Raw genomic sequence first — 100902 nt, 5'->3', positions numbered from 1 at the left:
AGCAACTTTCCAAACTTACCCGCTTGCTTCACCCGGGTCAAATCGGCCAACCCGACTCACTTTGCCTGCGGCAATCTGTGAAGTCTTTGCTGGCCAACTCCGGGGAGCAGCGCGGAAATAAACTCTACCACCACTTTTGCGAGGATACAAAGCCACCTCCGTCAGGGGCGCAAAAAGCCCGGGATCCCTGGGGATCCCGGGCTTTCGAGAGCGCTTTTTAAGCCTGGGGTCAGCTGGCCGGCTTGAAGAAGGCCGCGCCCAGTGGAGGCAATGTAACGCTCAGCGTCGCCGGCTGGCCGTCCTGGCCCTCCGCGGTAGCCGTGATGGCGCCCTTGTTCAGGACACCCGAACCGCCAAATGCGGAGTCGTCCGTGTTGAGGACCTCCTGCCACGCACCTGGTACCGGAACACCGAGGGTGTAGCCCTGGTGCGGGCCGCCGGAGAAGTTGATGGCGCACACCAGCGGGTTGCCGTCAGTATCCCAGCGGATGAACGACAGGACATTGCGGTCAGCGTCTCCACCGTTGATCCATTGGAACCCGCCCGGTTCGTTGTCCCGTTCGTACAGCGCGGGAGTCGACGCGTAGAGCTCATTCAGTTCCTTGGTGAGCAGCTGGACACCCCGGTGCGCCGGAATTTCCGCCAGGTACCAGTCCAGGCCGTGCTGTTCGGACCATTCAGCCTCCTGGCCGAATTCAGTGCCCATGAAGATCAGCTGCTTGCCGGGGTGGGCCCACTGGTAGGCCAGGAAGGCACGGAGGTTGGCCAGCTGCTGCCAGCGGTCGCCCGGCATCTTCCGGAGCATGGAGCCCTTGCCATGCACGACTTCGTCATGGCTGATGGGCAGGAGGAAGTTCTCAGTGAACGCGTAGACCATCGAGAAGGTGACGGTTCCGTGGTGCCACTTGCGGTTTACCGGGTCTTCGGATGCGTACTTGAGTGAGTCGTGCATCCAACCCATGTTCCATTTGAGTCCAAAGCCCAGGCCTCCGACGCTGGTCGGGGCGGTCACTCCGGGGAATGCAGTGGATTCCTCCGCGATCATCACCGCGCCCGGGTGCGTCTTGTACACAGTGGCGTTGGTTTCCTGCAGGAAGGAGATCGCCTCAAGGTTTTCGCGGCCGCCGTACCTGTTGGGCTGCCACTGGCCTTCCTCACGCGAATAGTCGAGGTAAAGCATCGATGCCACGGCATCCACGCGAAGGCCGTCGATGTGGAACTCGTCCAGCCAGTAGAGCGCGTTGGAGACCAGGAAGTTGCGGACTTCCGTGCGGCCGAAGTCGAAGATCAGCGTGCCCCAGTCGGGGTGCTCACCCAGGTTCGGGTCAGCGTGCTCATACAGTGCCTCGCCGTCGAACTGGGCCAGGGCCCATGCATCCTTGGGGAAGTGCGCCGGCACCCAGTCAAGCAGGACACCGATGCCCTCCTGGTGCAGCGCGTCCACGAGGAACCTGAATTCGTCCGGGTGGCCGAACCGGGACGTGGGCGCGAAGTAGGAGGTCACCTGGTAGCCCCAGGAACCGCCGAAGGGGTGCTCTGCCACCGGCATGAACTCCACGTGGGTGAAGCCAAGCCACTTGACGTACTCCACCAGCTCCTTGGCCAGTTCACGGTAGCCCAGTCCCAGACGCCAGGATCCGAGGTGGACCTCGTACACGCTCATGGGCGAGTTGTGCGGGTCCCGCTCGGCTCGGGCGGCCATCCACTCATCGTCCTTGAAGGCATAGGCCGACTCGACGACCCGCGACGCCGTGAGCGGCGGGACCTCCGTTCCGAATGCCAGGGGATCAGCTTTTTCCACCCAGTGGCCGGCTTTTGTCTTGATTTCAAACTTGTAGCACGCCCCTGCTAAAACACCCGGGATGAAGAGTTCCCAGACGCCGGACGAGCCCAGCGAGCGCATCGAGTTCTCCCGGCCGTCCCAGGCGTTGAAGTCACCCTTGACCCGGACGGCTTGTGCGTTCGGTGCCCACACGGCGAATGAGACTCCGTCCACGTCGCCGAGGGAGGACTTGTAGTGCTGGACATGGGAGCCAAGCACTTCCCACAGCTTCTCGTGGCGGCCTTCGCCGATCAGGTGAAGGTCCACCTCCCCGACCGTCGGGAGGTAGTGGTAGGGATCGTCCATAGCCTGAGGGGGCAGGCCCTCGTAGGTGACTTCCAGCCGGTAGTCGGGAACGTGGCCCGGCTGGAGGGGGTCCAGCACCACTGCCCAGACACCGTTGGCCTCATGCGTCATGGGCACGGTGCTGGCTGCGGTCACAACCGACACTGCCGAAGCCAGGTGCTTGACGGTGCGGATGGTGATGTGGCCGTGGTCGTCAAGGTGCGCTCCCAGGATGGAGTGCGGGGCGTGATATTCGCCCGACGCCACCCGTGAGAGGGTATCCGCGTCCACCTGAAGCGGCACACCGGGCCGGTCTGTACGTGCTGAGCCTGTCATTTTGTTACCTTCCGCTGCGGCTGCGGCTGATGCGCCGGAGCCTGTACTGCTGAGGAGACGTCGTGAGGCATTTACCGGAATGTCCAGCCATCCGGGCCTGTTCCGCAACTCATAGACAACTTCATACAAAGCCTTGTCCAGCCACAATGCCACAAACAAGGGCGAGCGGCGGTCAATGGTCCCGGGCGTAATTTCGCCGTAACCCGCCAGGAACGCGTCGGCGCAGTCGTCCACCCAGGATTCGGGCACACGGACCCCGGCCTGCTCGCGTTGGGCGGCACCGGCGGCGTAGTCGAAGGACCGCAGCATGCCGACGACGTCGCGTAACGGCACGTCGGGGAAGTTGCGTTCCGCGATGGGCCGCAGCGGTTCCCCTTCGAAGTCCAGGATGGCCCATCGTTCGGGCTCCCCCTGGTGCCCGGGCACCTGCAGGATCTGCCCCAGGTGGAGGTCACCGTGGATCCGCTGCAGCGCACCGGCGTTGCTGCCTTCAAGCTGCTTGAGCAGGCCGGACAGGGCGTCGTCGTACGGCCCGACGGCGGGACCTGCTTCCGTCCAGGACTGCAGGACCCGCTGCGCTACTCCGGGCGCGATGTCCTTACCCGGCGCGGATTCCACGGCCAGGCCGAGGGCCTCGGCCAGCCGCCGGTGCACTGTAGCCGTGGCAACGCCCAGGGCATGGGCCTCGGACGTGAAGTCCGTGCCCGAACTTGCGGCATCAACCGCCAGCCGCCACGCGTCCCGCCCGCCGGCCAGGAACTCATGGGCGACGGCGAGTTCGCCTTCAGACGTGCGCGGACTATCTTCGACGCCGTCCAGCGGGGCTTCCCACTCCCCCGTGACCCAGCCGAGGGTCGCCGGCACTTCCGAGGTCCTGGCCGTCGTCAGGGCTGCGCCGATTTCCACTTCCGGGTTCCGTCCTTCGGACAGCACCCGGAAGAATTTCACGATGGCCGCAGAGCCGCCGTCGTCCACTATCACCGAACTGTTTGACTGCTCACTGGAGAGGACCTTTACGGTGCCGGTGGCCGTAGGCAGCCGGTAGTCGGAGGGCACCAGGTGGCCCATCGCGTTTCCCTCCGGCGAGGTGCCGCCGCTCCGGATCAGCTCCAGCCAGGCCGAGACAAACACAGAGTCATGGACCGCATCGTAGATCCAGCGGCGTCCCTGGGCGGAGTCCCCTCCGTCGCCAACCAGCGCAGCTTCCTTGCCCGGCAGGGGCTCGGCCCGAAAGCTCAGCGGGACCTGCACGACGTCGGTCCGGCTGCCGCCGTCGGCCGTGGGATAGGTGACTGCCGCCAGGAACACCTCAAGGCCCACCTCGCCGCTGCTGTCGTCCAGGCGCACACCGCCGACAGGCGACAACGTGAATTCACCCGTCTTGACGGGGAACCAGCGCTGGCGCGGTAGCCAGGCCCTGAGCAGCTCGGCCAGGGAGGGGTTGAGTGTGGATTGGGTCATTTCAGCCTTCGATGGACAGGATCGGGAGGGCCTGGGTGAACGGCGAGGCCGGGTTGGATGCGGCCGAGCGGATCCGCAGCCAGAAGAAATCGTGGCTGCCGAGGGTCAGCGTGAGCAGGCCGTCGTCGCCGATTGCCGGGAAGGGCTGGCCGCCGAAAACGTCCCGGAGGCCGCGGCCGGCAAACTGAGGAAGCCGCAACGTCGTGGCCACCGGGTGCTGGGAGAGGTTGAACGCGCACAGGATCGACTCGGCGTCCTCCCCTGCAGCGTTGTCGGCCCGGATCTCCCGCAGGTAGGCAAGGACGACGTCGTGGTCCGCTTCGACGTGTTTGAAGCCCCCCAGCCCGAAAGCGGGGTGGTTCCTCCGGACGCTGAGGATCTGCCGGGTCCACCGCAGCAGCGAGCCGGAATGCGCGGCCTCAGCCTCCACATTGGCCATGCTGTAGTTGTAAACCAGCGACTGGATCACGGGCAGGTAGAGCTTGCCCGGGTCGGCACTGGAGAAGCCTGCGTTGCGGTCCGGGTTCCACTGCATGGGCGTACGGACGGCATCCCGGTCCTCAAGCCAGATGTTGTCGCCCATACCGATTTCATCCCCGTAGTACAGGAAGGGGCTGCCGGGGAGCGAGAGCAACAGGGCGTTGATGAGCTCTATCTCGGCCCGGGAGTTGTCCAGCAACGGGGCAAGCCTGCGCCGGATCCCGATGTTGGCCCGCATGCGCGGGTCGGGCGCGTACCAGCCGAGCATGGCCGCGCGTTCGTCGGCCGTGACCATTTCCAGCGTGAGCTCATCGTGGTTCCGCAGGAACGTGCCCCATTGCGCGCCCTCGGGAATGTCCGGCGTGTCCTTCATCGTCTCGATGATGGGCGCCGCCTTCTGGTCCCGCAGGGCGTAATAGAGCCGCGGCATGATGGGGAAGTGGAAAGCCATGTGGCATTCGGGTTCCTCTTCGGTCCCGAAGTACTCCACTACTTCCACCGGAGGCTGGTTGGCCTCGGCGATGATGACCCTGCCCGGATAGTTCTCGTCCACCATCTTCCGCAGCTTGCGCAGGAAGTCGTGGGTGGCGGGCAGGTTCTCGCAGTTGGTGCCCTCCTCCTCGAACAGGTAGGGGATGGCGTCTGCGCGGAAGCCGTCAATTCCCTGATCCAGCCAGAAGCGCACGACGTCGAACAGCGCGTCGATGACCTTCGGATTCTCGAAGTTCAGGTCCGGCTGGTGGCTGAAGAACCGGTGCCAGAAGAACTGCCGCCGGATGGGGTCGAACGTCCAGTTGGACTCTTCCGTGTCTACGAAGATGATGCGGGCATCCTGGTACTTCTCGTCGGTGTCGCTCCAGACGTAGAAGTCGCCGAACGGCCCGTCCGGGTCCTTGCGGGACTCCTGGAACCAGGGGTGCTGGTCAGAGGTGTGGTTCAGCGGCAGGTCGATGATCACCCGGACGCCACGGGCATGCGCTTCGGCCACCAGCCGCTTGAAGTCGCTGATGGTGCCGAACTCATCGAGCACGGAGTTGTAGTCCGAGATGTCGTAGCCGCCGTCACGGAGCGGGGACTGGAAGAACGGCGGCAGCCAGAGGCAATCGACACCCAGCCACTGCAGGTAGTCCAGCTTGTCGATGAGGCCGTGAAAGTCTCCGGAGCCGTCTCCGTTTCCGTCCGCAAAGCCGCGGACCAGGACTTCGTAGAACACCGCTTTGCGGTACCACAGGGGATCGTGCTGGAGGCCGGGGGCGTTTAGCTCGAATGTGCCTTTGGGGGTGAAGTGCTGGCTCGGGTTCTGTGGACTAAAACTCACGAATGCTACCTCCGGATATTCAGGATGTGTGCGGGTTCCAGGTGCGCGTCCAGGCGCACATAGTTGTATTCGCCCCACTCCCAGCTTTCGCCGGTCAGCAAATCATCCACCCGGAAGCCGCCGTTGTGCGTCAGGTCCTCGGGGTCGAGTTCGAGCGCCGCGAGATCCAGGGAAACGGTGCTCTCCCGGGTGCCGTGCGGATCGACGTTCACCACGATGATCAGCGTGTCCTTGGTGCCGTCCGGAAGCGTCTTGTGCTTCGAGTACACGACGGTGGCATCGTCCGTGCTGTGGTGCAGCGTCAGGTTCTGCAGGTCCCCCAGTGCGGGGTGCGCATGGCGGATTTCGTTGAGCCTGGTCAGGTACGGGGCAAGGGTCCGGCCTGATTCCGCCGCCGCGTCCCAGTCCCTGGCCTTGTATTCGAACTTCTCGTTGTCGATGTACTCCTCGGCGCCCGGCCGGGCCACGTGCTCGTAAAGCTCATATCCCGCGTATACGCCCCACAGCGGGCTTGCCGTCGCCGCGAGTGCGGCACGGATCTTGAACGCTGCCGGACCGCCGAACTGCAGGTATTCGGTCAGGATGTCCGGGGTGTTCACAAAGAAATTCGGACGGAAATACGCCGGCGACTTATGGCTGACCTCGGTGAAGTATTCCTCGAGTTCGGTCTTGGTGTTCCGCCAGGTGAAGTACGTGTAGGACTGTTGGAAGCCTGCCCGGCCGAGCGCGTGCATCATGGCCGGGCGAGTGAAAGCCTCCGCCAGGAACACCACTTCGGGGTGCTTCTTGTTGACCTTGGCGATGAGCCATTCCCAGAACCAGATCGGTTTGGTGTGCGGGTTGTCCACCCGGAAGATCTTGACGCCGTGGCTCACCCAGAGCAGCACAACCCGGAGGATCTCCTTGGACAGCCCCTCGGGATCGTTGTCGAAGTTCAGCGGGAAGATGTCCTGGTACTTCTTCGGCGGGTTTTCGGCATAGGCGATGCTGCCGTCCACCCGAGTGGTGAACCATTCGGGGTTGGACTCCACCCAGGGATGGTCCGGCGCAGCCTGCAGGGCCAGGTCCAGTGCCACCTCGAGGCCGAGTTCACGGGCACGGGCTACGAACGCGTCGAAGTCCTCGAAGGTGCCAAGGTCCGGGTGGATGGCGTCGTGTCCGCCTTCCTTGGCTCCGATGGCCCACGGCGAACCGGGATCGTGCGGGCCTGCGATCAGCGTGTTGTTCGGGCCCTTGCGGTGCTGGATGCCGATCGGGTGGATGGGCGGCATGTAGATGACGTCGAAGCCCATGCCCGCGACGGCGTCGAGCCTCTGGGCCGCGGTCCGGAACGTTCCCGACTGCCATTCGCCCGTTGTGTGGTTGCGGACGGCCCCTTCGGAACGGGGGAAGAACTCGTACCAGGCACCGCGGCCGGCCAGATCGCGTTCCACGAGCAGGGGGAAGCGCTCCGAGACGGTGACGTGTTCACGGATGGGCTGGCGTTCGACGACGTCCGTCACCTCCAGGCCGAACCCGGCAGCTAGCCGCTCCTCCGGGGACAGCGACGTGTCAGACAGAACCACGACGGCGGTCCGGAGCGTCCGCCGGTCGGAGGAGGGGCGGGCCGAATCCTCGGATGCTTCGGAGAGCAGCGCAGCTCCCTCGGCCAGCATCAGTTCGACGTCGATGCCCGCCTCAATCTTGACCTCTGCGTTGTGGTGCCAGGTACCGTACCGGTCATGCCAGGCCTCAATGGCGAATGACCAGTTGCCCGGGCCGGTGGGGGTGATGATGCCTTCCCACCGGTCGGTGCCCTTCCCCCGGTCGCCGCGAGGCGGCGCCAAGCGGACTCGCTGGCGTTCCTTGCCCTTGGGATCAAACAGCACCGCGCTGACTCCGAGCTGGTCGTGGCCTTCGCGGAATGCCGTCGCGCCAACTACAAGGCCTTCACCGGGCAGCGCCTTGGCGGGAAACTTACCTCCGTCCACCACGGGCTGAACGGCAGTGATCGGGAAACGGCCAAAACGCAGGCCCTCCGTGATCAGGGCCTTGGGCTTTTTGCTGGATCCGGCACTGGTTCGCGTATTAGTCGTCACAAACTCGACGTTATCTAGAAATCGCCCGTTTTGCTAAGGGGACTTCCGTGTTTCCTAGAGCAATCCGTCATTTACCTAAAAGAAACCAAAACATGTTCCGACGGCCCATGTTGTCGGTTAGTGTGACGCAGGTGAAGGCTATCCGCAGATTTACCGTCCGAACCGTCCTACCGGAATCCATCCGGCCGCTGGCCCGGTTGGCCACCAACCTGCGGTGGTCGTGGCACCGGCCCACCAGGGAGCTTTTTGAGGGACTCAACCCCGCCATTTGGGACGACAGCGCCCACGATCCGGTAAGTTTCCTTGGCCTGGTGAGCAGGGAGGAACTGCAGCGCCTCGCAGCGGACCAAGACGTCGTCCGCCGAGTCCAGGCCGCAGCCGAGGACCTGGACCGCTACCTCGAGCAGCCCCGCTGGTACCAGGGCCTGGGTGACGACGCCCCGTCCTGCATCGCCTACTTCTCACCGGAATTCGGAATCACTGAAGTTTTGCCGCAGTATTCCGGCGGCCTGGGAATTCTGGCCGGCGACCACCTTAAGGCAGCATCGGACCTCGGCGTGCCGCTCATCGGCGTCGGCCTGCTTTATCAGGCCGGCTATTTCAAACAGTCCCTGTCCCGGGACGCCTGGCAGCAGGAAACGTACCCGGTCCTGGACCCGGACGGGCTCCCGCTGACACTCCTCCGCGAGGACTCCCCCGACGGCAACGGCAAACCCATCCAGATCTCGCTGCCGCTCCCCCACGGGCGCCGGCTGCTGGCGCACATCTGGCGTGCCGACGTCGGGCGTGTCCCCCTGCTGTTGCTGGACTCAAACGTTCCGGGCAACGACGACGCCGCCCGTGGCATCACGGACCGCCTGTACGGCGGTGGCGGTGACCACCGCCTCCAGCAGGAACTGCTGCTCGGGATGGGCGGTGTGAAGGCGCTGCGCGTCTACCAGCGCCTCACGGGCTGCGCGGCACCGGAGGTCTTCCACACCAACGAGGGCCACGCCGGTTTCCTGGGCATTGAACGCATCCAGGAACTCATGTCCTCTGAGCGTCCGCTGACCTGGGAAGAAGCACTTGCGGCAGGGCGTGCCTCCACCGTGTTCACGACGCACACTCCGGTGCCGGCGGGCATCGACCGTTTCGAGGTCTCGCAGATCCAGCACTTTTTCGAGGCCGGGCTGGCTCCCGACGTGCCGGTGTCCAGGATCCTGGACCTGGGGCGTGAGGACTTCGCGGACGGCAACCCGTCGGTCTTCAACATGGCCGTGATGGGCCTGCGGCTGGCACAGCGCGCCAACGGTGTGGCCAAGCTCCACGGCGTGGTGTCCCGCGGAATGTTCTCGGCCCTGTGGCCGGGCTTCGACCATTCGGAAGTTCCCATCACCTCGGTGACCAACGGCGTGCACGTCCCAACGTGGGTGGACAGCCGCGTCTCGAAGCTGGCCCGGGACCAGTTCGGCGCCGAGGCGGAAGCCCTGGGCCGCTGGGACCTCGCCTACAACGTCAGCGACGAGGACGTCTGGGCACTTCGGCGCGAGATGCGCGTCTCGCTCGTGGAGGACGTCCGCAAACGCCTTCGCGCAGCCTGGAAGAAACGCGGGGCCGCCGACGCTGAGCTCGGCTGGACCGATTCCGTGCTGGACCCGGACATCCTCACCATCGGCTTCGCCCGGCGCGTGCCGACGTACAAGCGGCTTACCCTGATGCTGCGCGAACCTGCCCGGCTCAAGGCCCTGCTGCTGCACGAGACCCACCCCATCCAGCTGGTCATCGCGGGCAAGTCGCACCCGGCGGATGATGCCGGCAAGAAGATGATCCAGGACCTGGTCCGGTTCACCGACGATCCCGAGGTGCGCCACCGCATCGCGTTCCTGCCCAACTACGACATCGCCATGGCACGCACGCTTTTCCCCGGCTGCGACGTGTGGCTGAACAATCCGCTGCGGCCGCTGGAGGCGTGCGGCACGTCCGGGATGAAGGCGGCCATCAACGGCTCGCTGAACCTGTCGGTGCTGGACGGCTGGTGGGATGAGATGTACGACGGCGAAAACGGCTGGGCAATTCCCACCGCCAATAACAACGCCTCGCCCGAGGAACGCGACGACATCGAAGCCGCAGCCCTCTACGAACTGCTGGAAACTCAGGTGGCGCCCCGCTTCTACGGCCTCACTGTGTCCGACGCTGCCGGAGCAGCAGGGCCTTCGGAATCCGGAACACAGAAGGTGCCCACGCACTGGGTGTCCATGATCAAGCACACCATGGCGCACCTCGGCCCCGCAGTCTCCGCCGAGCGGATGCTCCAGGACTACGTGAACATCCTCTACCGTCCCGCCGCGGTTGCGGGGCGTCGGGCTGTCGCGGACTCCTTCTCCCAGTCCAAGGCCTTGGCAGCCTGGACGTCACGGATCCGTGCCTCCTGGCCCCAGATCCAGGTGGAACACGTCGATTCGGTGGGCGTCTCCGAGGACCCGCAGATCGGCGACACCCTGCAGGTGAACGCCTACATCGCGCTGCACGATCTCGATCCGGACGACGTCGCCGTCGAAGTTGCGTTCGGCCGCGCCGAGGAAAGCGACGAACTGGCCGATGTCACGGTGGCGGACCTGGTGCCCAAGGAAGACCTCGGCAAGGGGCGCTTCCTCTTCAGCGGCTCGCTGCTGATCGACCGCTCCGGGTCCTTCGGTTACACCGTGCGGGTGCTGCCCAAGCACTCGGCCCTTGCTTCGCGGGCTGAGCTGGGGCTCATCGTCAACGCCTAAGCGTGCCTACGGTCCCGACCGGCAACGTTCCCTCACTCAGTGAGGGAACGTTGCGTTTTTAACGGCGAAAGGTGCAAGAGCGTCGGTGCTTTCCGTGCGAAAAGTGCGAGAGGGTTGAGCTTTTGGCGGCAGGAAGTGAGAGAGCGTCGGCTAGAGGAAGACGGCGACCACGGACAGGCTCCTGCCGGCGTAGCTCTCCGCGTCCTGGAGGATCTCACAGATGACCCCGAACGAGCGGTCCGAGCGGTAGACGGCCGGGACCTGCCAGATGAACGTGAGGGGTTCCTTGCCGTCGTCCGTGACCGTATCCGCGAAGTCGTGCAGGGAGTCATTGAGGGCATCGAGGTTGACGCCGTAATGCTCCGGAAAATCCAATACTTCCCCGAACCTCTGGAGCACCGCTTTCTTCGTGTCGGCGGCGGGAATCACCAGGACCCGGCGGCCGGCGTCCGATGCCTGCTCGCGCAGCTCATCGATGGTCCAGGTGTCAGCGGAGTAAATCTTCATTTGTGCCCTTATTTGCCTTCGACGATAAACAGAAACGATTCGTAGTGGTCCGGCGTGTAGTATTTTTCGCCGGTCTCCCCCGAGACTATCCGGCGGGCGCCCCGGTCCGATTCGCCGGGAGTCTCAACCGTGAATTCCTTGTAGTAGCCGCCGGGTTTCCTAGGCAGCAGGCGCTCGAAGTTGCTGAAGACGGCGCCGTCACGCGAATAGGGGTAGGGCCCGCCGCGGGCGATCAGGGCCAGGGTCTCCCGTGCCTCCGGTGGAAGGCTTGAGGCAGGAACCGCGTCCAGGCCCGAGGTGTTCTTCACCCCGGGAACAGCGCCTCCCGCCGTCGGGCTCGCCGAAACGGCCGGTCCGGCCGGGTTCTCCTGCGTGTTGGACAGCACCAGGCCCAGGCCGACGACCAGAATCAGGACCGCGGCCAAGGTCAGGAGCCTCGCGATCCCCCTCATCGATTCCCCATTTCCGGAACCTACGTGCGGTAGATGCTGATGGTGTTGGACTGCACCACGTCACGCTCGCCGGCGGTCACCCTCACACCTTGGCGGCGGTCGTGGAGTTCAGACGTGGTCAGCCGGAGCTCGAACAGCCGCTTTCCCGTGCCTTCGTCGTTGCTGACGTCGGGCAGGGTGATTTTCATGTCGTTGGCGCTGCCGTTCACCACCACGAGCCCGTCCACCTGGCCGTCATCGGAACCGAGCAGGAGCTGGACAACACGGTGCTGGGGGTCATTCCAGCGGTCCATCGACATGGGATTGCCGTGCTCGTCGAACCAGTGCAGATAGGCCTGCTTGTCCCGGGAGGGGTAGTCGTGCGGCTGGCCTGCCAGGAACTCCTTCCGCAGCCGGATGACCCGTTTGGTGCTCCGAAGCATGGCATGGGATTCCGGCGTGCTGGTCCAATCCAGCCAGGTGATCTGGTTGTCCTGGCAGTAGGCGTTGTTGTTGCCCTGCTGCGTGCGTCCGATCTCATCACCGGCGGTGATCATGGGGATGCCCATGGACACCATCAGCGTGGCCATCAGGTTTCGGCTGGTCTGCGCCCGAAGCGCCAGGATGTCCTCGTCTTCGGTCCGGCCCTCAAAGCCGTGGTTGTAGCTGCGGTTGTCTCCGTGTCCGTCGCGGTTCTGCTCGCCGTTGGCCTCGTTGTGCTTACGGTCGTAGGACACAAGATCGGCCAGGGTAAAACCGTCGTGGGCGGTGAAGAAGTTGAGCGAGGCCATGCGGGAACGACCCGATTCCGCAAAAAGGCCTGCGGAGCCGGAAATGGAGTCGGCGAGGCGCGCCACGGAACCGCCCTGGCCGCCGGCATCGATCGCGGCCCGGTCCGCGACCCAGAAGGAGCGCAACGCGTCACGATAGTGGTCGTTCCAGTCCACCCAACCGTGCGGGAAGCGTCCGGTCTGCCAGCCGCCGTAGCCCACGTCCCACGGCTCGGCAATCAGCTTGACGGAGGACAGCACCGGATCCGCGGCGATGGCCACGAGGAACGGGTGGTGCGGGTCGAAGTCGTTCGCGGCGTTGCGGCAGAGGGTAACCGCGAGGTCGAACCGGAAGCCGTCGATGTGGAACTCGTCAACCCAGTACCTCAGCGAGTCGAGGACCAGCTGGACCACTCGGGGGTGGCCAAAGTTGAGGGTGTTGCCGCACCCGGTGGTGTCCACGTACCGGCCGTTGCCGTCGTTCCGGTAGTACTCCATCTCCCCCAGCCCGCGGAAGCTGAGCGTCTGCCCGTCGCGTCCGCCTTCGGCAGTGTGGTTGTAGACCACGTCCAGGATGACTTCCAGGCCTGCCGCGTGCAAAAGCTTGACCATGCCCTTGAACTCGTCCTGCACGGCCTGCGGCCCGGCCGCCTGCGCGGCCTGGGTGGCGTACGCCGGATGCGGAGCAAAGAATGCCGCGGTGTTGTAGCCCCAGTAGTTGGTCATGCCCAGGTTCTGGAGGTGCGGTTCGTCCATGTGGAAATGGACCGGCAGCAGCTGGACCGAGGTGATACCCAGGCCAGTGAGGTGCTCAATCATTGCCGGGTGGGCCATGCCGGCGTAGGTGCCCCGGAGATTCTCGGGGATGTCCGGGTGCAACATGCTTTGGCCGCGGACGTGTGCCTCGTAAATGATGGTGTTGCGCCATGGGACGTGAGGACAGCGGTCGTCGCCCCAGTCGAATCCGGGGGACATCCGCACGTTGGTGAGGAAGCCTTCGCGCTCATCCACGGCCCGGCCGTAAGGGTCCAACAGCAGCGGCTGCTCGCCGTCGTAGTCAAAGGCCATGGTGGGCACCGATACGGGGAGGGCGTCATCCTCGGAAGAGGAGCGGAACCCGTACCTCGACCCTGTGGGGAAGCCGTCCACGATGCCGTGGTGGACATCGTTTGTGACGTTCGGCAGCGTTTTCAGCTGCCACGTTCCGCCGGGCGCGCAGTAAGCGATTTCGAGCGTGCTCACACCGGGCGCGTAGACCGCGACGTTAGCGCAGGCACTCTGAGGATCGTCCGTTGCCGGAGAGCCCGTGCGCGGAACGCTGATACCCAGTGGAAACGGCCGGGAGGCGTCCACGGTTGAGGCTGTGTCTAGGAGTGGCATGACCATTGCTTAAATATTAGCTGTGCCACACAAATGCCTGATATTTTCCGCAATGTGTCGGGAAATGGGCTGGCCTTGTTCAGCGTTGCATACTGGAAGAACACGCCTAGTGGGAGGTAATTGTGCGAGTTGCACTTGCTCAAGTAGTTACGGGCCGCGACATTTCCGGGAATCTGGAGCTCGTGGAAAATTTCGCCCGCCAAGCGAAAAAAGGTGGCGCAGAAATGGTCGTTTTCCCGGAAGCAACCATGCGCGCGTTCGGCAATTCGCTTCTGGATATTGCTGAGCCGCTCGACGGTCCGTGGGCCACCCGCGTGCGGCGCATCGCAGGAGAGCTGGGCATCGTGATTGTGGCGGGCATGTTCACCCCGGGAGACTCCGGTTCTGCCGGTTCCGGTCAAACGGGCGCCGGCGCGTCGGACAGCGACGATGTCAGGAAGGTGCGGAATACGCTCCTCGTCACGGGTCCCGGCGTGGAGGCGAGCTACGACAAGATCCACCTGTTCGACGCCTTTGGCTTCGCCGAATCAGCCACGGTCGACGCCGGCACCGGACCGGTCACGTTCGAGCTCGGCGGCATCCGCTTCGGCCTGGCCACGTGCTACGACGTCCGGTTCCCGGCGTTGTTCACAGCCAACGCCGACCTGGGTGCGGAAGTGAACATCGTTTGTGCCTCCTGGGGATCAGGGCCGGGAAAGGTGGACCAGTGGCGCCTGCTGGCCCGTGCCCGCGCCGTGGACACCACCACCTACGTGCTGGCCTGCGGCCAGGGCGATCCCGCCACGCAAGGTATCGAAACCAAGGGACCGGCGCCCACCGGGGTGGGGCACTCCGCCGTCGTTTCTCCACTTGGTGAGGTCATCGAAGAGCTCGACGGCGGCACCGGGCTGCTGTTCGCGGACCTGAACCCCGCCGTCGTCAAGGAAGCGCGGGCAAAGCTCCCGGTCCTGGCCAACCGCCACACGTTCCAGTAACAGACGCTCTCTCACTTTCCGCAACAAAAACAGCAACGCTCGCTCACCTGGTGAGCGAGCGTTGCTGTTTTAGTTGCAGGTACTGCGAGAGCGTTGCTGTTTTAGCCGCAGGAAGTGAGAGAGCGTCGCTGGGAATTACTTCGCTGCGCGCTGCCTGGAGACTTCGTACAGGGAGATGCCGACGGCCATGGAGGCGTTGAGCGATTCCATCGCGGAGTCGATCGGGATGGAAACGATCTGGTCGCAGTTTTCGCGGACCAGCCGGCTCAGGCCCTTGCCTTCGGAACCGACCACGATGCAGACGGGTTCCTTGGCGAGGCTGAGGTCCGGCAGCGACACGTCGCCGTCGCCGTCGAGGCCGAGCACGTAGATGCCCATGTTCTTGAACGCCTTGAGGGTGTTGTTCAGGTTGGCGGCGCGTGCCACCGGAACGCGGACTGCTGCGCCGGCACTGGTCTTCCAGGCCGAGGCCGTGACGCCGACGGAGCGCCGCTCCGGCACGATGACGCCGTGGCCGCTGAAGGCCGACACAGAGCGGATGATCGCGCCGAGGTTGCGCGGGTCGGTGATGCCGTCCAGTGCGACGAAGAGCGGCGCATTGGCCACATGGCCCCGCTTCCAGCTGGCCAACGTTTCTTCGGCGAGCTCGTAGGCGTCCTGGTATTCGTACGGCGGAATCTGCAGCACGAGACCCTGGTGGATGGCGTCGTCCGTCATCCGGTCCAGCTCGGGCTTGCCCGTTTCCATCAGCGGAATGCCACGTTCGGCCGCAAGCTTGAGGGACTCCTTGACGCGGTCATCCATTTCAATGCGGATGGCGACATGCAGGGCCTTGGCCGGGATGCCGGCGCGCAGCGCTTCTACAACGGAGTTGCGTCCAGTGACGACTTCCTCAGTGGCACGGCCCTTCGGACCTGAGCGGGCACCCGAACCGCGGGCTGCGCCGGGACGCTTGGCAGCAGACCGCTCGGCGAGCTGCTTGCTCTTGTGGGCCTTATGGTACGGGCGGTCCTCCGCCTTGGGAGTGGGGCCCTTGCCCTCGAGGGCCTTGCGGCCGTGACCACCCGTTCCGATGGTGGGGCCCTTCTTTGCTTTGACCGACCGGCGACCGTTGTTGGCCATGAGTTTCACCCTTGCTTTGTTGAGTAAGTCTGACCTCCAGTCTACTTACTCAGGTTAAATCGCCGGCGCAAGGTCCTGCCTGGCATCCGGACTGCCTCAGCTCAGCCGCGCTTGATGGTCCAGCTGGCGCCGTCCGGACCGTCCTCGACGACGACGCCCGCCGCCGCGAGCGTGTCCCGGATGGCATCAGACGCCGCCCAGTCCTTGGTGGCCCGCGCCTCCGCGCGGGCACCAAGCTGGGCCTCGACGAGGACGCCCAGGGCCGTGTCCGCCCGGTCGTCCCGTGCGGGGGCCGCGACGTCGTTCAGGCCCAGGACCCGCAGCATGTCGGTGACAGAGTGCAGCGCTGCCCGGGCAGCAGCGTTATCGCCCGCGGTGAGCGCGGTATTGCCTGCCCGCACGGTGTCGTGCAGGACAGCCAGCGCCTGCGGAACATTCAGGTCGTCGTCCATGGCCGCTGCGAAGGCTTCCGGCACCTCCCCGTAGCTGCCGAACAGGAGGGCCCCGCCATCAGACAAAGCACGCACGGCCCGGGCAACGAAGCCGTCAATCCGTTCCATCGCAGCGGAGGCTTCCTGCAGCGAGGTGGGCTGGTAGTCCAGCACTGACCGGTACTGCGCCTGGCCCAGGTAGTACCGCACCACGCGCGGCGGCGCGAGCTCAAGCATTTCCGTGGGGCTGACGGTGTTACCAATGGACTTGGACATCTTTTCGCCCTGGTAGGTCACCATGCCGTTGTGCATCCAGAAGTTGGCGAAGGCATGGCCGGCTGCCTGGGACTGCGCCATCTCGTTTTCATGGTGCGGGAACCGGAGGTCCAGGCCTCCGCCGTGGATGTCGAACCCGGTACCGAGATATTTGGTTACCATGGCCGAGCACTCCAGATGCCAGCCCGGACGGCCGGTGCCCCAGGGTGAAACCCAACTGGCCGTCGTGGGCTCCCCTTCCTTATGGCCTTTCCACAGCGCAAAGTCCCTCGGGTCCTTCTTCCCACGAGGATCGGCGTCGGCAGCACCCTGCATATCATCGATCTTCTGGCGGGTCAGGGACCCGTACCGGTTCCAGGAGCGAACGTCGAAATAGACGTCGCCGGAATCATCGAGGGCGGGGTAGGCATGGCCGCGGTCAATCAGGCGCTGGATCAGCGCGTGCATCTCCGGAATGTGGCCGGTGGCGCGCGGCTCGTAAGTGGGACGGGAAACACCAAGGGTGTCGTAGGCCTTGAGGAATGCCTGCTCGTAGCGGTAGGCAAGCGCCCACCATTCCTCTTCGCGGATGTCGTCCGGGCCTTCCTCGAAGTCCGGCTCAAAGGACGCTGCGGACTTGGCGAGGATTTTGTCGTCGATGTCAGTGACGTTGCGGACCACGGTCACGCGGAATTTCCGGTATTCGAGCCAGCGGGTGAGCTGGTCAAAGGCAATGGCGGACCGGATGTGCCCGACGTGCGGCAGGCCCTGCACCGTCGCGCCGCAGTAGTACAGGCTCACCTTGCCCGGTGTCAGAGGGACGAAGTCGCGGACTTCGGCGGATGCTGTGTCGTAAAAGCGCAGGGTCACCGCTCCAGATTAGCCGATGGCCTTTGCAGGACCCGGCGCCGGGCCTGCTATTTGCAGACTTCGCCGATCTTGTTGTTCTGCTCGCTCAGCTGTGCCGTCTGTTCGGCGCTCTTGGTGCCCAGCGAAGTACCGGCGACCTTCTTCATGATGTCCGCCATTTTCTGGATGGGCTCCCCCACCTCGGGGGCTACCTTGTCCGCCACTTCCTGGTAATGCTTGGCGATCTGGTCAGCCTGCTGCTGCTGGTTTCCGGTGGGAACGAACGTGTCCCCGCTGAGGAACTTGCAGCTTTCCTCGACACTCATTTTCGGCGCGCCGCAACCGCTCAGCAGCAGTGCTGCAACGAGTACGACGGCGGCAAGCGGCTTCTTCACGAGGGTTCTCCTGGAGTGTTCGGCAGAGGTCTGACTCCCTTAAGCCTAGGCGAAAGACACGCTCCGCCTCAGCCCGCCCGGTAGACCAGCGCGGTGGCGAGGGCCGAAATGCCTTCGCCACGGCCGGTGAAGCCGAGTCCGTCGCTGGTGGTGGCGCTGACGCTGACGGGGGCACCGGCCGCCGCGCTGAGGACGTCCTGGGATTCCTGCCGGCGCGGGCCGAATTTGGGCCTGTTGGCCACGAACTGCACGGCGATGTTGCCGATCTCGAAGCCTTCCGCCCTGACTATGCGCGCGGCCTCGGCCAGGAGCGCCACGCCGGAGGCACCGGCGAATTCCGGGCGGTCCGTGCCGAAGTGCGTGCCAAGATCCCCGATCCCGGAGGCCGAAAAGAGGGCATCCGCCGCTGCGTGGGCCACGGGGTCGCCGTCGGAGTGGCCAGCCAGGCCCTGCTCGCCGTCCCACAGCAGCCCGCCCAGCCACAGCGCCCGCGGATTGTCCGGCGCAGCAAAAGCATGGACGTCGATGCCGATACCTGTTCTGGGAATGATGGGAACTGCCATGATCAGCCCTCCACCCAACGTACGCCGAGGGGACCTTCCAGCAGGCCCTCCGCAATGATCAGGTCCAAAGGCGTTGTGATCTTGAGTGACTGGCTGGCTCCGCGGACGGCATGGACCGGGACGCCCAGGCGTTCCACGAGCATCGCATCATCCGTAATGGCGGCGGACTGGGCTTCCTCGAGGCCTGCCACCTCCCGGTGGGCCTTCATCAGCGTGTCGAGATCGAACCCCTGCGGCGTCTGCACGGCGCGGAGCATCTCCCGCGGAGCCGTGCCGACGACGACCTCCGGCGCAATGTGGGCGTCTTCGTCACGCGTTGCTTCAACCGTCTTGACGGTGTCCACCACCGGCATGACCGGAATCACGGCCAAGGCGCCGGCCGCAAGGGAGTCGACCACACGGTGGAAGACGGACTCCGGCGTCAGCGCGCGGGCGGCGTCGTGGACGAGCACGGCCTGGGTGCCGTCCTCCAGTGCCGCCAATGCGGAACGCACGGAGTCAGCGCGCGTTGCGCCGCCGTCCACCATCGTCAGCAGAGGGCCGCCGTCGACAAGCTCGTCCTTGAAGTCATCGCACATTCTCCGGAGCGCGCCGTCGCCCGCCGGCAAGGCTACGCAGACCTGCTGCGCAACGCCGGAGGCAACAATCCCGCGCAGGGCGTGCATCAGGATGGGCTCGCCACCGAGGGGAACCCTTGCTTTTGGCATGCCGTAACCAAGTCGCTGCCCTGATCCGGCCGCGACCAGGATAACGGCGACGACTGGGCGTGGGCGTTGGTGGTCCCCGGCGGCCGGCCCGGATCCGGCCGGAAATTCTGTTGCGCTCATGGGCACAAGACTACGTCCCGCCCCGCGTCGGCGCCCGGCAAAAACGCGGCTGCCTGAATCGGGGCAAAAAGAAACCCCGGCGGCTACGGAGCCACCGGGGTTCAATTCTTAGGAAGCCAAGACTTCGTCGAGAACGCTTGCTGCCTTCTCTTCGTCTGTCTTTTCAGCCAGCGCCAGTTCTGAAATCAGAATCTGACGGGCCTTGGCCAGCATACGCTTCTCACCTGCGGAAAGGCCGCGGTCGTGATCACGGCGCCAGAGGTCACGAACAACCTCTGCTACCTTGATGACGTCCCCGGAAGCAAGCTTCTCCAGATTTGCCTTGTAACGACGTGACCAGTTGGTGGGCTCCTCAGTGAACTCGGCCCGCAGCACGTCAAAGACGTGCTCCAAACCTTCTTTGCCCACTACGTCGCGAACCCCAACAAGGTCAACGTTCTCTGCTGGAACTTCAATGGTCAGATCACCCTGAGCCACCTTGAGCTTGAGATACATCTTCTCTTCGCCCTTGACAGTGCGCATCTTGATTTCTTCAATTTTGGCTGCACCGTGGTGAGGGTAAACTACTGTCTCGCCGACCTCAAAAACCATGTGGACTTTCCCCTTTCCCGCAGACCAGTTTATCACGATTCGGGCATATGACTGGCACGGATACGGGCCAGGAACCGCGTGAATACGGGGAAAATGGGGCGAATAACCCCCCTTTGACCCCTTGACGAACGCGGATAATAGTGCATGCAGGCGGTCATGCCAAGGGAGCCCGGGTAGTGTTCCGGGCCCGGCGGGCGGCATGCGGAGCGGTCGGGCAGGGCCATGTTTCCGGACACCAATGTGTACGGCCCGAATCCTTGTTTGAGACCGTTTGAGGATAGGCTATGGCTGAATAATGTTTCAAGACTCTCAAGGAGTGCGTCACGTGCGTTTCACTGCGATGAACCGGGGCCAGCGCGGCAAGCTGGCAATGGCAACGGCAGCAGTTGCCATCGGCCTGCTGTCCGTGACCGGCTGCGGCTACATCAACGCCCAGCAGACCACAGAGCAGTACTCGGCATCGGACGGCACCAGGGAAGACCTTGGCCCGCTCCAGATCCGCAACTTCATGATCGTTTCCACCGGCGAGGACAAGCCGGGCCGCGTGGTCGGTGCCATTTACAACTCGTCTTCCAGCGACGTCAAGCTGACCATCAACGGAGCAGAAGGCTCGCAGACGCAGGTGTCTGTGAAGGCGAATTCGTACACCCTGCTTAACAACTCCACGGATCCGGCGATCCTGAGCAGCACGGGGGCCGTCCCGGGCTCGCTGTCCGACGTCAGCATTTCCGAAGACGGCACCAACCAGACCACCAAGGTCAAGGTGCCCGTCCTGGACGCCACGCTGCCTGAATACAAGGAATACCTGCCGGAAGGCGCCGAGCCCACTGTCTCGGAGACGGCAACGCCGGCTCCGACGAGCAGCGAAAGCCACTAGCCCGGATAAGCAATTCGGATACGCAGAAGGAGGGCTCCCGCCGGGCGGGGCCCTCCTTCTGTGTTACCGGTCCGCGTTGCCTAGGGTTCGAACTTGTAGCCCAGGCCCCGGACTGTCACGAGATACCGCGGCGCCGACGGGTCCGGCTCAATCTTGCTGCGCAGCCTCTTGACATGGACGTCCAGCGTCTTGGTGTCACCAACGTAGTCTGATCCCCAGACCCGGTCGATGAGCTGGCCGCGGGTCAGCACCCTGCCTGAATTGCGCAGCAGCATCTCCAGCAGCTCGAATTCCTTCAGCGGCAGCGGCACCTGTTCGCCGTCGACACTTACTACATGGCGTTCGACATCCATCCTCACGGGCCCGGCCTGGACCGTGTTGGTGATGAGCTCTTCCGGTTCTCCCTGCCGCCGAAGGACAGCCCTGACGCGGGCAACCAGCTCACGGGAGGAATACGGTTTGGTGACGTAGTCGTCGGCGCCGAGTTCCAGCCCTACGACTTTGTCGATTTCGGCGTCCTTGGCGGTCAGCATGATGACCGGGACCGAGGAGCGCTGCCGGAGCTGCCGGCACACCTCAGTGCCGGACTGGCCGGGCAACTGCAGGTCCAGCAGCACCAGGTCGGCGCCGTTGCGGTCGAATTCCGTGATGGCGTCCAAACCGTTGTCCACGACTTCCACCTCGAATCCTTCCTTGCCCAGAAGGTAGGACAGTGGGTCGCTGAACGACTCTTCATCCTCGACTATGAGAATCCTGCTCAAGCGCTGGCTCCTTGCTCGTGGACGCCGGTGGCGTCGTGACTGTGTGGTGAGGTGCTACGGGCGGCCGCTGCAGGCGCCGCGGGGGCGTCGCCGTCGTCCTGCCCCTCCATCTCTGGAAGCCGGATGGTGAACGTGGACCCCTGGCCGGCCTGCGACCACAGCGTCACTTCCCCGCCGTGGTTGGAAATGACGTGCTTGACAATGCTCAGGCCCAGGCCTGTGCCGCCGGTCTGCCGAGACCTTGCGGCATCGACGCGGTAGAAGCGTTCAAAAACCCGTTCCTGGTCGTCCGGGCTCATGCCGTCACCCTGGTCCGTGACGGAGATGGAGATCAGGCCTGCCTTGGCACGAACCCCGATCCCCACCCGGGTGTTCTCCGGAGAGTAACGGATGGCGTTGTCGATCAGGTTTCGCAGCGCCGTCACCAGCAGGTCCTGGTCACCATAGACCATTGCGTCCACATGGCCGCCGACGACGATGGAGATGTTCTTGCTTTCGGCGGGCAGCTGCGAACGGTCCACGGCTTCGGTGATCACCGCATTAATGTCCAAGGGGTGTCCCCGCTGGGCCACGTTCGCGCCCTGCAGCCGGGAGAGCTCGATGATGTCCTGCACGAGCGCCGCGAGCCGCGTCGACTCCTTCTGCATGCGCTTGGCAAAGCGGCGGACGGCAACTTCGTCGTCCGCCGACGATTCCAGGGCCTCGGCCAGCAGGGAAATGGCACCCACCGGCGTCTTCAGCTCGTGGGAAACGTTGGCAACAAAGTCGTTGCGGATCTCCTCAGTTCGGGTGATCTCGGTCCGGTCGTCGGCCAGCAGGAGGATGTATTCCTCGCCGAGCATGGCTGCACGGACCTGGACGACGATGGTCCCCTGCCCCAGCGGGCCTCGGGGCAGTTCAAACTGTTTCTCGAGGATGACGCCGTCCCGCCGAACCCTGGCTGTCATGTCCAGGAGCTGTTCGTGGACCACGGTATGCCCGCGGACCAGGCCGAAGGCATAGGCTGCCGGGCTCGCCCTCACCACGCCGTCGATCGCGTCGACCACCACGAAGGCACGGCCGACGACTGCGAGTACCTCCGCGGCGCCGGGAGGCAGCGCCGGTTCGTCGAACTCAACATCGACCAGCTTCCGCTGCTGTTCGCTCACCCTGAAGGCGAGCACGCCAAAGATGCCGAACGACAGACCGACCAGGCCTGCGATGACACCGATGAGCATTGGATCCACGGCTCCAGCTTATGCTCTGCCCCGGGCGTCAAAGACGAATGTGATGCGATTACCCGAGGGGTTCAACTAACGTTCACCTATAGGTGCGTAACAGTTCACCGGCCACTGACAGAGTTACCAGTTGGACTGCAGAGCGGTGACACGAAATCCGGCCGCCACCACGGTGGGGAAGGATTTCCAAGGAAAGGACGCGTAGTGCGCAAGGTTTTTCAGGAGGAGCTCACACAGGTGGGCGAGCAGCTCGTCGAGATTTCAAAGCTGGTCAGCGAGGCCATTGACAAGGCCACGACTGCCTTCGAAGGGGCGGACGTCGACCTCGCCCAGGACGTCATCGCCGCTGACGCAAGGATCGACTTCCTACAGAACAGCCTGGACGAGCGTGCCATCGATATTCTTGCCCTTCAGGGGCCGGTGGCCAGCGACCTTCGGATGATCGTGGGTTCGCTTCGGATGAGTGCCTCGCTGGAGCGTATGGGCGACCTCGCCCGGCACATCGCCCAGCTGGCGCGGCTCCGCTTCCCCGCCATGGTGATTCCGCCGCAGCTCGCGGACACCTTCAAGAGCTTCGCCGAACAGGACCTCCTGATCGCGAACAAGCTCACCGAACTCCTGGAAACGCGCGACCTGGAAGTCGCCCGTGACATCCTCAAAGCGAATGCCACGGTCAACGACCTCCACCTGAGCGTCTTCAAGGCAATTGCCCGCAGTGACTGGAACGAGTCCCCGGCCACCACCGTGGACGTTGCCTTGGCCAGCCGCTATTTCGAAAGGTTCGCTGACCACGGCGTCTCGGTCGCCCAGAAGGTCACGTACCTGGTCACTGGCGCCTGGCACCCGAACAGCACAGAAACCAGCTAACTTCCCTGCCGGGTTTGTCCGGCTTATGACGGCGGGCCGGTCACTTAGGTGACCGGCCCGCCGTTTGTTAATGTGTAGCTTATTTCTTGCCCTGGTTGGCCACCGCGAGGATGGCTTCCGCAGCGGCCTCGGGGTCGAGGTAAGTGCCGCCCGGCTTGACGGGCTTGAAGTCCTCGTCGAGGTCGTACACCAGCGGGATGCCGGTGGGGATGTTCAGGCCGGCGATTGCTTCGTCGCTGATGTCGTCAAGGTGCTTGACGAGGGCGCGCAGTGAGTTGCCGTGGGCGGTGACCAGTACGGTCTTGCCGGCCTTGAGGTCTTCCTTGATGTCCGATTCCCAGTAGGGCATCAGGCGGACAAGGACGTCCTTCAGGCACTCGGTGCGCGGGAGGGCGTCGCCCAGGTCCGCGTAACGGGGATCATGCGCCTGGGAGAATTCGCTGTTGTCGTCCAGGGGCGGCGGCGGGGTGTCGTAGGAACGGCGCCACTCCATGAACTGCTCTTCGCCGTATTCGGCGAGCGTCTGGGCCTTGTCCTTGCCCTGCAGGGCGCCATAGTGGCGTTCGTTCAGTCGCCAGTCACGCTTGACGGGGATCCAGCCGCGGTCGGCCTTGTCCAGGGAGATGTTGGCCGTGTTGATGGCCCGCTTCAGGAGCGAGGTGTAGAGGACATCCGGGAGAACATCGTTCTCAACCAGGAGCTCGCCGCCGCGTGCTGCTTCCTCGCGGCCCTGGTCGTTGAGGTCAACATCCACCCAGCCGGTGAACAGGTTCTTGGCGTTCCATTCGCTGTGGCCGTGGCGCAGCAGAATCAGCTTGTAAGTCATGGTTTTCATCCTAGCCGAGCAGGCGGTGGCAGTGCCGAGCGTTACAGCGGGTGCACTGAAGGCACGCTCTGGGCAGTCGGTTTGAGCCGGCGGTGCGGGCAACCGTGGGGCAGGACGGCGGGGACGGACCGTTAAGCTTGTCCGGTGGTGCAGAAAGCTGAACGGGTAGACCCCTCCCGGGCCGGGAGCCGAACCAGGGGCGGAGCCAGCGGCGCGGGTAATAGCGGCAAACCGATCGGCAACGTAACGCGCGGCACCACCAACCCCAACCGGATGCGGCGGCTGGACCGGTGACTCACGGGACCGCAGGCCTGGCGGCTGCGCCGGGCAGCCGACCCGCTGGTCATCGACCTCGGTTACGGGGCATCCCCTGCCACTGCTGTTGAGCTGTTTGAGCGTTTGTCCGCAGTGCGCGCGGATGTCCGGGTGGCCGGAATAGAAATCGAACCCGAGCGGGTCCGCGCCGCCAAGGCACTGGAACGGGCCGGACTGAGCTTCCATGTGGGCGGCTTCGAGATTCCCGTGCCGGGCCGGCCGGTGATTGTCCGGGCGTTCAACGTCCTGCGGCAGTATGAGGAGGCCGATGTTGCTGCCATCTGGAGCCTGGTCCAAGGCCGGCTGGGCCCCGACGGACTGTTCATCGACGGAACCTGCGACGAGATCGGGCGTCGCGTGACGTGGGTGGCGCTCGACGGCGGCGGACCGCTCAGCCTGAGCATTTCCATGCGTTTCGGCGGTTTCGCGCTGCCTTCGGAGATTGCCGAACGGCTGCCGAAGGCCCTCATCCACCGGAACGTTCCCGGCGAGAAGATCCATGGTTTCCTCCAGGCCCTGGACATGGCCTGGCTGGAGGCGGCGCCGCTGGCCGCGTTCGGGAACAGGCAACGGTGGACGGCCATGTGCCGGTCAATGCTCGACGGCGGCTGGCCCGTTCAGGACGGACCCTCCCGTTGGCGGCTGGGTGAGTTGACGGTGGGCTGGGACGCCGTGGCGCCCGCACCCTAGGGACGGCCTCCTCAGGAAGGCTGCCCGCTACCAGGGGCCGTACGGACCCATGTTGCGGCTGCCGCCGCGGCCGGCATCCTTCACTGCAGGGCGGACATCCGCGAGATACACGGAGGCTGCGGTGACTGCGGCGAGCCCGAACAGGCCGAGCGGGCCGAGCAGCCCGCCGCCACCGCCGGCATAGAGGGACAGGGCACCGATGGCCAAGGCGCCGCCGGTCAGGGCCAGCCAGAACGTCTTGGTCCGTTTGGAAACGGCTTCGAAGGCGTTCGCCTTGTGGCGCAGGCAGTCAAAGAACGCCCACGCTTCAAGACAGAACGCAACGAGCGCCAATACGAAATAGACCGCGGTCTCGACATAGCCAATCAACTGTTTTCCGTCCACGTGCCCAGCCTATCCGTCCAGAGCGTCCAGTGCCTGCTCCAAATCGGCCCAAAGGTCCTCGACGTTTTCAATCCCCACGCTCAGGCGGACCAGGTTGTCCGGCACACTGACCGGCTCGGCCGCGTGCCGCCGTCGTCGTTCGATCAGGGACTCGACCCCGCCCAGCGAGGTGGCGGGCAGCCACAGCTGCAGTGCGCGGACCAGTTTGTCCGCCGCGTCGGCGCCGCTGAGCCCGCCGGCGGGGGCAATCTGCACGCACAGCACGGAACCGAAGCTCTTCATCTGTGACTTGGCACGTTCGTGGCCGGGATCGGTGGGGAGTCCCGGGAACCGGATGCTCCCGATGCGCGGGTGCGCGCTCAGCCGATCGGCGAGGACGGCAGCCGAGGCCTGGGAGCGCTCGATGCGCAGAGCGAGCGTCCGCAGGCCGCGCAGGGCAAGCCAGGCTTCGAACGGGCCCGCGATGCCGCCATGGATGATGCGGTGGTGCAGCAGCGTTGAGCGGATCGCGGCGTCCGACGTCACGAGGGCGCCCAGGACGACGTCGGAATGCCCGGCCAGGTATTTGGTGACCGAGTGCAGGACGACGTCGGACCCCAGGCTCAGCGGCTGCTGGACCAGTGGCGTGGAGAAGGTGTTGTCAGTAACGACGATGGCGCCTGCCTCGTGGGCGGCAGCGGCCAGGGCGCGGATGTCCGCGATCCCGAGCATCGGGTTGGTGGGGCTTTCCAGCCACAGCATGCTGGCAGCTTTGCCTTCAGCCGGGGCCAGCAGCGCCTTCACGGCGTCGGTGTCCGCGATATCCACAGTGCGGAGCTCGAACAGCCCCTTTTCCGCGAGTTCGGTAGCCATGACCAGGGAACCGGCGTAGCTGTGCGACGGCATCACCAGGACTCCCCCGGCCGGGATGAGGGACAGTGCCGAGCTCACGGCCGCCAGCCCGGAGGCATACAGCAGGCCGGGGAGGGCCGCCCCTTCAAGCTGGCCCAGTGCTTCTTCGAACGGATCCCAGGTGGGATTGGAGTAGCGGCCGTAGCCGCGGTCGCCGTCGGCGAGGGGCCCGGTCCCGAAGTAGGTGGACGACAGGACGATGGGCTGGTTGACTGGCTCATCGCGTTTGCGGGGCGGGCGGCCGGCGGCCACAACCACCGTTTCAGCCGACAGCGCGGCGGCTTGCTGTTCGGAAAGACTCATGGTCAAAGAGTACGTGGGAGGCCTGCAGCGCATGAAAGCCGTTACGGCCGGGCACCTAAGCTGTCAGTGATTGTCGGTAGGCTGGTCTTGTGACTAACCAGAACCCCGGACTGTTCATCGCCTTCGAAGGCGGCGACGGCGCAGGCAAGTCCACGCAGGCCGCAGCACTGGCCGGGGCCCTCGAGTCGCGCGGTAGCAAGGTGCTGCGCACCCGGGAGCCGGGCGGCACCCCGATCGGTGAGAAACTGCGGTCCCTGGTGCTGGACCACGGCCACGGCCACATCGATGCCCGCACCGAAGCCCTGATCTTTGCCGCGTCGCGCGCAGCCCACGCGGACCAGGTCATCCTGCCCGCCCTGGAACGCGGCGACGTTGTGCTGACGGACCGCTACATCGATTCCTCGGTGGCCTACCAGGGGGCCGGACGCGGGCTCGGAACCGGTGCCGTACGTGAGTTGAACGAATGGGCCACGTCAGGCCTCCTGCCCGACCTCACAGTGCTGCTTGACGTGGACCCCGCCGTGGGCCGGCTCCGCCGCACCGCAGGCGACGCCGCGGAAGACCGGATGGAATCCGAAGCGGACGAATTCCACGCCAAGATCCGCACCGCCTTCCTCGACCTCGCAGCCGACCGGCCGGACCACTACCTGGTGCTGGCCGCCCACCTGCCCGTGGATGAGCTGGCCCGCGTCATCCTGGCGTGCGTGGACGAGCTGATGCTGTCGCGGCACGTTTCCGGAGAAGGCGTGGCCCCATGACCGTCTGGGATGACCTGCAGGGCCAGCCTGCCGTCGTCGCCCAGCTCCGCCAGGCTGCCCAGGGCGAAGCCCTGACCCACGCCTGGCTGTTCACCGGCCCGCCGGGTTCTGGCCGGTCCAACGCCGCGAAGGCGTTTGCCGCTGCCCTCAACTGTGACCAGGAGGACATCACCAGGCGCGGCTGCGGCGAATGTGCGGCCTGCCTGACCATCCTGGGGGAAACGCATTCGGACGTGGCATTCGTCCGCACCGAAAAAGTCACCATCACCATTGATGAGGCACGGGACCTGGTGTCCACTGCCGGAAACCGTCCGTCATCCGGACGGTGGCGGATCATCGTGGTGGAAGATGCCGACCGCATGGCGGAACGGACCACCAACGTTCTGCTCAAAGCCATCGAGGAGCCCACTCCCCGCACCGTGTGGATGCTGTGTGCCCCGTCCCCGGCGGACGTCCTGGTCACCATCCGGTCCCGCTGCCGCGCGGTGGCACTGCGGCTCCCGCCCGCTGCCGATGTGGCGGCACTGCTGGTGCGGCGCGACGGCGTGGACCCGGCCCTCGCCGAACGTGCGGCCCGCGCAGCGCAGAGCCACGTCGGCATCGCGCGCCGGCTCGCCCGGGATGCTGATGCCCGCGAACGCCGGCTGGAGACCGTTCGGTTCCCGCTGGGATTGCGGGGCGTCACGGCGGCGGTCCTGATGGCCGAAAAACTGGTGAAGATCGCCACGGAAGAAGCCAACAGCTCCAACGAAGTGCGTGATGCCGAGGAGAAGGCAGCGCTCCTGGCCACGCTCGGCGCCCCCGAAAGCGGTACGCTGCCGCCCGCCATGCGGGGCCAGGTCAAGCAGCTCGAGGATGACCAGAAGCGGCGCGCCAAACGCTCCATCACCGATTCCCTTGACCGGACGCTCACGGACCTGCTCTCGTTTTACCGGGATGTGCTGATCATCCAGATGGGGAACGCTGTGGAACTGGTGAACGTTGAACTCAGGAGCGAGCTGACGGAGTTTGCCGGCCGTTCCGGTGCAGAGGCCACGCTCGCCCGGATGGATGCCATCAACAAGGCCCGCCAAAGAATCACCACCACCAACGTCGCACCGCTGCTGGCCATCGAATCCATGGCCGCGAGCCTGATCTAGTGCCGTTCCGTCCAGCCCCGTCCCGCCGCCCGTTCCCCGCCCGAGCCCACGCCAAATCCCTCAAGGAGCCCTGCATGAAGCCTGCCCGACGTCTGCCCCTACGGTCACGGTCCGGAGCGACCGCGGTCAAGGCAGCTGCTGGCTCCGTGGCCGTACTGCTCGCGCTGACAGGCTGCACGCTGTTCGGCACGTCCAACGGCGGATCAAGCGGCGCAAGCACGGGCAAGGCTGATCCGTCGATCGCCGAGGCAGCCCCCGAGGAACTCCGGGGCTTCTACTCGCAGGAGGTCTCCTGGACAGCCTGCGAGGACAAGCTCCAGTGCGCCAAGATCAAGGTGCCCCTGGACTACAGCAAGCCTGACGGCGACAGCATCGAGATCGCGGCGCTCAAGATGCCGGCAACAGGAAACAAGACCGGCAGCCTGCTGGTCAACCCCGGCGGTCCGGGCGGCTCGGGATATGACTTCGTCAAGGATGCCGGCGCCACGAACATTTCCAGTGAAGTGCGTTCCAGCTACGACCTCGTGGGGTTCGACCCCCGCGGAGTGAAGCGCTCCTCCCCCGTTTCGTGCCTCACGGACCAGGAACGGGACGAGTCCCGGGCCAAGAACTACGACCTTAGTTCCGACGCCGGCCTGGCCGCCGCCGTTGCGGACAACAAGGCAACGGCCGCAAAGTGCGCCGAAAAAACCGGTCCGCTGCTTGCACACGTGGACACCGTCAGCGCAGCCAAGGACCTGGACATCCTGCGCGCCGTGGTCAACGACACCAAACTGAACTACCTGGGCTATTCCTACGGCACGTTCCTGGGGTCCACGTACGCCTCGCTCTTCCCGGACAACGTGGGCCGCATGGTCCTCGACGGCGCGCTGGACCCCTCCCTCAGCAACGAGGAGCTCACCAGCGGCCAGGCCCGCGCGTTTGAGAAAGCCATCCGCGCCTACGTGGAGAAGTGCCTCGGGGACGACGGCTGCCCCCTGAGCGGAACCGTGGACAACGGTGTCCAGCAGATCCGGGAGGTGGTGGAAGCGGTTGACGCCAATCCCCAGCGCGCCCAGGACGGCAGGCTGGTCACCGGCTCGGCGTTTGTCAGCGGCCTGATCCTGCCCCTGTACAACAACGACAACTGGCCGCTGCTGACCCAGGCGCTGGACGCGGCCCTCAAGGGCGACCCCTCACCGATGCTGCGGCTGGCCGATTTCGGCGCCGACCGGGATCCGAGCGGCAAGTACACGTCCAACAGCGCCTTCGCCTTCACCGCCATCAACTGCCTGGACTACCCCATGGTCACCGACCCGGCCGCCATGCGGGCCGACGAGCAGAAGTTGCGGCAGGAATCCCCCACCCTGGGCTACTTCTTCGCCTACGGCGGCACCAACTGCCAAGACTGGCCCTACAAGAGCATCCGCACGCCCGCACCGGTGGAGTATTCCGGTTCGGCCCCCATCGTGGTGGTGGGAACCACCGGCGACCCGGCGACCCCCGTGGAGTGGGCCGGCGCCCTGCGGAAGCAGCTGGGCAACGCTTCGCTGGTGACGTGGACGGGCGAGGGCCACACCGCCTACGGCCGCTCTAACACCTGCGTCAGCGACGCCGTCGATGGCTACCTGCTGACCGGCGAGCCGCCTGCGGACAACACGCTGTGCTAGGTCCGCAGCCCGGCCTGACTTAACGGGCTAAGCGGACCGGGGTTCAAGCAGCACCGGCAGGTCGCGGATCGAATGCACGACGGCGGTGGCGCCGGCCGCGCGGAGCGCAGGCTCCCCGTGTGCCCCGGTGAGTACTCCGGCAACCGTGGTGGCACCGGCCCGCAGCCCCGACTGGATGTCTGCACAGCTGTCCCCCACCACGGCGACCTCGCGGACGTCGTCCAGGTCCAGGGCGAGGACAGCCGTCAGGATCATGTCCGGATACGGCCGGCCCCGCCCTGCGTCCGCGGGACACAGGCTGAGGTCCGCCAGCCCCATCCAGCCAAGGCTCTCCAGCACCATGTTCTGGGTATGGCGTCCGAAGCCCGTGGCAAGGCAGACCATGATGCCGGCCTCACGCAGCCAGCCAATCGCGTCCTCGGCGCCGGGAACAGCCCGGATGATGCCGTCTGCTATCAGCTCATCGCAGCTGCGCTCGAAGAACGTGTTCGCCGCCGCCGCTCGGTGCCGGTCCTCAAACAGCTGGCTGAAGACAGCGAGTTTTGACATCCCTGCGGTGTCCCTGGCGTACCGGAGCATGCGTTCGAACTGCTCCGACCCCTCCCTCACCCCCTGGTCTGCCAGGGTGCGGGTCATGGCACGCTCCATGAGGCCGCCGTCGAACACTGTTGTTCCCACCATGGCCAGTACGGCGAGCCGGACGTCATGGGCGGCGCCCGGCTCCACCCCCTGCAGTGCGGCTTCGGATTCGCTTGCGGATACGTCTGCTGTGTCCGGAGTCATGGCCAAGCCCCTTCGCTGACTTGCGGCCGTCGACCGGGCCGCGGTTGATCCTTCCACAGTGGGAGCCCGGCGGAACCCCTTGCTGAACCCGCTTCGACCGCAGGATGAACATCCAGACAACGTCCGCCCCGGCACTTCCGGGACACCTCCTGCCCGGCCGGGACCGGCAATCTTGCGGATGCATGAATGGCTCATTTTGACCCGGGCAGGGGACTCTATTACAGTTGTCTCTTGCATGATCCGCCCGGTTCTTCCGGGTCCTGTCATGCGGTGCTTCCTTAGCTCAGTCGGTAGAGCGTTTCACTCGTAATGAAAAGGTCATCAGTTCGATTCTGATAGGAAGCTCGGGATAGACCCCCTAGAAACCGCGGTTTCTAGGGGGTCTTTTCGCTGGTTCTTGACATTGCGGACTTCGTATGCGTTCCCTCGTTTTTCGATCGATTCCCAACGTCTTCGTCATTTTTTCGTCACTCGTTCTGCCCTGGCCGTCAATGGAGCTCAAGAGTTTGATGCCCTGACGCTGGCACTCTGAAAACCGGTGGCAGTCCCCTCTTCCCGACTAGCGACCTGACGCGCCGTGGTGGGAGAAAGTTGGATCTGAGAATGAGTGACTGCTTGGCCAGCGGGTCAACATCGATGGCCCGGGGGATGGCCCAAACGAGTACTGGTTCGAGCGCGACGTCTGCGAAGGAACCGACAAGTCAACGTCCCCGTTGGCTTGGATGAAAACGTCACTGAGCTGTCTGAATGCCCCGGCCGCGAGGGACTCGTCCGCATCGAAGGCGTTGCAGTCGACGTCCGGTCCTAGGGCTGCCGCGCTAGGGGATGATGGTCCGGGTAGTTCATCTTCTTACTCCGGTCCGTAGTGCCTGCTGGCAGCCCCTTGGAGTAGAACTTCGCCTGAAAATCGAAGGGTCACCGGATCGACGGCGGTCGGAGCCACCAGTTAAAACCAGCAGTTCGCAGTGTTTGCACGGGAACTACGGTTCTCTTTGCGGTGGACGGTCCGCTATTCAGGCTGAACGCAGGTGTCGTATCAGACTTCTGGTAAATCCTTGGTAGGTGCCCAGGCTTCGCTTTTGAACGAGTTCCCGCGCGGCCGGCCTGTACGAGGCGTCCATGTCCCAACTCCGACAGTGGTCATAATGCGGTTGATAAGCGCCCGTGATCACCAGTAACACGGTGCGGCCTGAGTATGCTCTGTAGACAATCTAGATTTGGGGAGCTATGAGCACTAAGAAAACCGTGTACTTCATGGAGGTCTATCAACTGGACTCCAACGACAACGCGCACACACTGACGCCGGGGTTCTGGACCAAGTTGTTCAATCACTTGTCGAGTGCCCTCCCCGAAGAACGACAGTCGACATACAAGTCCAATGTCCTTTACGGCGAATGCCGGTCAGACAAGATGACTCTCCTGGACTACACATACCTGGGGAAATCGCGCCCCCAGTCGGACTGGCCCGATGTACAGGACCACGGGGGACAGATTGACTCGTTGACGACCGTGGGCGGAATCTCCGGCCTCCTGGAGCCCGTTTACATAGCTCCGGTTGACGCGAGCAATACCGCAGCCTTTCTTCGGACGTCCGGGGGGCCGACTTGGCAGGCAATCGAAGCTTGGCTCAACACTGTTACGGGGGTTGCCGCAGGCCAACCCGAGTTCCGGCTGAGGCCGCTCGTTAAAACTGATGGACTTGAGCGCCTAAGGGATTCACTCGGTGTATCCAAGATGCATGTGAAGCTAGATGCAGATTCGCTGAGTTCAGCCGGTCATCATGGGGTTATTGGCGCTGCGGCGCAGGCTGCTGAAAGTGTATCGGGAGACCTCTCCATGGAACTCATCCTTAGCTTTGGTCACGCGACGCCGGACTCCATGGCAGCCGAGGACCTAAAGGACCAACTCGAAATCTTCATGCGCCAGCACATGTTCAAAAAGTCACGGGCAACTCTTATGGTTGACAAAGGCGCAGATGGGATTGGACGAGAGTCGATCGACTTTACGTCGGACAGGATAACAAGCGTGGAAAAGGTGGATGTCGCCGAAGACGACCAGCCCAGCCTCCAATCTGCCCTCATTGCGCTCAGCTCAGCCATTCAGAAGTACAAGGCCGGAAAGCTTTAGTCAGACCAAGGGGGGCGCGTGGTAGCGATTCGGAAGCTTTTCAGAAGCATTTGGAGCGGCTTGATCGGGCTTATCCAGGACCGGCCCGCGGTGCTGTCGGGTCTCGCCCCGGTGCTTGTTCTAATGCATGCCATACTCACGCGTTTCGCTCTACTCCCTGACGTGTGGAGCGGACTCGTGACGGCCGAACGGCCCGATGCCCTTGCTCTGTATCTGGGGGTTGCTGGGTCATCGAGCTTGGTCGCCGGTTTCTCCGGTGTGGTCATTGTGTTCGGTCTGACCGCGGGCGGCAGCAGGTTCCAGCTGTTTAGGGCACGAAGTGGCCAAGCGCTCAGGTCCAACTGGATCTCAACCATGGCCGCCTCGTTCGCGGCGGCCGGCTTGTCGTTGGCGGCAGCCGTCGCCAACTTCGTAGGAGCACAATGGCTTGCGCCCTGGATAGTCGAACTTGCACTACTTCTACTGCTCCATTCGGCACTGCGTCTTTTGTGGCTCATGAAACGGCTTATGAATCTGGTCAAGACTAACGACGCGGAAGAGATCGACAAGAGCAATGTTGTTCCGATCCCACCATTTCAAAAGAAGTCCCAGGGCGGCCCTACAGGGACTAGGCCTTAGTCCAGCACCGCCCCTCGGTTAGAACCCAAGGTGGTAAGGAAACAATCATCGTTCAAGCTGCAGTCTGGAGAACCGCCACACTTCGGCTAGGGCTCAACTGGGCTAGGTACTCATGGAGCGAAGGGACTGAAACGCCAATGACGTCGGCAGTTTCTTTGGGACCCAATGCCGGCTGCATGCAGTTGCTTTGCCTTTGCAGAGTGTTGTCCCTCCAGTCGAGGGTCTACGGTTTGTCGGTCCAGCAGAGTACCAGCAGACAATCACTCGGCTTGGGAGGGTGCACGGTTACCACCGGGCGACCCACTGGAGCGCAAACCGGCACTGGTCGGATAGTCTCGTGACGAAGCCGTTCTAGTTTGAGGGGGGACACGGACGCGTGGCACATATAGATGAGAGCATCCTGGTGGCGGCCCGAGGGTCAGTCAACTTCGGGCTTCTGGAGGAGCTAGAGCCGCTACTGTCCGTTTATGGAGCGGGAGCAGAAGCGACGCTGTACAACGATCCCAACGGTGCACTGGTCAAATGCCGTCAATTCGCCGAGGTCCTCACGGAGCAGCTGCTCCGTCGAACAAACACAAAGGCCGTCAGCGGCAAGCAGGTCGATCGCATTGGTGCACTTGAGGACGCCGGTGTTCTCACCAGGCAACATGCAGAAGCCTTCCACAGAATTCGCAAGACAGGCAACGACGCCACCCACGCTCATCTCTTTAATGCCCGCGTTGCTCTGGAATCGCTAAGGGCATGCTGGGAATTGGGCACTCTGCTCTATCGTGCAGTCACTGGCAACCGCACTGTACTCGCTTTCCTTCCGCCCGAGCCTGTCGGCACTTCGGCGCCAACCACCGCCGAAGACCAAGAGCAGATGGCTCTGATCAATGGCCAGCTACAGGAATCTAAGAACGAGCTCCAGGACGTCCTCACTGTTCTGGATGCCGCTAAGACGGCTCAACAGGCTGAAGCGGATGCGCGGGCTGAGGCAGAGAATGAGCTCACGGCCGCCCGAGCAAAACACGAGTACATGTCAGCTCAGCTTGCCGGTCTCAAGGAGCAAGTGGCCGAGCTGCTGGCGCGCGGCCAGTTGTCTTCTCGCCCGGCGGAGAGGGTCACGTCTGCCGCACGACAGGCATTTATCGAACGGGCGCGCCTACCGCGACCCCTCTCTGAGATTCAAGCCCGTCGCAATATTGACCGGCAGCTGGAGACGGCGGGTTGGATCATCCAGGATTACAAGGACATTGCGCCCGTCGTTGCACCAGGGGTGGCGGTCCGAGAATTCCCCCTGCCGACGGGGTTCGCGGACTACATGCTCTATGTGGACGCCAAATTGGTGGGGGTAATCGAAGCCAAAAAGGAGGGCACGGCGCTCACCGGGGTTGAATGGCAGACCAACAAATATGCCTCGGGCCTACCTGCAAAAGCACAGATGGCATCTTGGCGCCGAGGCGAGCCATTGCCCTTCTGCTATGAATCAACGGGCGCGGAAACCCGCTTCACGAACCGGCTTGATCCCGATGCCCGTTCCCGAGAGGTCTTCAGCTTCCACCGTCCCCAGACAATGCGATCGTGGATGGAAAAGGCAGACTCGAATCCGCACTCTCCCACGTTCAACGCCAGAATCCATGGGCTTCCGGAGTTGAACGAGGATGGGTTGCGACCTAATCAAAAGGACGCAGTCCGCGGCATTGAGAGGTCCCTCAAAGCGCAGCATCCACGGGCGTTGGTTCAGATGGCAACGGGCGCTGGCAAGACATTCACAGCCGTGACCAGCGTCTATCGGCTGATCAAATACGCTCAAGCCAGCAAGGTGCTGTTTCTGGTTGATAGAAACAACTTGGGCGAACAAGCCGAGTCGGAGTTCGTCAACTACATGGCTCCGGACGACGGCCGCCGTTTCGGCGACATGTATGCTGTCCAGCGCTTGGCTGGGCACACCGTTTTGAATTCGACTTCAGTGGCCATTTCCACCATTCAGCGCGTGTTCCGGATGCTTCAGGGCGAGGACCTACCTGAAGCTGACACTGAGTTCGATGAGGAGAATGGCGACGCTGAGCCTCCAATACCCGTTGACGTTCGTTATTCCGCCGAGCTGCCACCGGAGACTTTTGATTTGATTATTGTGGATGAGTGCCACCGTTCCATTTACGGCAGATGGCGTGCGGTACTTGAGTACTTTGACGCGCCGATCGTGGGGCTGACCGCCACGCCGACCAAGCAGACTATGGGCTTCTTCGACCAGAACCTGGTCAGCGAGTACACCTATGAGCAGTCTGTTGCTGACAACGTAAACGTGCCCTTCTCGGTGTACAGGATAAAGACCCAGATGACCGAGCAGGGGGCGACAGTCGAAGCCGGGACCGTCGTCCCGTACCGGGACCGCGGCACCCGTCGGAAGCGATACGAGGAGTTGGAAGAGGACTACCGATACACAGGACAGCAGATCGGCCGTACGGTCATCGCTGAAGACCAGATTCGTACCGTGCTCAACACGTTTAGGGACAAGCTCTACACTGAGATCTTTCCCGGTCGTTCTTACCTGCCGAAGACACTTATATTTGCGAAAGACGACAACCATGCGGACGAAATCGTCCAGCAGGTACGTGAGGTATTTGGTAAAGGACAGGACTTCGCGGCGAAAATTACGTATAAATCCCGCAGCCAGGGACACGACCCAAAAACTTTGCTTCAGGAGTTTCGCAACAGCCCGACCCTGCGCATCGCGGTCACCGTGGACATGATCGCCACCGGTACTGATGTGCGGGCCATCGAGTGTGTGTTCTTTATGCGCGAAGTGCGCTCCGCCGTCTACTTCGAACAGATGAAGGGCCGTGGTGCGCGAATCATGGACGCGGATCAATATGCCGCGGTTACGCCGGACGCCATCAATGGACGAAAAAAGGATCAATTCGTCATTGTTGACGCTGTCGGCGTCACCGATTCACCGCTCGTAGATGCCGTACCGATGGAGCGGACGGCTCCGTCTGTGTCGCTTGAACAACTCCTGCAGAAGGCCGGCACGCTGACAATTTCAGCGGATGAAGTCTCGACACTTGCAGCCCGACTCAGCAAACTCGAAACTCAACTGAATCCCTCAGAGACTGCCGAACTGACGCAGGCGGCGGGAGGCACCACCTTGCGGCAAATTGTTAAGGACTTGGCTGCAGTCTCGGACCATGATGCTGTCGAGGCGGCTAGGGATGCGGGAGGAGAAGCCCGGGTTTCAGAGTTACTGCGCGGAGGAGTCGAACAACTTGCGGGCAATCCAGAACTACGGAAACTTATTCTCGAACTCCGACGAGAAAAGGACATCCTTTTCGACGAAGTGAACGCGGACCAGCTTTACAGCGCCACACGCGTCGACTACGGTACGAGTTCGCTGGATCGCGTCAAGTCATTTCGTGAGTTCCTCCATCAGCACCAGGAGGAGATTGCGGTGCTGCAATTCATTCACGGTAGTGGGACGGGCCGGCCCACCTATTCCCAACTCCAGGAGCTGGCGGAGCGCGTGCGTAGGGTGCCAACCATCGGCAGCGTGGACATGTTGTGGCAATCCTATGCGGCGCTCGGCGAACTGGCGGACCCGGAACATAAGCCCGCCGTGACCGACCTCTTCACGATTTTGCGACATGAGCTGGCCAAGGAAGACAGCGAAGCTGGGGTATCCGGGTGCATCTTGTCGTACTCAGCGGTGATCGAACAGCGGCTCGAGTCGTGGCTACAAAAGCAAGAACGGCAAGGCGTCGAGTTCACTGAGGATCAACGCTGGTGGATTCGTCGCATTTCCGATGTTGTGAAAACATCGATAGCTGTGACTATCGACGATCTGGACAAGACTCCTTTCACCGAACGCGGTGGAACCTACGGCTTCGTCCGGGACTTCGGGGCGGACCGGGCGCTAAGGGTCTTCCATGACCTGGACGAGGAGCTAATCGCTTGACATTAATGACCTCACCCGCGGAAATTGTCCTACGCGCGGAGTCCAGTGCAGATCCAGGGCTCTTGGCCAAACACGAATCGTGGCGACGAGTGCCATTGGGGCAAGTAGCCGAAGTCATCAACGGTGCGTCCTTCGATTCCAAGCTTTTCACGCCGGTCCCAGCTGGGATGCCACTTATCAGGATCCGCGACGTTGGCCGTGACTTCACCAAAACGTATTACACAGGAGATTACGGACAGCGGCATATTGTGCATCCCGGCGATCTACTCGTCGGAATGGACGGCGACTTCAGGATCTCAAGTTGGAATGGCCCGCTTGCCCTTCTGAACCAACGAGTATGCCGGCTCTCGCCAGATGCACGAGTCGTCCACCCAAGGTGGCTTCTGCACATTCTACAAGGCTATTTGGATGCAATCTGGGCGGAAACCTCCTCGACTACCGTAAAGCATCTGTCGTCGCGATCGATTGCTGAATTGCCAATTCCCGTCCCTCCGCTTGTGGAACAGGGTCGTATCTTGGACGCCCTTGAAGATCGTCTATCTCGCCTCGAAGCCGCCGACGATACCCTCGCTTCGGCGCAGCTAAAGCTTATGCGCCTAAACACCGCCCAGTTAAGGGCCCTGGAAATGTTCGGTTTTACGGGTGTGCCGCGCTTCAAGATGTCCGACATCGCCCGCGTAGGAAGTGGGACTACTCCATTACGTTCGGAGGCTGCTTATTGGACCGGGGGGACAATCCCGTGGGTAACTTCCGGCGACCTTTCGCAGGGCAACATTCGCTCTGTAAAGGGAGCTATAACCGAGAAGGCGCTCCGAGAGACGTCAGTCAAAATCTGGAGACCGGGAACACTCCTGGTGGCCATGTACGGGGAAGGCAAGACTCGGGGTACTGTCGCCGAACTGCAGATTCCTGCAACCAGCAACCAAGCATGCGCCGCCATTGAGTTACGCGAGGAGAATATTGAGCTTAGGCCATGGATTCGCGCAATTCTTGAAGCTCGATATGCCCAAATGCGTTCCGAATCCAGCGGGGGCGTTCAACCGAACCTTTCGGTCGGCAAGATCAAGTCATTCGAGATTCCTGTTCCAGATGCCGTTACACGCGCCCGGCTTCTGGAGGACTTGGCGGAGGTCCGAGGGGCGACGCATCGGCTCGGGGTTAGCATCCACCAGCTCCGTCATCGTAAGAAGGGACTAGCCGCGAAGCTTCTAGCGACAGCCGTCGCCGGCCAGCTCGTCGATCAAATCCCGACGGAGAAGCCAGCATCCACGACATTGGCTCACGTCAACACAAATTCGGGCGCGTTGGAGTCACCAACCCGCCGCGTTACTTCCCGAAAGGTACCCGTTTCATGACTAACCACGCTGAACTGCGCAGGCTTGTCGATAAGCTTTGGAGCTACTGCGATGTGTTGCGTGACGCGGGCGTGGGCTCCATCGACTATGTGGAACAACTCAGCTTCTTGTTGTTCCTCAAAATGGTGGACGAGCGGGAGAAGAATCCGCTGAAGCCCCAACGGGTGTTCCCAACTGAATTAGACGTTTCCTGGGATCGTCTCGCTTCACTCAGTGGCGATACGTTGGAGGTCGAGTACCAGCGCCTGCTGCGGGAGTTGGGCAAGCAGCCCACTAACCTAGGGGTGATTTTCCGCAAGGCGCAGAACCGCGTCCAAGAACCTTCCCTTCTCCGTCGCCTGATCAGGGACCTGATCGGTTCCGAGACCTGGTCAATTGGTGGCGATCTCAATGGCGACGCCTACGAGGCACTGCTGCAACGCTCAGCCTCGGATGTGAAGTCCGGCGCTGGTCAGTACTTCACGCCAAGACCCCTCATTCACGCAATCGTGGAGGTCATGAAACCGACTCCGGACGACCTCATCATCGACCCGGCATGTGGGACGGGCGGGTTCCTGCTTTCCGCTGTTGAATACATTGAACGACACTACGGCACAGAGCTCACACCGGAGCAGAGGGACAATCTAAGCACGGGTCAGCTCGTACGCGGCGTTGAGTTGGTCGACTCTACAGCGCGCTTGGCGACTATGAACCTCTTCCTCCACGGGGTAGGCCGCGAGAATGGGGAAGCGGTGATCGATGTCCACGACGCCCTGGCTTCCACTCCGACGCAACATGCTTCTCTCGTGCTCGCTAATCCTCCATTTGGCAAGAAATCTTCAATCACTGTGACCAGTGATGCTGGCCGTGCGGAAAGGGACGACGTTGCCTACTCTCGCCAAGATTTCTGGGTGACGACAACTAACAAACAGCTGAACTTCCTGCAGCACATCGCTTCGCTGATGGCCGTCGGAGGCCGAGCAGCCGTGGTCGTTCCCGACAATGTACTCTTTGAAGGCGGTGCGGGCGAATCTATACGGCGTCGGCTACTGGCTTCGTATGACGTGCACACTCTGTTGCGCTTGCCTACCGGCATTTTCTACGCAGGAGGAGTCAAAGCGAATGTGCTCTTCTTCGACCGCAAGCGCGCCCGTCCAGAGAAAGCATGGACGGACCGACTGTGGGTGTATGACTTCCGCATAGGCGAGCACTTCACGATCAAACAGAATCCCATGCGAGACGAGCACTTGGCTGACTTCGTCGCCTCGTTCTCCGCCCTCGACCGTTCGCAGCGGGTCGAATCTGAGCGTTTTCGGTCGTTCGCCTATGACGAATTGATCGGTCGCGATCGAGCAAACCTTGACATCACTTGGTTGAAGGACGCCTCCGTGGAGTCTGCGGACGACGGCGTGCCTCCCGAGATTATCGCGCAGGAGATCGTGGACGATCTGCAGGCAGCCCTAGACGAATTCGCTGCGGTGGCAGATGCGCTCGCCACTCGAAGTTCACTGCCGGAGGAAGCTGTCAGCTTCGATGGTGTTTCGGCTAGCTAGGGCCTTCCGGAACTCGGAGAGCTCGGCGACCAGAACACGTTGCTGGGTCACCGCGATCAGGACACTTTGCTGGATCGCCGCGGTCAGGGCGAAGCCTGTGCCGCGTTCATGTGCGGTTGCGATCGCGTTCAGGTTGTCGTCTCCATCCAGGTGCCAGCGGAGGATGCGGAGGTCTTGGTCGAGTTGCTCTACCTCGTCGACGTAGCAGGTGTTCGGTTGTTCGAGCGGCGCGGGCTGAGTCCGCACCGAATCCGAAAGTCCCTCGACCGCGCTGAGCAACTGCTGAGCCATCCTCGAGACTTCCCCGGCGCTCCGGCGGGATCGGGTGAATGGAATTGTCAACTTTCCCGGAAGTTCAGCAAGGATCCAGAGTTCGCGATTGAGCGTGTCAAGGAGCGTCGTCATTTGCTCGACGGTCTTGCTGTATTCGCCTCGCGCGTTGTCGATGATGGCCTGGAGCAGCTTCTCCTCACGCGGGTCCTCACCTGCACTGAGCCTCACATGACCTGCGCGCAGCGCTTGATACTCGAACCAGGATTTGTTCGCCAGGAGGAGGCTGTAAAGATCGAAGAGGATCGCCTCACCGTTCTTCTCAATGTACTGCCTACGCTCCTGGTGGCCCTTCCGCTTCGCCAACTCAACAGAGTGGTCCTTGACATGCCCCCCGAAGAGGTTGCGCTGCGTTCGAAGGGCGGCCCCTTTGTCGTTGATTTCGTCCCACACCCCCGGCGTGACCTGTCCAGCCACGTTTGCTTCCTTCAGCGCTTCGGCCACGGCCTCCTCTAGACCCGAGAGTTCCGCCCACTGCACGCGTCTGACGGTCTTGAGGACAATCTCCGTCAGCGCGAGGTTCTCTCTGACGAGGCCGGAGATCTCGTTGAGTTAAACCTGGATGGCGATCATCGCGACGGCCGGCCCGAGGCTCGCGAGCACTCCGGCGGCGCTGGCACCAGCCGCGGGAAGCCAACGGACCTGGGCCGCGAACCGACCGTTTTGGTACAGCACGCCTATGTTGTAGCCGCCGCTCTGAAGCGGGGTCGCGCCCACCTGCATCGCCCGCAAGGTCTCCGGCGCAAGCCGGACGAGTCCCTGGGCCCTCGCGAGCCCACTTGCAAGTTGCCCTCCAACGTTTAGGACCGCGCTTGTCGCGGCTACCGCGTCCACAATTGCAGCTCGGTCGTCTGGCGAGACGAGGCTGAAAGGGATGAGATCGAGGCCTTCGGGTACCTGACCGAAGACGAGCGCTGTGCCGGGTGACACCTCGACAAGGGCAGACTCGATAGGCTCTTCAGGGCCGATGCTCACTCAGTTCCTCCTATTGGCAGGGAGACATGGCGCGCCTTGCGGCGCTCGCACGTCAGTCTTGTGGATCACTTGCGTGTTGTGGCGCGGTTCAGGTGCCCGCCGGAAATGTCGACGACTTTCTCGCCTGCGTCGTCGTTGATGGTTAGATCTTGGACTTGGCACCCTTTTCGAACGACTCGGCTAAGGGCAGGTGATTTTCTGTGTGGGGTCAACATCGTTTTCGAGCCAGTCACCGGAGACTCCGGTTGCCTTGATAACTGAGCAAAGCTGGCTCTGGTCTCTACCAATCACTTGGTACACGGCGTATATATATTTGCCTCCGCTGTTGGCGATTGAAGGGCCCCGGAAATTGTCGCAGGACAGATCAGTGCGCAAGTATTGAGCGCCAGGATTGGCGCGAAGCAGAGCCTCTACCTCCCCCACGTAGGCGTTTGGGTCATAGCTGGTTCCGAGGACGACTACGCCGGTGCGGTCACAGGTTGGATAGCTGATGGGCGTGCTGAGTCCGAGATCGCCGGGTTTTTCCAGGTCGCGGTCGCCCGGCGCGAGCCAGTATATCAAGGGCTCTTCGGCAATGATTTTAGATCCGTCGGTTATGGAGAAGCTGCTGGGACTCATGCGGTAGGTCGTCCCGTTGTTCGTCGAGGCGTATGTTCCACCCTCCGCGACAGCGGAGAGCCGAATGGTGTCCGCGGTGTTCTTATTTAGTCCGTAGTAAACCATTTGGCCCCCCTCTTGGCATACGGCGGCACGAAATGAAGCTGACGCAGCGACCCTGACTAATTTCCCGCGCGTCTTGCAGTAGGCAAGATCGTAGGATGCGTATGCGCTATCGGATGCTTGCTGGGCACTCTGGGAGTTCTGGGGCGATAGTCCCAACGGCGTGTACTGCGATGCGCTGGAGCGTTGTGAGTTGCTTGCAGCGACAATAATGCCCGTGATCGCTGCTGCTACAGCCAGCCACGCAACCAGGATAAGTATCTTCTTCTGCCGTCGCTTTTCTTCCGGGTTTGGTGACGAGCCTCCGATTCGCGTCGGAGGCCTGAATTGCTGTGTTCGTGGTCCAGACATGCTCATCCCAGGGTTTATGGCAACCGCAACGCTGCCATGCAGCGTTGCACTTGCTCAGTGATGGCCCTGAGTGAGATCAGGGTTTGTTGTGACAAGTCAAACGTGGGCTGGAAAAATTCTGCCGCGGCTTGCTGCCTCCGGCTGTCGTGCCAACTGTCTTGCGTCGAGTCCCATTCTCGTCGCAGATCCGCCACGGAACGCTCCATATCCCTCTGAGCGTTCTCCAGTCTGCGGGCCATCAGTTGCCGCCTCTGACGACGGCCGGCAGGTGACTGATACCGAGTCGTCTGGCAGCTTCCAGCCTGTGCCTGCCTCCGTTGACTTCAAAGCTGCCGTCAGGTTTGGCGGTTACATCTATGGGGTCCCCTCCGAGGAAAAGATCCCAAACGTGGGCAAGTTGGCGCATGGACGGGTTCGGGGCCCCGGACAAGGTGTCGCGCTTGGCCAGATCTTCGCGGTTCTGGCCATGAGAGACGGCATTCGAAACGACCAAGTCCCATTTTTCACAGGCCCACAGATAGTTAGCGACATCCGTGCGCCAAGAAAGGATGGGGTTGTCGGTGAAGTCGGCACGGTCGACGGGAATCATTCGCATGCCTCGCGCGGCCAAAAGCCTGTCGAGCGGCGAGACCTGCAAATTCTCCGGTCTCTGGTTTCCCAGTTCGGTAGAGCGGCTTGCTTTCGCGCTGTTTACAGCGGTCGTTGTTTCGAAAGCGTATAAAGACAGGGCTTCGTCGAGGAAAGTCAACCGCTGGTTAGCCTGAAGGCGAAGCCTGCTTGTTGTCTCGGTAAAGCGGGAGGACAAGAACGAGAAGTTTGTGAGGGCTTCGCCCAGTTCCTGTACTGCTGTCCCCGAGACGTAGTAGCGGTGGCTGCAGGCATCGCGTTGGTTAGCTGCGTAACGGCGCTCGTCATCAGGGGCCTCCTGAAAGTCGCGTTCAGCCCTGTCCAGGTTTTGCCGGCGACGTGCGTGTTCTGCTTGCGCTGCAACAAGTTGGGCTGAGAGTACTGAACGGTATTCGTCCATCGCTCGTATCGCTGACTCCACGTATTTTCGATGCGCGTGGTTGGCCTGGCCGATCGCATCCCGGCTTGAATGCGCGAGTCCCATATCAACGGCCCAAGAAGACGCGCAGTTGCTGCGCTTTCTTTTCTATCTCCCGCGCCTGGGCATCCAGTTGCTTCGACTGGGTGCTGATGCTGGTAAGAATGGAGGATAAAGATTGGTCGATCCGACGCTTAACCGGGTCGTCCCAGTCCAGAGAGCGCATCGTCCCATTGATCTTTTTCTTGAGGTCTTCAATTTGTTTTTCTGTTTCCCGGACCAGCTTTGCAAATCGTTGAAGGTCGTCGGGATTCGCGTGGACAGTCGGCATGTTGGATTCTCCTATTTCAGGACTTGAAGTGGAGACTCTTGCAGCACATCTTTCGACCACACCGGGTCTGCTACTGCGTAGGCCATCATCCTGCGTTCAGCGCCCGTATCGAGATCTGCATAGAGGAGTTGGTTTTCGCGCAGCTTCGACGCCGCATCGGAATCAAAAAGGCGTCCGGAATCCTCCCTGCCCATGCGTGTGCCGAGGAGGTGATTGAACTGCGCCTGCGTTTCACGCTCGAATCGACGATCCAACGCACTGACGCTTTCCACCCAACCGATAACGTGAATGCCCACGTCAGGCCCGTTAGTCAAGATTTCCCGCAGCATCTGTTCGGATGACAGCGACTCGCTCTCATCGTCCCGGTAGTCGGAATCGCTGGTGAGGTCGCGTGCTCGGTGCAGCCCGTAGAGGCAAAGAACTCGTGCCTCGGCCTGGTCGTCGTCCTCCTCAATTCTACGACGCATCTCGATAAGAAGGGCTTCGAGAGTCTCCCCCAGCCTTCTGGGGCGCAGCAGCTCTAGGCGTCCCGTGTCCAAGTAAGGAGACAACCGCGCCTCCACGTTCTCGTCGATCGAAAGGAAATTCACGAACTGCAGCTGTGCTGCCCGGGATCCAGACAGGATCGACAGCAGCGCGGTACTTACGATCCCAAACGGAGAGTCATGTACGTCCCGTGCTACAAGCAGGACGTTTGCCCCTCCTTCACGTCGGAGCATGAAATTCGCCGGTCCAGAAAGGGTTAATGCCCGTCCCGCTCGGAACTGGAGTACGTAGGGGCTCGCTGAGCTAATGTGATGCCTGAAGTCCTCCGGAGTCTCCGTTTCAAGTTCCGCCGCCTTGAATCCTTCGAACACGATCGGGCGGCGCCGGTGTCCTGATGCCAACGCCTTATCTCGCAGCAGCCTCAGCCGACTCAGGCGGTCTGAGTCTTCTTCGAACGAGCCCAGAAAGACGGTGTTAGCTTCGACGGCGCCACCCATTGCATTGAGTACAGCCTCGCCAGGCTTCGATATGAGTTTCCACCCTTGGTTGGCCTCGCCCAAAACCATGTCCGCGTCCTCCCGGGTGCTGCTCAGTAACACCCGGACAGGCAATAGGTCGATCTTCTGCCGAGGAAATGCCGTCATGCCCGAGAGCGTTTGGGAGGCAAGGAGAACATGTACTCCGAAGCCTCGGCCCTGACGAATGACCGTTTCCATAAGCTCCGCGGATCGGGTACCAATCTTGTCGTCTTGCGAGAAAAGTACATGGAACTCGTCGAAAACCAGGACAATACGGGACAATTTCTCACCGCCATGATCCCGCATGTTTGCGAACGTCGTCTGCTGGCCCCCGGTGGCACGAAACAGCTTTCCGCGCCGTTGCATTTCCTCTACTACGGATTCCAAGACGCTCAGTCCGAACTCCCTCTCGGACTCGATTGCGACGCAGACTGCATGGGGCAGCTGCATCTTTGCGTACGCCGAGAATTCGACTCCTTCCTTGAAGTCCAAAAGATAGAGCTCGAGTTCATCCGGCGGATACAGCATGGTCAGCCCGGCCAGATAAGTATGCAGAAGGGTGCTTTTTCCCGATCCCATCCTCCCGATGAGGAAACCTCCAGCCATCGAGTTCGAGTCAAAGCGCAGCAGAGCGACCTCGCGCGCACTGCTGGGACCGACGGGGGAAATGCACGCATCCCTTGTGCTGTTTTTCCACCAAGTTGCGGCGTTGGCGGTATCGACGGCTTTGGAGTCCGGGGGGATGTCGCTGCGGACATCGGCTTCGACCGCGGCCGCGAAGAGCTGATGTGTCTTTTCAAGGGTGACAGAGACGTCTGAGGCGGTCTTACTTTCGCGACCTACCCTGTCGACAACTGCATCGATCAGCTGTTGTCCTTGATCCTGCCCAAGCACACTGATTGGGTCCGCGTCGAAACGAAGGAGCGGTAGCTGGCCTCCTTCGACGGGGTATCCACTGAAGGATCCGTCATTGACTAAACGGAGTGCTGGAAGCGATGCATCCGATACGCCGTAATTGGCTTTGATTCCACTGTTGGATACGACGATTGTGAAGACGCCGCACCGGGGGCCGTTTTCCATGATGCGCTGGAGTTCGAACTGGGTTTCTTCGGTGAACTGGGCAGGAAAGTCATATACGACGAGGACCCGATAGTTCTCGGCAATCTCGCCAGCCGCAGCATTGTATTCTGCGATCGTTGAATAGTCGCCTCTGAGATATCGGGTGATCACATGCTCTATGTGAGCGGTTAGTTCGCCAAGCTGCTTGGATAGGTCTTGCGCGGACGACCAGATCTTGCCGCCTATGAAATCCTTGTTGTGGTCAGCCAGCGCGAGGAACGGCGCAACCGCGTCACCCAACCCCAATGGGTCAAAGATGGTGAAGTTGAGCTTGCCGGCGGGAAACGCGCCCAGCAGACGCAGAATAAGAGCACGAGCCGCGGACTGTGCAGCTTCGCGTCCATCAGTGTCATGTTTGTAAAGAAAGCGTCCGTTAGATTCCAACGAAAGCAGCAGGGGATATGAGTATGTCTGAGGAACGGAACGGCAGAAATTAACCTCCGGCCGCGGGTAGTACAAAGTTCCCATATTGACGAGCTGGACATTCCGTGGTGGTTCCCAACGAGCCCACTCGTCCTGGTCGAACCCCGACAAAGCGGTAGGTCCGATACTCTGCTGCAGCGAAAGAATTTCTCGGATCTGCCCAAGATGCTCGGAGTCCACCGCCATCGCAAGCAGCTGGGCGGCGCTGGCAAACGCCGTGCGTTTCCTCGAGATGGTTTTCTCGATCTCATCGGCCGTCGAGAGGGCGCTAAGCCGGTAGGACTCAATTTGGCGCATGAACCGACCCAGGAGATTCCGATCTTCACCGTAGAAGAACATTGCCTTGTCGATGGATTTTCTGACGGCGACTGCCCGCTCGAAGAGGACTCGGACTTCATCGGTCGGCAGGAGATCACCCCTCTGCGAAATGTGCGGAAGATCCGCTGTTTCTGGGAGAGGAGCGGTTGATTTCACGATATTCCAGGCCCGCGTAGACATAGCAAAGTTGGTCTGGATTTGGCTTGCGACCTGCCCAGCAAACGTGTCTAACGCTTTAATGCGCGCTTCGTCCTTTTCGATGGACTGGAACACTGTGAGCTCGCTCTGAAAAGATTTTCGAAAAAGCTCCTGGCTCTTCACAAAGTCCATGGCCATAGACGCTTCTGACAAGTCTCCGCCCTGCGTTGCCCAAGCATCACTCACAGCATCCCCCACTCACTGAACGTTTGCCCGCGATGGGCACTAATTTTGCTCATTCTAAGGGATTATTCCGCGTCCGAGTATTGACGAGTTTTGTCATCTTATTTGCCAAATCTATTCTTCTGTTTACCTAGATTTTTGATTATCTTCTGTTATTCTCCGCGCATTTGGTGATCCTAAAGTCCGCCAGCACGAAGCCTCAAGAACTGATCAAGTTTTCCTCAGGTTACGCAACCCGTAACAACGGACACAGCAGAAGCGTCCTCCCTAATGCTTGGAGACGGCGGCCCTAGTGTGGCACGGACAGAGATCCGGTTTGTCTCTGTCACCTGAACGAGCCGATCACGTAGGCCCCCTGCTGCCCGTTCCGACGAAGGCGACGGCACGGAGGGGTACATCACCGGACCGAAAACAGGGTTCCTGAGTCATGTGAAGACCAGATACTCTGCCACGGCGACGCTGGAGTCTGCGGAGGATGGCGAATGTGCTGACGACGGCTCGCGGGCGGCCTAGGTGTACTCGCCGGGGCCAACGCGAGGGCCGCATCGCTGACCGGTGAGTTCGGGTTGTACATTGGTCTGCGTGGTGTCAGTGACGGATAAGGAAGCAAGAGGGCGGGTGGCGGCCGCCGGGTTTGACCCGGATGATGAGTGGCTGTTGATGTACGTGGCGGGCCTGACAGGACGCCGGATCGCGGCCCTGTGCCGGGTGCACCCGAACGCGGTCCATAACCGGCTGCGCCGCTTTGTCACCGCGGTCCCGGGACTGACGGACGTACATCAGTCCCGTGCCCCCGCGGGTGACGCGGACGGTTCTGTGCCGGAGGCGTGGGTGCTGCGCCTGGAAGAAGTCATCGCCCACCGTACCGGACATGGGGAGCTGCCCCACGCGGGTCTGCCGGAACCGGAGTATGCGCGGCTGGGCCGGTGGCTCGATGCCCAGCGCCGCAAAGCACGCGCCGGTACCCTGAGCCAGGAAAAGCTGGCCCTGCTCAACCACGTCAAGGGCTGGCAGGCCGGGCTCCGGAAGCGGACCGAACAGGAACGCTGGGCGCTGAGGACCGTGCAGTTGACGGAGTTCCACGAGGTAACGGGCCGGTTGCCGGACTACCGTTCCACCGACCCCGAGGAGCGGGCCGTCGGGGTCTGGTTGCACGGCCGCCGTATCCAAGCCCACCACGGCACCCTGGACGCGGATCAGGCAGCTGCGCTGAGCGCGGCGGTTCCCGGCTGGCGGGGCCGCAGCCGTTCGGCCGGCCCGGTCTAGACCCACCGTGAAGACGTCAATGCCTTGGACCACTCAACAGCGACCGCTACAGTCCGACGCGGGTCTGGGCTTTCTCGCCTCTGTCAGTTCCGAAGTTGTCTTCACGGCTAAAGGACGGCGGCTTTCTGTCCGGCGATTCCGACTGGAAGGCTATGGTTTCCGAGGTCCTGCTGGACCAGAGGAAGGCCCTAACGACGACGGCACGAGGCTCTGACGCCAAAACGTCGGTCAAGATCGCGAAGGACCATTTCGTGTGGGACAGCGAGGAAATTGTGAGTGCTGAGGTCCCACCCTAAAGCCCCGATGCTCGGCCCGCATCCGCGGCGGAAGCTTCTCGGCCAGAGAATCCTATGTCTCGCTGAGCCCCCTAACCTTGGGCGGTCGGCAACCACTCGCTCATGATCTTGTGGCTTTCCGTCGTGACGGTCGCCAAAGGAGTACGGATGCTGCAACGCGTTCTAGAAAGGCCGGGACTCTCTCCCTAATTGGGAATAGCGCTTTCCCCTCCACGTGCTCCGCGAGACGGTGGGCCACGTCATGAAGATCCGACGACCCTTTCAGACCTCCCGCGTCATTTCGTACTGAACGCGAGCCATCGGGCGCGACTGACAACTCTCTTGATGGGTTTAGTACTCCTGTCCACTGGTTGGCCGCGCGTCGAAAGGCTACTCTTTGACGAGGCTTGGCGTAAAGGCGCCCGTTGTTGAGGTCAACTGTGTCGGGATTCCGCCGCTGCTGCTGACAGTGAAAAGATTGAAGCCAAAGCAGGTGTTGGTAATGGCGTTGTCGGGACACCGGTCAAAACCCGCGAAGACGACCGTACTTCCGTCTGCCGACACGCGGGGGTAGTAGTCGCGGAACCGGGGCACGGGCATCAGCCATTGGGCCGGAGCCGGGGCAGGGGTGACGAATCCATCGCTGGAGTCAAGGTAGCGAATTCCAGCAGTATCGGTGTCTACATATATCCGCTCCCCGCTGGGTGCCCATTCGGGGTCATAGAGTTGAGTGTTTTCGGTGAGTGCCAAAGCATGAACATTCGAGCCATTCTTGTTCGCAACTGCCAGGCCCATCGGGCGCGTATAGTATGCAAGCCGCTGGCCGTCAGGCGACCAGGATGCTGGTCCGTAACTCTGGTGGTCGGAGGTGACTTCCGTGGCGGTCCCGGTGCTAGCGCTGAGGATGAATAAGTCCGAGTAGCCGTTGTTGTTGTTGTACCCGAACTGGTCCCATGCGTAGTTCCGGGTAATTGAAATCTGCGTCCCGTCGGGAGACCATCTCGGGGATAAATCGCTATATGTGTTGGCGGGAGTCTGAGGGTCCAATGCTGTGGCATTGGTTCCATCGGAATTCATCAGCCAGGTGATGTAGGTTGGCGTACTCGGATTCGGGTCGGCGGCAATGTAGGCGATCCTCGTGCCGTCCGGTGAAACGTCGGGAAACTGCCCCCCATTGGTGGTCAATTGAACCGTGCTTCCGTCCAATGCGTGGCGAAGCCAGATATTTTGAAGCCCATTCGTGTCTTGCACCGTGTACACCACATCTCCCGCTGGTGGATGGATGGGTGTCGCGGTCAATGTTGCTATCCCGCTGACGAGGTCTCTCACCCCTTTGACAGTGTGTGGTCCTGGCAAGGCCGGCGTGCACACGTTGCCCTTGCATTCTCCGTCGGGCGAGATCCCGAACGTGGTCTCGGCGGTTACGTCTCCCAATGGTTTGTTGAATGGATCGATAGCAGTGGCGGTGTAGGTCTGCGGTGTACCGGTGGTCACCGAGGCGGTTGGAGGCGAGATACTCAGATGATCAACGACGCCCGGAAGCTGGCCAAGCAGACTTGTTGCGATCTTTGAACCGATGTTCCTGACCAACTGATTGTTCTGATAGCTGTACTTGTGGACGTTGAAACCGCTCGAGTTCCCGGCGATGCTGTCAAGTAGCACCGCCCACGAGAAGTCGCACACAAAGTCGCCCAGGTTGCAGATGTCGTAGGTGCTTGACGGTGTCGGGACATCCCGTTCGCCAACTGTCAGGAAGCTCTTGATGCCTTGGGCACTGAAATCTGCGGTTCCGGATTTCATTGCGGCGGTTTTACTCTTTCTTCCTGGATCCGCGATCAACGCAGTTGCGGTGATGCGCCGCAACAGAGCCTGGCTGGCGGCATCGCCTTTGTCGGCATTGTCACTCAAGTTGAGAAGGAGTTCATGCATGACCAACGCGCCCTGCGAGTATCCCGCCAGGACGAATCGAGCATTGGGGCACTGCGTTGCTTCGGTCGTCAGTTCAGCCGTGGCGGACTTGATGCCTTCGTCGATACTCGCCAAGTACTCGTTGAGGTGCTTTTTTACGTAGTAGTCAACAAAGCCCGCAGTTCCGCCCACTGCTATGTATCCGGCAAGTTGTGCGGCTTCCTTCTTGGAGAGTCCCAGCACCTTGACATCTGCTGCAGCATAGACGACGAAGAGAGGACGCACCTTGAGCTTGTCGTTCAGGTCGGCAGCCATCTGCTGGTACAATCCATCGAGCTCGGGGCCAAGGCCCGAGTCTTTGACTTTCGTTGTCGGATCCCTTTTAGAGGCATCTTTTTCGCCGGAACCCCGGGCTCCAATGAATATCACCGCCGGGCAATCGGCAGCAGTGGTAGTCGCTTTTGCAGGCGTCATGGCGGAACCAGTCGATGCGAAAGCACCCTGCGATGCGAAAGAGACGACGATCGCGAATGCAATCAAGAAAGCCGAGACACGGCGCCCCGCCTGGCGGGAGTTCTCGGCTTTGTGCTTTCCTCTATCATTGCGGCGGCGCAGCCTGCGCTCCGATCCGATTCCGAATCTCATGGCTCCGGGCAACGCAAAAATGGTTGTACCTGTTAGGAACCCAGAGGGAAACGAGATCACGGCCATCACGTCCTTTTGAGCTCTATTCTTGTTAGCTCGCGCTCCCAAGATCTTTACCGACCAAAACATGCAAGTAAGCATTGTCTGGTTTCTTGACGCCAAGAAATGACTTTCCAGTCCGACTCCCGGGCTCTGTGAGAAGGAGCATATGGTTCATCAACCCCCCGCCACACGAGTGTGAACTACTCGCTCATTGGTGTCTCCCGCGGGCCAACACTCTACTTGCACCCGGGGATGCTCATGCATGGTCGTAACGTGCTCTCCCGTGATGTCTTCCGTGAGCCGCGGCGCAGCCATTTCTCGATTCGCAGCCTTCGCCGAATCCTTCGTTTATGAGAACGACCGAATGACAGCGCAGTCCGTCACCAGTGGATGAGAGAACTACACTCAAACTGGGCCCGCCTAAATTCACCTGCCCGGTGGAGGCGGCCTACCCACGCTGAGGTGAGGGTGACTGCCCGTTAGAGCCTGCCCGGGTCCGGGGAAGTCGACCGCGCTGCGAGAGCGGCACTGCCCGCACGCGATCGTTGGCGGGGCAGTCAGGAAGCGGCCTTTTCAGGCCCTCGAATCGTCCGCTCAGTGTTCCCACTACGGGACCCACGACGCGGGAGTCGCACCGGTCGTTACACCTGCCCCGGCGGCCCGCTTCCGCGGCCGTGGGTGCCCGCATTGCGCGGGTAAAGAAGTCAGCGCCTCAAACAGTGTCGCCGGTGTGGGCCCAGTCCTGGCCGCCGAATGGGATCCGGCCAACGACAAGCGCCCCGAACGCATCGCGAGAGCAAGCGATTACCGGGCATCACGGACAAGGTTCTGCGGCACCTCACCCAACTGGGCTGGGTCAGTCAGGATGTCACCGGGGGTGTCCCTTGCTTCCCCCGAACCGAAGGCAGCAGTACGAGCCGCGCAATTATACGATTCCCTCCCGTCATCCGAGCGCTTTGTTCCATACAGCGCCCGGGCAGCACAGAACCGAATGTGAAACTGCGCCGCCGTGATGTTGCGCCCGCGGCTCAGTCGCCGGGCAGTGACGTCGCCGACCAGTACACGGTGTGTTTGGTGGTATAGGGCCGTCGCCTCGTGCGTGGCGCGAAGTCTGCATCCGTAGCTTCCACTATCCTTAGCTGCCCGGCCGCATCAACCATCCTCGCCAGATCGGATCCGCTTAAGCTGTCGACCAGCCTCTGCCGGACCGGCTCGGTCACGTGGAAGAGGATGTCGTCCGCGGCCTCGACGAGTTCGCGGAAACGATCAACCAGCAGGGGAGGCAGCGTCTGCGACACAGTCGTTGCCGCCACATCCCGCACTCGAAGGGTTGCGGCATCGAGGAAAACCCACCGGGAACGTTGTCGCTAGGTTTGACTGGGAATGTGCAATCGTGGTGTTCCTGAATGCCCCTACCAGCCCGTGAACGTCTGAGAGCTCGGCCGGGATGGCGATGTGGTCGGTCATGGCTTTTCGCACTTTCGAGGGGAAATACGTGCGGCAATATGCGACGACTGCGAACGCAATCAGGTAGGCGCCCGCGTCCTCGAGTTGCGACCCCTCGCCACGGGATTTGATGGCGAGATCGACTGCATGGCTGGCCTCAGCGAGGTCGCCCCGTAGCTCGACAACTCGACGAACAACCGGGCATCTTCGGAGTCCGGTACCGTCACGACCTTGAAAATTGCTTCCTCAGCGCTGTTCACCCGACCATCATCGCCGAGAACGACTACATCGGTGATCATTGCGATCTTCGTGCGCCAATGCCTCGCCTGCGCTGTATGTGCATATTGATGCCTGCCAGCGGTGCCCGTTGACGGCTTCCGTCGGGGGCTACCCGCCCATTGGTCGCCGACCGCCCCGGTATGGCGAGATCTGTGCCGCCGAATCCGGCGGGAATAGAAGTTGGGTGACCGGCACTTCAAGTACGTCGGCGATGTCCCACAGGCGCTCGTAAGCGACGCTCTTCCGACCCCATTCGATGCCGATGATCATGTTTCGGCTCAACCCGGACTCCAGGGCCAAAGCTTCCTGGGAGAGCGCCTGCTCGAGCCGTATCTTTCGTATCCGTGCCCCGACCATCGCCCTGCGTTGAGTCCACCGGCGCGTTTGCTCCTCGGAGGACTGGTCAGGGCGGGTGGGCATTTATCCATGTCAACTGACATTGTCATACTTGTCTGCTCTACTAGTGATACATGCATCCGATTCGATGCGTCCCGTGAGAGAAAGTCGGTGCTAACTATGGAAACCCCCGACCGGGCGCCATGATCCGGGGTTACAAGTTCCGGATGTACCCGACGTCGAAGCAGGAGGACCTGCTCCGGGGCATGCTGGATGATCACCGCTTCCTGTATAACGCCGCCCTACAGGAGCGCCGGGATGCCTGGCGGCACTCCCGGACGAGGGTCCGATTTATTGAACAGGACGCTCAGCTAAAGTACATCAGGGCGGATGACCCAGACTATGCCCGCTGGTCCGCCGCCTCACTGGAGCAGACCCTGCGGCGTTTGGACAAGGCCTTTCAGGCCTTCTTCCGCCGAGTCAAGGCTGGCGAGAAGCGGCCGGGCTACCCGCGGTTCAGGGGAGCCGGCTACTTTGACACGGTGGACCACCGTAACGGGAATGGTTCCAAATGGGACTCGGTCCCGCACCTGGCGCAGACCCGGGTCTACTTCCAGGGCGTCGGCCACGTCAAAGTCAAGCAGCACCGCCTGGTCACGGGCCGGCGAGTTACCAGAGTGGCCGTGAAGCGGGAGGGTCGGCACTGGTATGTGATCCTGGCCGCCGAGCAGGACCTGCCGACGCCGTTGCCGGTCACGGGTGCCGTTGTCGGCATCGACCTGGCTACAGGAGCCAACGGGCTGGCCTATAGCTCCCTCGGGGAGCGGATCGACAACCCCGCCTACGGGAAGGCCTCCCTGTCCCGGCTGGCTGACGCCCAGCGGGCTCTTCAAAGGTGCCATCTGGGGTCAAACCGCAGGCGTAAGTCGCGGGAGAGGGTCACGGCCAGCTACCGGAAGGTCCGCAACCAGCGGACGGACCACCTGCACAAGGCGGCGCACCGCCTGGTAGCCGTGTACGACACCATCGTCGCGGAGGATCTCAAGATCGCAGATATGACCCGTCGGGCGGCGCCCCGACCGGACGGCACCGGAACGTACCTGCCCAATGGCGGCTCCTCGAAAACCGGGCTCAACCGATCAATACTCGACGCAGGTTGGGGAATTTTCCTGAATATGATCCGCGCCAAGGCTGAAAGCGCCGGACGCCAGTTTATTCAGGTGAACCCTGCCTACACGTCGCGAACCTGCAGTCAATGCGGGCACCGGGACGCGGCCAATCGGAACGGCAAGGTTTTCCTTTGCCTTTCCTGCGGGCACCGAGACGACGCCGACATCAACGCGGCGGTCAACATACTCAGGGCCGGGCTGGTCCTGCGCGACACGGCGTAAGCCGCGTCTCGAGAAGCTGCGGGCTGTCACGTAGCTGGAGGAGCGAAGTCACTTTTCATCCAGCCTCTGCAATTTGCTCGTTCGAAGTCACCAGGAGGACATGAAAAAAGCGCGCGCACGGGGCCCTGTCCGGGCCGCATAGGCTTCCCGGTCCAGGGCTCCGATGACGCACGGGCGTGAGGACGGCAGCCAGGGCCAGGACGTGCTCCATCGTGGTTGCCGCTAAATCGCCAGCACGGGCCTCCATGCCCTTCAGGGTGAGCACACGCCTGAGGCCGTCAAAAATTTAGCAAGCGCAGGGCCTCTGAGGGTGCTGCAGCCCTCGGCCGGGAAGTTGTCCTCCAAGTCGAATTGCCGTCCGACGCGCCCTCGGGGTCGAGCCGACCGGGGCGTCTCCCCGGAGAGGCGCACGCCAGTACGGTTGGATTTGCCCCAGCCAGTGGGAAGACTGTTGGATCTTGTGGGCCTTACCTGTGGATTTCAACGATGCCAGTTGTCGTGCGGAACCATGGCGGCGCCCTGTGTCGGTGTCGGAGGGTTCGTAGCTGATGAGTGCCCGCAGGAGCCGCCCGGCCAGCAGTTCCAGGTATAGGAACCCCTCGCTTCGCCGCGCACAGAACGGACGATCCCCACGACGGATGTGCAATATTCCTGACCGCTGGGCCGGAGAATTCGGCACAACCAGGAAGCGACCGGACTCGGCGTCCGGGGCAATCTGTTAGTTCGACGCCAGACACCTGCGTCTCTTCCGAACCATGGGTTGCCGGATCCTGGCGCACCTGCGTCTCCCGCCGTACCGACGCACGCCGCGTCCCCAGTTCACCTGCGTCTCTTGTCACGAATCGCATGTTAGTGATTCACCTGCTTCTCGCCCACGTTTAAGGCTCGCGGTGCATTCACCTCCGCCTCTTATCCATGCGATCTCGGGTCCTCGTTCGTTCGCCAGATGGCAGGCCCCCGCTTGCCTCTCCGGCGGGCGCCCATCAGACTCTCGCCGGTTGCCCCGGCGGGAAAATGCCAACGTGGGATCATGGACGGATCCCGGCCCGGGTTTGCAGAGGCGTCGTCAAGAATTCCAAGCAGACGGCCTCCTGCAAGGGTCTCAGGGCCCGTCACCCGAGGCTACATTCCACGCCGTTGAGCCTATGCGACTTGGCTGAATAATCACGACCTAATCACGAAGCGAGCAGCCCCGACCAATTGGGCAGGACCGCCCCGAGAATCAGTCAGAATGTACAGAGCTTGGATCTGCACGTCGCTCTGTGGCAAGCGATCACACGACCGGTGATACTGGGCTTGAGAGCCTTGGCCCTGGACACCGCATGGCCGGTGGTTCACTCCCACAGATACTTAGCATGTTGGACAATCCGATCATGAAGACCGTGGCGGGCAATACCTGGTTTGGAACCAGAACAACCGGTACTTCAATTTAGATGCGAGCCGCGCGCGCCAGACAGGTGTCAGCCGCCCGGCCAGTTTCTGCTCACGACGCCCGTGTCGTTCGTGGCCTGCAGCTTCTTCCGTTTGTGTCGGAGCAGATGCCAGCCGCAGACAGCAACGAGGGCTGTTCCAACGAAACCAGCGCTGCCCCAGCCGGTAAGGCTGTCGTTGTCAGTGACAAGGACTACGAACCACGCGGCCACGACGGTCCAGTAGAGGACATTCAGTGCGGCAATGGCACGATCAATCATGGGGCGCCGCAAATGATCACCTGCCTGTTCCTGATGTCATGGCAAATTCGATTATCCGCTGCCTCGTCAGGCTAAGCCACAAAATATGTGCGTCAAGCCGCACAACTGTCCTCCTCTGCCTAAGGACCATCAGGTTCAGCCAACGACCCCAGACGCCCGGCGGCGCTGGACCATCTGACTTACCCGCACGATCCGGGTCTACTTGCGCTTACTTCAATGACGGTGTGGCGCAGATCGAGGCCCCCGCCCGGGTGATGCTGCGAGTTGGCCAGGCTCCGACGTTGAGCCCGAGAAGGGCGCGGCGCGCGGGCCCCGAGCGCGTTGCGTCGCGTTTCTTCTGTTCCTCGAAAGGGGTGGGGGTACACCCCCTCGACCAAAGAATTTCGGCCCGGCCTGGGCTCGGCTCAGCCCCTTTAGCCGGCCAAAGTAAACCATCGCGTCCAGGACCGGTTCCTTTTATGCAGCCCGCGTTCCTCCGGCAGATACCCCAGCCGCGCCCCGTCACGGGGCTCAAAGGTTTTCCCGCCGATATGCAAGGTCCTCGCGGTGAGCGGTAAGATGCCCAGCAGTGCACGCAGCGTAGTGGTCTTCCCGGACCCGTTGCTGCCCAGGAACCCGAACGTCTCACCCCGCTGCACGTCGAAAGACAAATCCCGGATGACCGTTATGGACCAGTGCTTCGCTCAATGATGTTCCCCCAACAGATGCCGCCATATGCTCCTTTGGAGTCTATCCGCGGGCCCGCCGGTGACCTCTCACCCCACAGGATGAATCCGCGGTGCTCCACGGGCGCGCGCAGTTCCCGTCGCCGTCTGGTGGGACGGAACCGGCTCAGACCAGCACCGGATCACACGCCTAGAGCCGATGATGACCTCTGGGTTGACGCAAGAAGTGCGGGCGCCTGCGAAGAAGATGGCCAAACGCCAACCACGGCATCCTTGATCCGGATCAGGCAGCGGCACTGAGCGCCGTGGGTGCCCGGCTGGCGGGGCCGCCACCGTTCGACAGGTCAGGCCTAGCTAGTGGCCCATGCTGCCGCCGCCGTCGACCGGGATGAGCGCGCCGGAAATATAGGACGCCTCGTCGCTGGCCAGCCACCGGACGACATCGGCGATCTCTGACGGTTCGGCAAACCGGCCGGCGGGAATCCCGGACTTGTAGTGCTCTTTCATCTCGTCGGACACCTCATTGAACATGTCGGTTAGCACGACGCCGGGCATTATGACGTTCGCAGTGATCCCGCGGGCGCCCAGTTCACGGGTGACTGAGCGGGCGATACCGATCAGGCCAGCCTTGGAGGCCGAGTAGTTCACCTGGCCGGGAGCGCCGTAGATCCCCGACACCGAAGAGACCAACACAATCCGGCCCTTGCGAAGCTTCATCATGCCTTTGGTTGCGCGCTGGACGACCCGGAATGCACCCGTCAGGTTGGTGTCCAACACGGAGGTGAAATCATTCTCGGACATCCGCATCAGCAGGGTGTCTTTCGTGATCCCGGCGTTGGGGACGAGCACCTCGACCGGACCGTGCGCGGCCTCGACAGTATTGAATGCGGCGTCAATGGAGGCGGTGTCGGTGACGTCGGCCTGGACCCCGAGGATGCCCTCCGGAAGTTCCGTCTCGCTGCGGTAGGTCACTGCGACGTTGTCCCCGTTGGCCAGGAACGACTTGGCAATGGCCAGACCAATGCCCCGGTTGCCGCCGGTGACTAGTATGCTCCGGGCGGCGGCACGTTCTGTAGTTGCTGTCATTGTCTTTTCCTCCAGTGTCATGAACCGTGACAAGCCTACCTGCCGAACGTGACTGGCCACCTGTCGAATGCGGGCTGCCGCATATAAGTGCCGAAGATGTGGCGCGAAGGACAAAAACGGGGACCGCAGGCCTTCGGGAGTTCTTCGCCGGACACACTGACTTTGTGGCAGGCCTCGCCGGTCAAGTGCCGGAAAGGCTGCCTCGGAGCGGGTGGCGGAAGCGAAATCGGCCAAGGCCGCGCAGCGGAAGCCGCCGACCGACCCGGGGGGGAAATTGCGGATGAATTGGGAACTGGCGCTCAAGAAAACTTTCGGCGTACGTTTGCTTGAAGGCCACACCTGGGTACCGACCAAGCCCGTCAAATCCGCCCGCAAACCTGGGCGTCTGGCAACGCACCAAAGCAACCGCTTGGGCACCATCAGCCGCGAAAGGCCGGCCGAGATCGATGGGGTCGACGTATCGTGCCGCAAGGCAACACCAGCCCTTGCGGCTACCGCGTCTGGGACCGGCTGAACGGACCGGTCTGCTGGGCGGGCCCGGAGAGCCAGCCCCTCATCGCACCAATCGAAGCCTGGGCCGCGGCCTGCCGCGAGGCGCTTGGCTCCGGGATTCACCGCGGCAGCTATCTCCATCATGACGTGGCTGAGTTTCCTTTGAGCGGCGCATCTCGCGTCTTCGCGCGGGCTGCTGCCAAGGGCATCGCCTGCCATACTTGCCACGCAATTACCTACATTATTGCGAATTTATCCAACCGATGGTTATATTGACGCCATGGGGGATTCATCACTTTTTGGCAGGCGTGCCCTGCTGCGCGCACCAGGCTCGACCGAGTACGACACAGTCGCAGAATGGCTGACTTCGAATCCATTCGGAGACGTTGCAATGGCGCCGAACCCTGGTAGGCATACCGGCCGGACACTTCGCCGGGCAATCGAAGCTGGTCATATTGATTGTCTAGTCATCGACGCAAACAATGTTGGCCCAGTTGGCGCGGTTACGTGGCGCACAGCAAGACATTCTCGTTCGTTTGAAGTCAGCGTGGTTATAGGCGATCCAGCGGACTGGCAACAGGGGTACGGTGCGGAGGCCCTAATCATCCTGCTGGACCTCTTGTTCCAGACACTCGATGCATGGAGAGTGCAATTCACGACTGCAGCCATCAACGCCTTCACCATTCTCCCTATGACCCGCAGGCGGCTGACCATTGAAGGCGTACTACGTGATGCTATCTACTTGGACGGCGAATATCACGATCTGACCGTTTGGTCGATACTCAGACCCGAGTACTTATCCCAGGCAAAAGATCATGAAATGCAAGGCATCATGCCGTTTGAACCCAGAGTTAGCGCCAGCGATAAAGCCAAGGGTCGTGAAGCTCTGACACATTACCTCGCCGGAACGCCAAACGCAGCCTGGTTACGTCGATGACGACTGATGTGAAAGTCCCTCGTTCCACGCAATTCTTACCTCGATCAGTGTCCTGGCACGGCATTACACTGGCAGACACGCAACTGGCTCATGCGGTCGGAGCGGTATCTGGTCTCTTGCTGAAGAAGGGTGTAGGCCGCGGGCAAGTAATTGTGCTGGAAAACGACGGCACAGGACGATCGGTGCTGGCTCTGCTAGCTCTTGCGAATCTAAACTCAGAGATCGTGCTGATCGATAACGGGAGTCTCCTGGGCAGATACCAGTCCAAGCTTCCGACAATCGACTTCGTCTTAGTCACAGGAAAAGAGCGCGCTTCTTCCAGTCACCGTGTCGTCGATCTTAGTGATGAGTTGCGCGCCATGAGCCGTGTTGATCTCGACATAGGGCTGACGAATGTACGGGAGCAGATAGACCTGCGGGCATGGTTCGAGCAGGAGCGAGCACTCGCCATTCTCTCTTCGGGAACACGGACCGGACTGCCATCGGTCGTGTGGAAATCCGGGGCGGATGTCCTGGAGAACTCCTTGGCGACGTCCGATCTGCTCGGGTACACTTCCGGGGATGTTTTCCTGCCCCTCCTCCCGCTGAGCGGTCAGTACGGCTCGAGCGTTGTCCTTATCAGCATGGTTCTTGGCGCTGACTTAGTGCTTTCAAGCCGAACTCGCATAAGCGAGGCGATAAGGACCATCTCACGCCATAACGTGACGGCAGTGGATGCGAGCCCCCCGGTTTACCAAGCGCTCGTTGGTGCGGTGGCAAAGAAGCCTGAATTGATCCCTTCCATCGACTCGGTCCGCGTTTGGGGCGTTGGGGGTGCCCTGCTGTCACCGCTGTTGCAGAATGACTTCTCGGCTATGAGCGGCCGGTCGCTCATTGACGGGTATGGCATGGCGCAACTCGGCAATGTGGGTTTTATAGATGAATGTGCTGTGGAGTCCGGACTGCGCCTTGTCAGCACTTACAAAATGCGAATAGTAGGTCCTGACGGTGCAGAGGTGGGGGAAGGAGACACGGGTCGAATTCTCATCCGACGAGCCGACCAGAACGATCTCGCTAACCTGGAAACCGACGCGGAAGGCTGGTTCGACACTGGCGACCTGGGACGGGTCCGTTCCGAACGCCTGTTTGTTTTAGGACGGGAAGGTGCGATAACTCGCAATGGATACACATTTAACCTCGCCGAACTGTCAGGACGACTCAGCGCCAACGGTGTGAACGGCCACGTCGTTCCCGTCAAGGCCAACCGAGTGGACGCGTTCTGGCTGGTCGTAGAAGACCCCCTGTACCGTAGCCGGAGTTATTGGCGCCGGAGGGTTTCGGAAGTACTTGACGAGCACGAAATACCTGACCACATCGAAGTGCTTAGGAAATTACCTATGAATGCGGGCGGCAAGGTCAGCGACTCCAAGCTCGCTCAATTCGCGCAAGCTCTGTACGCAGGGCGGAAAACAAGTCTAGAAGCCGAGGAACCCCGCGCTGCGGCGATGATGAGAGTGGCCATCTCGCACAAAGAAGCGTTGTATGCGGCATTATCGGGCTGGACGGACCCCACAACAATCACCGCAGAATATTCAGCGCTGTTGGCAACGCTGCAGAACGCCGCCGGCGAGATGGCACTACACAAACCCGCCGGAGAACCACCCGTATTTGTCTTCATGCCGGCCAATGCGATTTTGGAATCGTTCGCGCTCTACTGCCTGATACCTGCCTTGTGGGCCAGCAAGGTCTCCGTGCGGCCGTCTCGAGGAACTGCAAACATCGTGAACACTTTGGTTTCAATCTTCGATAACGCCACAGACGGAAAGGTCAGCGTTGAAACGACAGACCAAGCACTCTTCGTGCAAAAGTGTGCTGCCGAACCAGCCGTCGTTCTCTTCACCGGACGACGGTCAAACGCCGAATTGGTAGGGAAACGGCTTAGCCGTCAACACCTGTTCATGTTCTTTGGGAAAGGCTACAACCCCACCGTCGTAACGGCGGACGCGAACGTCCGCCAAGCAGCCCGAGAGACCGTACGTGCCCGACTGTTTAACGGGGGTCAGGACTGCTTAGCGCCGGACATCGTCTTTGTTGAATCGTCAATTTCCCAAGAGTTCAATAAGGCACTCCAGGACGAGCTCGCCGCCTTCCTGAACCAAGTACAGGGAGCACTCCCCGCTCTACGTGAGGACTCAGTGATGCTTGGCGCGATCTCGTATCTGCTCGAGCACGGGGACAACATAACGCTCGGTGGAGCAGTGAACTATGCGGCCAGGACAATTGAGCCCGCAATTGTGTTCTTCGACGGCATACATGGAATAAAACCTGTGGAGCACTTCTCACCCATCTTCACTGTCGGAAGATACGAAACGTTCGATGAAGTCATGACCGCCCTCCTATCGCCACCGTACCTAGAGAACGCACTCGGAGTAACTCTCTACGGCGTCGAAGATAAACACGCCTCACGTCTAGCGGCCAGCTACATGGTGTCCTCCGACCAGTCACTCGGCAGCTCATCAGCTTCATACGAGGCATTCGGCGGTTACGGCCCCGAGTCGGGATACACCGTCTACGACGGCAAACGCGTTCTTGGGCCAATCAACATCACAGAAGCTGTAGCCAACTATTGGATCTCAAGGGAACCCTTGAGGGCCGCAGGTCAACTGGAGGACCTTCATGAATAACAGGGTATTCGTCACCGGAATCGGAGCTGTGAGTCCGAACGGCAACACGGCCGAGGACACCTGGACAAGCATCCTGGCGGGGCGAAGTGGAATCGCGACCTTGCAGAATGTTGATTGCACTGACCTTAGCGTCACTATTGGCGGCGAGATAAAGGGATTTGATCCCAAAGAATTCCTACCGCACGTCGATATCCGCAGACTCAGCCCTTATATCTGGTACTCAGTGGCAGCCTCGCACCAGGCCATGGGCAGGTCCTCCATGTCCACGGCAGGAGAAAACAAGGATTTCGAGCCACGACGGTTCGCAGTGCTTGCAGCGACTGGATATGGAACCACAGAAGCAGTCCATGAAGCCACACGCATACTTGACACGCGCGGCCCTCGAGCAGTGTCCCCTAATGTCACCATCTATGGCGGAGCGGACGCACTGAGTTCATACCTCGGAGTCCAGTACGGGGCGATGGGAACAACTCACGGCATCTCAGCCGCCTGCGCCACCGGAACTGTCGGCATCGGCGAAGCGACGCGCATGATCCGGCACGGGTACGCGGACGCGGTCCTCGTTGTAGGCGCGGATGACTCACTCAACCGTCAGGACATAGCATCGACCGCTAACCTCAGGGCCCTGGCCAGCAACAGGAACGATGCACCGACGAAGGCGAGCCGCCCGTTCGATCGGGACCGGTCAGGATTCGTCATGTCATCCGGGGCAGCTGCGCTGCTTCTGGAGTCGGAACGGTCCGTCGAAAAACGCGGGTCAGCACCAATGGCGGAGATTCTAGGCTATGGCTGCTCCTCTGACGCGCACCACGCCACCGCACCCCACCCCGATGGCCTTGGCGCCAGCCTCGCGATGAGTGACGCGCTGGTGGACGCCCACATACCCGCCAGCGACATCGACTACATCAATGCGCACGGGACCGGGACGGCTTATAACGACGCGACAGAGCTGAAAGCCATTTCAGAAGTATTTTCAGATGCAGCCACCCAGATACCCATCAGCTCAACGAAATCGATGACAGGGCACCTTTTGGGGGCCGCGGGCGCCCTTGAAGCCGTCCTTTGTGTGCTCGCTCTCCGCGATCAGGTTGTTCCCCCAACCATCAATCTCGACAACTCCGACTTTCCTGAATACGATTTGGTGCCTCATACGGCGCGGGGGGCAAAGCTCACCACCGTCCTGTCGAATTCGTTCGGCTTCGGCGGACATAACGCCTCACTGATCCTGCGGGTCATTTCATGACCTCGGCCGTGCAGTCTTCTGCACTGGAACCATCCCCGATCATCTCGGTCGCTACCAACGCGTGGGACGAGGTTGCACGAGCACTACGGTCCGCAGGAGTAGACCGCGTATTCGGGCTTCCTGACGATGACATGCAAGCAGCGTGTGCCTTTGAATCGCAAGGCATCGAGGTCCTATGGTGCAGTTCTCAGCGAACAGCGGTGCACATGGCAACGGGAGCAGCACTTGCGAGCGGAAAGGTAACTGTATGTCTCCTCGGCCGGGGACCAGCCGTCGCTGCTGCCGTACCCGGGATGCTGGAAGCGCTAACTTCGTCGGCGCCGATCATCGTCCTTGCTTCCGGAACTGCTACGTCGCGGCTGGCGACTCGTGCGTTTCAAGACGCGCCACTGGTTCCGATGGCGGAGCCGGTAACGAAATGGGCCGTACGGGTACCAGACGCTAATTCTGTCGTGCCCATTGTCACTAGTGCACTAGTTCGGGCTGCTGCCGGATCCGGCGGCCCGGTCTTCGTAGAAATTCCCGACGGGCTGGGAGCCCCCAGCGATCCTCCCGTAGCACCCCCTGTAACACCATCGCGGGAGAGCCTCGCTGACCTACTCAACACTTCATCACGCACCCTGGTCCTTTTAGGCGGCGGGGCGAGGTCTGCCGGGTGTATTGCAGCTTATCTCGAGCTTGCCGAAAGTCTTGACGCCGCTGTCCTCACCACGGCGTCCGGGCGAGGCTCGTTCCCCGAATCCAACAACCGCTACCTAGGACTATCAGGCCTCTACATGATGCCGCAGACAGCTGATCTGGTTGCAACAGCGGATCTAGTGATCGTTCTGGGCAGCAGGCTGGAGGAAACGGCAGTCATGGGTCTTCCCACTCACGCCCCGTGGCTCCAAATTAATGTCGCTGTTGAGGACGTTGACTTTTCCAGGTCGGGGCAATATCTGGAACTACCCGTGCAGCGGCTGGGGGAACTGACCTCACAAATCACGACCAAGTTCCCGTCAGGGCACCTTTCGACATGGAGTGGGGAGATCAATTCCGTCCGGGAGGTTCTTCGCCTGACCGGCACCTCGTGGGCCGGCTCCCGTTGTGTCGAGACACTGACGGCGCTTGCAAAGGGCATGCCGTCCGATGCCATCGTCGTCCACGAGAACGGGCTGCACGATATATGGAGTTATCTCGTACCATTCTTTTCCCTCGGTGACGGCATCAAGTCTGTCGTCCCGTCGGAGCAGACGACACTGGGCTTTGGAGTCGCGGCAGCGGCGGGTATCGCCGCTGACTCCGGAAAGGTTGTCGTTTGTATTGGCGGTGACGGGGCCTTTGACTCCTTCTCGCCCGATCTGTCCTTTCTGATCCGGAATGAGTTATCCCTCATGTACGTCATTTTTGATGACGGCGGGTTCGGCTGGCTCGACCGTCAAGCCCGCCAAGAAGGGGCCAAAATACGTTTTGTTGAAACGCCGGGGAGCACCCTTTCCCGGTCTGCGAATGCGGGCGACGGCGGGCGGCTCTGCTTCCAAACCGTCGAAGCGACGGATGACGTTGCCGCAGCAATCAGTTTTGGGATGGAGCGTGCACGCGACGGCAAAGTCACAGTGTTGAGGATCATCTGCACGGAAGACGACATTCCACCCGTGCTGCAGAACCCTGGCCAGGTCGTAGCATGACAGGTTCCGGACGTGCCACGCCTGGTGCGAGAACCCAACTGACTGGCCTTAACATGCCCTTGGAAGCCCACAATATCGATGCCTCCATCGGCCGCAATCAAGTTCTGTATGACGTCAGTCTCAGCGTAAAAGCGGGTGAGATACTGGTAATGCTAGGCCCCAACGGAGCAGGGAAGAGCACTTTCGTTCAAGTGGCTGCCGGGCTGCACTTTCCCGATACCGGAATAGTGCGAGTGGGCGGCCAAGACATATTCTCACCAGCCGGCGGACGACTGGCACGGCAGAAACTTGGAGTTGCACGACAAGAGCTGACACTTGAGCCCCGGCTCACGGCTCGTGAAACCTTAGAACTGTCCTGCGCACTTACCCACATTCCCAGGCGCACTCGTGCAAAACGGGTACGCTACCTGCTGGACGCGTTCAACCTAGGCTCATCTGCCGACATCCCTAACGCCCGGCTTTCGGGCGGGATGAAACGCAAACTCGACCTTGCCGCGTCGCTGGCAGCCGAACCTGAACTGATACTCCTGGATGAGCCGACTAACGGAGTAGACGTCGGGGCTCGGGACGTGTTGTGGACTCTACTGCGCGATTTGGTCTACTCAGGAACTGCGGTGCTGTTAACCACCCATCACCTTGAAGAAGCTTCCGTGCTCGCCGACAGGGCAGTGTTCCTACGATCAGGACGCATCATCGCCGAGGGATCCCTCGATATCATGCGGTCACTCATAGGAACACGCACCCTCACAGGATCCGCCCAACCATCTGAGCTGTTTGGATTTCGGGACGCGCTTATTACGAAAGGGGTGTCCGACAGTCACGTTCAAGTCCTTGGATCAGAAGTACAGGTTACGGACGCCACGACCACGACGATGAACCTAGTGTTGCAGGCGGCCACGGAACTCGGTGTTGAATTTCAGTCACTGCGTCTTGAAGCCCCGTCCCTCGATCAAGTTTTTCTCACCCTCAGCGAAGAAGAAGAAAGTAAGCGCAGTGCATGAGCTCACCCAAAACCGGCCGTTATCGGCAGCGGCCGTTGTTGCCCACGACGGATTAGCGTTCGCTAAAGCCGACCTGCAAGTTCTCCGTCGTTCCCCTGAGCGTCTCGCCTTGGCTTCAGTGCAACCCGTTCTTATCCTGCTGTTCCTCGTTGTTCTCCTCGGCGGATCAATAGAAGTCCCGGGCCAAAGCTACCTGGAGTTCTTACTGCCTGGGGTGGTTCTCCAGTCGGTACTTCTTTTATCTGCAACCACAGCGGCGTCGGTGGCATTCGCCCGACAATCCGGCACCCTCCAGCGCTATCGAGTGCTCCCGATATCACTGTCAAGCTATTTCCTAGGACGTGCCGTCTCAGAGTGCGTGATCACGGTCCTAGCAACCGGCTTTCTCATCATCACTGGGGTCATTCTCGGCTGGCGCCCTCACGCCAGCCCCGGGCAGGCATTACTGTCGGTGGTAATCATTCTGATGCTGTCAATCACTTCGACCCTGATAGGGATAGCCGTCGGGTTATTAGTGTCCAGTACAGAATCCGCCGCACAAGTCGCCGTACTCCTCACGACACCTCCCGCTTTTCTGTCCACCATGATGGTGACCCAAGAAGCGCTTCCTGACTGGCTGCAGCCCATTGTTCATTACAACCCAGTCTCCACCGTGCTGAATCTCCTCCGGGACGCGCTCTCAGGCGGAAAGTCCCTGACGGTCTCGCACACCTGGGATGCGGCCTACAGCACTGCCTGGATGCTAGCCCTGGTCACCCTGACAGTTTTCCTCTCAACATCGAAGCTGAGGCAGATGAGCACGACCGTAATCGGGGCCAATTGATGAACGACCTGCTGCTGCACATGCAGATGGACACGGCTTACTTCGCACCACCGCGCTTCCGAGTTAACGAGCACGACTCATACTTCATTCACCGGCGCTCCCTCCCGCCAGGATGGGCAAGGAAACACACCACCACCTCGCCGTGGGTTGTCGCTGAACCTGCTAACAACTCCATCCCGGAACAAGGCTGGAAAGTTCATGTCTCCGCGTCCAGGGGGAACGCCGACCAGATCTCCCGGTTGGTCACCGAAGAATGCTTAGAACGCAACTTGCCCTTCAAGTACATGCCCTCGGATGACGTGTTCGTGAGCATGAATGCGAAGTACGCGGACCGTTCCAGCAGCGGAAAACTCATAACGATCTACCCAAACGGCCCTCAAGACGCCGACCACATTATCGAGATCCTGGTCGGCAAACTCAGGGACATGAAGGCGCCAACAATTTTGACCGATCTGCAGATCGCGGAATCCCCGGTCCACGTCCGGTACGGGGCGTTTACCCGCCAGGTCGTCGGTCTGCCCGACGGATATGACGCCTACGCACTACGAACCGCACAAGGTGCACTGGTCCAAGACCGCAGAGAACTCAGATTTCGTCTGCCTGAAGGCGTCCAAGCGCCGCTTGCAGTCGAGAAGGAACTAGCCGCCCGGGCCGAGCGCGCTGCCGACCGGGTACTCCCTTACAGCGAGTTCAAATCCCTCCACTACTCCAACGCCGGAGGAGTGTATCGTGCCACCGCAAAAGACGGCGGCCCGGTAATCCTCAAGGAAGGCCGGAAGCTCACCGGGCTCACTGCGGACGGATCCGACGGGGCAGAACGAGTCCAGCAGGAGCGCTGGGCGCTCGAGCAGTTGGACGATGTAGCCGGTATCCCCAAACTCCTCGGGTGGCACGATTTCCCTGACCGTGTATTCCTTGTGGAACAGTTCCTGCCCGGCAGCCGAGCCATTGAATGGGTCGCTGCAACCCACCCCGCTTCGAAACCGAATCCGTCGAGCAAAGACTACGAGGCTTACGCCAACCGTGTGCAGCAGATAATTCTCCGCCTCAGCGAGATTCTCGATGCCTTTCACGCAAGGGACCTCGTGTACGGAGACCTTCACCCGGCAAACCTGCTTATCCAAAACGACGACGCTGTGAAACTGGTCGATTTTGAAAGCGTAGTCTCCGCAAACGAGGACAACATCGTAGCGTTTCCATACGTCCAAGGCTTCGGCACGTACGGCACAACGGGCGCCGCGGCCGATCGAGTCCGTCTGGCCTTGGTGCACCTGTGGTTCCTCACCGCCAACAACGCGATCTGGGAGTTCTCATCTCAAACCTTGCAGAGGGACATTCTGGGGGCCACGGATCGCTTCAGCCTCGGTTCTGCGACCTTCGAACCCCTTTCAAACCTCGTCAGCGCCCATTCCGCCGGCTCAACACCCGGACCAAAAGTCCGGGAAAAAATAGCGCTTTTACCTGATGACCTTTCAGTCGAGGATCTCCTCACCGGAGCACGGACCGCAATTCTGGAGCATGCCGACCCGTCAAACCCGAACTGGCTGCTGCCCGTCACGCCTGGCGGGCTGCCCTGGAGTCTCGGAAAGGGAGCCGCTGGAGCAGTATGGTTGCTCAACGGGCGTGTCCCACAGACAAAACTCGAACCCCTCATCGACTGGCTAGAAAAAACCTCTGTCAATTCTGATCGACGAGTTCCGGGTTTATTCTCGGGCTATTCCGGCGCCGCCCTTGTCTTAAACGACTTCGGCCGAACTTCCGCCGCCACCAGCCTTCTTCAACGTTCGGTGTCCCAGGCTCACGGGCTTAACAATCCGGACCTCTACGCAGGACTGTCCGGCATTGGACTCTCCTGCTTGCGGCTGGGGGACAGCGACAGTGCCGTGGCCATGGGACTCAAAATTTCCAAGAGAGTACAACATGGTCCCCTCATAAGCCACGGGCTTATGTTTGGCTGCAGCGGCATTGCCCTCTTCCTCATTCGCCTGTTCGAACAAACAGCAGATGAGGTCTGGCTGGACCTCGCATCCATGCTGATAAACGAGGACGTGAAGGTCTTGAGAGAGGTCGATGGAGGCATCGTCCTCCTCGATGCCGGCAATGGAAAACTCCTGCCAAGCCTGGCAGGAGGTTCTCTAGGGGTAGGCGTTGCCCTTCAGTCGCTACACCGACATCGCCCGTCGGACGACATAGAGGCGCTACTTCAGAGGACAGACGCCACATGCCTTGATGGTCTATGGGCGACCCAAGGATTGTTCTCGGGACGAAGTGGCGCCGTGGCCTACCTCAACGGCGGCCGGCTGATAGAGGATACCGCCGACCAGTTGCTCGAACGCAACGTAGCCGCACTGCGTCAGCGGTTCATGCTCATCGACGGGCGGGTGTCGTTCCCCGGAAAATTGCAGCTCAGATTTTCTTGTGACCTCGAAGAAGGACTAGCCGGCGCTATTTTCGCGCTAGACCAAGCCAACCGCGGGAGACATGAACCGATACCCTTTCTTGCGCCAATCCCAGTGGCCCAAAGCGGGACACGATGACAGAACTGACTGCGGCGGGTCGGCCGTCCGCAGTACACAAGGCACTCATAAAAGCACAACAACCGCTTACGAGTTTGAAAAAGGTACTCCCAATGACTGAATCCCATGTCAGGTTGCGGCCGTTCAAGAACGGTGACCTCACGCATATCACGCAGTGGTTTGATGGCAGGGTAGGGACATTCGCCAGCGGTGTCACTCATAATCCGACTGTCGACGAGTTGGCACCGTCCGTTGCTGAAGGGCGCGACGCGAGAATTGTGGAAACTGACAACAATGAAATTGTCGGTGTTGTGAGCTGGTCAAAATTGAGTTACGACGGGAATTTCCTTGTCGGAATCGCCCTCGCGCCCGAGCATGTGGGCACTGGATACGGTGCATTGTCGCTGGAACAGGTCCTAGCCTTCCTCTTTGACCAAATGCGAGCACATCGACTGGAGTTTCGAACGGCCGGCTACAATCACCACGTGCTCGGCATGATGACTACCGGATTTATCACCATCGAGGGAATTCTCCGCGACCACCTGTATGTCGATGGGAAATTTGAAGTGCTGGTGATAGGCAGCATATTGGAACACGAGTACCGAGCGCAGATTGCGGCAGGAAAGGTTCTGCCAGTCTCTCATTTCAACGAGGAAGACCGCCGAAAAAGCGCAAAATCCCTGCATCGGATCCTCAATTCCGACCGGGTGCCCAAGTCCTGGTAATGGGCGCTCGTCTAAGGCGCGATATCCTAAGGCGAGTTATCACATACCTGAATTGAAGCCAGGTCAGGAAACACCTGCTGATTGATGATAAACAGTTAATGCTGCCCGTGACTAGAGATCTCATGGGTAAATTGTCGTGCGCACCAATAGAAATGCATTGATAACAATTTTGACACTCTGGCATCAATCCTCGCATTTATCCAAACCATCTATTATGCTCATTTTGTTGTCATCTCATGGGAGGTAGCGAAGCATTATCGGCTCACGGTCCCAGCGGTACACAACAAGTAAATTTCCGATGACTCAGAAGGGGGGTATGCAAACATGGACATCAACGAAATTCACGAAATTGAAACGGTTGAGGTGGCTTCCGATCTTGTGATGGCGAGCTTCACCAGCTTCAGCTGCTAAAGCACGCAAAGAGGGAGCTGGGCTTGACCCGTAACGACGTCAAGCCCAGCTCCTGCTTGAGGAACAGAGTAGACGGCATCAGGAATGACTTTGAGCATCCCAACAAACGGGTGGCCACACGCCCTAGGAACACGTGAAGGCTCCGGCTCCGTCGTTCCGACGGAAGCACCATACTGCACTACACCATCGCTGGGTCCGTCGGGGCTGGCGTTCCTGTCCGGAGGGGACGCCTGGGGTGTCTCCCCTGAGGGCGGCGAAGCGCAACCCATCGATTTTGGTGGGAGCGAGGTCACGGCCCTGCTGAGCAGTAGCTTGTCCCCAGCCTTGGTCGCGACTACCCACGGCGGCGGGGCCCACCAGCTAGTACTCAAACAAAACTGGACGGGTGAGGCGAAAGTCGTCCATTCCCAGAGTCGGCCAATACACATAGCCGGATGGGTTTCAAGAACGACACTGTTACTGACCTTCGAGCCCATTCCAGGGCTTGCAGCCAAAAGCGCGTTCGAGCTGGATGTGGCGACAGGACTACGAACAGACTCCAAATGGGCACCAGTCACGTCAATTAGTTGCGCTGAAGGGTTACTCGTATGTTCGGCCACCAGCGTTCTTCCCGCTGAATTCAGCGGCTACCGAGGTGGCGCCTCGGGCGCCCTTTGGGCAGGTACCAGTCCAGGTCATCTGACACAGCTGACAACCGGTAGCGGCAACCCCTCCTCCGCGGTCGCTCTGGCCGGTCGAATCTGGTACGTGGACGACCCGGATGGATACACCAATGTCTACTCCCGATCGATGGACTCCACCGCCGTCACGAAGCACACGGACTTCAGGCTACGGGGAGTTCGTGATCTGAAAGGTGGCCCTCAAAGGCTGGTTTTTGAATCTGAAGGAGTCGTGTGGATCATCGAGGTGGCCAGCGGCCAAGTACGGCCCATAGACGTATGGCTTCCGCCTTCACCCACAGCTTCGGCGCCAGAGATCCGGGTCGTACCTAAATGTGCAGACTTGGTGAAAGCCTGCGAGAGCACCGGCAATATAGGAGTGCTACGAAGCGGGCGCCTGGACTTCCATGAACCAAACGGCACATTCATACATAGCTTTCCTCAGAAATATGGCCACGTTCAGGCCTATAGCTGGGCAGCGGATGGGCGCATCCATATCGCCACAAGTACTGACATGGCCAGCCAGCTGCACCTGTGGGACCCTGCCGCCATCACTCGCAGCCTCCTTAATCCCCCCGATCCTATGGACTTCCGTATTGAAGCACTTGCGTCACACTCGGGAGGTCTCGCCATAGCCACATCGTTGTCAGAAGTACTCAGCCTTGAGTTAAGCGGCAATCACGTCAGCGGTGGATTCAAAGTACTTGACCGCGGAGCAGCTCTACGGATCACGGACCTCCACGCCGATCCCGCCCACCCCTATGTTGCCTGGGTCAAGCAAGACAATTACTCATCAAAAAAGATTGTCGTGGTCAATCCAGCCACAGACGAACGCGGGGTGATCAATCCCGCCGGCCAGATTCTACAAGGCCCGATAATCGCGCCGGCGGGAAACGAACTGTACTTCCTGGCGCGTCCGACAAGCCCAATTTCCGGAACAGCTGCCCCCTCTCTGTCCGAACCGGTTCTATGCGCTGTACAGCTCAGCACCTCTTCGGGCCAGTGTTTGCTCTCCCCAGACGTACGGGTCCTTGCTCGCCGCCTTACAGGTGTCTTGTCGCTGACTCGAACTCGCGGTGGAATCGCAGCGGTGACTCGTTCAGCAGTGCACATGGTGTGGCCTCACCGGGAACAGCCCTTCCATAAGGGCGAAAAGTTTCTGGGAGACGCATCAACAATTGCTTTCGCACATGAGAACGAGACAGCGGTACTCGGGCGTAGTCCCGTAAGACTCAAGGCCGACGTACCCGCCTGGGGCACCCAAAGGGATAAGCAAGGACTCCTGGACGAGGTCATTCATATCGCCCGTTGCTACGCATTGCACGGAGCTGACAAGGAGTGGCCTGGTCCAGCGGCAATGAAAAGATATCAATCGAGTGTCGCCCGGAGTAAGACACTGCCCGATCTGGCTAAGGTGCTACGTCAATTACTAGGTGAGCTCGGTCTGTCGCACACCGCGATACTGGACCAGAGCCCTGCTGCTTCCAACTTCATCGATGACCGCACAATAGATTGCGTGAGCTTCTTCGACGGTTCTCGACGATGGGTGACACAGGGGGCTCTTACTGACGCTACCGTGCACCCTCCCGTCCAGATATCCGCTGTAAACGGTGCAGTGGTTCCCGCAGGGGTTGATCCCTACTCAGTGGTCTTGCCCGGGCCAGGTCCAGGGACCGTCACGCTTGTCATTCCTGGGGAGGGCAGCAAGGAGGTGTCTTTTTCCCACGCCTCCGAGTCAAACCAGTGGTACAACGACGAGATTGAGGAGTGCAGCGAACTTGTTTCCGCAGCAACGCAAGGCACGGCGCAGTACCTTCACTTGCCCGATGTGGCCGCCGCCGGCGTCCAAGCTGTTGAACAACTTTGCCGGGGCTGGAGTGAAAGAAGCACGCTGATTCTCGACCTGCGCTTCAATACTGGAGGGCCGTTCGCGGACTACCTCTCCGCCATCTTGCAGAACCTCTTCCGGCGACGGGCAATCATGGAACGTGGCAAAGAGCAGAATGCACTGCTGGGCGGTCCGTCCAGGGGAATCGTCCTCCTAAATGAGCGCACTGGCTCAGGTGGAGAAAATCTTGCTGCGTTACTTTCGCAGTCACCATTTGTCACCCTCGTCGGATCTCGAAGTTTCGGAGCAGGGACGGGATTTATGCGAACACACAAGCTGGGCGGTGGACTACTGATGACAGTGCCCGAATTTGAACTTAGTAGCTCACATGGGCAGGCACGTATAGAAAATCACGGCGTTGAACCCGACATCGAAATACCCAAAGCATCGAAATCTCAAAGACCTCTCGCGAACACTGATTTACTTCTCGCTGTTCAACACGTCGTAGAGGGGGAGATTACCGTGACTCAATACCGTGAAGTACGCTGAAACATAGTCCAGCTCCGGGACCGGGTCTGACCCGCCTGGCCCGTAAGGCTCATATGAAGGGTTTGGTTCACAAGATGCAACCTGACGTTTTGTCCGTACATAACCTTCGCAAGACCTTCGGTGTGGGAAGCGCCGCCTTCCACGCGCTGAAGGGTGTAAGTCTAAATATTGCCGAACGTGAAACGTTAGCCATTGTTGGTGCAAGCGGATCTGGTAAGTCGACCTTGCTTCACATGCTTGGCGGTTTAGATACACCCGACAGCGGCGAAGTCATATATCGAGGAGAGAATTTCGGCAAACTCAAGCAGACGGAGCGTAACAGAATACGAAATAAGGACTTCGGCTTCGTGTTCCAAAGCTTTTTCCTGGAGGCCAACTCCACCGTCCAGGAGAACGTGGAAATGCCTCTCATGATCGCCAAGGTCAAGAACCGACGGAAACGTGTTCTCGAGGCTTTGGACCGCTTGGGTCTCGCCGATCGCATCGATGATCGAGTAGCCGGTCTATCCGGCGGGCAAAAACAACGAGTCGCTATTGCCCGGGCAATGATAAACAAACCAGCCGTTATCTTCGCAGATGAGCCAACCGGAAGCCTGGACAGCAAAAACGGTGCTCTAGTTTCTGACCTTCTCTTCGAACTTAACGAACAGGACGACGCCGCCCTCGTAATAGTGACTCACAGTCATGAACTGGCATCCAGATGCAGCCGCGAAATAGCCATTTCGGACGGGATACTCAACCAACCGGCCCAACTAGCGGCACAAAAGGCAGCGCAGTGAACCCGATAGACCTCGTAAAGTATTCGCTAAAAAATGCAGTACGCCGTAAGGGCCGCGCTCTGCTGACCGTCGTCGCCGTGTTCATCGGCGCCTTCACGTTCACGGTAACGAGCGGCCTGGGCGCGGGAGTCAACAGCTACTTGGAGACACAGACTTCGTCACTCGGAGCAGAAAACACTGTACATGTCACAGCATCGGCTTCTACAGCACTTCTGAGTGAACGCCTCGACAAATACGATCCGGACCTAACTTCAGCGGTCGCCGGCACTAGCGCGGGGATACTCAGCGAAGACGATATCGCCAAGATCAGGTCCGCCGTCGGCGACGCTAGGGTGATAACGACAACCCAAACTAACCCGCAGTACATTCAAAAAATTAACGGGGACCGCTACCGCTTCGTATACAACGGCTATTGGCCGGAAAAGAAGGTCAGCCTACTTGCTGGAGAGCAACTCGACGACCGTCCCGGTAGCGAACCTGAGCTCATCCTCCCTTCATACGCCGTCGAGCCCTTGGGATTCGAGGACGCCGCAGCAGCCGTGGGTCAACCTGTCCTAGTAGGTGTTCTGGACGTCACCGGAACCATTCACGAAATCCGCGCCCGGGTAAGCGGTGTTCAGGAGCGATCGCTCATTGGTGGCAATCTGCCGTTCGGTAACGAGTCCTTCGACAGGCTCCTGCAGGATTTTTCTGCGAACGGAGCGCAATCCCATTCAGCACTCTGGTATCCATATGCCCTGGTAGTTAGTGACGACGTCAGCGAGACGGTAGAGGCACTGCGCGCGGAGGGATTCTCGGCAGCGACAGCTGCGCAGACGGTCGGCGACTACCGTTCCATCATGAACGGAGTCCTGTTGCTCCTTAACCTTCTCGCGTCGGTCGCCATTGGGGCTGCGATGTTCGGCATCGTAAATACCCTGCTCATGTCAGTTCAAGAGCGAACCAGGAGCATCGGCCTCTTCCGGGCGCTTGGACTGTCCAAAGCTCAAGTGTTCACTTCGGTGGCTCTGGAGGCATCAGTTCTGGGACTTCTCGGGAGCGTCCTGGCTGTTGGAGTGGGCGTTCTCGCTGGAATGACAGGGGGGCCCCTTCTCTTGGAAGCAGCCGCGTTAAGCCTTCCCGGGTTAGTACTCTTTCAGTTCAATGTGGGAGGCATCGCGTCCATCATCATAGGTGTCATGCTAGCCACCGTTTTGGCTGCAGCCCTTCCCGCAGCGAGAGCTTCTCGCTTGGAACCCATGGACGCGTTACGGGAGGAACACTAGCTTGCGGTTCAGCGTTGATTTACCGGGAATGGAGTGCTGTGAACGAAGTTGAGAAACGACCGATAGAACTACGGCTACCGCGCAATCGGCTTCTTATAGCAGCAACGGGATCCATTGGAGCTGCGCACTTGCCACAGTGGATATCGGCAATAAAAACTTGGTACCCCGAAGTTGATGTGCGCGTCGTGATCAGCCACAGCGCTAAGAAGTTTGTCTCCGCAGATTTTTTGACGCTGATCAGTGTTAATCCTGTACTGGGCCCGGATTGGCCAGAGTCGGCTACCACCGTTCCGCACCAGGACGCAGCCCAATGGGCGGACACAATTGTGGTCATGCCTGCAACGCTCAACTGTGTCTCCAAGCTCGCCAGCGGGATTGCTGACAGCCTGCTGCTTTCCATAGTGCAAAGTGCCGAATGTCCCGTCGTCATAGCCCCTTCCCTGCCGGGACAAGCCACAAGAAACCCCATCGTGCAGGAGAACATCAAAAGGTTGAAAGACAGCGGGTTCTTTGTCCTGGGTACCGTGACCAAGCCCGCTGCAAGCACAGGCATGGATTCCCCTGGGGCAATGACGTCTCTGCCGACCATATTGTCGGAGGTAGCTCGCGTAAACTTAAAAGGATCTGCACCCACCCCAACCGCTGAACGAAACTAGTATTCTACGTCGATAGGTCCTGCATAATGCTGTTCGCCATAATCGCTGCCGAAGTCGCCTTCTGGCTGGTCATTGTCCTAGGGCTCGCAGCCCGATACGCTCTACAGCGGCGTACACTCGGCGCGATACTGCTGGCGTGCTCACCGATCATCGATGTGGCCCTTCTCATGTTCATCGTGGTTGACCTGCGCGCAGGAGCCGAACCACATTGGACTCACGGTCTTGGTGCCATCTACCTCGGATTCTCCGTAGTGTACGGGCGGCGATTGGTGGGCTGGGCAGACCAGCGGTTTGCGGCAAGATACGGGGAGGACCGCCCAAAGAAAGCCCGTCTTTACGGAGCGGACAAGGTCCTTCGCGAGTGGCGCGAGACCGGACTGTGGTGGCTAGCGTGTGCTTTGTCCATCGCTGTCCTCCTGCTGTGCATTTCACTGGTTGGAGGACCTGCATCCGCCGGTACTCTCGTCGACTGGATCTGGCGACTGGCGGTAGTAGCTGCCGTCGCGCCGATAGTACCTGTCACCTATATGCTTTGGCCCGCAAAGCCACCCCGCGAAGCACCAGCCGCCTCAAACCACAGTCGACCGAACTAAAAGCAGGCCGAGCAATCCGCGTCCTGCGCTCCCGTGCCGACGACCTCGTTACGCCGCGAAGAAACACACACGACCACTGCAACAAGCACCACAAACGTCTAAGACCCAATCGGAAGCAAAGTGAGCTTATGGGACAGCTGGATAACAAAACCGCCATAGTCACCGGATCCTCCCGCGGCATCGGTGCGGACGTAGCAAAAAACCTGGCTCGTAAAGGCGCGGCCGTCGTGGTCAATTACCGACAGAAGGCACCCCGCGCCGGCAGTGTCGTTCAAGGCATCGAGGCCGTCGGCGGTCGGGCCGTAGCAGTTGGTGCCGACCTCACCACCCAGGAAGGTATCCAAGAACTGACCAGCGCCGCAATAGACAATTTTGGTTCCTTGGACATCTTGGTACTAAACGCCTCGGGGGGAATGGAACCGGGCGTCGGCGAAGACTACGCGCTCAAACTCAACCGCGACGCCCAGATCAGCATGCTCAACGCTGCGGTGCCTCTAATGAGAGAAGGATCGCGCGTGGTGTACGTGACCAGTCACCAAGCGCATTTCATCAACACAGTCCCCACCACGCCGGATTACGAGCGTGTCGCCCTCAGTAAACGCGCCGGTGAAGATGCTTTGAGGCAGCTGATCCCCACGTTGATGGAAAAAGGAATCACTGTGGTGGTCGTCTCCGGAGATGTGATTGAAGGCACCATAATGACCCTTCTGCTTGAGCGTTCCGCCCCTGGCGCCATAGAAGCCCGCCGCAAGGAGGCCGGAAAGCTGTACTCTGCGGAAGAATTCGCCGAGATAGTCGCTGGAATGGTGACTGCCGACGTCGAGTCCGGCCACACCGAGTACGCCGGCGGGGCTGATTACTATGGCAGAGGCTAAAGGCCGAGTGAGTTTCCAACCATCGTCGCAACCGCGGCTTAGAAGTTGAAGGTGACAGCATGCGCGCGACTCGGCCGGTACCCTGGGACAATGACTCTGTTTAAGACAGAGGCCGCCCGGCAGCTGCGCAGCCAGGGCAAAACTCGTGACGGCCCGGCAAGATACAGGCAGGCCTACTTACGGTCGCCGGTGCCAGACTATTCATAAATGCGCTTTGGCCCTGAATAGAAGCCTGCAGGATGCTTCCTGTTATTAGGGCCTGGTTCTAGAGCTCTCCCGGAGGACGACAGGCTGCAAGCCATGTAGCTAAGCCAATGCCCGCATACGGTTGGGCTATGTCCACACCAAACAAGCCACCAACGAATCCTTCTCCGGCTGGACAAGAACCTTCACCGACCCACGGCTCTGTGCCGCGATCGTGGACCGGCTGACATTCAACGGCGCCATCATCGAGACCGGCACCGACTCCTATCGTCTCGCCCACACGATGACTCAACAAAGCGGTTAAGCAGCCCTCAACCCAGGGAGCTACTACTTTCGCCGGTCCCGTACTCCAACGACGGCGCAGGCAGCGGGACGCCTACTGCGGCTGGCCGGCTCGGTAATCTCTGAGCGCATCTTCTCTGATCCACTTTCTGGTCAAGAAGGCGTCCAAAACGAGAGACACCGGGAAGGCGATCCAGAAAATCCACAGAGGTACGAGGCCCGCAAAAACCAATGCCATGACTACAAGGATCACCCCAGTAGAAGCATAGTTGTAGATACGCCGCCCGGGAGTAGCTGTTCGCGCCTCTTGTGTTTCACGGAAGTAATTCAGCATGGCGCCCCCAAAAAATGCATCAGCAGTATGAACCGTCCCGGGAATCATGCCGCCTGTTTGTTGGCGACATCGTCGGGTAACGGGCCGGTTTGTAGATCATAATATGTTTGCTCATATTCCTCTGGCGTCTGGTGATCCAGGGCGGAATGCAGGCGTTCGTTGTTGTACCAGTGGACCCACTCGAAGACGATCTCCATGACGTCGGTTTCGGTCTTCAACGCCCCGCTGCGGAAGGGTGAATCCTTTGCGACGGCCTCGTTCTTGAAGAGCCCCATCACGGTCTCGGCGGCTGCGTTGTCATAGGCGTCGCCCACGCTGCCAATGGAGGGCTGGAGTGCTTCCAGGGCCAGTGTGTCGGTGTAGCGGATGGAGGTGTACTGGCCGTATTCAACCGGTCGAAGCAACAGCTCCTTGTTGCAGTGATTTTAGCCGGTCTGCGAAGGCCTCCGCTGGAGTACGCCATTTCAGGATGCGGCGCGGCCGGTTGTTGATGGTGTCGGCGACGGCTTGGATTTCGGGCAGGCTCCAGCGTGAGATGTCAGTGCCTTTCGGAAAGTACTGCCGGAGCAGCCCGTTTAGGTGTTCGTTGCTTCCGCGCTGCCAAGGGCTTTTCGCATCGGCAAAGTAAACCGGCAATCCGATTTCCTGCGTTAGAAGCGCGTGCGCTGACATCTCCTTCCCGCGGTCCCAGGTCAGCGAGCGGCGTAGGTCCACCGGGAGCGCATCGAAGATCCGGACGAGGGCGTCCTTCATCGTGACCGCCCCATAGCCAGCTAATGCAGGCCCATTCTTTACCGGCTTGATCAGCCCGTATCCCGTCTGCCGAGGCAGATGCACGAGCATGGCGAAACGCGTCGTACGGTCGACCAAAGTCGCGATCGCTGACCGGTTGAGACCAATAATCAGATCCCCCTCGGCGGGCGCGTCGTTCGGCGTGCCACTGCGCCGTTGACGCCTTGTAGTCCAACCGATACGTTCTCGTCGACGCGTTTCGGCGCAGCTCCCGCGAGATCGTAGACGGGCTTCGGCCCAGCCGACGAGCTATTTCCCGCACACCGCAGCCCTGCGCCCGCCACAGCGCAATGTCCTCCCGGTTGCTCGAGGAAAGGTACCGCCCGGACAGTTTCGGGGTCAGCTGAGGATTCACTCCGCCAGCGTGCAGGAACCAGCGATGTGCGACGGGCTCTGACACGCCCGCCGCAACGCCGGCATCCCGAGTCTTCACACCCGAGGCGATGGCCACCCAGAACCGCACCCGGTCCTCACGCCACGCCACCGAGGGCCGACCCGGCGAAGGGATCTGCCCTCGATATGCCCGGACCTGCTTCTGACGATTTTTCGACCGCATCCAACACCTCCATGATCAGGTGTTGCTTCGACCGGTTGAATACGGCCTGAGAGCCGGCATCGGAATGGTGGATCAGTCCCGCCAGCACGGACCGGCCGGTGTGTTGGCGCCGCCACAGCGCCATCCGCAGGCAATGCTCGACGAACGCCGTGTCCTTGATCGTGGACGTCTCCCACCCCACGATTGAGCGGGAATACAGGTCGATGACCAAGGCAACGTAGACGAATCCGGAGTAGACCGGCACGTAGGTGAAATCAGTCACCCAGATCTGGTTCGGGGCCGGGGAGGTGAAGTCCCGGTTCAGCAGGTCGCCGGCGCGGCGGCCGTCCTTGCCAGGGATTGGGGTGCGGATCTTGCGGCCTCGGACGAGGCCGTTCATGCCCTCTTCGCGCATGAGCCGGTCCACGGCGTGTTTGGAAGCTTCGGGGAAGCCGTTACGGCGAAGCCACTCCGTCATTTTCCGCCGCCCGTAGATGATCTCGGGCCGGGGGCGTCCCTTCGCATCGGGGACTTTCAAGCTGCGCAGCGCGTCGGTGACGCGTGCGTCTTCGATGGTGCGCAGGGCCGGCAGGCGTTTCTTCCACGCGCGGTAGGTTCGTGCGGCGACCTGCACGCCCTGCTCCCGCAGGACGGCACAGATCGACTCGACCGCACAACCAACAGCGCGCATTTTGTCGATGAATCAACAGATCAGCGGCGGCGAGGGTCGAGCTCCCTCGCGAAGAAAATCGAAGCCTGTTTGAGGATCTCGTTGGACCCCTTCAAGTCCCGCACTTCAGCCCGGAGCCGCTTGATTTCCTCCAACTCATCACTGCTTGGTCCGGACTTCTCGCCGGCATCAACTTGGGCCTGGACAACCCAGCGGCGCAGCAATTCAGGGCCGACCCCGAGCTTTGGCGCCAGCGCCTTGCAGGCAGCATAGACATTCTCAGAAGGATTTGGCCTGACTACGAGGACTTACCTCGGGATGTGGTTGGCTACCACGTCCAGCGCAGATCGATTTCGCTCCTGATTCAGCCCGACGTTTCGCCGGTGTCAAACGCTGTCGGGACCTTCCTCGGCAAACTCGGCGCGAAGAACGCGGAAGCAACGGTAGTGCCTATAGGAGCAGCTTCGGGTGGGCCTGGGCTTATCGAAGGCATTGACCCTTTCGCAAAGCTCCTCGGCCATGTGGGTACGTTCGTCAAGTTTGTGCTGGCCTGGCGGGCGCGAGTGGCAACACTGGCACGTAAACGGCTGCGCCCGCCCGTAACGGTGCCACTTCTTGCTGATCACGTCCCGTTGCGACGTCAAACGGCCACCGCATATTACGACACTGCCTCGCTGATCGTCACGTTCCTACCCGAGCTATTGCGGAGTTGCAGGAGTCACATCCATCGTTCAACATCTCGATCCACGTCAGGGCCCGAGGCGTGAAGGCGGAACGCGTGGACATTCAGGTTGGCAATGGATTGGAGCTGACTGACCAGCATGTCATGAAGATTCTGAAGTGGCTCAGCGGGGACTTGAATTCCATAACCGTCCGACACGGGGAGAACTGGTTGTCATTTCCGGCTGTCAAACAGATCCACGGAAGGGCTTTCACTGCCCGTCAGTTTTCTGGAAAGGCCATGATGGGTGGGGAATAGACCTCCTGCGCCGTTCATTCCCGCCCGGTCGCCATAGCACCTTTGATCGCTCATCGGTCATAACCTTTTTGCTAGACCGCTTAGACCCGGCATGGGAAGGAGTTTCCTTCTCGGGCTTGTTCATGAGTAACTCGGTATCGGAGCGGCAGGCTGCAGAACCTCGCCACCTGCGCGCCCGGGCGCTCGGAATCACGATGATTACAGTCGCGATCATTCTCACCCAAGGGGATGACACATTCCCTGCCTTTCACCTCCAGTGGGCCGGATCCGTCACCAACTTGTTGGAACCTCGGCGTCGCGAAGTGCTTCACTACTTGGCGGGGATAACCCACTCCCATTGCGTCCGCCCGCCGGTGCCGTAAGCAAGAATGCCGGCGGTAGCGGGAACATCGAAGACGAGCTTTCCTGTTACTTTCTCGCCCGGACCGACGCGGGCCGGGATCATCTCAGCCTCCGGCAGGCACCCATAGGAGTTGCCCCCGAGGTCGGCGTTGAACGTAGTTCCATTTGCTGCGATGAACTTCCAGTTCGGGGACTGCATCATGATCATGTCGTCTGCCAGCGCGGGGAAAGTTTCCAAGGTCACTGTGGCCGCCAAGTAGTGTCCGTTCTTTGCTGGCCGAGCATAAGGTTCAGTGCATTCGACCGGGTCAATGGCAGTGAGAGCGAATTCTGCCGCCTTAGTCGTGCCGTCGACGGACGTGAAGCCAGCAGCCTGGCCAATCTCCTTGATCAGGTTACCGCGCACACTTTTGGGAGCCGCTGACTGAGAGGGCGTCGCGGGCGCGGAGGATGTGACTACAGGTTCGACGGATGGAACTGAAGGCTGCGTTGAGGCCGCTGGTGTCGAGCAGCCGGTTGCAACAAGGGCAACAAGGCCGAGCGGAGCGATGAGTGTTTTCAAGTGTTTCCCCCATAAACGGTGCTAGTGATAGTTGCACAGTAATCCGACATAGTAGATGTAAGAAATCGGAGCGGGGGTATATGTGCTTGTTATGTCTCGGGCCTGCCAGAATCACGGTGGCACGTCCTCAAATGTGGACTGCGCCAAGGTTGCTTAGCCTGCCCAGTCTTTGCGATTAGGAGCCAGCTTCGCCGGATCTAGAGTTTCTTGTCTCTCGGTCGACCGTACTTTGCATTGCCCGGCGCCCACCGCGGTAAGGAATGCTGACAGCCGGCCGATCCGCCGTTACTAGCAAATCCGCTACATTGCACCCCAAAACGGAAGCGATATCCCAAAGTCGCTCGTACGCCACGCTCTTTTTGCCCCACTCGATCCCAATGATCATGTTGCGGCTAAGGCCGGATTCCAAGGCCAGGGACTCTTGTGAGAGGCCCTCTTCCAAGCGGAGCTGCCGGATTCGCGCCCCGACCATAACCCGGCGTTCCGCCCATCGGAGCGTCTGCTCCTCGGAGGACTGATGCGGGCGAGTGGGCATGAATCAATGCCAACCAATAATGTCAGTCTTGTCTGCTCTACTAGTGATACATGCACAGCGGGGAGCAGGAGGCGCATACTCATGAGCGTTAGCAGGGGCAGCAGCGAAGCTGCATCGGGGAACACGGGGGGTGGAGCGCGTTGGCCGGCAGGGGCGGGTCCTGAACCGAAGGCCCCGTTCGGAGCCCGCCGCTGTGTCGGCCCCGGCAGGCAGGGGGAACAATTTTGCGGCAAACCAACCGGCACCAAAACCGCTGATCTTTGTCGCTCCCACAAATTGCAACAAGAGAAGAACGGCAATTTGCGGCCGCTGAGGACCAGGACGTCAAAGTCCACATGCATCGGTCCGGGGCGGGACGGGGGCCTTTGCGGCCGACGTGTATCAAGCCGCCCCCTCGGCCAGGATGCAGGTACCTGCAGGACCCACAGCGAACAGCTGAAGCGGCGAGGCCACATGAGCCCGATCGAGCCACGCCTACCCCCACTTACGGGTACATGCAACGGCCCTGGGCGAGACGGGGAGGAGCTCTGTGGACGCCCCGCGGAAGCCCGGGACACTCTTCTGTGTTCACCTCACGACAGGCAGAAGAAGAACGGAGTCCTGAAGCCCATCCGAAAGGTCAACACCCCAGACAGCTCATGCATTGGACCCGGGTCCAATGGGGCCCTGTGCGGCCGTCCCTCGAAGAACAAGTCGCACAGCCTGTGTGGAAGCCACAATTCACAACGCTGTCGTGGTACCGAGCTGGCACCGCTGAAGCAGGTGCGGAAGCGGGGAGAGGTAGCACGCTGCAGCTTTCCAGGGTGCCGGTATAACGATGCCCCCGGTGGCGAGGGCTACTGCCACCACCACTGGCGGCAACTACAAAGCCATCAGACTCTTGCGCCACTTCAATGGAAATCCAACCGGGGAAGATCCGTGCTTGACCGGGACGCATTCGGCAACAAGCTATGCACATCGTGTCGCGAATGGAAGCCGGAATCAGACTTCAGCAAGCAGTCATCCGCCACAGACGGCCTCAACTACTTGTGCCAGCGCTGCCAAGCCTCGAATCGAATGAAAGCGAAGTACGGTATCGACTTAGACCGCTACGAAGCCCTTCTGGCATTCCAGGAAGGTACGTGTGCGGTCTGCCCCAGACCGCTGACGACGAGCCGGCGCTTGGCCATAGATCATGACCATGCCTGCTGTCCTGGCGAAGCCTCATGCGGTAACTGCATTCGTGGACTGCTGTGCCCGAACTGCAATAGGGGTCTTGGCCTCTTCCAAGACAGCGCAACCTTCATGATGCGCGGGGCCAAATACCTTTTGCTGAACGCGGCAGTGGTGAAAGTCTTACTTGAAAAGTAGGACCAGCCTTTCAGGTGGCTACCCAACTCGACCTGCGACTCTTGCTTGCTGCAATGACAGTCGCAAGGTAAGTTGCGAACGCTCAAGGCTCGAGGGGCCAGCGCGCCTCATAAAGCGGGTCCAAGCTGCTATAGACAGGAAAATTGACACCGTGGAATCTGGCCCGGCTTCCGGCCCGTCTGCGGCACGGCGTCGTCAAGAATACGTCGCACAGGGCCTCCAAGGGGGTGTGCCCCTCAATGATGAACACGTTGTACTACTTACAGCTTCAGCAGCGGTCGGGTCCCGGTCGCTGCTGCCTGTTGTGGTCTGCTGGATCGCGTCGGTTTGTTGCAGGCGTTTTGGCATTTACTTCGATGAACTGGAGCTTGGAGCGGCTTGTGCCGCCCTGTATCCAGGCTCGAAGTTTCTCGTAAGCGCGGGATACATCTCGTTGTCATAGTCTCGGTTTCCCTTCCAGTACTGCGACCGGTTTTGGGCCGTTATATCTGGCGCCGTACCTTCGGCCGTCACCTGCGTCTGTCGTGCAGACGCCCCACTGATTCACTTGCGCCTCTTGTTATGCACGCAAGAACGCGCCCTTGCATCTTGCACATGAGAGCCCCCGTTCGCTGAACACCCCTCCGCGTCTGACGGGCGGGTCCGTTCAGCACGAATTTCCAACGGCGTGCCGCCTCGAGTGCCACATGACCCCAAGGACGTGGGGCAATGCGCGACTCGTTTGAATGTACCTCCCTGGCTTAGCCGTTGAGCATCTTGTCGAAGAACAGCTTGTCTCTCTGATCCATCGTCTTCCGCACGATAGTTGCAGCGATAGCGATGTTGCCCACGCGCAAGGCTGGTGATGCGTTCACCTCCGCATCTTGCGCATCCGGAAGGCTTCCGGTGGTTTCACCTCCGCACCGTGCAAACCCGTATCGCTGCTCTCCAATGCGGTTGCAACTGTTGAACCCCGTGCACCCTAAGGGGAGCGTCACCCAGCCCGAGGTAACGCCTCCACGGACAGAAAAAATGACGCCGTGGGAACGGGCGCGGCACCCGGGCCACGGGCAACGCGGCGTCGTCAGGAATTCGCCGCACAGGGCCTCCCAGCAGGGACCAAGGTGTCGTCCAAGAGTGCGGGAACAAGGAGTGGCTTGGCGCGACTCGTCAAGGACCAGCTAGCCCTTGCGAAGGAACTTACTGCGCTGAGGCTTTGCATACATACAGGGTCGGGCGATGATCGCGCTTCCTTTCAGCACGCACGCGACACCACCAGCCGATTGCGGTAAACACACAGCTCGGTGGAGCAATCATTTCAAGACTCGACGCCCGCGTCGTCCTTGGTCTGCTGCTTTCTCCGCTTGTATCGGAGTAGATGCCAGCCGCAGACCGCCACGAAGGCCGTTCCCGCGAAACCAGCACCGCCCCAGCCGGTGAGGCTGTCACTTTCAGTGGCGAGGACTACCAACCACGCCGCCATCACTGTCCAGTAGAGGACGCCGAGTGCGGTTATGGCGTGATCAATCATGGGGCCACGCACGCGATCACCTGGCCCATTCCTGTTGTCGCAAGTTGGTTTCGATTATGCGCCCCAGGCGCTCGGCACAGCTACAGCTACAGCCTGGATGCTGCTGGACACGCTGAAGGCGATCATCGTGATATTTGTTGTTATCAACACCATCGGCGGTGCTGCGGCGGCGGACTCGCCGCCGTTCTCGCCGTCTGCATTTGGGAGGGGCTGCTGACGCGCAGGGGGCTGAAAGGGGTGGGGGTAACCCCCCTTGGATCTGATTGCCCGCCCGGCCGTCATAGCGCCTGGTGTAGCGTACGGGTTTGAATCGTTTCAGATCCTCACGTGCGACACAGGTCGATATAGTGCGGGCATGAACAGTGATGAGATATGGCTGCTGCAGCTATGGAGCGGAGCATTTGCGGCTGCAGGGTCTGGGTTGGTTGCTGTCCTCGTCCTGTACTGGAGCAACCGGCACCAATCGAAGCTGGCTGAAATCGCTCGTCGGCAGGCTGCGCACTTGGCTGGCGAACAACTCGAAGCCCAGGAACGGGCGATGCGCCGACAGCTCGATGAGCAGCGCGCCGAGGCTTCCAAAGCGCGCTACTTTGCCGCCACCGGCGATCTCGTAGCCGCGGTGGAAACTTGTGCAAACACGTTTAGACGAGATGGAGACATCGAGGATGCATTTGTCCAGATGGAGTCGGCTCGTGTCCGGATGAGCTTTGATTCCGATTCGCCGCGTCTGATGGACGAACTCTCGTATTGGACATACCTGATTTGGAACTTGACGAAGCAAGCCACCATCGAGTGGCGGGACCCAATTGCAGAGAAGGTTCCCTTGGCTACCCTGACGTCTGTCACCACAACCCTGACCGTTGCTCTCGCGCATTGGCATCACGCGAACCCAGAGATGCGCGACAATATGCTTGCGCAACTCCGGGAAACTCGTGCATGGGCTGACGACCATGCGGAGCGGTACACCGATCGCCTGACGCGGGCCGATCCGTGATCACTTCTTCTAGGCCGATGCCGGTCTTGCAGGTCCTTGCTCAGCAGGCGATTAGCGTACGGGCGCGGCCTCGGGATTCTCGGACATGTCGGCAACCAAGTCCGCTGATCGGGAAGGTGTGTGAGCGATTTCAATGACGTTTTCAGGTGCCGGGGCTCCTGCTAGAGCTCAGCAACTTAGCGTTGTCAGAATTTCGGCTCCTGCGGCCGCTCCTAGCTCCTCCCGCGGCGGAGTCTCGGAGAGAACTGGGCCCCGTGGCGCCGACTCAAGGAACGCCATCCATTTGCTTTCCTGACGGGGAAATCGGCGACAAGAGGCTGGCACTCCTGACAGGGCGGCTTGGAATGGGAGAAGCCCCACTGGTGGCCCCATGCCGCCTGGGCAGCGCAGGGGTAGCAGAGGCCCAGCCTCACGTAGTGCCGCTTATTGAGATCAAATGTTCTGGCCTGCCGGAGGCTCTCGGGTTTTTCCTTGACGGGCCGGGACCGGTCGTTGATCATGCTTTTCCTTTCGGGTTTCGTGTGGGGTTGTTGCCGAGGACATGTGCAAGCGAAGAAAAACTCGTTGCGTTACGCGGAGCTTGCTCCGCCCTTCGGGCTTCGCGGCGCTCCGCTTGCCTTGACAGCCGAATCGATGGTTCAGTGGCGGGCTGGTGGGTAACTGCCCTGCCCTCAAGGCAGGAGACCATCACCGATACACCGTTGGCCCTGCCCTCAAGGCAGGGGCCGACCTCGTCGAACCTCCTGCGTTGGTCCAGGCATAGTCGCCGTTGAGGTGGTTGTCATTGAAGTAGTTCCAATTAAGGTAGAACTCCCTTGGGGTCGTTCTACCTGAGGTAGTTATCGATGAGGTAGTTAGGGAACGGGTTTCTCGGGGTGCCCACCGAGGGAATTCCAAGGTAGGGGTACCACGACTGAGCATGGGTACCCCACCCGGATTTTCACGCCCAGCAGGCCGCCTTATGTCAAGGTAGCTACCGCGGCATTTGAGGCAGGAGACCTACTGCCCCAAAGGGTTGCTCTGCTCGTCCACCCCTGCGTAACCCTCCCCCGGAGTCGGCACGCCCGAAGACGTTCCGGCGTCCAGATTGGTGATCATGTCGTCCGTGATCGGGATGGTAATCGTGTAGAGAATCGAGTTGTTGCGGCGGACGTGCTTGTGCAGGTAGCCCGCCGCCTCAGCACGCTTAGTATGCTGAGAAACCGTTGGGCTAGACAATCCGACGGCTTTGGCGAGTGTCGCCACGGAAGGGAATGCCTCGCCCGTCTTGGTGTTCACGAAGCTTGCAAGCGCCCAGCAGGTGGCCTTAGTACCGGAGGAAAGATCAGATCTGGCAACGGCCGTCAAGTACTGCAACGGCCGGCAGGGCACCCCGGGAACGGAAACCATCACTGCCCCTCTCCCGGAAGCGTGAGCCGCCACCCTTCGGTGTGGGCCCATCCAGTGCCCAGGCAGCGCTCCAGATAACCGGCACACTGAAGTTCCGAAATGCTGGCGAGTACCGCCGGACTCCTCCTGTCGCGTCCGAGCGAGGCGTTCAACTTCTGCCAGTTGGTGGGTGCTACGCGCCCCAGACCAAGGGAGTCTGCAATGGCAGTTGCCACCAGGCAAGTCCCAGTGCTCAGTGCCATCTCATCGGTAACGGCCTGCAGCCAGTTGTCCCGGTATGTGTTTGTTGCGGTGGTCACAGAGCATCAACCCCTACAGGGTTGGAGAGGTGCCGCGGGTCAAAGTGGTTGCCCAGAGGGGCGATCACCCTGCCCTGCGCGAGCAATTCGCGCCGGCCGCGCAGTTCGCGCGTTGTCCTGCATGTGTACATGTTTTCCTTATTTGTTGACGCCGACAGGCATTCGGCGGGAGATGGAATCGAAGGCCACACGGCCATGGGGGTTCCCCAACTGATCGAGAGGTCGCCTTACCGGGAGCGGGTGCGGGGCGCCCCGCCGAGGCGGCCGCCTGAAGCGATCACGAAGTAGCGCGCTGCTGGCGCGCCCAGCTGATGACGTCGTCGCGGAGGTAGCGACATTGCGATCCAAACTTGTGGAAGCGGGGCCCGATGGCCCGGCCGGACTGAGCCAGCCACTTTTCGGAGACATTCAGATACGCGGCCGTCTGCCGCCTCGTGAGATACGGGGACGTGACGCTATCCAGACGCTGCAAGCTTCCGTGGTGGTTGTTGTCCAAGGGACTCCTTTTGAATAAAAACACGGTTATCTTGCCAAGCATTCTGTGTTGGCAATAGATACAGCATAGCTGGCAACCGTCACGTGTCAAGCACCTTTATGTTGGCAGGCTTATTGTGTTACTGTTTCTCCCATGACCGCAGTGCAGCTTCCCGATCTTGCCCCCAACGTTGAGTACCGCGGCCCCAAAGAGGGCCCAGCCATAGAGGAATATGTGGATGGCGAGGCGGACGTGACCGCGCTGTGGGCGCGATACCTCGTCAATGGATTCGCCGTAAGTATTGGCTGGGACGTTGGCCACCCAATGGGTCATTTCCGCGAACCCAATAAACTGAGCATTGAATTTGATGTGTTCGAACACGGGACGAACGAAGCTCCAACCGAGGGTTCGTTGGAGGGCATCACCACAGCCCTGCTCCGGTCCATACCGATGGCTCACGCGCGCGCCCTCATGCGCGAGCACCACGAACAGCTTTCAGTGACTGACATCCGCCGCGACATCACGCCGTTTCCCACCCGGGTGGAAACCGAGCGCGATTACACACACATTGCCGCGGCTTACGTAGCTCTGGGGGAAGTGTCCGTCGAACCCATCAAGAGGCTTGCGGAATGGAGCGGTGAAAGCATCGACACTTGGTCCGCGCGGCTGCGGCGCGCCAGAGCCAAGGGAATCCTGGAAGGCAAGGGACGCCAGGCCCGGATAGCTCCGGGTTTTTTGAGCATGAAGGACGAAATTTGGTCAAGCATGCGCGCGCGGAAGGACGAGCCCGATGGCCATTAACAAGCTCTCCAGCGGAACCAAGCGGTGGCAGGTCGACTGGACAACGGCCGACAGCAATCGCCGTCGCAAGCGATTCGCCACGAAGCGGGAGGCTGAAGACTTCTGGCACACCACTGTTCGTTCGGTTCAAGGCGGAACCTACATTGATCCCCGTGCAGCTACAAAGCTGACTGTCGCCAAGCTCTATGAAGAGTGGATCGCGAGGATCACGTCCATGGGTGCTAACGGCCGGAAACCGGCCAGTCCGAAGACCGCGGATAATTACAGGCGTTGCTACGAGAACTACGTGGCTCCCCGGTGGGGACAGACACCCATCGGCAAGGTCAGATACGACGACGTCGCCGCCTGGATTGTCACGCTGAAGGGCCGCGACGGCCAGCCGGCGGGGGTGACCACCCGGCGCGAGGTTGCTTTGTACTTCGGCAGGTTGATGGGACATGCCGTCAAGAGGCGGCTGCTAGCAACCAATCCCGCCAAGGATCCGCTTGGCCAGACTGACTACGTTCCCGCTCGCGTGAAGCAACGCGAGCACGTATATCTGACAATGCCGCAGCTTACCGCGCTCGCCAAGGCCTGCGGCGACTTCGAACTTTTCGTAATGGTTGCCGGAACCTGCGGTCTGCGCTGGGGCGAGATCACTGCGCTGACGTATGAAGATCTCGACCTGGGCGACAAACCTGCCATGGCGGTCAGCAAGGCATACTCCGACGTCGGTGGACAGCTCGTTCTTGGCCCAACGAAGGGTGGCGAGAGCAGGGTCGTGCCGCTGCCTACATTGGTAGCCCAACGCCTTAAGGGAAGCTCGGGCAGTTCGAGCGCGAGCGCCCGGGTATTCGGCGGGGCACGGGGATCCGTGCTGCGGAACAGCACCTGGACCCGCCGCCACTACTCCCCCGCTATCGCAGAGCTACAGGCCGCGGTATCAAATTTTCCACGGCCAACGTTCCACGACCTCCGGCATACCGCCGTGAGTCTTGCCATCAGCTCCGGGGCCAACGTCAAAGTCGTTCAGCGCATTGCCGGGCATGCCAGCGCCACCATGACGCTGGATACTTATGCCGGCCTTTTTGATCACGATCTTCATGACAGTGCAGGACGTCTAAACGCTGCCCTTGCACGGTTGGGCTGGGAGTAAGCCGTCACTTTTTCGTCACCAAAGTGGCGCAGACTCCATGTCACGTATGCAGAATCGCATTCACTCGTAATGAAAAGGTCATCAGTTCGATTCTGATAGGAAGCTCGGGATAAACCCCGTATTGTCGTTGATTTCGACGATGGTGCGGGGTTTTTCGCTGGTTTGATGCAGGTGCCCACGACGCGGTGTGAACCTTGCCAACCAGGCGTTCCCCAGCCTTGAATTGCCCGGTTCGACCGGCGTCGCCCTGTCCGCTCCGGTCCACCTGACCCCGGCGCCACCGTGAACCTCCGCGAGCCCGATGTCTTGGATGGGAACCTAATGTCACTGCCGCCGTACTATCCAACACCAACACCGCCGATGGTCACTCACGGGACCGAGCTTCCGCAGTGGGCGAAGGGGTTCCGCACCACGCTGTTGGTCTGCCACGCACTGGGGATGATCGGCGTCGCCGTGTTTCTGTTTGCCCTCATGGTTCCTGTGGAGCCAGGAATGGGCGGCACGGCGCAAAAGGCGTGGACTCTGCTCTTCCTGTGGATCTGGATCATGATCACGGCGATTCCCTACGCCATCGCCAACATCGTGTACGGGATCCTGTGGCTCAGCAGCCTTCGCGGAAAAGGCCACCGGGTGAACAAGTTCAGCACCGTCTTCCTGGTGGCCCCGCCGTTGATCATCTCCGCAGCTGTCATTGGCTGGACCTTCCAGGCGTTCGGCAGCCGATAGGAGCGGTGCGGACTGCTGCAGCGCCTGGAGGACCGTGGAACCTATGGCCCGTCACCGGACCACTTCCGGTTGTTATGGAAAGACACACCTCCGGTGAGCCCCGCCAGGGCCGCCGGTAAGGCGAACAAACCAAGGACCTGCGGCATCAGCGATGGTGGAGTTGTGACCATCGTGGCCAGGCCCACCAAGGCAACCGGCGCGGCAACGCCGATCGTGACCCAGAGCGGATACTGCCGGACCTGGGACCAGACGGCCGCCGCAATGGATGCGGCCGATCCGGCGAGCATGAACAGCCTGCCGACGCGCAATCGCTCCACAAACTCCGGTACTGGCTCGTAGACGGACAGCATCGTCCGCTCCAAAGATATGCCCGTCAGGACGATGGAAGCACCGACTAACGCCGCCCAATGCAGCTCCCGCCGCCTCCACCACGGGCGGACGACGTAGCGTTCATCACTCGGTGAGTTCGTCACTCTGCGATCTTATCCACTGGTCACCGGAGGCGCCGCCGCAGTCGTGCAGCCCACTCGAAGGCGCGGAAGCGGCCGCGGACCATATGATGCTCGCATGGATGAGCAACAACTGGCGGACATCGCCGCCGCGCTCTACAGGCTGCCGCTGGAGGAGTTCGTGACCGCACGGACAACAGCCGCAAAGGCTGCCGCGGCGGATTGCGGCCGCGCCCCGGCCGACGATGTCCGTGCCCTGCCCAAGCCCTCTGCGGCGGCTTGGGCCGTCAACATGCTCGCGGTGCACCGTCCTGGCCCGCTCAAGGAACTCGCAGAGCTTGGAGCATTGATGCGCAGCGCCCAGGATGACCTCGACGCCGGCGCCCTCCGCTCGCTCGCACAGGAACGGCGGCAGTTACTGAACAGGGTCATGGACACGGCACGTACGGTGGCGGAAGAGCACGGCCGCAAGCTCAGCGGTGCGGTGGCCACCGAAGTGGAACAAACGTTGCGGGCCGCCACCGTGGACGAGGGTGCGGCCACCGCCGTGCGGAGCGGCAGGCTGCTCCGGGTACTCTCGGCGGACGGCGTGGATCGCGTGGACCTACGCGACGCTGTGGCGGTCCCCTCCGTCCTGACCCTCCCGGCGGTCCCGGCACCGGAGACGGGGCAGGCGCCGGACACGGGGCAGGCACTCGAGGCGAAACAGCCCGCACAGGCGCCCGGGAAGCCTCCACGGCGCGCCGCTAAGGCCGGCACCCGTGCGGACGGTGCGCCCGCCGGAACTTCCGCTGAGAAACCGCGCCTGCAGGCCGTCAGGACGGAGCGGCCGGCCCCGACGCCGTCGGCTGTGGAGCGCGCCGCGGCACGGCTGGCCGAAGCGGAAGAAACGGCTGGCTCAGCAGCGGAGGAAGCCCGACTCCGCACGGAGGAATTCGAAGAGGCGGAAGCGGACGTGACCCGGCTCGGGGAAGAAGCACGCAGCCTTCGCGAACGGCTCAGGGTTGTTGACGTCCAGTTCGACCAGGCCAGGAAACGGCGGGAGACGGCGGCAGCCCAGATGCAGCTGGCTTCCCGCGCCGCGGAGAAAGGCCGGCGCGCGGAAGTGCTCGCCCGTGAAAGGGTGCTCCGGCTTCGCAACACGCCGGACTGAGTGGCCTTTACTGTCAGGGGTCGGTTGCACACTGGATTCATGGATACGAACCTCAGCAACACAAAGGCCTCCGCTCGGGCTAACCACGGCGGCGACGCCACTGGGCACCGGGAATTCCACGTCACCTACTTTGATGCCGACTGCGGCCTGATCCGGTCAGAGGTGTTCGACACCCTGGCCGAAGCGGAGCGTTTCGCCGGCCGCAACGTTTCCGACGAGCAGGGGTGGGCTGTCATCGACGCCGTGCCTGCTCAGCAGCGCCGCCTGGCAGCCTGAGAAAACGCGGGACGCCCCGCACTGCGTAAGTGCGGGGCGTCCCGTGATAGCCGCTTCGGCGCTAAACCTCCAGGCCCTTGTGTCCGCCTAGGCGAAGTCGGAGACGGCCGGGTCCGGGCCGATGCGGCCGGCTCCCTCAGCAGTCCGGTCCAGCCCGTTGATCGTCTCGATGTCGGCGCTGTCCAATGTGACGTCGAGGGCCGCGTGGTTTTCGCGGATCCGGGACTCCGTGACGGACTTCGGAATCACCACATTGCCGATGGCCAGGTGCCAGGCAATGACCACCTGTGCCGGCGTGGCCTTGTGCTTGGCTGCGATCTCTGCGATGGCAGGGTGCTCGAGGAGCTCGCCGCCCTGGCCCAGCGGTGACCACGCCTGGGTGAGGATGCCCTTGGACGCATTGAATTCGCGCAGTTCCGCCTGGTTGAAGAACGGGTGCAGCTCCACCTGGTTGATAACCGGGACAACACCGGTTTCGTCGATGATCCGCTGCAGTCCCTCAGTGGTGAAGTTGGAGACACCGATGGACTTGACCCGGCCGCGCTTCTGCAGCTCGATCAGCGCCTTCCAGGTGTCCACGTACTTGTCCTGCTGCGGCTGCTGCCAGTGGATCAGGTACAGGTCCAGGGTTTCGAGGCCCAACCGGTCCATGGATGCCTCGAAGGCGGCAAGGGTGGACTCGTAGCCCTGGTCCGCATTCCACAGCTTGGTGGTGATGAAAATGTCCTCCGGCGTGAGCCCGGAGCGTTCAATGGCGCGGCCCACCCCTGCTTCGTTGCCATAGATCTTGGCGGTGTCGATGTGGCGGACTCCGGCCTCGAAGGCCTGGACCACTACCTTTTCCGCCACGTCGTCCTCAACCTGCCACACCCCGTAGCCGAGCTGGGGAATGGTGTTGCCGTCGTTGAAAGTCAGTTCAGGAGAAAGAGTCATTCGTTCATCGTGCCAAGGACGTGCACCGCCCGGCCAGCGAAACCGGCCGGCTAAGCTAGGCGCTTAACCGGGAATAGCGGCCCGGCCTCCCGGGCTGCCGCCAGAGGCTCCCAGCCCGCTACGAATCCTGCGGCTGTTCAGCAAGGCGGCGTTCGGCGTCGGCGATCTGTTCAAAAACCGATTCCGCACGGCGGCGCACCGAGGCAGCCCCGACCGGCACGGGCCCGACGGCGAGGCGCAGCATCGCCGCCGCCTCCGCCGTGGTGGCGAGGGAGTTGCCGGCCTTGGACAGCGACCGGTGGACGCCTGCCAGTGCTCCCGGGATATCCAGACCGTCGCTGGGTGAACGCCGCTGCGCTTCGACACAAACCTCCCGGACCCGGACGGAGAGGGCGGCGAGTTCGTTGGCGATTTCCACCAGCTCGGCATACAGCTGGTCATCCTCCACACCCTCCAGGACCTGGTGGTACCGGTCAAGCCCGCGGTGGAAACGGTCATGGGCGCGCCGCCACAGACCCTTGCCGAGCTCGGCGTCGTCCTTCCGCCCCTGGCGGGCAGCTGCAAAAAATGCCACCGGGACCCTAAAGGTATTGGCCGGGACCATGGTCCGGATCATCCGTTGTGCCGGCCTTCTCGGCGCCGGGGTGCGCGGCCCGGGCCCGCTCCGGCGTACCGTCCTCGCCGATCACGACGCCGGGGGCGATCACCGTCCCGGGAGGCAGCTGGCGCAGCTGCCGCTGTGCCATGGCGTGTTCGCGGGCTGCATGCTGGGCGGCGATGGCGGTCTGAATGCCGTGGAACAGCCCTTCCAGCCAACCGACCAGCTGGGCCTGGGCGATGCGGAGTTCCGCGTCGGACGGTGTGGCCTGTTCGGGAAACGGCAGGCTGATCCGTTCCAGCTCTTCAACGAGTTCCGGTGCCAGCCCTTCTTCCAGTTCCTTGATGGAGCGTTCGTGGATTGCCGCCAGCCGCCCGCGCGCGGCGTCGTCGAGCGGTGCCGACTTCACCTCATCCAGCAGCTGCTTGATCATCGTGCCGATCCGCATCACCTTGGCGGGCTCGTCCACCAGGTCCTGGAGGTTACTGCCCTTGGGCCGGGGCCCGGCATCAGGGTTCGGCGCGGGGGCGGAAAGAGCCGCGTCGTCGAGAGTGGTGCCCTCTACAGGGGCGTCAACCGCAGGCTGAGTGTCGTTCGGATCGCTCATGGCTTCATACTCTCACGAGCAACCAGCACAGGTGCCAGTCAATGAACGCAGTTGACCCGGACGGGACTGGCGGCGCCCGGGAAAGGCCGAGGGCGCCGTCGGCCCCTTAAGGATCCGGCGGCGCCCTCGGGCTGCGGAGTTGTTTTCAGCAGGAGCGGCAGCTCAGCAGCAAAGGCCGGTCAGCAGCAGCGGCCCTGGGGATTGCTGTCCTGGCGGTCCGTGTGGTCCCGCCAGAACTCGCGCTCGCTCATGGGCGCACCCTCATGCCCTGAGGCCGTGTGGTGCTCCAGGTACTTCCTATAGGCGTCCGCACCCATCACACTGCCGAAGTACCGGGCGAAGCCGCGGAACCCCTCGAGTATGGCGCTCATGACCGGGTCCGCATCAGTGGTGCCCGGGCGTTTCGAGCCGCAGCTCGGCGGGAAGCTTGTTCCACTCGGCCATGAGTTCCCGCTCTGCCGCCGTGGGAATCAATCCCGCCGGAGCGTAGCCCCGGGACGGCACGGCCGGGTCCTCGTGGTCATCATGACCAACGCCGGCGGCCTCGTTGCGGAAGGCCTTCGCCGTGGCGATCACGCCCGTGATGATGACGATGATGCTCAGCACCACGAAGATCACCGACAGCCAGCCCTGGATCATGGTGTTGCGGACCACGGCCTCCATGGCAGCGACGGTCTTGGCGGTTCCGAATTCCGTCTTGCCGTCCGCCAAGGCCTTGGAGAAGGCCGCATTGTTGGCGAAGTAGCCCACGGCCGGGACGGGCGAGAAGATCTTTTGGAAGCTCGCCGTGATGGTCACAACGGCAGCGAACGCCAGCGGCAGGGCCACAATCCAGAGGTACTTCAATGAGCCCCGCTTGGCTGCGATGGCCAGGCAGACGGACAGTGCGATGGCAGCGAGCAGCTGGTTGGCGATACCGAACAGCGGGAACAGCGTATTGATGCCGCCCAGCGGGTCCGTAACACCCATCAGGAGCACGGCGCCCCAGGCCCCGACCATGACCGCCGTGCACAGCCAGGCTCCCGGCCGCCAGGAGTGTTCCTTGAACTTGGGGATGAAGTTGCCGATGGAGTCCTGCAGCATAAAGCGGGCCACGCGGGTCCCGGCATCCACGGCGGTCAGGATGAACAGCGCCTCGAACATGATGGCGAAGTGGTACCAGAAGGCCATCATGGCCGTGCCGCCGATGAACTGCTGCATGATGTGGGCGAGCCCCACTGCCAGGGTGGGGGCACCGCCGGTGCGGGAGACAATGCTTTGCTCGCCGACGTTGGCGGCCGTCTCGGAGAGCAGATCGGGCGTGATGTTGACGCCGGCAAGCCCCAGGCTGTTGACCCAGGTGGCGGCGGTTTCCACCGTGCCTCCGGTCAGGGCGGCCGGGGAGTTCATGGCGAAGTACAGCCCGCGGTCGATGGAGATGGCTGCCACGAGGGCCATGATGGCCACGAAGGATTCCATCAGCATGCCGCCGTAGCCGATCAGGCGGGTCTGGCGTTCCTTTTCGATCAGCTTCGGCGTGGTGCCGGAGGAGATCAGGGCATGGAACCCGGATAGCGCGCCGCAGGCAATGGTGACGAAGAGGAACGGGAAGAGGGCCCCCGGGAACACAGGCCCGTTCTCGCGGCTGGCAAATTCGCTGAAGGCGGGAACCGTGATCTCAGGCCGCACCACAATGATGGCCAGGGCCAGCATAACGATGACGCCGATCTTCATGAACGTGGAAAGGTAGTCCCGGGGTGCCAGGAGCAGCCACACGGGCAGGATCGCGGCGATGAAGCCGTACACGATGAGGCCCCAGGCAATGGTGACCTTGTCCAGGTGGAAGAATGCCGCACCCCACTCGGTGCCGGCCACGGCGCCGCCGCCGATGATCGCGGCCATCAGCAGGACGAAACCGATCAGGGAGACCTCCAGGACCTTGCCGGGCCGGAGGAAGCGGAGATACACGCCCATGAACAGCGCGATGGGGATGGTCATACCTACGGAGAAGACGCCCCAGGGGCTTTCGGCCAGGGCGTTCACGACGACGAGGGCGAGGATGGCCACGATGATCACCATGATGAGCAGGGTGGCTACCAGGGCGGCGGTGCCGCCGATGACGCCGAGCTCCTCGCGGGCCATCTGGCCCAGCGAGCGGCCGCCGCGCCGCATCGAGAAGAACAGGACGAGGTAGTCCTGGACCGCTCCGGCCAGCACGACGCCGATGATGATCCAGATAGTGCCGGGCAGGTAGCCCATCTGGGCCGCAATGACCGGGCCCACCAGCGGTCCGGCCCCGGCGATTGCCGCGAAGTGGTGGCCGAACAGGACGTTGCGGTCGGTGCGGACGTAGTCCTTGCCGTCCGCCTTGTACTCAGCGGGAGTGGCACGGCGGTCGTTCGGCCTGGTGATGTAGCGTTCGATCACCTTGGAGTAGAAGCGGTAGCCGATCAGGTACGTACAGACGGAGGCAAACACGAACCAGATCGCGTTGACTGTTTCCCCTCTGACAATGGCCAGCATGAACCAGGCGACACCGCCGAGCAGCGCGATGGCGGCCCAGATCGCGATTTTCGTCGGTGTCCACTTGCGCTCTTCGGCCTCCAGTGCCACCTCGTCCACCGACGTTGGCGGAAGTTTTGGATCCGGTACCAGCACGTCGTCGTCCAGTGCTGTCCGTGCCTTGCCATCTGGCATTTTGCCCATGTCTCCTCCTCGAGAACCCCAGCTTAAGAGTGATCTGCCCCATGGCACCATAGCAGGGCGCCTGGGACCGGGATATTGGTTTTGGGACGTGGCCATGCGTCCCTCGCCGAGCGGTCGGAGGGCAGCGTTAAGCGGCAGGAATTCGGCGCCGTTCGTCTTCGCCGTGGTTGGCGGGGCTAGGGGGCAGGGCTGTCCAGTTGGGCCATCCGTGCTTCGCAGAGGTCCAGCCACCGGACCTCGGCTTCGGTCTGGAAGATCAGCGAATCAAGCACCAGCAGCCATGCGGTATCCGCCCTGCGCTGGTTGGCAGAAGTGTCACGACGGGACTTGGTGTAGTCCTGCAGGGCCTTCACTGATGCGACTCGCTGTGCCTGGATGACGGCAGCGACATCCACACCGGGGATCGTCACGGCGAGGGCGAGCTTGATGGCAAGTTCGTTCCGGGGAGGGTTGCCGCGGCCTACCGGAGCCTGGAACCATCCAACGACTTCGCTCCGGCCCGCGTCCGTGATGCTGTAGATAACGTGGCCTTCGCCGTCGCCGCCATCGTTCCTGACCAGCCCGTCCCGCTCCAACCGGTCCAGGGTGGTGTAAACCTGCCCAATGTTCAGCGGCCAGGCGGAGCCGGTGCGGTCCTCGAACTCGACCCTCAACTGGTACCCGTAACGGGATTTGTCCTGGAGCAGGGCGAGGAGACTATGACGAATGGACATGCTGCCCCCTGATGTCGCAAAGACGACGGCATACACGCGCCCCCAAGACGCGTGCATACCGCGTATGGAATTACAGTAGCGTGATTTAGCGCCGGGAGCAATACTGGGTATTCATTCGGGGCGGGTTCCGCTACAACCGGTCCCGCTACATGACCAGGAGGACCTTCCCCACGTGGTCGCCGGAGTCGAAGTACTCGTGGGCTGCACTCACCTGGTCCAAAGGGAAGGACTTGGCCACCAGAGGCCGGATGCGCCCGTCGGTCAGGAGCGGCCACACGGATTCCCGCACCGCGTTCATGATCACGCCCTTCTCGGCCACCGGACGCGGGCGAAGTGCGGTGCCGATGATCGCGGCCCGCTTGCTGAGGAGCTTCCCGAGGTCAAGTTCCGCCTTGGTGCCGCCCTGGAGCCCGATCACGATGAGCCGGCCGTAGTCCGCCAGCGCGTCAACGTTCTGCTGGAGGTACTTGGCACCCACGACATCAAGGATGACGTCGGCGCCACGGCCGCCGTTTTGTGCCCGGAGGGATTCGGGAAAATCCTCCTCGGTGTAGTTGATCGCGATGTCTGCGCCCAGGAAGGCCTTGGCGGTACCCACCTTCTCGGCGGTGCCGGCGGTGGTGGCAACCTTGGCGCCGAAGGCCTTGGCAAGCTGGATGGCCATGGTGCCGATGCCGCCTGTGGCACCGTGGATCAGCACGGTCTCGCCCGGGTGGAGCTGCGCCGTCATAATCAGGTTCGAGTAAACGGTGGCCGCCACTTCGGGGAGGGAAGCGGCGGTGACCAGGTCCACGCCGTCGGGAATCCTCAGCACCTGTTCGGCGGGGACCGCCACCTGCTGCGCGTAGCCGCCGCCCGCAAGCAGCGCCACAACCTTCTCCCCCACGGAAAACGGCTTGGACACGTCCGGGCCGAAGCCGGCTATCCGGCCGGAAACTTCCAGGCCCAGGATCTCTGAGGCGCCGGGCGGCGGCGGGTAGAAGCCCCTGCGCTGCTGGACGTCGGCACGGTTGAGTCCCGCGGCGACGACGTCGATCAGCACCTCGCCCGGGCCCGGAACCGGAGCCGGAACCTCGCGCACTTCGAGCACCTCGGGCCCGCCGGCCTTGCTTACGTAGACGGCCTTCATGGAAAACTCCCGATTCCTAGCTGCTTCCTGCCACAAAAATTGTGTGCAGCGGCCGCGCCGGCCCGCAAACACTCCGGACGGTTTT

At 61.4% G+C, this 100902-nt stretch carries 81 protein-coding genes, 1 tRNA gene and 4 pseudogenes; 38 read left to right on the top strand and 48 right to left on the bottom strand.

Annotation, left to right across the window (positions count from 1 at the left end; translation table 11 throughout):
* Positions 1–229: 229 nt before the first annotated feature.
* Genes J7I79_RS09230 through J7I79_RS09220 form a run of 3 tightly spaced genes read right to left on the bottom strand, consistent with a single transcriptional unit; the run spans position 230 to position 7780 of the window.
* A complete protein-coding gene (locus J7I79_RS09230; protein ID WP_214952486.1) occupies positions 230–3904 on the bottom strand; it encodes a 1,4-alpha-glucan branching enzyme in 3675 nt (1224 codons plus the stop codon).
* A gap of 1 nt (position 3905) precedes the next feature.
* On the bottom strand, positions 3906–5702 hold the full coding sequence (treS, locus tag J7I79_RS09225; protein ID WP_214952484.1) for a maltose alpha-D-glucosyltransferase: 1797 nt from the start codon (positions 5700–5702) through the stop codon (positions 3906–3908).
* A 5-nt stretch (positions 5703–5707) separates the two neighbouring features.
* The gene (locus J7I79_RS09220) at positions 5708–7780 is read right to left on the bottom strand and encodes an alpha-1,4-glucan--maltose-1-phosphate maltosyltransferase (RefSeq protein ID WP_311380552.1); all 2073 of its coding nucleotides are present in this window, start codon (positions 7778–7780) and stop codon (positions 5708–5710) included.
* Positions 7781–7911: 131 nt separating this feature from the next.
* Here J7I79_RS09220 and glgP point away from each other — a divergent pair, with 131 nt between their 5' ends.
* Complete coding sequence (gene glgP, locus J7I79_RS09215; RefSeq protein ID WP_214952482.1) at positions 7912–10530, top strand: alpha-glucan family phosphorylase; 2619 nt, start codon at positions 7912–7914, stop codon at positions 10528–10530.
* 150 nt (positions 10531–10680) lie between these two features.
* Here glgP and J7I79_RS09210 read toward each other — a convergent pair whose 3' ends face one another.
* The 3 genes from J7I79_RS09210 to glgX are packed head-to-tail and all read right to left on the bottom strand — an operon-like array spanning position 10681 to position 13624.
* A complete protein-coding gene (locus J7I79_RS09210; RefSeq protein ID WP_214952479.1) occupies positions 10681–11037 on the bottom strand; it encodes a barstar family protein in 357 nt (118 codons plus the stop codon).
* Between the two features lie 8 nt (positions 11038–11045).
* Positions 11046–11489 carry a ribonuclease domain-containing protein gene (locus tag J7I79_RS09205; RefSeq protein WP_214952477.1) on the bottom strand — a complete coding sequence of 148 codons (444 nt, stop codon included), beginning with the start codon at positions 11487–11489 and terminating at the stop codon, positions 11046–11048.
* A 20-nt stretch (positions 11490–11509) separates the two neighbouring features.
* Complete coding sequence (gene glgX / locus J7I79_RS09200; protein WP_214952476.1) at positions 11510–13624, bottom strand: glycogen debranching protein GlgX; 2115 nt, start codon at positions 13622–13624, stop codon at positions 11510–11512.
* 116 nt (positions 13625–13740) lie between these two features.
* On the opposite strand from glgX, the gene J7I79_RS09195 reads away from it, so the two are divergent.
* Positions 13741–14592: a carbon-nitrogen hydrolase family protein gene (locus J7I79_RS09195; RefSeq protein ID WP_214952474.1), complete on the top strand. Its 852-nt coding sequence runs from the start codon at positions 13741–13743 to the stop codon at positions 14590–14592.
* A 135-nt stretch (positions 14593–14727) separates the two neighbouring features.
* Here the strand turns inward: J7I79_RS09195 and rlmB are convergent, their stop codons facing one another.
* From rlmB to J7I79_RS09165, 6 genes are all read right to left on the bottom strand, one after another.
* Positions 14728–15714, bottom strand: coding sequence for a 23S rRNA (guanosine(2251)-2'-O)-methyltransferase RlmB (gene rlmB / locus J7I79_RS09190; RefSeq protein WP_214952473.1), 987 nt, complete (start codon positions 15712–15714; stop codon positions 14728–14730).
* 101 nt (positions 15715–15815) lie between these two features.
* Positions 15816–17270 carry a cysteine--tRNA ligase gene (gene cysS, locus J7I79_RS09185; RefSeq protein ID WP_214952471.1) on the bottom strand — a complete coding sequence of 485 codons (1455 nt, stop codon included), beginning with the start codon at positions 17268–17270 and terminating at the stop codon, positions 15816–15818.
* Positions 17271–17317: 47 nt separating this feature from the next.
* Positions 17318–17644, bottom strand: a complete 327-nt coding sequence (locus J7I79_RS09180; protein ID WP_214952469.1) for a hypothetical protein — start codon at positions 17642–17644, stop codon at positions 17318–17320.
* Positions 17645–17712: 68 nt separating this feature from the next.
* Positions 17713–18207, bottom strand: a complete 495-nt coding sequence (ispF, locus tag J7I79_RS09175; protein WP_214952467.1) for a 2-C-methyl-D-erythritol 2,4-cyclodiphosphate synthase — start codon at positions 18205–18207, stop codon at positions 17713–17715.
* A gap of 2 nt (positions 18208–18209) precedes the next feature.
* The gene (ispD, locus tag J7I79_RS09170) at positions 18210–19034 is read right to left on the bottom strand and encodes a 2-C-methyl-D-erythritol 4-phosphate cytidylyltransferase (RefSeq protein WP_214952465.1); all 825 of its coding nucleotides are present in this window, start codon (positions 19032–19034) and stop codon (positions 18210–18212) included.
* A 108-nt stretch (positions 19035–19142) separates the two neighbouring features.
* Entirely contained in the window at positions 19143–19625 is a 483-nt protein-coding gene (locus tag J7I79_RS09165) for a CarD family transcriptional regulator (protein ID WP_026266570.1), read from the bottom strand.
* Between the two features lie 340 nt (positions 19626–19965).
* Between J7I79_RS09165 and J7I79_RS09160 the strand changes: the two genes are divergently transcribed.
* Positions 19966–20502 carry a hypothetical protein gene (locus J7I79_RS09160; protein ID WP_214952523.1) on the top strand — a complete coding sequence of 179 codons (537 nt, stop codon included), beginning with the start codon at positions 19966–19968 and terminating at the stop codon, positions 20500–20502.
* A gap of 80 nt (positions 20503–20582) precedes the next feature.
* Here J7I79_RS09160 and J7I79_RS09155 read toward each other — a convergent pair whose 3' ends face one another.
* Both J7I79_RS09155 and J7I79_RS09150 read right to left on the bottom strand, forming a co-directional pair.
* Positions 20583–21263, bottom strand: coding sequence for a response regulator transcription factor (locus J7I79_RS09155; protein ID WP_214952464.1), 681 nt, complete (start codon positions 21261–21263; stop codon positions 20583–20585).
* A complete protein-coding gene (locus tag J7I79_RS09150) occupies positions 21260–22480 on the bottom strand; it encodes a cell wall metabolism sensor histidine kinase WalK (RefSeq protein ID WP_214952521.1) in 1221 nt (406 codons plus the stop codon). The genes J7I79_RS09155 and J7I79_RS09150 overlap by 4 nt, the downstream gene beginning before the upstream one ends.
* Positions 22481–22684: 204 nt before the next feature.
* Here J7I79_RS09150 and phoU point away from each other — a divergent pair, with 204 nt between their 5' ends.
* Entirely contained in the window at positions 22685–23347 is a 663-nt protein-coding gene (gene phoU / locus J7I79_RS09145; RefSeq protein ID WP_104173937.1) for a phosphate signaling complex protein PhoU, read from the top strand.
* Between the two features lie 79 nt (positions 23348–23426).
* On the opposite strand, the gene J7I79_RS09140 is transcribed toward phoU, so the two are convergent.
* A complete protein-coding gene (locus J7I79_RS09140) occupies positions 23427–24173 on the bottom strand; it encodes a phosphoglyceromutase (RefSeq protein WP_214952461.1) in 747 nt (248 codons plus the stop codon).
* A gap of 144 nt (positions 24174–24317) precedes the next feature.
* Between J7I79_RS09140 and J7I79_RS09135 the strand changes: the two are divergent.
* Positions 24318–25178: pseudogene (locus J7I79_RS09135) on the top strand (class I SAM-dependent methyltransferase).
* A gap of 27 nt (positions 25179–25205) precedes the next feature.
* Here the strand turns inward: J7I79_RS09135 and J7I79_RS09130 are convergent.
* Both J7I79_RS09130 and J7I79_RS09125 read right to left on the bottom strand, forming a co-directional pair.
* Positions 25206–25562 carry a DUF2516 family protein gene (locus J7I79_RS09130; protein ID WP_214952459.1) on the bottom strand — a complete coding sequence of 119 codons (357 nt, stop codon included), beginning with the start codon at positions 25560–25562 and terminating at the stop codon, positions 25206–25208.
* A gap of 9 nt (positions 25563–25571) precedes the next feature.
* Positions 25572–26756 carry a PLP-dependent aspartate aminotransferase family protein gene (locus J7I79_RS09125; RefSeq protein WP_214952457.1) on the bottom strand — a complete coding sequence of 395 codons (1185 nt, stop codon included), beginning with the start codon at positions 26754–26756 and terminating at the stop codon, positions 25572–25574.
* 89 nt (positions 26757–26845) lie between these two features.
* On the opposite strand from J7I79_RS09125, the gene tmk reads away from it, so the two are divergent.
* The 3 genes from tmk (at position 26846) to J7I79_RS09110 (ending at position 30302) form a co-directional block, all read left to right on the top strand.
* A complete protein-coding gene (gene tmk, locus J7I79_RS09120) occupies positions 26846–27514 on the top strand; it encodes a dTMP kinase (RefSeq protein ID WP_214952455.1) in 669 nt (222 codons plus the stop codon).
* Entirely contained in the window at positions 27511–28653 is a 1143-nt protein-coding gene (locus J7I79_RS09115) for a DNA polymerase III subunit delta' (protein ID WP_104173942.1), read from the top strand. Before tmk ends, J7I79_RS09115 begins: the two co-directional genes overlap by 4 nt.
* A 74-nt stretch (positions 28654–28727) precedes the next feature.
* Positions 28728–30302 (top strand): alpha/beta hydrolase, encoded by a 1575-nt coding sequence (locus J7I79_RS09110; RefSeq protein ID WP_214952453.1) that lies wholly within the window; start codon positions 28728–28730, stop codon positions 30300–30302.
* Between the two features lie 27 nt (positions 30303–30329).
* Here J7I79_RS09110 and J7I79_RS09105 read toward each other — a convergent pair whose 3' ends face one another.
* Complete coding sequence (locus tag J7I79_RS09105; RefSeq protein WP_214952450.1) at positions 30330–31085, bottom strand: HAD family hydrolase; 756 nt, start codon at positions 31083–31085, stop codon at positions 30330–30332.
* A 272-nt stretch (positions 31086–31357) separates the two neighbouring features.
* Here J7I79_RS09105 and J7I79_RS09100 point away from each other — a divergent pair.
* From J7I79_RS09100 to J7I79_RS09075, 6 genes are all read left to right on the top strand, one after another.
* Positions 31358–31430 (top strand) — tRNA-Thr (locus J7I79_RS09100).
* Positions 31431–32312: 882 nt separating this feature from the next.
* Entirely contained in the window at positions 32313–33212 is a 900-nt protein-coding gene (locus J7I79_RS09095; protein WP_214952448.1) for a hypothetical protein, read from the top strand.
* An 18-nt stretch (positions 33213–33230) separates the two neighbouring features.
* Positions 33231–33830: a hypothetical protein gene (locus J7I79_RS09090; protein ID WP_214952447.1), complete on the top strand. Its 600-nt coding sequence runs from the start codon at positions 33231–33233 to the stop codon at positions 33828–33830.
* Positions 33831–34206: 376 nt separating this feature from the next.
* A complete protein-coding gene (locus J7I79_RS09085; RefSeq protein ID WP_214952445.1) occupies positions 34207–37764 on the top strand; it encodes a DEAD/DEAH box helicase family protein in 3558 nt (1185 codons plus the stop codon).
* A gap of 62 nt (positions 37765–37826) precedes the next feature.
* Complete coding sequence (locus J7I79_RS09080) at positions 37827–39119, top strand: restriction endonuclease subunit S (RefSeq protein WP_214952443.1); 1293 nt, start codon at positions 37827–37829, stop codon at positions 39117–39119.
* Positions 39116–40651 carry a class I SAM-dependent DNA methyltransferase gene (locus tag J7I79_RS09075; RefSeq protein WP_214952441.1) on the top strand — a complete coding sequence of 512 codons (1536 nt, stop codon included), beginning with the start codon at positions 39116–39118 and terminating at the stop codon, positions 40649–40651. The genes J7I79_RS09080 and J7I79_RS09075 overlap by 4 nt, the downstream gene beginning before the upstream one ends.
* On the opposite strand, the gene J7I79_RS09070 is transcribed toward J7I79_RS09075, so the two are convergent.
* From J7I79_RS09070 to J7I79_RS09045, 6 genes are all read right to left on the bottom strand, one after another.
* Positions 40604–41425 carry a hypothetical protein gene (locus tag J7I79_RS09070; RefSeq protein WP_214952439.1) on the bottom strand — a complete coding sequence of 274 codons (822 nt, stop codon included), beginning with the start codon at positions 41423–41425 and terminating at the stop codon, positions 40604–40606. The two genes, J7I79_RS09075 and J7I79_RS09070, sit on opposite strands and share 48 nt — an antisense overlap.
* A 108-nt stretch (positions 41426–41533) precedes the next feature.
* Positions 41534–41956 carry a hypothetical protein gene (locus J7I79_RS09065; RefSeq protein WP_214952438.1) on the bottom strand — a complete coding sequence of 141 codons (423 nt, stop codon included), beginning with the start codon at positions 41954–41956 and terminating at the stop codon, positions 41534–41536.
* A gap of 180 nt (positions 41957–42136) precedes the next feature.
* A complete protein-coding gene (locus tag J7I79_RS09060) occupies positions 42137–42679 on the bottom strand; it encodes a hypothetical protein (protein WP_214952436.1) in 543 nt (180 codons plus the stop codon).
* A 586-nt stretch (positions 42680–43265) separates the two neighbouring features.
* A complete protein-coding gene (locus tag J7I79_RS09055; protein WP_214952433.1) occupies positions 43266–44054 on the bottom strand; it encodes a ParB N-terminal domain-containing protein in 789 nt (262 codons plus the stop codon).
* An 85-nt stretch (positions 44055–44139) separates the two neighbouring features.
* Positions 44140–44403: a hypothetical protein gene (locus J7I79_RS09050; protein ID WP_214952431.1), complete on the bottom strand. Its 264-nt coding sequence runs from the start codon at positions 44401–44403 to the stop codon at positions 44140–44142.
* 11 nt (positions 44404–44414) lie between these two features.
* Positions 44415–47603: an FtsK/SpoIIIE domain-containing protein gene (locus J7I79_RS09045; protein WP_214952429.1), complete on the bottom strand. Its 3189-nt coding sequence runs from the start codon at positions 47601–47603 to the stop codon at positions 44415–44417.
* A 627-nt stretch (positions 47604–48230) separates the two neighbouring features.
* Here J7I79_RS09045 and J7I79_RS09040 point away from each other — a divergent pair.
* Positions 48231–48914 (top strand): helicase associated domain-containing protein, encoded by a 684-nt coding sequence (locus J7I79_RS09040; RefSeq protein ID WP_214952427.1) that lies wholly within the window; start codon positions 48231–48233, stop codon positions 48912–48914.
* A gap of 665 nt (positions 48915–49579) precedes the next feature.
* On the opposite strand, the gene J7I79_RS09035 is transcribed toward J7I79_RS09040, so the two are convergent.
* The 3 genes from J7I79_RS09035 to J7I79_RS24945 all read right to left on the bottom strand — a co-directional run bounded on the left by J7I79_RS09035 (position 49580) and on the right by J7I79_RS24945 (position 53866).
* A complete protein-coding gene (locus J7I79_RS09035; protein WP_214952424.1) occupies positions 49580–51808 on the bottom strand; it encodes a cutinase family protein in 2229 nt (742 codons plus the stop codon).
* Positions 51809–52812: 1004 nt separating this feature from the next.
* On the bottom strand, positions 52813–53097 hold the full coding sequence (locus J7I79_RS09030; protein WP_214952423.1) for a hypothetical protein: 285 nt from the start codon (positions 53095–53097) through the stop codon (positions 52813–52815).
* A gap of 520 nt (positions 53098–53617) precedes the next feature.
* Positions 53618–53866: a helix-turn-helix domain-containing protein gene (locus tag J7I79_RS24945; RefSeq protein WP_396020183.1), complete on the bottom strand. Its 249-nt coding sequence runs from the start codon at positions 53864–53866 to the stop codon at positions 53618–53620.
* 182 nt (positions 53867–54048) lie between these two features.
* Here J7I79_RS24945 and J7I79_RS09020 point away from each other — a divergent pair, with 182 nt between their 5' ends.
* Positions 54049–55236, top strand: a complete 1188-nt coding sequence (locus J7I79_RS09020; protein WP_285291326.1) for a transposase — start codon at positions 54049–54051, stop codon at positions 55234–55236.
* A 1460-nt stretch (positions 55237–56696) separates the two neighbouring features.
* Here the strand turns inward: J7I79_RS09020 and J7I79_RS09015 are convergent.
* From J7I79_RS09015 to fabG, 3 genes and pseudogenes are all read right to left on the bottom strand, one after another.
* A complete protein-coding gene (locus tag J7I79_RS09015; protein ID WP_214952418.1) occupies positions 56697–56927 on the bottom strand; it encodes a hypothetical protein in 231 nt (76 codons plus the stop codon).
* A 390-nt stretch (positions 56928–57317) separates the two neighbouring features.
* Positions 57318–57595: pseudogene (locus J7I79_RS09010) on the bottom strand (ATP-binding cassette domain-containing protein); the annotation flags it as partial.
* 351 nt (positions 57596–57946) lie between these two features.
* Positions 57947–58678 carry a 3-oxoacyl-ACP reductase FabG gene (gene fabG / locus J7I79_RS09005; protein WP_214952416.1) on the bottom strand — a complete coding sequence of 244 codons (732 nt, stop codon included), beginning with the start codon at positions 58676–58678 and terminating at the stop codon, positions 57947–57949.
* A gap of 211 nt (positions 58679–58889) precedes the next feature.
* Between fabG and J7I79_RS09000 the strand changes: the two genes are divergently transcribed.
* The 15 genes and pseudogenes from J7I79_RS09000 to J7I79_RS08930 all read left to right on the top strand — a co-directional run.
* Positions 58890–59192, top strand: a complete 303-nt coding sequence (locus J7I79_RS09000) for a hypothetical protein (protein ID WP_214952413.1) — start codon at positions 58890–58892, stop codon at positions 59190–59192.
* Between the two features lie 258 nt (positions 59193–59450).
* Entirely contained in the window at positions 59451–60107 is a 657-nt protein-coding gene (locus J7I79_RS08995; protein ID WP_214952411.1) for a GNAT family N-acetyltransferase, read from the top strand.
* A complete protein-coding gene (locus J7I79_RS08990) occupies positions 60104–62770 on the top strand; it encodes an aldehyde dehydrogenase family protein (RefSeq protein ID WP_285291325.1) in 2667 nt (888 codons plus the stop codon). Before J7I79_RS08995 ends, J7I79_RS08990 begins: the two co-directional genes overlap by 4 nt.
* On the top strand, positions 62763–64013 hold the full coding sequence (locus tag J7I79_RS08985) for a beta-ketoacyl synthase (protein WP_214952407.1): 1251 nt from the start codon (positions 62763–62765) through the stop codon (positions 64011–64013). The genes J7I79_RS08990 and J7I79_RS08985 overlap by 8 nt, the downstream gene beginning before the upstream one ends.
* Complete coding sequence (locus J7I79_RS08980; protein WP_214952405.1) at positions 64010–65680, top strand: thiamine pyrophosphate-binding protein; 1671 nt, start codon at positions 64010–64012, stop codon at positions 65678–65680. Before J7I79_RS08985 ends, J7I79_RS08980 begins: the two co-directional genes overlap by 4 nt.
* A gap of 59 nt (positions 65681–65739) precedes the next feature.
* Positions 65740–66681 carry an ABC transporter ATP-binding protein gene (locus tag J7I79_RS08975; RefSeq protein ID WP_214952403.1) on the top strand — a complete coding sequence of 314 codons (942 nt, stop codon included), beginning with the start codon at positions 65740–65742 and terminating at the stop codon, positions 66679–66681.
* Positions 66674–67504, top strand: a complete 831-nt coding sequence (locus J7I79_RS08970; protein ID WP_214952401.1) for an ABC transporter permease — start codon at positions 66674–66676, stop codon at positions 67502–67504. Before J7I79_RS08975 ends, J7I79_RS08970 begins: the two co-directional genes overlap by 8 nt.
* Positions 67504–70041, top strand: a complete 2538-nt coding sequence (gene lanKC, locus J7I79_RS08965) for a class III lanthionine synthetase LanKC (RefSeq protein WP_214952399.1) — start codon at positions 67504–67506, stop codon at positions 70039–70041. Before J7I79_RS08970 ends, lanKC begins: the two co-directional genes overlap by 1 nt.
* A gap of 92 nt (positions 70042–70133) precedes the next feature.
* Positions 70134–70745, top strand: a complete 612-nt coding sequence (locus J7I79_RS08960; RefSeq protein ID WP_214952397.1) for a GNAT family N-acetyltransferase — start codon at positions 70134–70136, stop codon at positions 70743–70745.
* Positions 70746–72161: 1416 nt separating this feature from the next.
* Positions 72162–74192, top strand: a complete 2031-nt coding sequence (locus J7I79_RS08955) for a S41 family peptidase (protein ID WP_311380553.1) — start codon at positions 72162–72164, stop codon at positions 74190–74192.
* Positions 74193–74314: 122 nt separating this feature from the next.
* Entirely contained in the window at positions 74315–74971 is a 657-nt protein-coding gene (locus J7I79_RS08950) for an ABC transporter ATP-binding protein (protein ID WP_311380551.1), read from the top strand.
* The gene (locus J7I79_RS08945; protein WP_214952390.1) at positions 74968–76236 is read left to right on the top strand and encodes an ABC transporter permease; all 1269 of its coding nucleotides are present in this window, start codon (positions 74968–74970) and stop codon (positions 76234–76236) included. The genes J7I79_RS08950 and J7I79_RS08945 overlap by 4 nt, the downstream gene beginning before the upstream one ends.
* A gap of 38 nt (positions 76237–76274) precedes the next feature.
* On the top strand, positions 76275–76892 hold the full coding sequence (locus J7I79_RS08940; protein ID WP_214952388.1) for a flavoprotein: 618 nt from the start codon (positions 76275–76277) through the stop codon (positions 76890–76892).
* Between the two features lie 721 nt (positions 76893–77613).
* Complete coding sequence (locus J7I79_RS08935) at positions 77614–78360, top strand: SDR family oxidoreductase (RefSeq protein WP_214952387.1); 747 nt, start codon at positions 77614–77616, stop codon at positions 78358–78360.
* A 352-nt stretch (positions 78361–78712) separates the two neighbouring features.
* A pseudogene (locus J7I79_RS08930) lies at positions 78713–78868 on the top strand (ATP-binding protein); the annotation flags it as partial.
* Between the two features lie 72 nt (positions 78869–78940).
* Here the strand turns inward: J7I79_RS08930 and J7I79_RS08925 are convergent.
* From J7I79_RS08925 to J7I79_RS24935, 7 genes and pseudogenes are all read right to left on the bottom strand, one after another.
* Positions 78941–79228 (bottom strand): hypothetical protein, encoded by a 288-nt coding sequence (locus J7I79_RS08925; RefSeq protein WP_214952385.1) that lies wholly within the window; start codon positions 79226–79228, stop codon positions 78941–78943.
* Positions 79225–79584 (bottom strand): integrase core domain-containing protein, encoded by a 360-nt coding sequence (locus tag J7I79_RS08920; RefSeq protein ID WP_214952383.1) that lies wholly within the window; start codon positions 79582–79584, stop codon positions 79225–79227. Before J7I79_RS08920 ends, J7I79_RS08925 begins: the two co-directional genes overlap by 4 nt.
* A pseudogene (locus J7I79_RS08915) lies at positions 79568–80528 on the bottom strand (IS30 family transposase). The gene J7I79_RS08920 and the pseudogene J7I79_RS08915 overlap by 17 nt, the downstream one beginning before the upstream one ends.
* Positions 80443–81198 carry a DDE-type integrase/transposase/recombinase gene (locus J7I79_RS08910; protein ID WP_214952381.1) on the bottom strand — a complete coding sequence of 252 codons (756 nt, stop codon included), beginning with the start codon at positions 81196–81198 and terminating at the stop codon, positions 80443–80445. The pseudogene J7I79_RS08915 and the gene J7I79_RS08910 overlap by 86 nt, the downstream one beginning before the upstream one ends.
* Before the next feature lie 20 nt (positions 81199–81218).
* The gene (locus tag J7I79_RS24940; protein ID WP_396020182.1) at positions 81219–81431 is read right to left on the bottom strand and encodes a transposase; all 213 of its coding nucleotides are present in this window, start codon (positions 81429–81431) and stop codon (positions 81219–81221) included.
* Between the two features lie 1035 nt (positions 81432–82466).
* Positions 82467–82742, bottom strand: coding sequence for a DUF4352 domain-containing protein (locus J7I79_RS08900; RefSeq protein WP_214952377.1), 276 nt, complete (start codon positions 82740–82742; stop codon positions 82467–82469).
* A gap of 493 nt (positions 82743–83235) precedes the next feature.
* A complete protein-coding gene (locus J7I79_RS24935; protein ID WP_396020181.1) occupies positions 83236–83532 on the bottom strand; it encodes a helix-turn-helix domain-containing protein in 297 nt (98 codons plus the stop codon).
* A gap of 45 nt (positions 83533–83577) precedes the next feature.
* Between J7I79_RS24935 and J7I79_RS24930 the strand changes: the two genes are divergently transcribed.
* Positions 83578–84945: an endonuclease VII domain-containing protein gene (locus J7I79_RS24930; protein ID WP_396020180.1), complete on the top strand. Its 1368-nt coding sequence runs from the start codon at positions 83578–83580 to the stop codon at positions 84943–84945.
* A 1297-nt stretch (positions 84946–86242) separates the two neighbouring features.
* Here J7I79_RS24930 and J7I79_RS08885 read toward each other — a convergent pair.
* On the bottom strand, positions 86243–86455 hold the full coding sequence (locus J7I79_RS08885; RefSeq protein WP_214952371.1) for a hypothetical protein: 213 nt from the start codon (positions 86453–86455) through the stop codon (positions 86243–86245).
* Positions 86456–86810: 355 nt separating this feature from the next.
* Here J7I79_RS08885 and J7I79_RS08880 point away from each other — a divergent pair, with 355 nt between their 5' ends.
* On the top strand, positions 86811–87449 hold the full coding sequence (locus J7I79_RS08880; RefSeq protein ID WP_214952369.1) for a hypothetical protein: 639 nt from the start codon (positions 86811–86813) through the stop codon (positions 87447–87449).
* A 999-nt stretch (positions 87450–88448) separates the two neighbouring features.
* Here J7I79_RS08880 and J7I79_RS08875 read toward each other — a convergent pair.
* Positions 88449–88838 carry a helix-turn-helix domain-containing protein gene (locus J7I79_RS08875; RefSeq protein WP_214952367.1) on the bottom strand — a complete coding sequence of 130 codons (390 nt, stop codon included), beginning with the start codon at positions 88836–88838 and terminating at the stop codon, positions 88449–88451.
* A gap of 295 nt (positions 88839–89133) precedes the next feature.
* Positions 89134–89268: a hypothetical protein gene (locus J7I79_RS24590; protein WP_285291322.1), complete on the bottom strand. Its 135-nt coding sequence runs from the start codon at positions 89266–89268 to the stop codon at positions 89134–89136.
* 497 nt (positions 89269–89765) lie between these two features.
* Here J7I79_RS24590 and J7I79_RS08870 point away from each other — a divergent pair, with 497 nt between their 5' ends.
* The 3 genes from J7I79_RS08870 to J7I79_RS08860 all read left to right on the top strand — a co-directional run bounded on the left by J7I79_RS08870 (position 89766) and on the right by J7I79_RS08860 (position 92274).
* A complete protein-coding gene (locus J7I79_RS08870) occupies positions 89766–90413 on the top strand; it encodes a hypothetical protein (RefSeq protein WP_214952365.1) in 648 nt (215 codons plus the stop codon).
* Positions 90403–91548 (top strand): site-specific integrase, encoded by a 1146-nt coding sequence (locus J7I79_RS08865; RefSeq protein WP_214952363.1) that lies wholly within the window; start codon positions 90403–90405, stop codon positions 91546–91548. The genes J7I79_RS08870 and J7I79_RS08865 overlap by 11 nt, the downstream gene beginning before the upstream one ends.
* A gap of 360 nt (positions 91549–91908) precedes the next feature.
* On the top strand, positions 91909–92274 hold the full coding sequence (locus J7I79_RS08860) for a hypothetical protein (protein ID WP_214952360.1): 366 nt from the start codon (positions 91909–91911) through the stop codon (positions 92272–92274).
* 41 nt (positions 92275–92315) lie between these two features.
* Here J7I79_RS08860 and J7I79_RS08855 read toward each other — a convergent pair whose 3' ends face one another.
* Positions 92316–92747: a hypothetical protein gene (locus J7I79_RS08855; protein ID WP_214952358.1), complete on the bottom strand. Its 432-nt coding sequence runs from the start codon at positions 92745–92747 to the stop codon at positions 92316–92318.
* A 94-nt stretch (positions 92748–92841) separates the two neighbouring features.
* Between J7I79_RS08855 and J7I79_RS08850 the strand changes: the two genes are divergently transcribed.
* Positions 92842–93876: a hypothetical protein gene (locus tag J7I79_RS08850; protein WP_214952356.1), complete on the top strand. Its 1035-nt coding sequence runs from the start codon at positions 92842–92844 to the stop codon at positions 93874–93876.
* A gap of 39 nt (positions 93877–93915) precedes the next feature.
* Positions 93916–94152: a hypothetical protein gene (locus J7I79_RS08845; RefSeq protein ID WP_214952527.1), complete on the top strand. Its 237-nt coding sequence runs from the start codon at positions 93916–93918 to the stop codon at positions 94150–94152.
* 87 nt (positions 94153–94239) lie between these two features.
* On the opposite strand, the gene J7I79_RS08840 is transcribed toward J7I79_RS08845, so the two are convergent.
* The 7 genes from J7I79_RS08840 to J7I79_RS08810 form a co-directional block, all read right to left on the bottom strand.
* Positions 94240–95085, bottom strand: coding sequence for an aldo/keto reductase (locus J7I79_RS08840; RefSeq protein WP_214952354.1), 846 nt, complete (start codon positions 95083–95085; stop codon positions 94240–94242).
* Positions 95086–95203: 118 nt separating this feature from the next.
* Entirely contained in the window at positions 95204–95659 is a 456-nt protein-coding gene (locus J7I79_RS08835; RefSeq protein WP_214952352.1) for a hypothetical protein, read from the bottom strand.
* Positions 95660–95666: 7 nt separating this feature from the next.
* Positions 95667–96290, bottom strand: a complete 624-nt coding sequence (locus tag J7I79_RS08830) for a bacterial proteasome activator family protein (RefSeq protein WP_214952350.1) — start codon at positions 96288–96290, stop codon at positions 95667–95669.
* 179 nt (positions 96291–96469) lie between these two features.
* On the bottom strand, positions 96470–96661 hold the full coding sequence (locus J7I79_RS08825; protein ID WP_214952349.1) for a YbdD/YjiX family protein: 192 nt from the start codon (positions 96659–96661) through the stop codon (positions 96470–96472).
* 13 nt (positions 96662–96674) lie between these two features.
* Positions 96675–98975 carry a carbon starvation CstA family protein gene (locus J7I79_RS08820; protein WP_214952347.1) on the bottom strand — a complete coding sequence of 767 codons (2301 nt, stop codon included), beginning with the start codon at positions 98973–98975 and terminating at the stop codon, positions 96675–96677.
* Positions 98976–99151: 176 nt separating this feature from the next.
* Positions 99152–99688 (bottom strand): PadR family transcriptional regulator, encoded by a 537-nt coding sequence (locus tag J7I79_RS08815; RefSeq protein ID WP_214952345.1) that lies wholly within the window; start codon positions 99686–99688, stop codon positions 99152–99154.
* 145 nt (positions 99689–99833) lie between these two features.
* Positions 99834–100817 (bottom strand): NAD(P)H-quinone oxidoreductase, encoded by a 984-nt coding sequence (locus tag J7I79_RS08810; RefSeq protein WP_214952343.1) that lies wholly within the window; start codon positions 100815–100817, stop codon positions 99834–99836.
* Positions 100818–100902: the final 85 nt, after the last annotated feature.

The sequence above is a fragment of the Arthrobacter sp. ISL-69 genome, from assembly GCF_018613775.1.
Classification (GTDB): domain Bacteria; phylum Actinomycetota; class Actinomycetes; order Actinomycetales; family Micrococcaceae; genus Arthrobacter.
Note: the sequence above shows the minus strand (reverse complement) of the source record. Positions and strands in the feature narration are given on the sequence as shown.

Coding starts and splice junctions, on each gene's coding strand:
- J7I79_RS08995 (WP_214952411.1), top strand. CDS start 59,451: ATGGGGGATTCATCACTTTTTGGCAGGCGTGCCCTGCTGCGCGCACCA.
- J7I79_RS09020 (WP_285291326.1), top strand. CDS start 54,049: ATGATCCGGGGTTACAAGTTCCGGATGTACCCGACGTCGAAGCAGGAG.
- J7I79_RS08815 (WP_214952345.1), bottom strand. CDS start 99,688: ATGTCCATTCGTCATAGTCTCCTCGCCCTGCTCCAGGACAAATCCCGT.
- J7I79_RS24930 (WP_396020180.1), top strand. CDS start 83,578: ATGCGGGCGAGTGGGCATGAATCAATGCCAACCAATAATGTCAGTCTT.
- lanKC (WP_214952399.1), top strand. CDS start 67,504: ATGAACGACCTGCTGCTGCACATGCAGATGGACACGGCTTACTTCGCA.
- J7I79_RS08880 (WP_214952369.1), top strand. CDS start 86,811: ATGAACAGTGATGAGATATGGCTGCTGCAGCTATGGAGCGGAGCATTT.
- J7I79_RS08910 (WP_214952381.1), bottom strand. CDS start 81,198: ATGCGCGCTGTTGGTTGTGCGGTCGAGTCGATCTGTGCCGTCCTGCGG.
- J7I79_RS08820 (WP_214952347.1), bottom strand. CDS start 98,975: ATGGGCAAAATGCCAGATGGCAAGGCACGGACAGCACTGGACGACGAC.
- J7I79_RS09110 (WP_214952453.1), top strand. CDS start 28,728: ATGAAGCCTGCCCGACGTCTGCCCCTACGGTCACGGTCCGGAGCGACC.
- J7I79_RS09045 (WP_214952429.1), bottom strand. CDS start 47,603: ATGGCCATGGACTTTGTGAAGAGCCAGGAGCTTTTTCGAAAATCTTTT.
- J7I79_RS08825 (WP_214952349.1), bottom strand. CDS start 96,661: ATGAGCGCCATACTCGAGGGGTTCCGCGGCTTCGCCCGGTACTTCGGC.
- J7I79_RS08960 (WP_214952397.1), top strand. CDS start 70,134: ATGACTGAATCCCATGTCAGGTTGCGGCCGTTCAAGAACGGTGACCTC.
- J7I79_RS09075 (WP_214952441.1), top strand. CDS start 39,116: ATGACTAACCACGCTGAACTGCGCAGGCTTGTCGATAAGCTTTGGAGC.
- J7I79_RS24590 (WP_285291322.1), bottom strand. CDS start 89,268: ATGTACACATGCAGGACAACGCGCGAACTGCGCGGCCGGCGCGAATTG.
- J7I79_RS09095 (WP_214952448.1), top strand. CDS start 32,313: ATGAGCACTAAGAAAACCGTGTACTTCATGGAGGTCTATCAACTGGAC.
- J7I79_RS09035 (WP_214952424.1), bottom strand. CDS start 51,808: ATGGCCGTGATCTCGTTTCCCTCTGGGTTCCTAACAGGTACAACCATT.
- J7I79_RS09060 (WP_214952436.1), bottom strand. CDS start 42,679: ATGGTTTACTACGGACTAAATAAGAACACCGCGGACACCATTCGGCTC.
- J7I79_RS09150 (WP_214952521.1), bottom strand. CDS start 22,480: ATGCTCATCGGTGTCATCGCAGGCCTGGTCGGTCTGTCGTTCGGCATC.
- J7I79_RS09160 (WP_214952523.1), top strand. CDS start 19,966: ATGAACCGGGGCCAGCGCGGCAAGCTGGCAATGGCAACGGCAGCAGTT.
- J7I79_RS09105 (WP_214952450.1), bottom strand. CDS start 31,085: ATGACTCCGGACACAGCAGACGTATCCGCAAGCGAATCCGAAGCCGCA.
- rlmB (WP_214952473.1), bottom strand. CDS start 15,714: ATGGCCAACAACGGTCGCCGGTCGGTCAAAGCAAAGAAGGGCCCCACC.
- glgX (WP_214952476.1), bottom strand. CDS start 13,624: ATGGTCATGCCACTCCTAGACACAGCCTCAACCGTGGACGCCTCCCGG.
- J7I79_RS08985 (WP_214952407.1), top strand. CDS start 62,763: ATGAATAACAGGGTATTCGTCACCGGAATCGGAGCTGTGAGTCCGAAC.
- J7I79_RS09115 (WP_104173942.1), top strand. CDS start 27,511: ATGACCGTCTGGGATGACCTGCAGGGCCAGCCTGCCGTCGTCGCCCAG.
- ispD (WP_214952465.1), bottom strand. CDS start 19,034: ATGAGCGCAACAGAATTTCCGGCCGGATCCGGGCCGGCCGCCGGGGAC.
- J7I79_RS08925 (WP_214952385.1), bottom strand. CDS start 79,228: ATGATTCCCGGGACGGTTCATACTGCTGATGCATTTTTTGGGGGCGCC.
- J7I79_RS08885 (WP_214952371.1), bottom strand. CDS start 86,455: ATGATTGATCACGCCATAACCGCACTCGGCGTCCTCTACTGGACAGTG.
- J7I79_RS08810 (WP_214952343.1), bottom strand. CDS start 100,817: ATGAAGGCCGTCTACGTAAGCAAGGCCGGCGGGCCCGAGGTGCTCGAA.
- ispF (WP_214952467.1), bottom strand. CDS start 18,207: ATGGCAGTTCCCATCATTCCCAGAACAGGTATCGGCATCGACGTCCAT.
- J7I79_RS08860 (WP_214952360.1), top strand. CDS start 91,909: ATGGTCACTCACGGGACCGAGCTTCCGCAGTGGGCGAAGGGGTTCCGC.
- J7I79_RS08990 (WP_285291325.1), top strand. CDS start 60,104: ATGACGACTGATGTGAAAGTCCCTCGTTCCACGCAATTCTTACCTCGA.
- J7I79_RS08845 (WP_214952527.1), top strand. CDS start 93,916: ATGGATACGAACCTCAGCAACACAAAGGCCTCCGCTCGGGCTAACCAC.
- J7I79_RS08875 (WP_214952367.1), bottom strand. CDS start 88,838: ATGGTTTCCGTTCCCGGGGTGCCCTGCCGGCCGTTGCAGTACTTGACG.
- J7I79_RS09165 (WP_026266570.1), bottom strand. CDS start 19,625: ATGGTTTTTGAGGTCGGCGAGACAGTAGTTTACCCTCACCACGGTGCA.
- J7I79_RS08870 (WP_214952365.1), top strand. CDS start 89,766: ATGACCGCAGTGCAGCTTCCCGATCTTGCCCCCAACGTTGAGTACCGC.
- J7I79_RS09210 (WP_214952479.1), bottom strand. CDS start 11,037: ATGAAGATTTACTCCGCTGACACCTGGACCATCGATGAGCTGCGCGAG.
- J7I79_RS09140 (WP_214952461.1), bottom strand. CDS start 24,173: ATGACTTACAAGCTGATTCTGCTGCGCCACGGCCACAGCGAATGGAAC.
- J7I79_RS08850 (WP_214952356.1), top strand. CDS start 92,842: ATGGATGAGCAACAACTGGCGGACATCGCCGCCGCGCTCTACAGGCTG.
- J7I79_RS09015 (WP_214952418.1), bottom strand. CDS start 56,927: ATGATTGATCGTGCCATTGCCGCACTGAATGTCCTCTACTGGACCGTC.
- fabG (WP_214952416.1), bottom strand. CDS start 58,678: ATGACAGCAACTACAGAACGTGCCGCCGCCCGGAGCATACTAGTCACC.
- J7I79_RS08980 (WP_214952405.1), top strand. CDS start 64,010: ATGACCTCGGCCGTGCAGTCTTCTGCACTGGAACCATCCCCGATCATC.
- J7I79_RS09205 (WP_214952477.1), bottom strand. CDS start 11,489: ATGAGGGGGATCGCGAGGCTCCTGACCTTGGCCGCGGTCCTGATTCTG.
- J7I79_RS08840 (WP_214952354.1), bottom strand. CDS start 95,085: ATGACTCTTTCTCCTGAACTGACTTTCAACGACGGCAACACCATTCCC.
- J7I79_RS09230 (WP_214952486.1), bottom strand. CDS start 3,904: ATGACCCAATCCACACTCAACCCCTCCCTGGCCGAGCTGCTCAGGGCC.
- J7I79_RS09125 (WP_214952457.1), bottom strand. CDS start 26,756: ATGAGTCTTTCCGAACAGCAAGCCGCCGCGCTGTCGGCTGAAACGGTG.
- J7I79_RS08830 (WP_214952350.1), bottom strand. CDS start 96,290: ATGAGCGATCCGAACGACACTCAGCCTGCGGTTGACGCCCCTGTAGAG.
- J7I79_RS08865 (WP_214952363.1), top strand. CDS start 90,403: ATGGCCATTAACAAGCTCTCCAGCGGAACCAAGCGGTGGCAGGTCGAC.
- J7I79_RS08935 (WP_214952387.1), top strand. CDS start 77,614: ATGGGACAGCTGGATAACAAAACCGCCATAGTCACCGGATCCTCCCGC.
- J7I79_RS24935 (WP_396020181.1), bottom strand. CDS start 83,532: ATGGTCGGGGCGCGAATCCGGCAGCTCCGCTTGGAAGAGGGCCTCTCA.
- J7I79_RS24945 (WP_396020183.1), bottom strand. CDS start 53,866: ATGGTCGGGGCACGGATACGAAAGATACGGCTCGAGCAGGCGCTCTCC.
- J7I79_RS09050 (WP_214952431.1), bottom strand. CDS start 44,403: ATGCCGACTGTCCACGCGAATCCCGACGACCTTCAACGATTTGCAAAG.
- J7I79_RS09055 (WP_214952433.1), bottom strand. CDS start 44,054: ATGGACGAATACCGTTCAGTACTCTCAGCCCAACTTGTTGCAGCGCAA.